The sequence below is a fragment of the Streptomyces sp. DSM 42067 genome (assembly GCF_055792885.1).
Window position 1 is genome coordinate 4097712 of the sequence record NZ_CM147706.1, and the last position, 114701, is coordinate 4212412.

The window sequence follows — 114701 nt, forward strand, 5'->3', positions numbered from 1 at the left end:
CGCTGCGACCACAGGACGGTGAGGTTCGGTTCCGGGGCTGGGCCCAGGTTGTAGAGGGTCTGCAGGGCACGGAAGGTGGTGCGGGAGACCAGCGGTCGGCCGTCCTCGCCGATGCCCGCCATGGTCCAGGTGACCCAGGTGGGGTCGCCGGAGTAGAGGTCGTTGTATTCGGGAGTGCGCAGGAAGCGGACGATGCGGAGCTTGATGACGAAGTCGTCGATGAGCTCCTGTGCCCGGGGCTCCGTGAGCAGCCCGCGCTCGAGGTCGCGCTGCAGGTAGATGTCGAGGAAGGTGTCGATGCGGCCGATCGACATGGCCGCGCCGTTCTGCTCCTTCACGGCCGCCAGGTAGGCGAAGTACAGCCACTGGACGGCTTCCCGGGCGGTCGCCGCCGGGCGGGAGATGTCATAGCCGTACGAGCGGGCCATGGCCTTGAGCTCGCCAAGGGCCTTGATCTGCTCGGCGATCTCCTCGCGGTCACGGATGACGTGCTCGGTCGGCCACTGGGCGTTCAGCTCTGCCTTGTCGGCCTGCTTGGCCTCGATGAGCCGGTCGACGCCGTAGAGGGCGACCCGGCGGTAGTCGCCGATGATGCGGCCGCGGCCATAGGCGTCGGGCAGGCCGGTGATGACGCCTGCGGAGCGGCAGGCCCGGATCTCGGGGGTGTACGCGTCGAAGACGCCGTCGTTGTGGGTCTTGCGCAGATGGGTGTAGACGTCCTTGACCGCGGCGTCCGGCTCATAGCCGTAGGCGTTCAGGGCGGTCTCGACCATGCGCCAGCCGCCGGCCGGCATGATCGCGCGCTTGAGCGGGGCGTCGGTCTGCAGACCGACGATGAGATCGAGGTCCGGATCGACATAGCCGGGCGCGAAGGCGGCGATCCGGGACGGGGTGTGCACGTCGACGTCGTGGATGCCGCGTTCGTTCTCCCCCGGGAACATCGACAGGAGCTTCTGCCACGCCTGCGTGGTCCGCTCGGTGGGCCCGGCCAGGAAGGAGCCGTCGCCCTCGTACGGCGTGTAGTTCTGCTGTACGAAGTCGCGGACGTCGATGGAGTCACGCCACAGACCGCCCTTGAAGCCGTCCCAGGCGGCCCCGCTGTGGGATGCCTGCTCGTTCTGTTCGGCCGTCTGTTCGGCAGGAGTGCCAGTCGTCGCCACGCTCACGATCCGATTCCCTTCGTCGCTACCTGTCCATTGCACGCCTGACACAGCGGTAGGGGGAGCTGCTTCGGTCCTCGCCGAAGCGGGGCGAAGGTCCCTACTTTCGAGGGACGGATGGGCGGAGCGACGGGCCGGGCGGGACGGCGGCGGGGGACGGCACGGGGTGGGGGGACGGCACGGGGGCAGGGGGGAGGACGGGGGGCGGGGGCCGGGGGGAGGACGGGGGGCGGGGGCCGGGGGACGGGGGGGCAGGGGGGACGGGGGGCGGGAGGACGGACAATCGGACGGGCGGAGACACAGACATGACGGTGGAGACATAGACATGGCAGTTGATGCGCTGACAGATGTGTCCGGACTGCGCGTGGGGCACGCCACCCGGACCGGGGACGGCTGGCTCACCGGCACCACCGTCGTGCTCGCGCCGGAGGGCGGGGCGATCGCGGCCGTGGACGTGCGCGGCGGCGGACCCGGCACGAAGGAGACGGACGCGCTCGACCCGCGCAATCTGGTGCAGCGGGTCGAGGCCATCGTCCTCACCGGCGGCAGCGCGTACGGACTGGACTCGGCGTCCGGGGTGATGGCCTGGCTGGAGGAACGGCGGCGGGGCGTACGGGTGGGGCCCGAGCCGTCGCACGTCGTGCCCGTCGTCCCGGCCGCATGCGTCTTCGACCTGGGCCGCGGCGGCGACTTCCGGGCCAGGCCGGACGCGTCGACGGGCCGCGCCGCGGTGGAGGCGGCGGCGCGCACAGAGCTGGGCACTCCGGTGCAGACGGGCAGCGTGGGCGCCGGCACGGGCGCGGTGGTCGGCGGAATCAAGGGCGGGGTCGGCACGGCGAGCACCCTGCTCGACTCGGGTGTCACTGTTGCCGCGCTGGTGGTGGCCAATGCCGCGGGCTCGGCGGTCGACCCGCTGACGGGCGTGCTCTATGGGCAGTTCTTCGAAGGGCGTGCGGCCTATCCGTCGGCGGCGGTCCATGATGCGGCGCAGCGTCGGCTGGCGGAGTCGGCCGCGAAGAACTCACAGAACGCTCCGGCGCCGCTGAACACCACGCTGGCGGTCGTCGCCACCGACGCGGGGCTGACTCGCGCGCAGGCGCAGAAGCTCGCGGGCACGGCGCACGACGGCATCGCACGTGCCGTGCGCCCGGTCCATCTCCTCAGTGACGGCGACACCGTCTTCGCCCTGGCCACCGGTGACCGCCCGCTGGCCACCGGGAACCCCCTCGCGCTGAACGAGATCCTCGCGGCCGGCGCGGACATGGTGACGCGGGCGATCGTACGGGCGGTCCTGTCCGCCGAGTCCGTGGAAGGGCCGGGCGGCGGCTACCCGTCGTACCGGCAGCTATACGGGAGTTGAGGGACCCTTTCCGGCTGTCGGCGCCGGCGGGAACTTTCGGGGATGGGTCGTTCGTTTTTCCGGTTCGCGGGACACGATGTCCGGCCAAGGGGCTACGGTATGCACCCACGAGGTGACATGCAGCGATGCCGGGAGAAGCCTTGAGCGTTCCGTACGACTCAGCCGCGTACGAACCAGCAGAGCCGCCCGAGTCTCCGGAGGAGCAGCTCGAGCGTCTGCTCGGCCGTGCTCTGAACTCCTTCGAGTTGCCCGACGAGACGCTGTGCCGGCTTGACTGCGCGCTCGCGTACGACACTTCGCTGCACTCCGCGCACCACAGCGCGGGGCGGCACCGCGAGACGTACCGCCACACGTGGCTGCTCGCAGACGGCACAGCGGTCACCCTCTGGGAGCTGGTGCACAACACCGGGCCGGGCGGCCAGACGCAGCATGAGCTCTACGCGGACGAGGAGGAGCTGCGCGCGGCGACCGCGCGTCTGCCGTTGCCGCCCGACGCGCCGGACTTCGGGCTGCCCGTGTTGACGCATCTGCCGCCCGTGCCGAACCTGCCCGTGCATGCGTACGAGCCTGGTGATTCCGCGGACCACGCGCGCCGGCTGCTCCGGCGCGCGGAGAACCCGGACCGGCCGGGCGCCGACACCGCACACCTGCTGCACAACGCGTGCGCCCACCAGATCACGCAGGCTTTCGGCCGCCCATGCCCGGTGGGCGGGGCGGGCGTCGGCTTCGCCCTGTACGAGCATGCGTTCCTGCTGCGCGACGGCAGCGAGATCAGCCTGTGGGAGGTCGAACACACGGCGACGCCGGACGGCCGGCACATGTGCGAGGTGTACTCCACGGAGGCGGCGGCCCGAGAGGCGATGGACCGCCGGGCAGCACGCGTTTCGGGCGCGTAGTCACGCTTGTGGGCAGTCGTTCCTCCCTCAGCTACCGTGCGTTGCATGTGTCGGGGGCGCCCGGGAAGTTCCCGGGCGCCCCCGCCGCTACATCACTCGGTGGCCGTCACACCGCTACGGGCTGCTTGGCCTCCGCAGCAGCCGCACCCGCCGCCGCGCCCGAGGCGGCCGCCGGCTTGCGAGCCCCCTTCAGCACCACGACCAGCGCGGTCGATACGCACACACCGGCGGCGATCGCGACCAGGTACAGCAGCGGCTGACCGATCAGCGGGACCACGAAGATGCCGCCGTGCGGAGCACGCAGCGTGCATCCGAAGGCCATCGACAGCGCACCGGTGACCGCGCCGCCCACCATCGACGCGGGGATCACCCGAAGCGGGTCGGCCGCGGCGAACGGGATCGCGCCCTCCGAGATGAAGGAGGCGCCCAGCACCCAGGCAGCCTTGCCGTTCTCGCGTTCCGCCTTGGTGAAGAGCTTCCCGCGCACCGTGGTGGCGAGCGCCATCGCCAGCGGCGGGACCATACCGGCCGCCATGACCGCCGCCATCACCTTGAGCGAACCCTCGGTCGGGTTGGCGAGGCCGCCGACCGCGAAGGCGTACGCGACCTTGTTCACCGGGCCGCCGAGGTCGAAGCACATCATCAGGCCGAGGATGACGCCGAGGATGATCGCGTTGGCGCCGCTCAGGCCCTTCAGCCAGTCCGTCAGCGCGGCCTGCAGCTCGGCGATGGGCTTGCCGATGACCAGGAACATCAGGAAGCCGACGACGATCGACGAGATCAGTGGGATCACGACCACGGGCATGATGCCGCGCAGCGGTGCGGGGATCCTGACCCGCTGGATCGCCATCACCACGGCGCCCGCGATCAGACCGGCGGCGAGACCGCCGAGGAAACCGGCGTTGATCGTGACCGCGACCGAGCCGCCGACGAAGCCGGGGACGAGCCCGGGCCGGTCCGCCATGCCGTAGGCGATGTAGCCGGCGAGGACCGGGATCAGGAAGCTGAACGCCAGTCCGCCGATCTGGAACATCAGCGCGGCCCAGCTGCTGTGGTCGGTCCAGACGAAGTGCTCGGCGACGGACGGCGCCTTGTTGATCGAGTAGCCGCCGATCGCGAAGCCGAGGGCGATGAGCAGACCGCCCGCGGCGACGAACGGAACCATGTAGCTGACGCCCGACATCAGCCACTTGCGCAACTTGGTGCCGTAACTGTCCCCGGCCTCGCCCGCGCTCTCGACCGGAGTGCCGGGCGCGGCGGCGGACGTCGTCTCACCGCGAGCCGCCTTCCCGCGCACCTCGGTGATGAGCTCGGCGGCGCGGTTGATACCGGCCTTGACGCCGACGTCGACGGTCGGCTTGCCGGCGAAGCGCTCCTTCTCACGTACGGGAACGTCGTGCGCGAAGATCACGCCGTCGGCGGCGGCGATGACAGCGGGGTCGAGCCGGGTGAAGCCGGCCGATCCCTGGGTCTCGACGGCGACCTCGACGCCCGCGTCGCGTCCCGCGTTCTCCAGCGACTCGGCGGCCATGTAGGTGTGCGCGATGCCGGTCGGGCAGGAGGTGACGGCCACGATACGGAAGGGCCGCGGCGCGTCGGAGTCCGTGGCGCCCGGCGCCGGGGCCGCACCGTCCTTGACGGGGGCGTCCGGCGCCGGGGCCGTGCGGTCCGCGCCGGCCTCGGAGGCCGCCGAGGCGACCGGCGCGGAGTCCTGGGCACCCTGTGCCGCGGCGGCAGTCGCCGGGGCCTCGTCGCCGCGGATCAGGGCCGCCGCGGCAATCGCGTTGTCCGCGGCCCGGAGAGCGGACGTGAAGTCGGCGTCCATGAGCTGACGGGCCAGCGACGACAGGATCGTCAGATGGGCGTCGTCCGCGCCGGCCGGGGCCGCGATCAGGAAGATCAGGTCGGCGGGGCCGTCGGCGGCGCCGAAGTCGATGCCCTGGGCGCTGCGCCCGAAGGCGAGCGTGGGCTCGGTGACGTGTTCGCTGCGGCAGTGCGGGATGCCGATGCCGCCGTCGAGACCGGTCGGCATCTGCGCCTCGCGGGCCGCGACATCGGCGAGGAAGCCGTCGAGGTCGGTCACGCGGCCTTTGGCCACCATCCGCTCGGCGAGGGCACGGGCCGCCGCCTCTTTGGTGTCGGCGGACAGGTCGAGGTCGACCAGGTCCGCGGTGATCATGTCGCTCATCGCGGGCTCCTTTGCGCGCGTATCGCCTTGCGGGCGAGGGTGGGGACGGGGAGAGGGAGGGGGAGGGGAGGAACGGGAGGGGATGAGAGCCGGCCGACCCTCAGGGCCGGGTACCCGCCCACAGCGGTGCGGGTTCCGTTTCGGTCCCGGGTCCGGTCTCGGTGCACGGCCCGGTCTCGGCGCACGGCGGTCCGATCTCGGTGCACGGCGGTCCGGTCTCGGCGCACGGCGGTCCGGTCTCGGTGCATGGCGGTCCGGTCTCGGTGCACGGCGGTCCGGTCTCGGCACACGGTCCGGTCTCGCTGCACGGCGGTCCGGTCTCGGCACACGGTCCGGTCGCGTCGCATCGTTCGTTGCATCGTCATGGCGCCGGCTCCGTCAGGGCTTGGTCCTGGGGAACGGCCGACGTGACCGTCACCGCGGCCGGTTCGAGGTCGGCGGGCGTCGGCATCACGCTGCCGGGCAGTTGGACCGCGGCCGCACCGTGGGCGACGGCGGAGGCGAGGGCCTCGGGCCCGCTGCCGCCCGCGATCAGGAATCCGGCGAGCGAGGAGTCGCCCGCGCCGACGTTGCTGCGTACGACGTCGACGGGGGCGCTGCCGAAGTGGACGCCGGAGTCGTCGACGAGCAGCTGTCCGTCCGCGCCGAGGCTCGCGAGCACCGCCCGCGCTCCCAGCTCGCGCAGCTCCTCGGCCGCCTTCACCGCATCGCCGAGGGTCGCCAGCGGGCGGCCGACGGCCTCGGCGAGTTCCTCGGCGTTGGGCTTGACGACGTCCGGTCGCTCGCGGAGCGCTGCGAGTAGGGCCGGGCCCGACGTGTCCAGCGCGATCCGGGCGCCCGCCGCATGGGCACGGGCGACCAGCTCGGCGTACCACGAGGGCGCGAGCCCACGCGGCAGGCTGCCGCAGCACGCGATCCACGCGGCGCCCGCGGACTGCCGGCGCACGGTCTCGAGGAGCAGCTCCTGCTCCTCCGGGGAGAGCTCGGGCCCGGGAGCGTTGATCTTCGTGAGCGTGCCGTCGGGTTCGGCGATCGAGATGTTGGACCGCGTCTGACCGGCCACGGGCACCGGGGCGACCTCGATCCCCTGCTCGTCGAGGAGCTGCGCCACGAACCGGCCCGGCGCTCCGCCGAGCGGCAGCACGGCGACGGTCCGCTGCCCAGCCGCCGCGACGGCCCGCGACACGTTGACGCCCTTGCCGCCCGGGTCCATGCGGTCGCCGGTGGCCCGGACGACCTCGCCGCGGTCCAGCGACGGGACCTCGTACGTACGGTCGAGGCTCGGATTCGGGGTGACGGTGAGGATCATGCGCGTACTACTTCCGTGCCACCGCGCTCGATGGCGCTCGCTTCGTCGGGGCTCAGCCCGCTGTCGGTGATCAACAGGTCCACGTCGGCCAGGTCCCCGAAGCGCGCGAAGTGCTCCTTGCCGTGCTTGTCGGAGTCGGCGAGCAGGACGACGCGGCGCGCGGCGGCGACGGCGGCCCGCTTCACGGCGGCCTCGGCGAGGTCGGGCGTGGTCAGCCCGTGTTCGGCGGAGAAGCCGTTGGCGGCGAGGAAGACGACATCGGCGCGGATCTCACCGTATGCACGCAGCGCCCAGGCGTCGACGGCTGCGCGGGTACGGTGCCGGACCCGGCCGCCGATGAGGTGGAGCTGGATACCGGGGTGGTCGGCCAGGCGGGCCGCGGTCGGCAGGCTGTGCGTCACGACGGTCAGCGTGGACTCCAACGGGAGGGACGCCGCGAGCCGCGCCACGGTCGTACCGGCGTCGAGGATCACGCTGCCCTCGCTCGGCAGTTCGGCGAGGGCGGCCCGCGCGATGCGGTCCTTCTCGTCGGCGGCCGTGCTCTCGCGTTCGGCGAGGTCGGGCTCGAAGTCGAGCCGGCCGGCCGGGATGGCTCCACCGTGCACACGGCGTACGAGGCCGGCGCGGTCAAGCGCCTTCAGGTCGCGCCGGATGGTCTCGGCCGTGACCTGGAACTCCTCGGCCAGCGACAGCACGTCCACCCGTCCGCCATCGCGCGCGAGGCGGAGGATCTCCTGCTGACGCTCCGGTGCGTACATGGCCCGTTTGTCTCCGTTCGATGCCCGAACCTGTGGTTTCACCTGAGCGTACGACTAGATTTCTAGAAAGTAAACAGGTTCGGGCATGCAACAGACACAAACGGGCATCCCGCCGCTGAGAGCAGACGGGCATGAGAGCAGACGGCAGCGGACATGAGCGGGCATGAAGAGCAAAGGGCCGGCATGAAGAGCAATGGGCCGACATGAATGAGCAAGGGCCGGCAGTGAATGAGCAAGCACCGGCAGCGAATGCGCAAGGGCCGGCATGAGTGAGCAGGAGCAGGCATGAGTGAGCCCCGGCGCCTTGGGGGGAGAGGGCACCGGGGCTCAGCTTGCGGGCGGCTCGCCTGCCTGGTGGCAGAGGCGGCAGACCTGCCGCAGGGGTTACGCAGCCGCGTCGAACCCCGTGTCGCGTGCCAGCTTCTTCAGCTCCAGCAGCGCGTGCTTCTCGATCTGGCGGATGCGCTCGCGCGTGAGCCCGTGCTCCTTGCCGACCTCCGTGAGCGTGCGCTCGCGGCCGTCCTCGATGCCGTACCGCATCTTGATGATCGATGCGGTGCGCTGGTCGAGGCGCCCGATGAGGTCGTCGAGCTCCTCGCTGCGCAGCAGCGTCATCACGGACTGCTCGGGCGTGATCGCCGAGGTGTCCTCGAGCAGGTCGCCGAACTGCGTCTCGCCCTCGTCGTCGACCGACATGTTGAGCGAGACCGGGTCGCGGGCCCAGTCCAGGACGTCCCCGACGCGCTCCGCGTTCGAGCCGAGCTCGGCGGCGATCTCCGCGTGCTCCGGCTCCCGGCCGTGCTCACGGGCGAACTCGCGCTGCACCCGGCGGATCCGGCCCAGCTCCTCCACAAGGTGGACGGGGAGGCGGATCGTGCGCGACTGGTCGGCTATGGAGCGGGTGATCGCCTGACGGATCCACCACGTCGCATACGTGGAGAACTTGAAGCCCTTGCGGTAGTCGAACTTCTCGACCGCGCGCACCAGACCCGCGTTGCCCTCCTGGATCAGGTCCAGCAGGGGCAGGCCGCTGCGCGGATAACGGCGGGCGACCGCGACGACCAGACGGAGGTTGGACCGGATGAAGACGTCCTTGGCCCGATCACTCGCCTCGACCAGCGCCTCGAGCTCCTCGCGGGTCGCCTTCTTCGCGGCCTCGCTCTCCTGCTCCACATCGTCGTCGAGGATCTGCCGTGCGTACACACCCGCCTCGATGGTCTGGGACAGCTCGACCTCCTTGGCGGCGTCGAGCAGCGGCGTCCGCGCGATCTCGTCGAGATACATGCCGACCAGGTCGCGATCGGCGATCTCGCCGCCTCCGGCGCGAACACTGCGTGCCACGTCCGTCTCGCCCACGGCGGACTGACGACTGGCGACGGCACGGGTTGCCATGCGTGCTCCCTTGCGATGGTGGATTCGAGCGGGTCCTGGAGTGGCCGACACCCTTGCCGGGTGCCCTGCATCCGATGGAAACAACGACTGCAATCCGGACAGAATTCCCAAGCCGCTCATCAATTTTCGTGATCATGCAGTACCCTGTGCCGCCACAAGGGAGGGCAGGATGCCGTCAGAGCCCACAGAGGTGCAGGTCAGACCAGGTGTCGAGGAGGACCTCGGGCCCCTCACGGACATCTACAACCACTACGTCCGCACGACCGCCATCACCTTCGACACGGCCCCCTTCGCTCCCGAAGAGCGCCGCCCTTGGCTGCTCTCCCATCCGGAAGACGGCCCGTACCGCCTCATGGTTGCCCACGAGCAGCACAACGGTCGCATCCTTGGATACGCCACATCAAGCCCATTCCGGAAAAAACCGGCATATAGCACTTCCGTCGAGGTGAGCGTCTACCTGGCACCGGACGCGGGCGGGCGTGGCATCGGCACGCTTCTCTACAAGGCGCTGTTCGAGGCCCTGGCAGGCGAGGACCTGCATCGCGCGTACGCGGGCATCGCGCAGCCGAACGAGGCCTCGCACCGCCTGCACGAACGCTTCGGGTTCCGCCACATCGGCACGTATCGCGAGGTGGGGCGCAAGTTCGGGCGGTACTGGGACGTGGCCTGGTACGAGAAAGAGCTGTAGCCCAGGCAGCTCACGAGAAGGAGCTGCAGCCCGGACAGCTACGAGAAGGAGCTGCAGCCCGGACAGCTGCGAAAAGGAGCTGCAGCCCGCGAAGGGCTACAGCTCCAAGGCTCCAAGGATTACCGCGACCGCTATCCGCTATCCGAACTGGACCGACCTCTTCGCCAGCCCCATCCAGAACCCGTCGATCACGCTCCGCTGCCCATCCAGCTCACCGGCCGCGTCCGCCGCGCCCATGGTCACGAAGAGAGGCGCGAAATGTTCGGTGCGCGGATGGGCGAGCCGGCCGGCCGGGGACTTGTGCGTGAAGTCCAGCAGTGCGTCCACGTCGCCGGAGTCCAGCGCGCGGTGACCCCAGTCGTCGAACTCCACCGACCAGGCGGGTATGCCGCCCTGCCGCAGCGCGGCCAGGTTGTGCGTGAAGAAGCCGCTGCCGACGATCAGCACGCCCTCGTCGCGCAGAGGCGCGAGCTTGCGGCCGATGTCCATCAGCTTCTGCGGGTCGAGGGTCGGCATGGAGATCTGCAGAACGGGGATACGGGCGTCGGGGTACATCTCGACGAGCGGCACGTACGCGCCGTGGTCGAGCCCGCGGTCCGGGATGTCCTGCACCGGCACGCCGGGGCCGCGCAGCAACTTCCGTACGGATTCTGCGAGTTCGGGAGCGCCCGGGGCCGCGTACCGCACCTGGTAGTAGTGCTCGGGGAAGCCCCAGAAGTCGTACACGAGAGGCACGGTCTCGGTGGCGCCGAGCGCGAGCGGGGCCTCCTCCCAGTGGGCGGAGACCATCAGGATCGCCTTGGGGCGGGGCAGCTTCGCGGCCCAGGCGGCGAGCTGACCGGGCCATATGGCGTCGTCGGCGAGCGGCGGGGCGCCATGGCTGAGATAGAGCGCGGGCATACGCTCCGGTGCGGTGACGGTCATGGCGGTGACTCCCTACTGCTCCTGCTGCACTGCGACACGCTGCCACGGCCGGCACTGCGACCCTGCGGCGCGTCTATTTGAAACTTCAAGCTATCCGGTTTCCAACCCTACCTCCGTTTTGTTTAAGATTCAAGGAGGAGGCGTAGAGTGGGATACATGACGACGGCACCCAACTCAGAGCCGCGCTGGCTGACCAGCGAGGAACAGCGCATCTGGCTGGCGTATCTGAACGCCACCATGCTCCTTGAGGACCATCTCGACCGGCAGCTGCAGCGCGACGCGGGTATGCCGCACGTCTACTACGGACTGCTCGTACGGCTCTCCGAAGCCCCCCGGCGCAGGCTGCGGATGACCGAGCTGGCCATGGTCGCCAAGATCACGCGCTCGCGCCTCTCGCACGCGATCGCGCGGCTGGAGAAGAACGGCTGGGTGCGCCGCGAGGACTGCCCGTCGGACAAGCGCGGCCAGTTCGCCGTGCTCACCGATGCGGGGTACGAGGTGCTGAGCAGGACGGCACCCGGCCATGTGGCAGCCGTCCGCCAGGCGCTCTTCGACCGGCTCACGCCCGAACAGCAGAAGTCCCTCGGCGAGATCATGCAGATCGTCGCCGAGGGACTGGAGCCGAAGGACGCGGGCGCGGATCTGCCCTGGCTTCGCTGAGCCCGCGACCGTTGGTTGTCGGGCCTCAGGTGCCCGTACGCCGGACTAGTGCGCGACCACCGGCACGTGCACCTCGTCCTGCGCGTCCCCGCTGTCGGCCCGCCCGGAGGCTGTGGCCCCGCCCGGGCGGCCCGTGTTGACGAAGGTCAGCGCGATCACCGCGGACACGGCCAGGATGCCGACGGCGAACCAGATCGCGTTCGTGTAGCCGTGCACCATGCCCTGCAGCTGCACCAGCTGCTGCTGCGGCCTGGAGGCCGCCGTGGCGATGTGGTCCTTGATGTACGCGGTGGTCGCGGACGCGGCGACGGTGTTCAGCAGCGCTGTGCCGATCGCCCCGCCCACCTGCTGCGAGGTGTTGACCATCGCGGAGGCGACACCGGCGTCCCGCGGCTCCACACCATGGGTGGCCAGCGACATCGCGGGCATGAACGCCGTACCCATACCGAGGCCGAGCAGCAGCTGTGCCGGCAGCAGCAGACCCACGTACGACGAGTCGATCTCCATCTGCGTCAGCAGCAGCATGCCGACCGCGGCGACCAGGAAGCCCGGGCCCATCAGCAGACGGGGCGCGACCCGGGTCATCAGACGGGCGCCGATCTGCGTCGAACCGGCGATCATGCCGACGATCATCGGCAGGAACGCGAAGCCGGTCTTGACCGGGGAGTACCCCTTCACGATCTGCAGGTAGTACGTGAGGAAGAGGAACAGCCCGAACATCGCGATCACGGCGAGGCCCAGCGACAGGTAGACGCCGCCGCGGTTGCGGTCGGTCAGCACGCGCAGCGGCAGCAGCGGCGCCTTGACCTTGGACTCGACGAGGATGAACGCGGCCAGCAGCAGCGCCGACGCGACGAACAGGCCGACGGTCACGGAGTCCGACCAGCCGTCGGACTCGGCGCGCGTGAAGCCGTACACCAGGGACACCAGACCGAGGGTGGAGAGGACCACGCCCGGGATGTCGAGCGGCGAGCGGTTGCGCGAGCCGGCGGGCTCACGGATGACGAAGTACGCGCCCGCGGCAGCGACCACGGCGAACGGGATGTTCACGAAGAACGTCCAGCGCCAGTCCAGGTACTCGGTGAGGAAGCCGCCGAGGATCAGGCCCACGGCGCCGCCGCCACCGGCGATCGCGCCGTAGATGCCGAACGCCTTGGCGCGCTCCCTGGCCTCGGTGAACATCACCGCGAGCAGGGACAGCGCGGCCGGCGCCAGCAGCGCGCCGAACACACCCTGCAGAGCGCGGGCGCCGAGCATCGTCGCCTCGCCCTGCGCCGCACCGCCCAGCGCGGAGGCCGCGGCGAAGCCGATCAGACCGGTCACGAAGGTGCGCTTGCGGCCCCAGAGGTCGGAAATACGGCCGCCGAACAGCAGCAGACCGCCGAAGGCGAGGGCGTAGGCCGTGATGACCCACTGCCGGTTGCCGTCGGATATGCCCAAATCCTGCTGGGCGGAGGGCAGTGCGATGTTCACGATGGTCGCGTCGAGCACGACCATCAGCTGGGCGAGCGCGATGAAGACGAGCGCTTTCCAGCGGTTGGCATCGGGGGCGGAGGCTGCTGCCTGCGGAGCAGCCTTGGCGGTTTCAGGCATGGAGGTACCCACTTCGGGACGTGGACGTGGCAGGGAGTCGGCGGGCGTAACGCTCGAGCTCGTCAACGTTGACGGGCGAAGCGCGCAGAACTCATCAGCCGAGCAGGGAACTTGATGGAACTCGGCTCGCACTCGGCTTGAACTGGTTTGTGGATCGGGGTCGGTGTCGGTCGGGTCCGGTGTGGTCCATCGGTCGGGACCGGTGTGGTCCGGTGCGTGTCAGTCCGGTGTGTGTCAGTCCGGTGCGTGTCATTCCGGTGCGTGTCAGTCCGGCCGCCTCAGATCCTCCAAAGTGGCTGCGGTGCCCGGCAGTTCGGAACGGGCGGGGGCCTGCAGACCGTCCAGGAACAGCTGCAGATGGCGGTGGACGAAGCGGTCCATGCCCAGGCACCCGGTTCCGGGCAGCGGCCTGGTGAGCTGGCTGAGTGCGACCATCAGATCGCCGACGGCGACGTCGGAGCGCAGCTGCCCGGCCCGCCGGGCCCGCTCCATGAGCGCCTCGACGAGAGCCTCGATCCGTTCGCGGGCGGCCAGCAGATCCGGGTGGTGTTTGTCGAAGCTGCCGGAGAGCATCGGGCACAGGGCGGCGACCCGCTCGTCGGCGGCGGCGTGCACGAAGCGGCGCAGGGCCGCGAAGGCGTCGCCCTCCTCGGCGAGCGCCGCCTCGGCCAGCTCCGACGTCCCGTCCATGACCGAGCACACGACCTCGCGTACGAGTGCCTCGCGATCGGGAAAGTGCCGGTACAACGTGGCGTTTCCGACGCCGGCGCGGCGCGCGATCTCGTCGAACGGCACCTCGGCGCCGAACTCGACGAACATCTCGCGCGCGGCGGCGACGATCCGCTCCCGGTTGCGCAGGGCGTCGGCCCGCGGGCGGGACGTACGGCGCTGCGCGACGGTGGCGGCGTCCACGGCGTTCACGTGTGCACTCCTCTTGGCGGCTGACTTCGCCGGACGGCTGACTTCGGTTGACGGCTGACTTCGCCGGACGGCTGACTTCCGTTGACGGCTGACGAACGACCCCCGGGTGGCCCCGGATTGCCACGGATGGTCCCCCGTGGCGGCGGGGCGATCCGCGGGCGATCCGTCGTCCGTCGGGCGATCCGTCGTCCGTCGGGCGATCCGGGGATTCCCTCCCCGTTTCGCCCGGACACCTGACTAAACGGGGAAACGATCCCCGGTTATTTCCCGCGCTCCATGTGAACCGAGTCACACCCTCTCCCCCGCCGGAAACCCACGATCGGCGCACCCAGCAGGCGCCCGCGCATCCCTCGGCACAGGGTGATCGAGAGGGAGCAGCCAGAACGGCCCGGCTGCCGCGGAGCGGAAGGCCACTGCATGCAGCCGACCAGCCGTCGTCGGATACGCGGCCCGCGCCGCACCGCCGTCCTTGCGTCGCTTGCCGCCCTGACCCTGGCGGTGACCACGTCGGCCAGCACCGGCGGGCTCATGGCCGACTCGCCCACCGCCGCGGGAGCCATGGGCCGAGGCCGCAACGCCGCACTCAGCCCCTGCATGATCAACGGCGTGATAGGCGTGCAGATGTCCGAGGGCATGCCCACGGCGACCGGTTACGCACGCTCCACAGGCACGGTCCGGGCCCTCAATCTGATGGTCGACTTCCCCGACGTGCCCGGTGAGGGCAGCGCGGCGGACCGCCTCGCCGAGTTCTTCCCGCAGACCCGCGACTGGTTCCGCACCAGCTCGTACGGCCGTCTCGACTACCGCCCCGAGGCCCCCATACGGCACTGGCTGCGGATGCCGAAACGGTTCACGGATTACGGCATACAGCGGGGCGCCCCCTTCGACCCCGGCTATCGCCGGCTCGTGGACGACATCGTCGCCGTAGCCGACCCGGACGTGGACTTCCGTGCGTACGACCTGGTGAACGTGCTGATAACCCCGAACGCCGGCCCGTCCGCCCTGGACACCGTCCTCTCCGTCACCTTCGCGGGCAACCACGACGCCCCGGTGGCGGACGGCGTCCCGATCGCCAACGCGTCCTTCGTCTACAGCCGCCAGGACGACGGCTCCGGCACCTACGACGAGACCGGCTACCGGGTCCTCCCCCACGAGAACGGCCACGTCTTCGGACTGCCCGACCTCTACACCCAGGAGGGCGGCGGCGCCGTCGGCCACTGGGACATCATGAGCGAGGACTGGGGCGCCAACAACGACCTGCTCGGCTGGCACAAGTGGAAGCTCGGCTGGCTCGACAACACCCAGATATCCTGCGCGTCCACGCGCGGCACATCGGAACACCTCCTGACTCCCCTGTCCCGTTCCGGCGGCCCGAAGCTCCTCTTCATACCTCTGACGAAGACGACCGGCTACGCCGTCGAGGTACGCACCCAGGCAGGCAACGACGAAGCCGTCTGCAAGCCGGGAGTGCTCGTCTACCGCGTCGACGCGGACATAGACACGGGCCACGGACCGATAACGGTCGTCGACTCGACCCCGCGCAGCGGCGGCTGCACCCGCCGCCCCAACGTCCACGCGGAACTCTCCGACGCGACGTACGGAGCAGACAGCACCTTCACCGACGCCAAGAGCGGCGTACGGATCACGGTCGCGGGCGCTGAGAGTGGGGGTGACTACCGGGTACGGGTCACGCGATCGTGACGCAGCACGGATCGATCACGCGATCGTGACGGAGCGCAGCTCTGATTCCCCGCCGCAGCTGCCGCTGCTGGTGGATCAGTCGCTGCTGGCGGATCAGCCGCAGGATCAGCGGCGGCTGATAGATCAGGCGCTGCTCGGGGATCAGGCACTGCTCGTAGGATCAGGCACTGCTCGGGGATCAGGCACTGCTCGTGGCACCGGTGATCGAGGAAATGATCTGGTCGTGAGAGGTGGTCGGCACATCGAAGAAGCCGTTGTTGCGGCCGAGCCGCAGCACCGCCGCCCGATCCGCGACGGCTTTGACGTCCCCCATGTTGTGGCTGATCAGAAGCACCCCGATGCCGCGCTCGCGAAGCTGGTCGACGAGATCGAGTACGTGACTGGTCTGCTGGACGCCCAGAGCGGCCGTGGGCTCGTCGAGGAGTACGGCCTTGGGCTCGCCGAGATGCGCACGGGAGATCGCGACACTCTGCCGTTGCCCTGCCGACAGGACGGCGACAGGGACACGTACATCAGGGATGCGGATCCCCAGCTCGTCGAGCTGTCGGCGGGCCTCCCGCCGCATACCGCCGCTGTCGACCAGCCTGCAGATGCTGCCCAGAGGGCCGGCGCGTCGCCGCTCCCGTCCGAGAAAGAGGTTCTCGGCGACATCGAGGTTGTCGCACAGCGCCAGGTTCTGGTGGACGGTCGCGATGCCCAGACGCTGGGCGTCCCGGGGCGACCTGACCTGCACAGACCGGCCCTCCCACTCGATGACGCCCTTGTCCGCGGGGACGACACCCGAGATGACCTTGACGAGGGTGGACTTGCCCGCGCCGTTGTCGCCCAGTAGCGCGACGACCTCACCCCTGTGGATCTCCAGCTCGACGTCCATGAGGGCCTGGACGGCGCCGAACCGCTTGGAGACTCCACGCAGCGCCAGCAGGGGCGGGGCGGTCACGGGCACCTCACCTTCTCCGCTCGACGGGGTGACGCCGCACGGCCTCGGCGGAGACCTGGACCTCATGCCGTACGAGCCCCGCAGGCGCTCCCTACCAGGCCGTTCACCATCCTTCGCCTCAACGACCACGGCCGCAAACCATGGATCTGCATGCCGTCCGTCTGCCCGCCATAGGGGGCGCAAGCTGACATAGCAGAAGATTCTGGACGCATGATGTAGGTCACGGAGAGTTCGTATGACACAGAGCGCGTACGACGCAGAGCGCGCAGGACACAGAGCGCGTACGACGCAAAGCGCGTACGAGACAAAGCGCGCATGACGCTGCCGCCGGCTGGAGGAGGTGTCACCCATGGGCCACGACCGCACAGGCCGCGAACCCGCAGGCCGTCAGCGCACAGGCCGCGAGCGCGCGCGTCGCGAACCCGCAGGCCGCGAGGGCGCAGACCGTAAGCCCCCAGGCGGCAAGCGCGCGGACCGTGCGCCCGCAGACCGTAAGCCCGCAGGCCGCGAGCGCACTCGGCAGCGGCGCCGACGCCATGGGCTCGCACTCCTCGCGACAGGAGTCCTGCTGCTCGGCGGCGTCGCGTGCGGCGGAGGTCAGGACTCCACAGGCGGCCAGAAGGGCGAGAAGATCACGATCGGCCTGGTGACCAAGACCGAGACCAACCCCTTCTTCGTGACGATGCGCGAGGCCGCCGCGACCGCGGCGGCGAAGCACAACGCCGAGCTCATCGCTCTGTCCGGCAAGTTCGACGGCGACAACGAAGGTCAGGTCGCCGCGATCGAGAGCCTCGTCTCCCGCGGCGCGAAGGGCATCCTCGTCACGCCGTCGAACACGACGGGCATCCTGGACGCGATCGAGGACGCCCGCCAACAGGGAATCCTGGTGATCGCACTCGACACCACGACCGACCCGGCGGACGCGGTGGACGCCACGTTCGCGACCGACAACTTCGAGGCGGGGCGGCTGCAGGGTGCCTACCTCAGGGCCGTGCTCGGCGACCGGGAACCCAAGCTGATCATGCTTGACGGTACGCAGGGCTCCTCGGTCAGCCGCCAGCGCCACGACGGTTTCCTCAAGGGCTTCAAGCTCAAGGAGGGCTCACCGGCGATCGTAGGCCGCGCGGACACCAACGCCGACCAGAACACCGCGCAGGCCGCGCTGGAGAGCCTGCTGCAGCGGGCGAGCGACGCGAACACCATCTACACCATCAACGAACCGGTGGCCGCCGGCGCCTACGCGGCAGTCTCAGAAGCCGGGCTCGCCGACCAGGTGACCATCGGCTCCATCGACGGCGGATGCACGGGCGTACGCGACGTGAAGGCCGGCAAGTACGCGGCCACTGTCATGCAGTTCCCGGTCAGGATGGCTGACGACGGTGTGGCGGCGGTCGCCGAGTTCGCGAAGAGCGGGAAGAAGCCGTCGGGCTTCACGGACACGGGCACGGCGCTCATCACCGACAAACCGGCGAAGGGCCTGAAGTCACAGAACACGGCCTGGGGACTAGAACGATGCTGGGGATGACATCCCGGCTGCTGGGGATGTCATCCCGGCGTGCAGCGGTTCGAAGGGACCACCGCACCCCATGAGATCACCTGCCACCGCGCCCGCCCCCGAGAGCGAACCGGCTGCCTCACGCCGGGAACTGCTCCAGTACGCCCTGCGCATGCCGACCGCCGGCCCCCTGGCCGCCCTGATCGTCGCCGTGGTGGCCTTCTCACTCGCCACGGAAACGTTCCTGACACCCGCCAACCTGTCCCTGGTACTGCAGCAGTCCATCGTGATCGGCACGCTGGCCCTTGGCCAGTCCCTGATCATCCTCACCGCGGGCATCGACCTCGCCAACGGCGCCATCGCGGTCCTCGGCACGGTCATCATGGCCAGGCACGTCTTCGAGGGCGGCAATCCCGCAGCAGCAGTACTGCTAGGACTGGTCGTGACGACGGCCATCGGACTGGTGAGCGGGCTGCTGGTGACCCGCCTCGGCCTCCCCCCGTTCATCGTGACCCTGGGGATCCTGACCGTCGTCTACGCGTTGAGCAGGCTCTACTCGCAGTCCCGCAGCTATCCGGTGACGGACGAACTGCTCCGCTTCTGGGGAAACGGCATCCGCATCGGCGGGGCCCTCGTCACCTGGGGAACGTTCGTGCTGGTGGGCCTGTACGCCTTCTTCTGGTACCTGCTCGCCAAGACCGCCTGGGGCCGCCACGTCTACGCCGTCGGCAACGCACCCCAGTCAGCCCGCCTGACGGGCATCAACGTGCAGCGCACGGTGCTGTCGGTCTACGTCACCGCCGGGCTGCTCTACGGCTTCGCGGCCTGGCAGGCCCTCGGCCGCATCCCCAACGCCGACCCGAACGCCTACCAGACCGCGAACCTGGAGAGCATCACCGCCGTCGTCATCGGCGGAACAAGCCTGTTCGGTGGCCGCGGAGGCGTCGTCGGAACCCTCATCGGCACACTGATCGTCAGCGTGCTCCGCTCCGGCCTCACCCATGCAGGCATCGACAGCCTCTACCAGGACGTAGCGACCGGCACCCTCGTCATCGTGGCAGTAGGCATCGACAAGGTCCTGCGAAGAGGCCCCACCCGATGACGGCGGTTTCTAGGGACCGACGCCCTCCCAGGGGCCGAATCCTCACCACCCACCCAAGCCGCCATCCGGTACGCTGTGGATCGCGCCTTCGTAGCTCAGGGGATAGAGCACCGCTCTCCTAAAGCGGGTGTCGCAGGTTCGAATCCTGCCGGGGGCACCATGCCTGACCAGGCACGGAGCATCGAACGGCCCCTCGGAATGATCTTCCGAGGGGCCGTTTTCATGTGTGCGGGGACAGTGCGGGGACGTAACGCTAGGCGACGTCCTGGTCACTGCTTCTGCTGTCCCCGCTCCCATCGGCCTTGATGAGGTACAGCTTGGAGGGCCGTTCGGTGACGGCCTCTCCTCCTCCATCGGCCGAGGGCTCCTTTGGCTGCGTCGCCGGAGTCGCCTGAGTGGTAGCAGAGTTGTCGACCTGCGACCCACTCTTGCGGGGCACCAGCGCGACGGGCGCGTCGGCGGCGTCCTTCTCAAACTGCGGCATGAGCGAGGTGTAGGTGTCCGCGGTGAGCGAGTAGGAGGCGTGCCCGAGGAGTGCCTGGATGGCCTTCATGGAGAGGCCCGCGGCGAGGCTCAGGGAGGCCGCGCAGTGTCGTAGGTCGTGGAGGCGAACGGGTGGCAGGCCGAGCCGTTTGATGAGCCGCTCGAAGGCTTGGCTGACGTTGTCGGGGTGCCAGGGGCGGCCGTCGGCCTGGGTGAAGACGTAGCCGCTGTCGACGTACGGCCCGTACTTCTTCGGGTCTTTCCGGTGCTTGCGTTCCCACTCCTCGCGCTGGGCCTTCTGCACGTCGCGCCAGGCTGTCATGAGGGCGAAGGTCGCGGAGTCGAGGGTGATGGTGCGTCTGCCGCTGCGGCTCTTGGGGGTGTCCTCCCACACGCTGTAGGAGGAGTCGGAGACGAGCTGTTCGACGATGTTGGCGCGGCCCTTGGTCATGTCGACCTCGGACCAGGGCAGTCCGGTGGCCTCGCCGCGCCGCGGTGCGCGGAAGATCATGAGGTGCCACATGACGTAGAGCCGGTGCTCGACGGCCGCGTCGAGGAACTCGCCGGTCTGCTCCGGGGTCCAGACCATGACGGGGCCGGGCTTCTCGCCGGTCTCGCGCCAGCGGGCCACGCGTTCGGCGGTCCACACGAGCGGGTCGGGTCTGCGGTACTTGGGGATGACGACCTCGTCCGCCCAGTTCTCGGTGATGAGCTTTTCCTTGACCGCGTCGCCAAGGGCGGCCGAGAGGGTATCGAGGTACCTCTTCTGCGTGCCGGGTCCCGTGTTCTGGCGGGGCTTGGCGTTGGCTTCCTTGAGAGCTGCCTGGGCGGCCTTCCAGCGGGGACGCAGGTGGGGCGGTCGAGGCTTGGCGGCCTGCTTCCAGGCTTGGTGCGCGGCTACGCACTCGGCTTTGGCCTGCTGAGCGGCGAGGCGGTTGGCGGCCTTGACCTCGTTCTGTGCCCAGATCTCCTCGAACATCGCCTGGATGTGGCGCGTTCGCAGGTCGCGCATGGTGAGGTGGCCGAGGGCGGGGACGAAGACGCGGTTGATGAAGTCCTCGTAGTCGCCGCGAGTGGTGCGCTTGAGGTCGACGCGCTTCTTGAGCCAGCGGCGGAGGTACTGCTCGACGGTCTCCTTGGAGTCGACATCGATGCCGCCCTGGGCTTCGTCCCAGAGCTTCTGGGCCGCCTCCTGGGCCTTCTTCTGCGTGGGGAAGCCTCCCTTGCGGGGCCTTCGGCGCTTTCCTCCGGGGCCTGCGGGGAGTTCGACGTAGTAGAACCAGCTGCCGTGGTCGCGCTTGCCCAAGTCTGGGCAGGCCGGGCCGAGTTCCCTCGTCTTAGGTCGGCCGTCGGGGCCGAGGACTGGTTGGCCGTTGTCGTCGGTGACTGGCGCCCTGCAGGTGCAGCGCCGGTAGACGGATCCCTTGAACACGCATCCCTCCCATGCTGTGCGGGCAGCCATGAAGCATGGCGATCATATGTGGAGACAGAAGGAGTGATCACATAGATGAACGCTTCGCCATCCAGCCGGGCTGCCCTGATCTACTGGATCACAGAGCTGTGCGCGCCATGACGGCACACAGAACACCCGTGGAGACAGAGCCTGGGCCCTGGCACCCGCGGAGCACTCCGGACCTTGTTGCTCGCCCGAGGAGAATCTAGAGTCATCTGGGGCTGCCTGGGAGGCGCGGGGGCGGAACGGGAGTGCCCGAACATGCTTGATCGACGCTTTTCGGCCAGCCTTTGCGTCACATCGGCGGTGATGTCCGCGTGACCCGCGACGAACTGCTGGCCCTGCCGGTGACCGTCGACGTTCTGACTGCCGGCAAGGTGTTCGGCCTGGGCCGGAACAAGACGTACGACTTGGTCAATGCCGGCGAGTTCCCCGTGCCGGTACAGGCGTACGGCAATGTGAAGCGAGTGATCACCGCGGACTTGTGGGCGGCAGTCGCAGTGAGCCCGGAATGGCCGACGACGCCGTAGCGGTGGCGGAGGGCGCCCCGCGAGGCCGTGATCGGTCCGCGGGGCGCCACTTGGACGACGCCTGCTCTCTGGTCCGCACCTTGATGGTTGGCGTTGATTTGTCTCCACAGGGCGGGCACGGCTCAAGTTACTGTGACAGCTGCCATGTCATGTGCAACTTGGACACAGATACCCCAGGTCTCCGCGGCGTGGTGAAACCGCTGCGGGCGACCTCCCGTTATGCGAGTTGCCCCGCTCCGACCTGCGCAATCGCATAAGGTATTGCGTACGCAATAGCGTACGGCGGTGTCAGCAAGTTGGATCTATGGGCTGACCTGCGGGAATAGACGCCTCAGGCGACCGATTGTGCAGCCGCCTGGGAGGCGTAGACGTGGCATCACGACGTCACTACAGTCCGCCTCGGGTTATCTGGCGAGATAGGCCGGGGGAACTGCATCTAGGGGTGACAGTGGAGGGACTTGTCATACCCTTTGTCGTGTAAGTGGGGACATTGGGCTGGAGAACACCATGAGGGCGTACGGGCACCAAAACGACGGCATCACTCGGGTGCCACATGAGGCCGAGTACCTGTTCGCCGCCGCGCGGAAGCTGCTCGAGGAGGAGGGGGCGACGCTCGGCAGCGTCGCGGACTGGATGACCCAGGAGGCCGGCCCGACCGTGTTCGGGCGCCCCTGGTCGCCGACCACGTTGCGGCGCCGACTCCGCAACCCTGCTGTCGCCGGTCTGCGCCGCAACGCCGAGGGCGAGTTGGTCGAGGGGCCCGCGGACCCGCTTCTGAGTAGCGACAGGTCCGAGGCTCGCAAGATGTTCGAGGCGTTGGACGAGTACTTCTCCAAGAAAGAGCGCGGCAAGGTGCCCCAGCACGTGTACCTGCTGTCGAGTGGGACGGCAGTGTGCGACCTGTGCGGCGCGGAGTTGGTATCGCGCTCCAGCTCCAAGGGCGCCCGCGGCTACATGTGCGAGGCCGAGGGGTGCGGGAAGATCTGGATCTCGGCGCCGCCGCTCGACGCATACGTCTCGGATCGGGTGCTGGCCAGGCTGTCGCGCCCCAACACGCTGCGGAAGCTCGCGGCGCTGCGGGACCAGGTCCTGAAGCAGGCCGAGGAGGCCACCCGCACGCTGGATGGACTGGACGCACGCAAGGAGGAGTTGTCCAAGGCGCTCGGCGCGAACGAGCTGACCGTCAAGGACTTCCAGGCTGCGAAGAAGGAGCTGGACCGGCTCAGGAGGTCCATGTTGGAGATCCAACGGCGGGGTAAGTACGTCGAGGCACTCCCGGAGTTGACCGAGGAGGGCCTGACTGAGTGGTGGCACAAGGCGGCGGGCGCGGAGCAGCGACGTGTGCTGGTGCAGCTGATGGTTGCCGAGGTGAGGGTTGAGCCCGCCGCACGGCGCGGCTCCAACAGGTTCGACGAAGAACGCTTCAATATCACGTACCGCTAACTTGCCTGACTCGCAGGGAAATTGCCTGCTCAGGGACGTCTCAGGACACTCTTATCAAATATCGAACAGATGTTTGCGCGTCTCTGATGGACCGGCATACCCTGACGCGACATCGCCCGGTAGCGCTACTGGCGCACGCCAAAGGCGTGTGCCACTCGAGCCGTCGCCGTTTCGGGTGGTGGATCACAGCGTGGGGTTGGACTCTGCGCATGGCCAGAGGAGTTGAAACGTGAAGGCGCGTGGCTCGTCGGCGAAGAAGGGTGCCGCCTCGGCGGCCGACGAGCGGGAGATGCGGGGCGACCTCACGCCGGGCCACAGAGATGAGGAGGGGTTCGATCTGGTGGCCGCATTCATCGCCCTGGGGGGCGGGGACGTTGAAGCTGACGAGCCCGTGAGGGTGAGCGGCTCTCATTTGCCTCCCGGATCCGTGGAGACAAAGTGAAGGTGCAGTGAGGTGCTCCTCGCCCCGGTCACCAACCACAGGGGGCCGGGCGAGGCCGCCTGCCTCTTCTGGTTCCTTTACGTAAAAGACTTGACGGCAGAAATCGTTGAAAAATAAAGTGATGTCATCACCTCAAAGAAATCCCTTCTTTGAGACCTCCTCAGAGTGCGAGCAGAGGGAGCGACATCGTGAGCGCCACCAGCACCACCACCAAGGCCGAGGTCCTGGATATCCCCCTCGAGCAGATCGAGCCCAACCCTGACCAGCCGCGCAAGTTCTTCGACGAGGCCAAGCTGAAGGAGCTGGCTGCCCAGTTCGAGGAGGTCGGCCAGCTCCAGCCGATCGTGCTCCGTCGGCCGAAGGGCAGGCGCAAGTTCCAGATCATCATGGGCGAGCGGCGCTGGCGGGCGATGCACCTGGTGAAGGACGCCGCCACCATCAGGGCCCAGGTCGTGAAGAGCGTCGACGACGAGCGCGCGTTCATCATGGGCATCTCCGAGAACGTCGGCCGCGCGGACATGACGCTCATGGAGGAGGCGCAGGCGTACGCGGACCTGGTCGGATTCGGGCACTCGGCAGAGCGCATCGCGGAGATGTTCGGCAAGACGCCGGACTACGTGAAATGGCGGATGGACCTTCTCAACCTGACGACCGACATTGCTGCTCTGGTGGCGGACGGGAAGATCAAGCCGGACTTCGCCTGGCACCTCTCCCGGCTTTCGACAGCGAACCAGAAGGCGGCCGTCACCCGGTACATGAAGGGTGACTTCAAGTCGGAGACCGACGCCTCCACGTTCGCGCAGGCTCTGCGGATGAAGGAGAAGCAGGAGGGCTTCTTCTCCGAGAAGGAGCTGTCGGAGAAGGAGAAGGAGGAGAAGGCCAAGGAGCGCAAGCAGGCCAAGGGCAAGGTCGACCACGTCGAGAGGGCCGGGACCCTCCTGGCAGAGCTGGCCAAGAAGACCCCGGAGGAGCTGGCCGAACTGTTCGAAGGCGAGGTCGGCAAGCACCTGGACGCGGTGGAGCGCGTACGCAAGGCAGCGGCCGAGGCGGCGAAGAAGCTTCGCAAGGCGAAGGCGATGTCCGAGGCGAAGCAGCTGGAGGTGCGCCCCGAGCTGGAGGTCGAGCCGGAGACGCAGGCCGGTGAGGGCGAGGCGGCCGAGGCCGCGCAGGAGGCGGAGGCCATGGCCGATGGCGATGTGGAGCAGGAGCCTACGGAGGCGGAGCTGGCCGAGGCCGAAGCGGAACTGGCGGAACTGACGACGGCGGCCGAGCAGGAGGCGGAAGAGTCTGCGGCGGCGGCCTGACGGGAAGCGGCTGGGCCCCCACGGGTTGGGGTGCCAGCCGCTTTTGCGTGTGGCGGGACGGGAGTTTCAGGCTGAGCGCTGAATCGCCGTAGCCGGGCCCTGATTCGGGTCCAGGACGACGGCTGCGATCCGGAACTCCGGGTTCAGTGCCGAGCAGATCTCGTCAAGCAGCTCGCGGCCGTCGTTCGCGGTGACCGTCCTTTCCTCGAAGGGCGTGGCCACCGCGACGGTCTGGCCGTCCGAACGATAGGTAGTCAAAAGCACAGCCTCGCCCGACTCTAGGTCCTGCACGGTGAGCGTCATGACGTTGGTGGATAGACGGGAGCCGCTGCTTGGGCGGGCGGCGCCGAACACTGCCGTGTGGCCGCCGTCGCGGCTGAGCAGCGCGGTGATCCGCGAAGTACGGATCGGGGGGTCGGGTTCGTACTCCAGCCCGCCCAGCGAATCAGCGGCCGAGGCACCGTTGCGCAGCCGCTCGGCCACCTGGGAAACCTGTTCGCCGTTGCCGAAGACCAACCAATCGTCGGTGGAGAGGGCGGCGGCGTAGTGCCGCAGCGGGTCGTGCTTGGTGGGAGCGAGCGGCCCCACCACCAACTCGTCGCCCTCCACCCGCAGCGCCCGGTCCTTGGACGCGGCGCTGCGGCCGGTGAGGAAGTAGCCGCCGAGGACCGCGCCCGACCGGGTCCGGGCGCAGAGCACGCCTCGCCCGGGGTATGGGTTCGAGGACAGGAGAGTCTTCAGGTCTGGCATGGATCAGGCTCTCTTCATGACTCCGAGCTCATCATTCAGAGCTCGTTGGTGGTAGGCAGCATGGTGAGCGGCACGTCCAGCCGGGCCAGCCGTTCGGTAGCACATTCTGCCGTCCACAGGTAGGCGCCCGTTCCGCCAGGTCGCCCACGAGGTCGCTCCAGAGCGGGACTGCCGTGCTCAACGTCGGTAACGGCTGAAGCGTGGGCCGGTGGCAGCGTGCTCATACTCCTTCGGTCTCCCAGGCGCAGCGCGCCACAGGGGAAGCCGCGGTCCCACAGGATCACCTTCAACGGCACGATTATCGAGACCGAACGGCGAACGCCTCGGGCACCACGCTTGGCACACGATCCGACACTGATGTAGCCGTGACTACCGGCCCAGGCCGCGGCGGATCGCCTGCTCGACCGGCGAGGTCCCGTGGTCTACGTCGTACGGCTCGGCCGGGTCCAAGGGCGGCTGGGCGAGGAACCGCGGCCGGGTACCGTGGTGCGATTGAGCGGCGTGTACCAGCAACGGGTGGCACAGGTAGACATCACCGGGCCGGCCAGTAGCGAAGGTGACCGGACGGTGCTCGGTCGCCGGTACGGCCCGCGTCGAGATGTCCATCATCGTCAGGCCGTCCTCGCCGTAGGGTGCCAGCAGGGGTGCCACGTCGAGGTGCGAGCCTGCCCGGATGCGGGTGGGCGCTTCGTTCTCGTCGATCTCGGAGAAGAGGAAGAGCATGAGCAGGGCCCGTCCCTTGGAGGCCACGTTGACGCGGTAGCTGAAGTAGTCGGCCGGGTCGGCATCGTCTTGGAAGCTCGCGTCGAGGTGCCATCCGTCGTCGCCGGGTGGCTCGGCGCTGGGAAACCGGATCGGAAACGTGCCGAGCCCGCCGCGTGGCGTCCAGCGGCCCGGCCCAACCAGCCGGTCGAACGCCGCGGTCAGCCGAGGGCTGTTGGCGGCGGTCCGAAACGGTCTTTCAGTATGCCCGTTGATTCTGATCACCGGCTTGGTCCAGGTGGCCGGGTCGTCGGGGTCGCATCCGGTCTCCCTCCAGAGGATCGCCCGGCACTCAGCGGCCACCTCCTCGGGGAACGCCTGCTCGACCTTGACGAAGCCGTCCTCGATGAATCGGGTGACCTGGTCGTCCGTCAACATGATCCCAGACTGCCAAGAGCCCACGGTCACACCAATGGCTTTTTTGCAGGAACATGCGCAGGAGACCGGGGCCGCTGGGCATACCGAAGCTGCCCACCCCTGCTAACTCACCCCTCATGAATAGCCGTCATTACCAACAGCACCGACTCCTACTGCCTGGCCCGCACCAAGGCGAACAGGCACAACGGGACGAAGTAGGAGACGGCTTCTCAACGTCGGACGCGATCAACACCAGGGAGGGTCAGCCGTCGCTACGAAGCGTGTTGAGGATGTGGGGCCAGGCAGCCGCCCCCAAGAGCGCGTCAGCTTCGGGTGTGCCTCCGTAGAGGAATTGCGGGGATGCCGACGCAAGGCTCTCGCCTGGAAGCCGCGGGCGGTGGCCGGCATCGTGGCGGGCGATCAGACGCACGGTGGCCCCGGCTGAGCGTCGGCGCCTGGCCAGTTGTCCGGCAAAGGGAAGGGACGGCCACATCGCGTCGTCGCCGCCTGCGACCAGCAGGAGATCGGCCCGGGCCTTGTCCGCGGGGATCTCCGCTGGAGGGAGCAGGTGAGCGAAGGTCAGCTCGCTGCGTTCGTACCATCCGCGGATGGCGACCGGCCCGTTGCCCGGCTCTGCGGGAGTCCAGGAATCATCCATCGGGATGAAAGGAAGCGCCTGCTCTCGCCACGTCCAGGATGATCGATAGGGGCGCTGCGCTCCGTCACGGCCTGGTCCCACGTTGCACCAGACGCGAGACGTGGGCGACAGCGCGATGACAACGTCCACGCGCTGATCGTGCACTGCCGTGAGCAGAGCTGCCTCAGCTCCCTTCGAGACGCCTAGGATGCCGATGCGTTCTGCGCCGTTCGTTTGGAGGAAGTCGACGGCGGTGGTGAAGGTCTCCAGGGGGATCTCGCAGATTCCTGGGGATTGCCCCGGCCCGCCGAACCAGCGGATCGACAAGGCCGCCATGCCCTGCTCGGCGAGGATGCGTGCTCTCTCCCGGTCGACGCGCCCGCTGGAACCCGCCAGAACCAGAACGCCGATATCGCTGCCGCAGGCGGGAGCGACCAGAACGCCTTCCCAGGGGTCGGTCAGCTCGCGCTCGATGACATCCACCTGGCCCACCTGTCGGTCCGTCTCAGCCTGTCAGCGCAGCCTAATCGGCTTTGCCGCTCCTCCCCGGACCGACCGCACCCGCCCCGCATAGCCGCCGAGAGCGGCAATCCCGCGGTCCCCAATGACGCCGCCCTCCGGGGCCACGTCAAGTCGCCCGATCTTCACCAACCGTCCACGGAATGGGGCAGGTTGGAGTCGCCTGGGCGGGGCCGCTGAATACCGGCCCTAGCCAGAGTGGTCGACTGTTGCAGGAACGGGGATGGAGTCGCCTGGGTGGAGTGGTGAGCGCCGACCGGTGGGGTGGGAGTGGGGTGGAAGTGGGGCGGCCCCGGGGGTGTTTGCCGAGTGCCCCCTGAACACACCTGCGATTAGTTTGACTTGACGAAAATAGATCAAGAAAAATAGAATTATATCACGCTATGACTTCGCAGGACGGGGGAGCGGCCACGCTGACGGAGTCGTGGCGAGAGCGGATGTGCACTGTCCGCTGTGCAACGGCATATCGGCCGCGTGAGGAGAAGTATGTTCGAGTTGTTCACGTATCGCTACCAGGGATTCGCGCCCGCTATGGGTGTCCCCGTGCGTATCACCCTGTCGCCGCCGCGGTGGACTTTGCCGTACCCCCTGGAGCATCAGGTGCGGGAACTGGCTCCCAGCCGGGCGTACTTCGGTTCGGCCCGGCCAGAGTTCGAGGCGGCATACCGCGCACAGCTGGACGAATACGGGGTCGAGGTGCTGGCAGCGCGGTTTCAGCAGATCGCGGTCGTCGGCGGGGACCTGCGGTTGGTGCTGCTGTGCTTTGAGGATCTCGCCAAATCGGGGGAATGGTGCCACCGCCGGATGTTCGCCGCTTGGTGGCAGGAGAAGACTGGAGCGCAGGTGAGGGAGCTTGGCCCGGTTGGACCGGCATACGAGCAAGGGGTGTTGATGTGAGCGGCGAGAGCCAGAGGCGGGAACGGCTGCAGGGGCCGGGGCGGCGCTGGGTGGACATGACGCGGGAGGACTTCGGGAAGCAGCCAGCGCCGAGGCCAGCGCCGCCTGGCCAGGGTGAGCTGTTCGAGGCGCCGCCCGTGCGGCCGAAGGTGCGACGGGTGGAGCCGGTGGCTCCGTGCCCATACGGGACGATCGACCTGATGAGCCTCGCGGACTTGGACGAGTAACCGCCGCGGGCCGGTCCGTTCGGCCGCGCGGCGTTCACTTCCTCGCACCGCCAGCATCTGTGGAGACAATTGAGAGTCTGATAGCGTTCACGTGTCGGTGAGGGCCCGCCCTTCGGGGCGGGTGCCGCCGCGCGCCGGTAGTGCACCTGGCAGCACGCCCCGCCCCCGGCGGGGAGGAGCCCGTTCGAGTCGGGCCCGGCGCTCGAGGATGTGTCCGCACGGGTATGTGGTGCGGAGCGCTCGTTCCCTGACGGAGCCAATCCCTCCAGGCGTCCCCCGCGCCCCCTGGTTCCCCCAGGCGGCCCGGCACGGCAGGCTTCAGCCCCCTGCCCCTCCGGGCCCACATCCCACCCCAGTTCCGTACAGGTCAAGGCGATGACGGGGAGGCCCGGTGTTCCACGGCTCGATCCCCGCTGACCTCCGCGCGATCATCCACGAGCACACCGCCACTTGGGCCGGACAGTCCGCGGACATCTATGTCGGCTGCTCGGGGAACTTCACCATCGAACGCGTCCTGCACGACTCCGGCTTCCGGCTGCACGGCTGCGATGTTCAGCAGTACTCGTCGGCGATCGGCTGGTACCTCGCCGGGCAGGAACTGCCCATCACGATCCGCCCCGAGTCGGCGCCCGAGCTCGCCTGGCTTGAGCCGTACCTGGACGGGAGGGCCGGGACGCTGGCCGTGGTGCTCCTCGGGTCCCGGTTCTTCCAGTGGATCGGACGCGACGACCACCCGTACTACGGGCGAATGCTCGCGGCGTACCGGCAGCAGTTCCCCGCCCTGCACGCCAGGACGGTCGCGAAGATCGAGGCACTGCCGTTGCGCCTGGACTCGTACTCGGCCATGGACGTGAACGAGTGGCTGGAGCACGTGGTCCCGACGGACGCTCCGGTCGTCGCTTTCCCGCCGTTCTTCGCCGGGGACTACGAGTCCCAGTTCGCTGCCCTGGACCAGCACTTGGAGTGGCCGGCACCGGAGTACCCGATGCTGGACGACGCGGCGAAGCAGACGCTGATCGAGCGGATCACCGACCGGCCACGATGGGTGCTGGGTCTCCACTTCGACGTCGAAGAGTTGGCCGGGCATCTGCGCGGTCAGGTGCAGACGGCCAACCGCGGGCTGCCGATCAACGTGTACTCGTCGGTGCCGCGGTCGCGGATCGTGCGGCCTCACCAGCGGCTGGAGATGGTGAAGGCGCCGCGTCTCGTACCAGGCCAGCAGCTGGGCGGCTCTTTATCGCTCGCTCCGCTCACGATGGGGCAGTTCGCGACGCTGCGCTCGCAGTACATGAACCACAACATCCGCCCCGGTACGCCGACGATGGCGCTCGCGGTTCTGGTCGACGGTGTGGTGGTGGGGACCTTCGCCTTCGCGTCACCGAAGTACGACCCGCACAACGTGTACCTGCTGTCCGACTTCCCCGTCGCCCCGACCTCATACGGGCGGCTGGCGAAGCTCGTGCTGTATGCGGCGTTGTCGACCGAGGCGCAGTTCCTCGCCCAGCGGACCATGAACACCCGCCTGACCCGCCTGAACACGACGGCGTTCACGCAGCGGCCGGTGTCGATGAAGTACCGCGGCCTGCTGCGCCTGCACTCCCGTAAGGACTCGACCGATCCGGCGTACCGCTACCAACTCGACTACGGCTCCGAGCTGGGCCGTTGGACGCTCGCCGAGGGCTACCAGCTGTGGCGGTCGAAGCACGGCCATGCCCAGGGACTCATGGAGGAGACGGCGCATTGAGCCAGCCACTGAAGCCCGAGATGGTGGAGGGCGACCCGCGTGAGTTGACGCTGCTGGACGTGAACGCCCGGTTCATGCGGCATGAGCAGTTCCAGCGCCTGGTCGCCAACATCCGCGAGGACGGGTTCCGCGTTTCTGATGCCGCCGTCGGCTCCTTCGCCGTCGTGCGTGTGGTCCGGCTCCAGCTCGCTGGCCACGGTCCCCAGCCGTGCGATCGGGCAGGGCCGTGCAGAAGCTGTATCAGCCCTGCGCCTCCCCGTGCCTACGCCTCGGACGACGGCTCGGAGGGAGCCAGACTACGGCTCCCGACCAGTTCCCGGTACCAGGCCAGTGCGTCGCGGAACTCCTTGCGGGCCGACTCCTCCATCAGCTGGTCCAAGGGGAAATTCGGTTGGCCGGTGGCTCGAATGGCGGTTCCGGTAACTGCGCTCATTCTGGACAGGAGTTCCTCCTTCACCACCTGATCAACCAGCACGGATTTCGAGTAGGTTGAGGTGAGGTCGATGGTCACTTTGGTGGGGATGCGGTGGCTCGGGTTGACGCCGATCCAAGCCGGCCACGCGTAGTAGCCGTCAAGACTGGGTGCACGAAATGTGCACGTAGCGGATCCCCCGGGGGAGACTGCGAACCACAGATCACCCCCTTCCGCCTCCCAGAAGGCCGCAAGGTCCCGGGCCAAACGGAGTTGCTGAGTACCTCCGTACTTCTCCAACACACCCCAGAAGAACTCGTCGGACTTGCCGTCCGCCACGACCGGCCCGCGAACGCTCGCTGACGGTGACACACCGTGGACGCGCGGCGAGAGCACCGAAACGCCGTTCGCCCCGCGGAACCTCGGCAGCTCGATCGCCAGCACGCTTGCCCCGTTGAGACTCCCGCTCAGGAACTCCACGATGACGCGAAGTTCGTCGGGGATGCGGTCGGCGGCGAAAAGCAGCCGCATCCTGCCCTGCTGGAGGTTCTGGCGTACTTCTCGCCAGAACAGTTCCGGGTCTCTGTCGGCAAGCAGGTCCACGTACGCCTGCTCGGGCTCAAGGCCGCGCTCCCGCCAGGTCTGCTCGAAGCTGAGCCTGAGGGTGTCCTCGGACCAGTACCGGGCTCCATTGGCGGCGTAGTCGAGCATCTGACCCACGACCTCACGACGTATGCGGGTGTCGCTCGCCCGTTTGACCTCAACGAGGGTGGGCAGCGCCTCTGAGTCGACGAAGAGATGATCGAGACTCAGGCCGCCGACACTGTCGTCACTCAGCGGCGTGGGCATCTCCTGGCGTACGAGCACGAGGTCAGGGGCCTCGGCGAGAGGACCGCACGCCAGCACCTGTGGGTACTCCGCGATCAGGGTCTGAAGCTCTGCTTCGTCCTCGTAGGGGGTGTGCTCCATGCGCGCCACACCCGCATTGATGAGGTAGACGGGATCGGTGGACAAGACTCCCCCTGTTGAACGGTTGTTCGAAATCCGTGTCGGTGTGCACCACACGTGACTGGTCTGGGCTTGATCGTGGCACAGGGCTCTGACAGTCACTCTCCCTTTGGCGAGCAAGCCAACCGTCCAACGCCATAGGGCCGTTAGGCTCCGCCGGTGACGACACCGGTGAACCCGCATACCAACGCCCACCCGGACGCCGCCGCCTTCCGAGATCCGATCGCGCTGGCCACCTCGCTCGCGCGGATGGGGCCGGCCGTGCGGGCTCGTACGCGGGCAATCACTCGGCATCACGCGATGCTTCTGCGGACGCGTATTCAGCGCAACGCATCCGGACGCCCGGGCCCGAACGTGATCACGGGCGCGTACCGCGCGTCGTGGGATGTGAAGGTCACCGTCAGCGAGGGCCGGGTGACGGCGGTGGTGTTCACGGAGGCGCCGCAGGCGCGGCGGCTGGAGTACGGCTTCGTCGGTGTCGACCGGTTGGGCCGTCAGTACCGGCAGCCGCCGTATCCGCATATCGAGCCCGCCTTCCGGCAGACGGAGCCCGGCTACCTCGATGCCCTGGCGAAGGGGGTGCTGGGGTGAGCCCTCCGCGGTTGCCACTGACCCGTGTGCTGCTCGACGTGCTTGCGGCGGGCACAGGGCGGCCGTGTGGCCTTGGCGTACTGCCGCGGGCCGGGTCTGGCGAGCCCGCAGCCTTCCCCTACGCGATCCTCGACAGCCTGTCTGGGGAGTTCTCCGGTCCACCGATGGCCGACTGGCATGCAGATGCGGTTTGGACGTACCAGGTGACGAGCGTGGGCGAGCGGGCCGACCAGGTGCAGTGGCTCGCCGACCGGGTGCGTGAGGTGCTCGTTGGCCGCGCGGGCGACGGCTGGCTCTGGGAGCTCCCGGTCGCCGAAATCGTGGTTATAGACCGAGAATTGACCGCTGACGCTGGCGGGGGACCCGTTGACGGTTCCCAGGGCGATATCGTTACCTACGTGCAGCGGTTCGCGATCACTGTGAGCCCTGCTTGATGTTCTTCCTCACCGCGGAGGTCCTCGCGGACGCCCGGCCCGTCGGCCCGGCGGTCCCCCTTCAGGACCTCAAGGGGCGGTGACTTCCAGCGAGTCGCTGCCTCGGAAGCGGGAGCGGCACGCCCATGTCCCAGTCCCAGCAGCGTTTCATTCGGCGCGGCGTCACCAAAATTCTCTGGCTCAACACGATCCACGCCGAGTCCAGGATCCCGACCAGGAACGAGCTGTCCGCGCCGAACGCCACCGAGCTGACCAAAGCCATCTCCGACGTCGAGGGCTGGTCCCTCACGAACGAGGCCATCGAGACGCCCGACATGGCGACCACGTTCACCAGCTCCATCCCCGGCGAAGACAAGGCGGAGAACTCGTCTTTCACCTTCTACGAGGACAAGGTCAACGACGACATCGAGCAACTCCTGCCCAAGGGAGCCGAAGGCTTCGTGGTGCTCCTGCGCAAGGGCGATGTGCCGGGCTCGCGGTCGATGGACGTCTTCCCGGTACAGGTCGCCTCGCGCAGCGCCCAGTACTCCACCGGCAACGAGGCCGCGAAGTTCCAGGTCACCTACACCATCACCGCGCCGCCGGTACTCGATGCCACGGTCCCGCCCAAGCCTCCGGCTCCCGCCCCGCTGCCCAAGCCCGTCGACGGTGACGAGAGCTGTGAGGACGACGAGCACGCCAACGTCACGGTCGTCACCGCCGCGGCCGTGACCGAGCACGAGCACGGTGGTCACTGAAGTGGCCGCGGCGCGGGCCACCGAAGAGCGGTGGGCCGAGAAGATGCGGCGGCTACGGGAGCGGCCGTCGGCGCAGCGCACCTTGCGGGTCTGTGACGACGAGCAGGCTCGGCGCGAGGCGAAGCTGGCTGACGAGGCGCTGGCGCGGGCCCGCTACGTCGCAAAGTCTCATCCCGAGGACGAGGACGTAGCGCGCAGGATCCCGGAGCTGGAGCGGGCAAAAGCCAAAGCGCAGGAGGCCCTGGCGGCTTCGTCGGTCACCCTGACCTTCCGTGCGTTGCCCCGCCCGGTGCTGGAGGAGCTGATCGCCGCGCATCCCCCGACGAAGGAGCAGGCGGCCGAGGACGCAGCGTTCAACCCGGACAGCTTTCCCGCCGCGCTCGTGTCCGCCTCATCCGTGGATGGAATGAGCGAGACGGAGGCCGAGGAGTTGCTCGGCTCATGGCCGACCGCTGAGGCCAACGCGTTGTGGGAGGCGGCCTGGCAGGTGCAGCAGGTCAACCGGGCCGATGTGGTGGCCGACGTGGGAAAAGGCTGAGCGCGGATCCGCAGCTGCGGGCCGAGCTGGAGCTGTGCGACCGCTGGGGCATCCCGCACTCGCAGTTCCTGGGCGGGGACGGCCGGTGGAGCGATCTGGACCGTGCCAAGGCCCTGGCGTGGCGATCGTGGCAGCACAGCCTGTGCCCGGAGTGCCGTACGCAGCTGGAGGAGTGGGACCCGGCCCGCGGTGGCGATCCGCACGCATACGTGACCGACACCGTGCGCTGCCCCGGCTGCGAGCTGGTCGAGCAGGAGCGCGACCAGGTGCCCGACGGCCGGCCCGGATACGGCGTGAAGATCCAGCTCCTGCCCCGTGAGGCGTACGCGCGGCTGCACCCCACCACATAAGGCACGTAAGGCACGACGAGAAAGGACCGGAACCGCCGTGGCCGGGTACGTCCTGACGGTGCAGATGCGCGCGGAGGCGCGTCAGCTGATCGCTAGCCTGCGTACGGCCTCGACGGCTGCCCGGACCTTCGGGCAGCGCACCACCACGGCGAACGCATCCCTTGCTCGCCTGGAGACGACCAGCCGCCGCCTGGCCGCTCAGTTCACGACGCTGGACCGAAGCGCTCGCTCCACCGCCGCTCAGCTGGGCAGGATCTCCGCACGCTCCCTGGCTGCCCAGCGTCAGTTGCGCGGCATGAGCAGCGCCGGCGTGTCCTCGATGCGCCGCCTCAACCGCGCCCTGGCCGGAGGCGGCGGCTGGAACACCGCGGCGATGACCGGCCTGCTCACCGGCGGCGGGCTGCTGGTCGGTGCGGATCAGCTGCTGGAGGAGGGCAACCGCTACCAGCGGCAGATGAACCTCTTCCAGGCGGTCACCGACGCCACCGCCTCGCAGATGCAGCGCGCCGCCTACACCGCCCAGCATCTGGGCAACGACCTGAGCCTGCCGACCTCCACCGCGGCCGACGCCGCCGAGGCGATGGTCGAGCTGTCCAAGGCCGGGTTCCTGGCAGACCAGTCGATCGACGCGACCCGGGCCTCGCTGCAGCTCGCGGCAGCAGCGGACGTGGATGCCGCGGACTCGGCGAAGTATCTCGGTGACATCATGGACCAGTTCGGCCTCGGCGCCGACCAGGCCAGCCGCGCCGCCGACATCCTGGCCGCGACCGCGAACAACGCTTCCGGCGGCATCATCGACATCTACTACGCGATGCGGTACGCCGGGCCGGTCGCCGCCGGTCTCGGTGTCTCGATGGAGGACGCGGCGAGCGCGGTCGGCATGCTCGGCAAGGCCGGCATCCTCGGGCAGACGGCCGGTACGTCGCTGCGCGGCATGATGGCCAACCTGGCCAGCCCCACTCCGCAGATGCTCGACGGGCTCAGGCGGCTGGGCATCGAGGCGTGGGATGCCCAGGGCCGCTTCCGTGGGCTGTGGACGGTGATCGAGGGCTTGTCCAAGGCCCAGCACGACATGTCCCAGCAGGACTTCACCGCCGCCGTGAAGGACGCCTTCGGCAAGCCCGCGATGTCCGGCGCAATTGCGCTGGCCCATCAGGGCGTGGACTCCTTCGACGCCCTGTCCTTGGCCGTACGGGAGTCCGGGGCCGCCGCCGACATCACCGCGTCGCGGGGCGAGGGCCTGACCGGCGCCATGACGCAGCTGCGCACCCAGGCACGGCAGACGGGTCTCGCGCTGTACGACGGGATGGCGCCCGGCCTGGAGTACGTCACCCGGCTGATGACGAAGGGCCTGGCCGGGGCCACCCCGTACCTGACGCGCACACTGGAGTACGGCAACGACCTCGCCGTCCTCTTCGGCCCCGACCTCAAGCGATCCGCCGACCAGGGCCTGCACGGGTTGATCGCCGAGGCCAAGCAGCTGATCGCTCCGCTGCGGGAGATCGGCGAGCACACTCTGGCGGCCGGGCTCAATCTGCTCGTCAACGCAGCTGAGACCGCCGAAGCCGTAATCGGCAACCTCGCCGACGGCGCGGAGCCGCTCGCCTCCGCCCTCGGCGACATCACGGACGGCTCCGAAGGTGTCGCGGGCGCCCTGGACATCGTGGTCACCGTCGTGAACCTGGCCATGGACGCGGTCGCCGGTCTCTCGGCGGTCCTGGTGCCGGTCGGGCACCTGGCCGGTGGCCTGGTCCGTACGTTCGGGGCGCTACCCGGGCTGATCCAGTCCGCCGTCTTCGCGATGCTGCTCTTCCGCCGGGTCCAGCCGACACTGGCCGGTCTGGCCTCCACGGTGTCGGGCCCGGTGCGCCGCGGGTTCCACGGCCTGGCCCAGCAGATGCAGGTGCAGCGCACACTCGCGTCCACGTCCGGGGTGGCGCTGACCCGGTACGGAGCGGCGTGGGCGGCAGTGCAGGCGCGGGTCGGGTTCCTGGGGCGGATGACAGCGGCATTCCGTACGGCGAACGGCGCGGGCACCACCTTCATGGGCACCCTGAACGGCATCGGCCGTGCGGCTGGTTCCGGCCTGGCCTCCGCCGGACGCGGGCTGATGAACGCGCTGGGCGGACCGTGGGGCGCGGCACTCGCCGTGGCGACGGTCGGACTTGGGATGTACGCCTCGCACCAGCAGAAGGCGGCCCAGGCCGCGGCCGAGCATGAGCAGCGCGTCAGCGCCCTGACCGACGCACTACGCGAGTCCAACGGCGTCGTCGACCAGAGCGTCCGTGCCCAGGCCGCACAGATCCTGATGGACACCAAGACAGCCGACGGCAAACAGCGCCTGGTGGACGTCATGCGCAACGCCGGCGTCTCCCTGTCCGAGCTGACCGACGCCTACCTCGGCCAGGGCACCTCCCTCGGCACCCTCCAGCGACAGCTGTCCGCGGTCGCCGCCACGCACGACGACGTGTGGCAGACCAACGAGATGGGCGACACCTGGCAGGGCTACGACATGGTCGGCCGCCACGCCCGGGACGCAGCCGATGAACTCGGCAAGGTCAAGGGCGAGATGAGCGAGTCGGTGCGGCGAGCCCGGGAGCTGGCCGAGGCGCAGCGGGGCGCGGGTGCGGGCACGTCGGCGTACGACCGGTTGAAGACCGCCGTTGGCGAGCTCGCCGACGAGACCTCCGACGCCGACCAGCGCACCCGCGCCCTCCGCGACGCCCTCGACCTTCTCTCCGGCGGCGAGATCTCTCTCCAGGCCGCCCGCGCCCGCGTCAACACCGCCGTCTCCGACCTGACTGAGTCCGCCGGCACCGTAGACCGCTCCAGGGGATACGGCGGCAGTCAACTGGTCAACAACGGCGACGGCACGTTGAACACCACCACCCGCAACGGCCAGCAGCTCTACAACCAGCTCACTTCCCTCTCCGAGGCCGCGGCCGACGCGTCCGTCTCCGTGTACGCCCTCGCCCAGCAAAACGGCGAGGCTCTGCCCGCCGCGCTAGCGAAGGCGCGCGCAGAGATGACCCGGGCCCGCGCGGCGGCGGTCGACGCAGCTCGTGGCTACGGGCTCACCAAGAAGCAGGCCGAGGCGGTCGCCGACAGCCTGGGCCTGCTGCCCGACCAGGTCAGCCTGCTCCTGCAGACCAAGGGCATGGATTCCACCCTGGCCAACCTGCTCGCAGTCCAAGCTGAGTTCGACCGCTTCCCCGACCGCAAGACCATCCGGGTCGACTCGGTCAGCGAGGGCGCACAGAAGAAGCTCCGCGAGCTCGGCTTCGCGGTGAAGACGGTCCCGGGCACCCGGCAGATCCAGATCACCGCGCCCACCCAGGACGCCCGCAAGAGCTTGGACGGCCTCATCGCGAAGCTGTCCAAGACGCCGGACTCGAAGCGGGTGGCCGTCTCCGCGCCCACTGCGGCCGCGATCAAGAGCCTCCAGGCCGTACAGGCAAAGATCCAGCAGACCCCGGGCGCGAAGACCGTGAAGGTCAGCGCACCGACCGCACTGGCCCGCCAGGAACTCGAAAAGCTCGGTTTCAAGATCAAGAAAACGAAGGGCAAGACGGTCACCATCGCCGTGCCCACGGGCACACAGCAGTCCCACGTCGAGGCCCTGCGCCGTGCCATCGCGGGCCTACGCGACAAATCGGTGACCATCACCACCCGCCGCGTGAACGTCCTGGAGACCGTCCGCACGGCGCCCTCCGACACCGCCGACGCCCTGCGCCGCCAGGCCGAGAACCTGCGCAAGCAGGCCCGGGGCGGTGTCGTCGACTACTACGCCGACGGCGGCGTACGCGAGAGGCGCGTCGCGCAGATCGCCCCGGCTGGCTCCTGGCGTATCTGGGGCGAGCCGGAGACCGGCGGAGAGGCGTACGTACCGCTCACTCCGTCGAAGCGGCAGCGCAGCAAGCAGATCGTCGAAGAGGTCGTGCGCCGCTTCGACGGCCAAGTCCAGTGGTTCGCGGACGGCGGCGTCACCCGCCGGAGCACGGTCGATTCCACGGCCCGGATCACCGCGGCCGCCCGCAGCGCCACCGCCACGCGTTCCCTGGCCGAGATCGTCCGCCGTTTCGAGATCCGCCCTTCCGCGGACGACCGCCCCGCCTCAGCCCGGATGGACGCCCGCGCGGGCCGCGGCGTGCAGATCGTCGTCGTACGCGAGCAGCAGCCGCTGGTCGGCACCATGCCCGTCACCGTCCACGACAGCTCCGCCACCCCCGAGCAGATCGGAACCGAGATGATGCGCCGCCTGCGCAACGCCCAACGCGGCGGGAGGATCCGATGACCCCCGCCATCCCCACTTCCGGCTCCGCTCCGGCAGAGACCGAACTCGCCGACTGGCAAGTCGAGATCGGCGGCGTCGTCCTCCTCGGCCCCCGCACCCCCATTCCGATCGGGGAGATCGAGGGACTCGGCGCGCCGGACGTTCGTCCACAGGATGTGGACAACCCGGCGGCGGACGGCACGCTGCCCGGCGTCGACCTCTATGGTCCCCGGACGGTCCGGATCGAGGCCGGCATCAGGACACCAGGCGATCCGGCCGCCGCAGCGGACCATCTTGCCCGGTTGCAGCGTGCCGCCCGAGCCGAACACATCCGTACGCGAACAGGCGAGTTGAGTGTGCTGCGCGCACGCTGGCCAGGGCACTCAACGCGCCGCTTGTACGGGCGGATCCGCCGCATGGAGGCCACCAGCACCGCGAGCGCGGTCCATGGCTGGATTCCGATCGATATCGAGTTCGTCGCGATGGATCCCTTCTTCCACGCCGACGCAGAGTCGATCCTGACGCTCTCACTGGACCAGGCCGACCGGCCCGGCCACATTGTCAACGACGGCGACGCAGCCGCCTGGCCGACGCTGCGCCTCACCGGACCGGTTTCGCAGCCGAAGATCTGGAACACGGTGGTCACCGGCCAGGCGCTCGAGCTGGACACCACGCTGCGCTCCGGGGAGTACGTCGACATCACCACCCGACCCGGTACTCGCTGGGTTCTACGCAACGGCAGAACGAATGCCGCCGACGCCCTCACCCCCGCGTCCCGCTTGGACCGCTTCACGATCCCGCCCGGTACCTCGGAGATCGCCTGGAGCGGCACCGATCCCACCGCCACCAGCCGTCTCACCGTGACGTGGCGATCCGCCTACACCACCCTGTGAAGGAGACGGAGTTGACGCTCATCCAGCCCCCGCTGCTGGTCGACGGCGCCCGCCATCCAGCCCGCGCGACCCGGCTCCTCGTACGCGACCTGGTCCGCGGCGGCCAGGGCATCGCTGAAGCCCGCGACCTGAAGGTCTCCCCGCTGCAACGCCCGGCGTGCGGCGTCCGGGTCGCCGACGGCTCCGCGGTCATCCACGGCGCCCGCCCATGGCAGGGCTCGTACGGACAGAGCAACATCGGCGACACCTTGGTCGACATCACTCCGACCGGCCCGTTCGCCCGTACCGACCTCCTGGTGCTGCGCATCGAGGACCCCGAGTACGAAGGGGACCGAGACCCGGCCCGCGACCAGATCGGCTACTTCCACGTGGTCCAGGGCGTGGACCCGGACACCACGGCCGTGCCGGAGGGGATGACGGCGATCCCGCTCGCACGGATCACCCTGCCCCGCGACACCGGCACCGTCACCGCGGAGATGATCACGGACCTGCGGCAGCTCGCCGACCCGCGCCACCAGCACCGCGTCTACACCGCCCACCCCACCACCACGAGCCAACTGCCCGGCGAACGCGGCACCTGGAGGACCTGGCCGACCGAAGCGGCCTGGGACGTGGACATCCCCGCCTGGGCGACCCAGGCCACGGTCACGCTCACGATCTCCGGACTACGCGTCGAAGGCGGCAACATGTGGGCCGAACAGCGCACCACCCTCGCCGGCACCATCGGCAAAGCGACCGTGGTCGACGACAACCAGAGCGCCATCCACCGCGTGCCCACGACCCTGGCCCACTCCTACGCACTCCCGTCCGCAGTGCGCGGCACCACCCAGCGCCTCGCGGTGCAGACGAGGCAGAACGCGCAGTACGGCAGAGGCGACCTCTACGTGGCCGAGGGCACGGCGATCGTCGCGACCGTCGACTTCACCGAGAGCCCGGAGTGAGAGGCGAGAGGGGCCGCATGCCCGACTACCGCTACATCGCCGCCCACGCCCTCACCGGCGACATCCTGCACTGGAACCTGCCGTTGACCGGCGTCGAGTGCGGCCCCGAACTCAACGGCCCCGGCAGCCTCAACGCCACCCTCGAACCACGTCTCGAGCGCCCAGTGGCCGAACTCCTCGATCCCGGCAACACCCTCCTGTACGTCGAACGCAACGACCAGCTGGTGTGGGGCGGCCTCGTCTGGCGCGCCGAACCCCAAGGCGCGTCGTTCCCGATCGAGGCGGCCGGCTTCGGCTCGTACCTCCACCGCCGCTACGACCTGCACGGCAACCTCGACGGTCGCGGGCCCTACATCGACGCCGACCCGTGCCAGATCATCCGGGACGTCTGGGCCTACGCGCAGGCCCAACCGGACGGCGACCTCGACGTCGTCGTGGACGACACGAGGTCAGAGACGACCACCGGCACCTCGAAGACCCCGTACGCGCTCCCGAAGACCGACGCCCGCAACCTCGGCGAGGTCATCGACGAGATGGCCGACCTCGACGACGGCCTGGAGTGGAACGAGACCGTCTCATGGAACGGCCGCCGAGCCGAGCACCGCATCCGTCTCGGTGCACCCCGCCTCGGCCGCCGCCGCGAGGACACCTCCTTCACCTCGGGTATCAACATCGCCACCACCCCGCAGGCAGTCCAGGACGCCGACTCCTACGCCCAGACCGTCGTCGCCCTCGGCTCCGGCACGGGCAGCAAACGCCTCCATGTCGTCGACACGGCCCGCAACGGCCGCCTGCGCCTGGAACGCCTCCTGGAGACGAGCGAGACAGATGCAACCAAGCTCAGGAAGCGCGCCCTCAAGGAGCGGCTGGCCCGCGAAGCGCTGACCGATGTGACAGAGCTCGACATCCGTGACCACCCCGCCGCCCCCTTCGGCTCATGGGCTATCGGCGACGACGTCCTCGTACGCCTCCACGAGCAGCACATCGAGTACGAGGGCTGGCACCGGATCACCGGCTGGACCCTGCGCCCGCCGGACGGCGAGGAGGCCGAACGGATCACCGTCACCCTGGAGCGCACCACCAAGCCGGAAGACGCCCACGACACCGAAGCGGAAGCGTAGGGACGCCGTGCCGGACACCATCAGCAAGCTCGCCAAGCAGCTCGCCAGCCTGGAACGCCGCGTCGACTCCCTGGAGCGATCGCGACGTACCGCGCCGCCCGCCTGGCGAGACCTGCCGCTCACCGGGGACTCCGCCATCCTTGATCACGATCGACCGCCACAGATGCGGCTCACCGAACGGGGAATGCTGGAGCTGTCCGGCGTCGTCGGTATCCCTACTGGAGAGGTGAAGGATGGGGCCCCGTTCGCGGTGCTTCCGGACGATTTCCGGCCCGCCGTACCACGCACGCTGCCCGTGGCCTCCGACGCTCGCCGACGCGCGCTGTACATCGAGATCCGCCCAGACGGGCAGGTGGTGTCGCGCACGTCGGCGAAGACGAAGGTGGCGTGGCTCAGCCTGGACGGCCTGACCTGCCGGCAGGAGGCCGACGCTGAGCCGTGAGTGGGCAGGGGTCGAGCTACTGCCTTCCGCCGGAAACAGGGGCTCAGCGCCTCCAGTGCTTGTCGATGCAGGTGTAGGTGACGCCCTTCTTGGACATCCCGATGCTCCCCGGCGTACCGCAGAAAGCGCCCGGAGTGATCGTGCCCACACTCGTGCCGGCGTCGCTGCCGCTCCCCTCAGAACTGCTGTCGTCGCTGGTCGAGGGGGTCGAGGGTGCCTTGGACTTGGTCTTCGGCGAGCTGCTCGGCGAGGGAGCGTCGTCCTTCCAGGGCTTGGGATCGGTCCACGAGGCGAGAGTGGTGTCGTCGGAGTCCGCGTCCGAGTACAGCAGCACACTGCCGTGCTCGGTCGCGTCGAAAGCGATGACACCGCGCACCGTGGCGCCCTGCCCCGCGGTACCCAGGGCAGCGGGCGCGTCGTCGGACAGGCCAAGGGTGGTGGCGTCGTAGATGTCGCTGGTGCCCTGGAAGCCGAACTGCTCGGAGAGGTCGAGCGTCGCGTCACCGGTGTTCTTGACGGTGACCTTGTACAGAGTGATGACCTCGTCGTCCCCGGTGTCGTAGTACGTGCGGTCATCAACGGTCACGACGGCGGCCTCGTCCCCGTTCCGGTACTTGTACGGCGTACCCAGTTTCAGGGACCGCTTCGTCGCTGACAGGGTGTCCGACGGCGTCGGAGAGGCTGAGGCGGAGGCTGCGCTGGATGCCGTCGTGGCGGTGCTGCCGCTGTCGCCGGAGTTGAACAGCATCAGCCAGAAGGGAAAGGCGACAACGAGACCCACCGTCGCTGCGATGCGCGGCTTCGTGGGCCAGCGCCGTGCGGCGGGTACGGCCCACAGTGCGGCCGCCAGCAGCAACGGCAGCGCGAGGAACAGCAGGGCTGCGATCACCAGGATCGCGACAGGCATCCACTTATTCCCGCGCCTCCGGCGCGGGGGTATGTGTCGGGGCGGCATGGGCGACCACGCGGTTCTGGGCACTCTTGTACGTCCTCTGGGAGGGGAGTAGATCCGATCCGCTGCGGAGGACGGATGTGGGGGTAGCAGCTGGCAGGCGCTGACAGATTTCTTACCTCACCAACCAAAGTGGGCCAAAATTGGATCAAGAGTGACGCTGAACACCATGTGTCCCACCAGTCCCCCGCCCTGCCGCTCCCTCCGCGCGGAAGCACGGTGTCTCGCCGAAGCGGCTGCGGGTAGGCTGGCGCGGCTTCCGCGCGACCCTCCGCGTAGTCACGCCGCACCGCTTTCTCCTGAGGGACCGACCGAGTCGTACCGGGTCGGCCGACCGTCGTGAGACACAGGAGAAAGGCGAAGCCAGGTGGCAACACCGCTGGCCGCGGACAAGTTCCTGTCCGTCCTGAAGGACGCGGGACTCGGCGTCGTCGAGCACGGCAGCTGGCGCACCCACAACCGCAACCAGCACGGCAACTGGGGCCCGGTGAACGGAGTGATGATCCACCACACCGGCGCGTACTCCTCCGAGGACGACATGGTCGAGCTGTGCCGCACCGGCTACCACGACCTCCCCGGCCCGCTCTGCCACGGCGTCATCGACCGCTCCGGCACCATCCACCTGGTCGGCTACGGTCGGACCAACCACGCCGGCATGGGAGACACCGACGTCCTGCTCGCCGTCATCGCCGAGAAGAAGGACCTGCCGCCGGACAACGAGGCCGACACCGACGGCAACCGCCATTTCTACGGCTTCGAGTGCATCAACACCGGCACCGGCCAAGCCTGGCCCTCGGCCCAGCTCGACGCGATGGCCCGGGCCGCAGCGGCTGTGTGCAGGGCGCACGGCTGGAACGAGCACAGCGTCATCGGCCACAAAGAGTGGCAGCCCGGCAAGCCAGACCCCGCAGGCATCGACATGGACGAGTTCCGCGCCCGCGTCGCCAAGCACCTCGGGGGCGGTGGGAAGCAGTCCACGCCGTCTACGACACCGAAGGACAGCTCCGACGAGAGGGCCACGTCCGACGAGAAGAAGACGTCCGGCTCATCCACCTGCAAGCGGCAGACCGCTGGACTAGACGACCCGCAGAGCGGCACCGGTTACGCGGCCTTCCCCGGCGCCGAGTACTTCCGCGCGGGCCGCGACTCTCCCCTGGTCGCCGCGATGGGCAGGCGCCTGATCACCGAGGGCTGCAACACCTACCCTGCCGAGCCCGGCACCACGTGGAACGCCGCGCACCGCCGCTCCTACGCGGCCTGGCAGCTCAAGTGCGGCTTCCGAGGGCCGGACGCGGACGGCATCCCCGGGAAGATCACCTGGGACAGGCTCCGCGTCCCCCAGCAGAAGGCGAACGAAGACGACACGGACGAGCCGGAGAAGAAGGTGTCCCTGCCCCAGAGCCTGGCGGACACGGCCGAGCGCACCGTGATGACGTACGTCGAGTCCTTCGTCGGCCTGCTGATCGCATCCAAGACCACCACCCTCGTCGACCTATCGGCGCTCGGCGCAGCCGCGGTGTCCACCATGCCGGCCACCCTCTCCGCACTGAAGAGCGCGGTGGGAACCCTCGTCGGCCGCCTCGGAACCGCCTCATGGCTGCCCTTCAAGCGAGACCCCGCAGCGTAGCCCGATACCGCCCATCTGCCGACCGCCCCACGAGGAGAGAGGAGTCCCGGAATGCCGGAGGGAGAAGTCGCCCTGGCCCTCGCCGAGCTACGCCGCGCCCTGGAGGTCGGCCTAGAACGCATCGACGGACAGCTCGCCCTGCTCGTGCAGCGCTCGGACCAAACGGACAAGGAGATCGCCGATCTCCAGGAGCGGGTCACCTCCCTGGAGAGAACACGATGGCCCCTGCCCACCATCGCCGTACTGGCCGCCGTTGCGTCGGCCGTGACCGTGGCGGTGCAGAGCCTTGGCGGGTGACCGTGCCGGGGAAGGCTGGCAGCGCAGAAACCCGGCGGTGGTGATGGTAGCCAACGGGATCTGGGCCGCGCTGCTGGCCACCGGACTGGTCTATGAGCTCTACACCCTGACCAACGGCACCCCTGGGGACACCCTGTCCGAACGCGTCCGCGCGTGGTTCGCGGTCCACACCCAGCCCGGCCGAGCTGCGTTCCTGATCCTCTGGATCACCTTCGCTGCCTGGTTCACCGTCCATATCAGCGCCAGGAAACCGTAGGTGATGACCGCTGCTACGGGCCTGAGCATTCAGAACGCCCAGGGCCGGAGTGCGAGTCAGAATCCCGAGGCGTCCTGCTTCCACAAAAGGAAGAAGGCACCAGGTTGGACGTTGCACGAGCTTTGAGTGGTTCTCACTTGGCCTGACCGGGTGGGTGTGAGCGGAGTCGGCTGGTCCGGGGGCTTGTGCATGTTGGGGTGGCGGGGCGATTGAGTGCAAGCCGTACCCGAGCGACTTATCCGACGTGCAGTAAGTGCAAGTTGCTCCCGTCCGTGGCGATCTCTGTCTGAAGCTCCGCATGTCTGGCGTTGTCGAAGCTGTTCAGATCCGCATGGGGACAGGCCGAGTTGATCGACTGGAACCCGCGCCGAGCGTCCCGCTAACCTGACGCCCACTCACCGGCCAGCTTAGAAGTCATCTCATTTGGTGAGTCTGCGGTAGCAGATGAGGGTGCAGGCGATGCTTGTGAAGGCGAGGAAGTGTTCGGCCTTGCGTTCGTAGCGGCGGTGGAGACGGCGGCAGCCGGCGAGCCAGGCCATGGTGCGTTCGATGGTCCAGCGGTGTCGGCCGAGTCGCTGTGAGGTCTCGATGCCCTTGCGGGCGATGCGGTGCCGGATGCCGCGCTGGGACAGCCATTGCCGCAGGTGGCGATAGTCGTAGCCCTTGTCGGCGTGGAGCTTGCCGGGCTTTCGTCGGCGGGGGCCTCGGCGGGATCGGATGGGCGGTATGCCCTTCACGAGCGGGACGAGGGCCTGGCTGTCGTGAACGTTGGCGCCGGAGATCCCGACCGACAGGGGCAGACCGGTCCGCTCGGTGATCAGATGGATTTTCGAGCCGTACTTGCCCCGGTCGACAGGATTCGGACCCGTCAGGTCCCCCTTTTCAAGGCCCGCATGTTCACCGAGTCGATCGCGCACCTCGACCAGTCCAGGTCGCCGCGGGAGCCGAGTTCGTCGAGGACCAGGCGGTGGAGCTTGGCCCACACTCTGGCCTTCGTCCACTCGGTGAACCTGCGGTGGGCCGTCGCACCGGACGGCCCGAACGACGCGGCGGGCAACTGCTGCCACGTGCAGCCCGACGTCGCCACGAACACGATCGCCGCCAGCACCTCGCGGTCACCGTGGCGACGCCGGCCACCCCCCTGCGGCCGCGAGGGCGCCTCCGGCACCACCCGCTGGAACAACTGCCACAACTCATCCGGCACCAGCCGCTCGACGATCCCCACGTCGGCAGGTTACCGATCTCGAGGAGAAGGCCCGCCGTCAGCGGCCCATTCGGCGCTGCTCGTCAAACCGAAGCAGCACCCGTACCAGACGCCACATTCCGGCCGTCGCGCCGAGCAGTGCACCCCCCACCAACACACCGTTCTTCGCTGAACCAGAGATGCCAAAGGCTAGTGCGAGAGTCAGAGCGACGGCGAAGACCGACGCAGCCAGCGCGACGGCAGTCACCAGGGCGAAAACGATCTCCACCGTCATTGCGTCCTTTTCCCACCGCGACTCACGCCCCATGTCCATGCTGCAAGTCTCACATCACGGTCAAGCCATGACGCCTGGGCAAGACAGCCTGCCTCTCACGTGCGGAGGCCGCACTTATCCAATTGAGATGACGTCTTAGGGGGAAGCATGAGTAGCGAAGATCTGGCGATGCAGGCAGTCTCGGTCGTCGCTGGCGTGGTGGGTACCTCAGTCAGCGATGGAGCGACGAAGCGCCTCACTGAACTGATCTCGGAGCGCCTGGCAGAGACTCCAAGGGGAGCCCTGTCCTACATGCGCCTGCAACAAGACCCTGAAAGCACCCAGCATCAACAGGATGCCATTGTCGCACTTGTTATCGAAGTTGAGATTGATGAACTCTTCGCGGAGGCCCTGCGAGAGGCTGTCGATGCGGCCATGCAGCAGGAAACAAAGGTCGAGGAGAGCAGGAGCAGAGTCACTACAGGCGGAGTAACCATCGGCGGAAACGTCAAGGGGAAAAGTCTAGTCGCCGGGAGGGATATCAACAACTCTCGCCGCAATACTCGCTTGGGGTTTGGCGGCCTGGCTCTAATCGCCTTGATTGGTGGAGGCGCCGCCGCCTATAACGTGACGGCGGGAGATAATGGCGGCGATCCGGCTGCTCTGTCCCCAATGGCCAATGCAAAGCTGCGCGTCACTGACTTCCTGACTCATGTTTCCCACAGTGACTCAACGGCAGCCTGTGAACAGGTTAGCACCTCGCTGAAGAGCAGAGCCGGAAACTGCCAGGACGCGATCGATCAATTATTTCACCGCGATGATTCTCTAACGAACCAAGATTCTACCCCCGATGCAGCCACCCTTCGTGAACATCTTAAGTCCGGCCAGGTCGTGACATATGAAGGGGTTGACTCAGGGTCGAGTCTACCTGGCGTCGATGAAAATCACTCCTATGTCAAGGTTGAATTCAATGACGGGAATTCGTACGCATTCCGTCTCATAAAGCAAGGCGATGAGTGGTTGATTGTGGACTCAGCCTGTTACGTAATGGGCGGTTGCAGCCGAGGTGATAGCAAGGAGTCCGTGGTAGTTGAAGCCAGCCCTCAGGGCTGATGGGCTTCTCGTCTGAGAGGCTGACTCGCGAGTTGACGTCCGTTTGGCTTAGTTTTGGGCGAGGCGCGCTGTTCAGGGGTATCCCGGTGGCCGTACGGGGGTCCTGGGTGAACAGGCCGGTTCGGTCTCGGTGAGAATGCCGCGGCCGACGAGGCTCGAGTTCATCCTCCATCCCGCCCATCCGCGTGGTGTGTTCGTCGATCTGCGCTTGCAGGCGCCCGACCTCGCCCGTGATCGCGAGCTCGCGTTCGGAGACCGGGCCAGCAGCGGTCGATGTTTCATGCTGTCACCGGTGCGGTGCACCAGAAGCGTGACACCCAGCGTGACGCAGAACTTGACGGTCGGCGTGAGAACTTGCCCGGCCGGCGTACGGCATGCGGCGGCACCAGTCCACCCACGGGCGCGGGTTCCGGACGTGTAAATGTGGTGAAGTCCAGCGTTGGGGTCGCTGCTCTGTGCAGAATCCACGCATGTCGATGTGGAAACGCGTTCTGTGTTGGGTCTTGGTGGGCCTGGGGACGCTGGTTGCTGGAGGACTCATTGCTTGGGCATGCCTTGGAGAGCTGGATAAGGCTGATCAGGTGGCGAGCGTTTGCGGAGCGATCGCGAGCATCATCGGAGCCGTAGTGCCGCTGGTGATCGTTCTGCGGACTCCGAGTAACTCACCAGCCCCGGTCATCACTATGCGAGCCGGCCGCGGCTCGCTGCTCGCTCAGGGCAGCATCGAGCGGTCGCATGCCCGCGTGCCTCGTGGTGGCTCCTCGCAGGTCGACGCTCGTGAGGATGTGCAAATGGCTGCCGGCGATGGCTCTGTCCTGTCAGGCGCCGACCTTCGCGATGTGACGGCTGGAGAGGACGGCAGCAACCCATGACCCCGGAGCAAGGCCCCAACGTCCCGCCCGATCGCGTGCCGGCCCCTCCGCCTCACCCTCCCTCCACTGCGTTCACTGCAGGTGACGGGGCGATGATGGCTGGCCGCGACGTCATAGACCCGGTCACTGGCCCGTCGATCGGCGGAGACAACTGGGGCACCGTCGCGGGCCGGGACATCAACAACTCCCGCCGCACTACAAAGATCGGCGGGGGTTCGTGGATTGCGATCATTGCCCTGCTGCTGGCCGGTACCGGCGGGGGCGTGTACTGGGCCACTCAAGGCAACACCGTCTCAGACAGCGGCGGGGGTGTGCACTGGCCCACTCAAGGTAACTCCGTCTCAGATATCGGAGCTCAGCCGGGCGAAGACGGTGTACGCGATACGTGGGCTGCCACGACCGAGGCCGTGCGGGAAGGCGACGGGGAAACGATGTGCGCCCTCATGACGCCTGCCTACCGCAAGAAGGTGGAAGACGCTTCACCGGACAAGTGCCCGGCTGCAGTCGGGGAGTTGTTTGCCAGCTCAAACTCATCAACGCTGAATGATGTTGCCTCCGGACGCCTGGAGAAGGTCACCGTGAAAGGGAACCAGGCAGAGGTAGTCGAACGGCGGCCAGGCTCTGAGGAACCGTCCTACAGCTACATGGAGCGTTTTGGCGACAGATGGCGTTGGACACACCAGAACCTCTATGCCGACTTCCACGACTCGGCCGCCGTGGTCGTGGGCGACTGCTTGCACCGTGGCAGCTCCGACGACTACAACCCGGACCTCGAGGTTGTTGACTGCAGTGACGCCAAGGCCCAGTACACGGTGCTGGCCAAGATCGAGGGCTCTTTCACCAGCAAAACGGCGGACAAGAAGTGCTCTGAAGCGGCCCCGGACTTCCAGTACGCGTACACGGAGACCGGCAGCGGCAGCAGTTTCCTGCTCTGCTTGAAGGACAAGTAGAACTCCTACCGAGGGCGGTGTTTCACGGCGCGTCCTGTACAGCAGTCCGAGACCAGTAGGTCGCGATGCTGGTCACCCGGCGCCTGCCCGGCAGCACCCGGTCGTGGCTTCGTCCAGTTCAGCCTCAGCTCACCTTCATCGGTCGCGCGGCGACAAGCAGATCCCTCCGCCATGCGACGACCACTCACCAGCTCAGGCCGTCCGGGGGCCTGATCAGCAGCATCGTCACCCTGGCAGTGGATTACGGCTGGAACGCGCGCCAGTACCGGCTTCCCTCCGGCTGGTTCCAGTCATCGCTGTCGGGGATCGCCAGCAGGTATGCCCTGCATCGAATTCTGGGGTGACCGGCAGCTGCAGCGGGTCGCCTGAGCTGCTGCACTTCGACACCATCAGACCAATTAGACTTGAATCGTCAAGTTACCTGTATGTGTGCGCTCTGGAGAGAGGTCGAAGGTGACAGCGGGCAAGTTCCCCTATCTGCTCGGGCACGGGGAGATCTCCTTCCTCTACGGGGTGGAGCGGCAGACCTCCCAGCTGTGGCGCACGCGCGAGGTGCTTCCCGAGCCGGACTACGTCGTCTCCGGCAACCCATGCTGGTTCCTCCCCACCGTCCTGGACATGACCCAAAAGGGGGTACGCGAGGTCGACCCGCAGCGCCTGAAGGAGTTCAAGGCGGAGCACCAGGGGTGGTTCGTCGTCGACGACGTGGACGATCTGCCGCCCGTCATCGGGCTGAAGGAGATCCCCTGGATCTTCGGCAAGAAGTACGGGGACATCTACCAGTGGCGCACCCGGAACAGCCTGGCCCCCGAAGATGCCGTCGTCTCCGGCTCCCCGCTCTGGCTGCTGGACACGATCCTGGCCGATGCCGCAGCCCGCGTTCGGACCGTCCTGCCAGAGGCCGTCGACCGCATCCGAGCTGGCGAGCGGGAAGGACTGAAGCCGCGCGGGCGCAAGAAGAGCACGACGCCGAAGCCACCTCCTCCGGCGCTCCCCCCGACGCGCTCCTACAAGCCGGGGGAGGCCAGCCTCGAAGAGGTCAATGCCTTCATCAAGAAGATCTGGGCGGCCGGGCTGACGGTGTCAGTGCGAGCCAAGAGGCAGTGACTTGATCAAGGCGGGATGGGCGAGCTGAGAGCTTCACGTGGAGGAATCCGTCGGCGGGGGCACTGTCTGCTTATTGCTCGGTAGCACTCAGATAGCCTGCGTCATCATGACGCGCACGTGGATCTTGCCGATGCTGCTTGTGCTCTGCGGCTCAGTCGTTGCGACCGGGCTGGTCTTCAGCGGGAGCCCCGGCGAAGCCGCAGCACTCCTGCTGGTGTTTGTCCTGCTCGCAGGCGTGAACTCGCCTCTGGTTTTCCCGAGATCAATCGGTGCGCTGGAGGCACAACGCCGCAGCGCGGTCGACGGCCGGCCGGTCGTCTACTGGCGGTCAGGCTGCAAGTACTGCCTGCGTCTGCGCATCCGGTTGGGCCGTAGCGCCCGCCAGTTGCATTGGGTCAACATCTGGCGTGACCCGGCTGGAGCGGCAGCGGTGAGGGCCACCAACGATGGCGATGAGACCGTGCCGACCGTCGTCGTGGCGGGCCAACCGCACACCAACCCCGATCCTGAATGGGTGCGCGAACAGCTCTCCCCTTCCGCGTGATCGGGAGCGGTGCCATATCGCCGAGGCGCCCGCAGGTCCCGAAAGATCGTCAGACGGAGGTTAAAAAAGACAAGCTCAGCGGGTGCGCCGGAACAAGGGCCTGTTGAGCTCTTTGTCTACGGCCAGCAGATAGGCCACAGGCGACTGGGGGCGTAGTTGGCGGCGGGCGTTGATCGTGCGGGTGAGGTACGGCACGACCGTCACGGCGACGGCTGCAGTCCTGAGCGCGAGGTGACCGCCAGCGGCTGCTGCGGCACCCAACGCTGTAGCGGAGGCAGTGCCCAGATCCACCTTGAGTTCCAATGTGCCGACAGTCGACTCGACGCCGAAGGCGCGCAGTGCACGGCGAAGCTCGTCAAGGTGCCGCTTGGTGGTCCGCTCGTACAACGCCTGCAGATGTGCCTGCGCCACTTCCGCGTGCTCCACTTGGGCAATTTACTCCAGCTCCGCGGCCAGAGTTTCTCCCGCTCTGGCTACTGGACACGATCCCGGCCGACGCCGAAGCCCGCGGCGGGACCGTCCTTCCGGAGACCCGTGGAGCGGACCAGGGGACGTCACCGCGTTCGTCGAGCAGATCTGGGCGGCCGAGTCCGCATCCGTGTCGCAGCGCGGGCGGCTGCACCCTGGCGGTGCCCGTGATCGCTCCCCTAGAGTGTGGCGTCATCATCCGTGGAGACAATGCAACTCTTACAGGGGGTGGGCTGTGTATCGCCAGGAAGAGCTCCCCTTGGAGATACCCTACGGCGATCCAGGGCCGACGCGGCGTCCGCCCCCCTCAATCGATGAGCGGTTCGACACCTTCCACGCCTCACACCCGTGGGTGCTCGAAGCCCTCGAGGGGCTCATGTCCGAGTGGATCGAGGGCGGGGGCGGCCGCATTAGCGTCAAGGCGTTGTTCGAGCAGCTGCGATGGTCGTCACGGGAGGGCGCGAACAGCGCGCCGTTCCAGCTGAACAACGTGTTCACGTCTCGATACGCGCGCCTTCTATGCCGCGAGCATCCCGAGTGGGCCGACGCTTTCGAGCTGCGACGCCTGCGCTCGACCTCCACCACCAAAGATGAACAACAATTGACGAATGAATATCCTGATAAATAGAATTGCATCAATGCCATTTGCTCTCCGCATCCGTGGAGACATATGACAGACCGATTGGGGTTTCCGTTGACAGGAGGGGAAGTGGCCGACGTTCCGGTCACCTGGCTCGCGATCCGCGAGGACCAAAAGGCGTTCGAAGACCAGCAGTTGCGCGCGCTGCGCGCGGCGTTCCCGGACCTGGCCGAGGCCAGTCCGGCTCAGCTGGGGATCTTCTTCCACTACTGCAAGGCGTCTGGACTCGACCCGTTCGGCCGCCAGATCTACATGATCAAGCGCAAGTCGCGCGGCGAGATCCGCTGGACGATCCAGACGGGCATCGACGGCTACCGACTGATCGCCCGCCGGGCCGTCGACCGTGCCGGACAGCCCATCGCTTACGAGGACTTCGTCTGGTACGACACCGAGGGCGGCGAGCACACGGTGTGGCTGCGTGAAGAGCCGCCGGCGGCGTGCCGGGCGGTGGTGTGGCGCGGGGACTCGCGGTTCTCAGCGGTCGCGCACTGGCGCGAGTACGCGCCGAAGGTGTGGGACTACGAGGCACAGGAGTACAAGCTCGGCGGCCTGTGGCCGCAGATGCCCGCCAGTCAGTTGAGCAAGGTCGCCGAGGCCCTGGTGCTTCGCCGGGCCTGTCCTGCGGACCTGTCCGGGCTGCACGTGGATGAGGAGATGCACGCCGCCGACGCCACCGAGTCCCGCGACCGCGTCGAGGCTGCGGCAGCACGCATGCGTGACACCACCGAGAAGGCAACCAACGGCACGCTGCAGCCGACTCCCAGCGAAGCCACGCCGGACGACGCGCAACACGATGTCGTCGACGCCGAGGTCATCGGCTCCCCTTCCGCTACACCCACCGCGCCATCGCACACAGCGAGCCAGGATGCTGGCGAGGCCGAGGAGACGGGAAGCACCAATCCAGTGCCGCCGCTGGAAGCGGCTCGGCAGGAGGTCGTACGCGTCGCCGACTCCCTGGGAGTCCTGTTCGGCGAGGTCAACGACATCTGCTTCGAGCTCAACGACTGCTCCTACCAGGACGCCAGTGCCCAGCAGCTGGACGACCTCGCCCGGCTCCTGGCTCGAAGCGGGGAACACATCGGCACTTCGCGCATGGCCGCCCGCATCACCGACTTCCGCCGGCTGCGGGACGAATCGACCCAGGACGCAGAAGTACCGAAGCCGTCACGCAGACGAACGACAACGAAGAAGGCGGCCGGGAAGAAGACCGCGCCACGCAAAGCCGCCCCGGCCAAGACCACGACGACACGCCGAGCCGCCACAGCCAAGACGGCAACCCGCAGCGCGAAGTAGCCCTCCTTGGGGCCCGCCCCATGGCGTGGTGGCGCCCCCTGACCAGCAGAGTGCGAGGACCCTGCATGCCCACCGACACGACCATCGACGTCAGCGCCGTCCCGATTCCCGACCTGTGGAGAGCTGCTCACCGCGACGACCGATCCCGTCCCCGCTCCCGCCAGCAGCTGCTCGGCCCCTCCTCCATCGGCTTGTGCAGACGCCGCGCCGCCTACGAGGTGCACGGCACCTGGCCCACCGACCTTGCCGACAACATGCACGCCGCGATCCTCGGCACCTGGCTCCACGACGGCATCCTGCGCGTGCTGGCCCAGCAGTACGGCGCCTTCACCGAACTGGAGCTGCACAACGGAACCCTGCTCGGCCACGCCGACGCCTACTGGGCCCCTTCCGGTCTCGGCAAGCACGACGGCCCCTACAGCGGCAGCGAGGTCGGCGTGGTGGAGGACGTCAAGACCAAGTCCACCCGCGCCCTCGACGTGGTCGTACGCCAGGGGCCCAGCCGACACGAGTGGTTCCAAGTCCACCTGTACGCCCACATGCTGCGCACCGGCGCTCTCGTCGAGCACCCGCACCTGCCCAGCGGCCAGCCGCTCCCCGTCGACGTCGTACGCCTGCGCTACGTGGGTCGCGAGTACGGGCAGGTCGTCGTCCACCAGCGCCCCTACGACGATGATGTCACCCGGCAGGCCCTCGCCTGGGCCGAGGACGTCCTGGACAGCCCCACCCCCGAGGCGATGCCACGCGACCTCGACGGGCCTGGATTGTCGATCATCTGCGACAACTGCCCCTTCAGAAGCGCCTGCTGGCATCTCGATCCCCGGCAGGCGGCCGACCGCGCACCACAGACGATTCTTGCCGAGGACACCGCGGACATCACCGCAGCACTGAGCACCTACGCGGACGCGGCGGAGATCGAGAGCGCCGCGAAGAAACGCAAGGCCAAGGCCCGCAAGATCCTGGACGCCGCAGACCCCGGCACTTATGGGGAGTTCAAGCTCTCCTGGTCCGGCGGCAAGCCGCTCTCGCCCGTCCCGGATCCCGAGGCGATGATCCGCGTCCTCGAGGGACTGGAGCTCGACATCCCGATGAAGTCCGGCGGCCGGTCCTCGCGCACCATCAGCGTCTCCCGGATCCCCGCCCCCGAGACGTCCTGATCCACCCCCGTGCGTCACCGGGGGCCGTCGGTGTGCGACCCCCGGTGGCCGGCCTGCCCCCGATTTCCCCATGCCGTACACCGGAGGGATTCCCAATGAATCACCGCGACGACGCCCACGCCCTCACCCCCGACCTCCTGGCTGTCCTCGACCCCCCGAGCGGGGAGTTGAGCACGGAGGTCATGCCCGCCTGCCCGTCCCCGTCCGTCCTGGAAGAGCGCGTGGCAGACCGCCTCGCCACGTGCTGGCCGCGCCTGATGCACAGCGATTTCTCCACCGAACTGGCCCGCGACGCCATGTCGGTTGTCGCGCCGGTCGTCGATCAGTTGCAGGACGCCGCGCGGTGTTGGCAGCAGCGCACCGTGGCCACGCTGGCCGAACGCGACCGAGCCCGCGGCCTGGCCGTCACCCTGGAGCAGGCTGTGGCGGAGGCCGTGCGTCTGTTGCGCGCTGGACGGCCCGGTGAGGCGCTCGTCGTCCTGGAAAGCGATGCGCATCCGGTCGGCTCGTGCGGGATCGCGTCCAGAGCCGAAGGGTGAGCGCCGACATGCCGAGTACCTTCGCCCGCCCGCTCAGCAAGTACTCCTCCTACTCGGTCGGGGGCAGCGATCCGACCCGTCAGCCCCGCCGCTACATCCACGCCGGCACCACCGCCACGCACCGGACGGGGATCGACCTCTTGGCGGTCGAGCGCGCCGTGAACGGTGACCATCCGATCCCCGACCTCACCGAGGCTGAGCAGGAGTTCGCTGCGCAGCTGATGTCCGGTGCTGGGCATGCGGCCAGCGCGATCGCCTGCCGCCTGGGTGTGGAGGAGCGCACGGTCACCCGCTGGCGCGCCGCCTGGAAGAAGGACGAGCACACGGAGGAGAAGGCGTGAGCATCGAGGCCCTGTCCTGGGGATTCAAGCAAGACATCCGCCTCCCGGGCGCCAAGCTGGTGCTGCTGGCCCTGTGCGACTTCGCCGACGAGTCCTGGTCCTGCTTCCCGGGCCAGGAGACTCTTGCCGTCAAGACCAGTCAGAGCGAGCGCACGGTCCGCCGGCACCTGGACTGGCTCGAGGATCAGGGGTTCATCGCCTCCCGAGCGCGGTTCGCCCACGGCCGCCGTACCAGCAACCGCTACACCATCCACACCCCGCGCCCCGGCACCCCGCCGCCCCCACCCACAGCCGAGTCATCGGAAAGGGACTGCGAACCCGGGGGCGGCGGACAGCACGCCGAAGCGGACGGAGAAGCAGACAAACGCTCCTCCCTGGACAGCGACTGGCAGCCAACGCCTGCGGCAGGCGAGGCGGCCTCTCCGCAGGGACAAGAGAGGGTGAAACAGGCGGCCAAAATGACCGCCGGACAGAACGGCCACCGGTCAGATCCGGTAGAGCAACCGGCCAGAATGACCGGGGAACCGTCAGAGAACCACCAGAGAAACAACCCCCTCCCCCCGGCAGAGCGTGACGCGGGCCAAGGCGCCAACCACGCCAGCCCCACCCCGGACACGGCCGCCGACGTCGCTCCGGACGACAGGTGCCCGGCACATCCACACGCCCCTGCGCCGAACTGCCGTGGCTGCGGAACGAATCCGCGCAGCCTTCGCTCCGCCGAGGCGGAGCGCGCACGGCGCGAGAAGGCCGACCGCACCCGTGCCCGCGACCGCCGATGGTTCGACGAGCAGAACAGGCGTCGAACCCTGGTAGAGCGGCAGGAAACCCAAGGCGCGCTGGACGAACCCCGCAGAGCCGCTCGCGCGGCCCTGCGTACCGCACGCCGCCCTGCGACGGCACAACCACCATTGATAGAATGATATTGACGGTAATTGATCAAGATTAATAAACTAATATCAGTTCGATCAATTCATTCCACATTCCTCACCGGAGGTCGCACTCCATGTTCCATCCCGTCTCCCCGCAAATGCGAAAAGCCCTCGACGCGAGCCTCGCCCGACACGGCGTCACCCCCGAGCAGTTCGAGCAGGCCCAGCAGCTCGCCAAAGAGGCGGGCGAGAAGATGGCCGTCGCCTACGGCGAGGCCGTCGGCCGTGAGCTCACTCCTGCCGACTTCGCCCGCACCGTCCTCGGCGTCGAGAGCACCGGGCGCCTCCTGGTCGCCACCCTGCGCGAGGTCACCGGTCGGCCGGACCTCTATCCGAACCTGGGCTGACCGACGGGCGCTTTCTCATGCCCACCGCATCCGTGGAGACAGTTGACCGCCCGCCTGTGTCCTGTGGCGGCGAAACCAAGCCGAACGCGAGAGAGCGATGACTCCTGTCACCAACTCCGAGATCGCCGCGATAGTGGCCGCCGCCCGCGTCCAGGGCCCTCCCACCGAGCGCCCCGACCCCACCGGACCCGTACGGGTGCTCACCCTGTACGGCCCGCGACCGGGACAGCTGTACGACTTCAGCCTCACCGGCAGCCACCGCCGCTGGTGCCTGGAGTCCGTCAGCCACGACCACGGCGTCGACCTCGACGGTCGCACCCTCGGCAAACGCCTCTCGGCCCGCCTCACCGCACTCCACACCCAAGCCGTCACGCACTTCACCGACCGCACCACCTCCACCTGAGCACGACCAGCCCCGCCCAGCGGGCGGGCCACCGACGAAGGAAAGAGGACCACCGTGGACCAGTCCACACGCGAGCGGCTGTTGCACACCGAAGCCGCCAAGTACGGCATCACCCCGTCCGTGATCGACCACGCGGTCAGCATCATCGCCGCCGTGCAGCGCCGCGACCGCGCCGACTACGCCACCAACTTCGGCGGCGAGCTCACCCCCGACCGGTGGCTCTCCCAGTACGGCGTGTCCGGATTCAGCGAACTGTGCGCCTTCGCCGCCCAGCAGGCGGGACTCGGCCCCGACGGCGGTCAGGTGGTCCAGCACATCGTCGCCGCCATCGCGCCCTTGCCCGAGACACGCGCGGACGACCGGCCCGTCCACTTCTGGGCCCGCCCGCTGACCGATCCGACCGAGGCAGCCTTCGACGCCTACCGCATCACCCACGACGACCCGCGCAACGACATCACCAGCGGCACGGACCGATCCGGGGCACTGCTGCGCCGCATCCTCACCGCCACCATCCACAGCGGACATGGGGCCGCCTCCCTGGAAGAGGCCACCGGCACCGTCGTCTTCACCGACCCAGAAGTACGTGGCGCCTACGTGGCCCGCCCCGCACCCAAGCGAGCCCAGCCCTCCTGCATCCGGTGCGGCCAATGGGAGCACGAGCACACCCTCATCGCCGACATCGGCGACGCCTGCACACAGTTCATCACCGCCACCCAGTAGCGCGGCCCGCCCACCTGTCCGGGGCCGCGCCGGTGCGAGCGGCCCGGCCCCGGACGGACAGACCCTCACCCGCTTGCTCGTCCGCAGGAAGGAGCCCAGCCATGCCCTCTTCGACCCCCTGGCAGGTAGGCGGCGCCCAGCGCCAAGGCCGCCGTCACATCCAGGCCGACGGTTTCGTCGTCGGCGGCCACCCCGCCTCCGGCCGGATCGCCGTCTGCGTCACCGACGGCATCGGCGACACCATCCAGGCGCGCCAGGCAGCCGAGCTCACCGCCCATGAAGCCGCCACCGCCACACTGAACGGCACACCCGAACTCGGCTGCCTCACCGCCCGCGAGCAGCTGGCCGCGAGCGGACTGACCGGTGACGCATCGATCATCACGGCGCTGTTCGACCCCAGCCACAGCCGTATCCAGATCACTTGGGCCGGCCTGTGCCGCGCCTACGCGCTGACCACCGGCCTGCAGCTGCAGCGCGCCACCTACGACCACTCGCTCGGCGAACGCATCCGCCGCCACACCCGTCAGCACGGGCCACTGCCGCAGTACGACCGCAAGGTCAACCGCACCGTCGCACGACACGAGTTCGTCACCACGTCCCTGCCCGCTCACGCGGTGGACGTCGTCCTGCTGTGCACCGACGGCATCAGCCAACAGCTACACGACACCGCCATCCGACGCGCGCTCACGGAATCCGACCCTGACGAGGCCGCCCACCTCCTCGTCACCGCGGCCGGCCTCAACAACCCCGACAACGCGACCGCCGTCGTCCTGCGCCGCACCCCCTGACCGACCAAACCCACCACCGACAAGGACAACCCCCGTGACCAACCAGCCCCTGAGGCCCACCGAGGAACCGCTCGCCGCACTCGTCACGGCCTACATCGAGGCAGGCCAGGCCCTACACCTCGGCCTCCTGGACGACGTCGCCGCCCGCGTACGCGCCCAGGCCCCAGACGCCGACGCCCTTGCGGTCTGCTGCACGGACGACGACGGCCACCTCAGCATCCGCGGCGTCTGGAGCGCCCCCACAGCCGAGCACCGCAGCCGACGCACCCTCATCGCCCCGGCCAATGCCGCACCCGACACCGTCCTGGCCCTCACCGAGATCGCTTCCGCACTCGAGATGGTGCTGCCCAGCGCCTACCTCGCCAGCTGGGGACTGGAGCGCTCCCGCCCCTGCCCGGAGCACGACATGTGCTCCTGGATCACCCTGCCGCCCGCAGACCGGCTCACCACCCTCGCCTCCCTCGTACGCGCCCACATCCCCGACGCCGAAGCCCTCGTCTGCCCCGTCGAACGACGAGAAGAGCGCGTCCTGGTCGGCTTCGACCGCATCCTGCGCCGCGCCGGCGAACCTGTGGACCTCCCCTGCCCCGGATGCGACCCGCATGCCACATGGCCATGGCCCCACCGCGTCTCGCACCAGCTCGTCGCCCTCCTCAGCCAGATCTACGCCCTGCCCCACCTACGCAGCCGCCACATGACCCCCTGCCTGAACATCGCCTCCGAATACGGCGGCCCTCTCTGGCAGATCACCCTTCCCTGGCAGGAGACCCAGCCCGCACTCGCACCCGTCACCGGCCACTGAACGCAAGCGCACAGCGAGGACACTCATGAGCACAAGCACTTTGGACCGGACGGCCGAGGCCCTGCACCACCGCCAACTCGCGGTCGTGGCCGTCAACAAGGCGCAGGCCCAGTACGAGATCGCCCTGCTGGACCACGTCGCCGCACGCATCACGCAGGCTCTCCCGGAGGCCACGCACCTCACCTTCGACTTCCACACCTACAGCCGCGAAGCCGAACTCCACGCCGTGTGGACCACCCACCATCACGGCACCGAGGAACAACTGCTCCACGCACGCCGGGACACCGACCTCGCCGGCCTGGACCTCGTCGAACTGGCCGATGACCTCACCGACGCGCTCGCCGGGCACCACTCGGCCGCCTGGTCCGCCGTACGCCCTGAACCGCGCCCCGACAAGCGGTGGGTCCTCGACCTCCCACCCGCAGACCGGGCCGTGCGAATCGCCGAACTGGTCCGCGCCCACCACCCGGAGGCCCGGCTGTTGACCATCGACGCCACTGGCACCCCCTGCCGGGTCACCAGCGTGACAACCGTCGACGCCAAGGGGCGCCGGCGGCAGATCCCAGCCGGGGACGGCAAGCCGCTGTGGCCCGCCGACACCGAACGGCAGATCACCGCCCTCGCCCGCCAGATCCACGCCCTCCCGCACCTGCGCGCCAGGCATCTGGCCCGCTTCGGCGAACCGAACCAGCGCACGGCCCTCCTCCTGCTCCCCGAGCCCGGCACGGCCAGTACGAGGAAGGAAGAGATGTCATGAACCTGACTCTAGAGCGCACTCCAGTACCCGCGGTCCCCGCCCAGCACGCCCAGGCGATCGCCTCCACCGCCCTCAAGACCTGGCCGCTGACCGTCGGCCTCCCCATCGAACACCTCGCCCACCACGACCACGGCCCGCGCGGCGCCGTCACCTTCGCCGTCCTCCGCACCACAGCCCCCACACCTGAACAGATCCTGCTGCGCTGCGACGGCTACGGCCACGTCACCCGCGGCTGCGAACACCCCGCCCCCGACGGCCGCCCCTGCTGGCACCCGGCCGCCTCCCACCTCTCCCTCCGCGACCCCGGCCTGTGCATCCAGCACCTGCCCCCGCTCACCGCCGACGACTGGGTCCGCCACCCCGACAAGCCCGCCTACGGCCGCGTCACCGCAACGGACCCCGAAAACGGCACCGTCACCGCCGACTTCGGCCAAGGCGAAGTCACGCTCCCCGAAGTCCGCCTGCCCCGAGTGCCACGCCACATCGCGGCCGAACTCGACCACGGCCCGCTTGGCATCCCGGCCCTCGTCCTCGACGAGTAGCCCGCGCTCAACGCACATACGACAAGGAAAGAGACTCCGCCATGAAACCCAGCGACGACCGCACGGTGGTCACCGCCGCCTTCGCCCCCTTACCGAACCAAGCCGGGAAGGCGCAGGCATGACCCTCACCTACCTGAGTGCCGTCCAACTCCTCCGCAGGGCCGACGAGGACAAGGCCCGCAGCCTGTACGCCGACGTCATCGAGGCCCTCGAACAGCACGTCACTGACGTCGGCGTGGACTGGTGCGGCAACGAGCTGAACATCACCATCCAACTCACCCGCGACGGCGAACAGTACATCGCCATCGCGGGCCGCCACTCGCTTCCCTGGCACGACGACCGCAGCGAGCTCGGCGGCTGGAAAGCCCTCCACATCGACAACACCCACGGCGCAGCGAAGGTCATCTACGACACGACTACGCCCGACGGCGAACCGTGCGGAGACCTCGCCATCGAGCCACTCGTCGAGGAAGTCGCCTCGTACGTCAACGGCTGGCACGCCGAACACGGCTGACCGCCAACCGCACCCCCTCACACGCGCACCTCCCCGGGGCCTCGCCTGTGCGAGCGGCCCGGCCCCGGGGCCCTCACCCATGCCCGCACGCAGGAAAGAGCAGATCATGCTGACTCTCACCGTCGGCAGCGGCCCGGCCCTCGAAGTCGCCGAGTACGCCGACTTCAACACCGGCTGCGCCCACTACCGCGTCACCAGCATCGGCACCTTCACCCTCGACTGGGATCCCTTCCACCACCCCGACCCCGAAGACCCCCACGCCCAAGAACACCTGCGCATCACCTACGGCGCCGGCACCGACTCCCGCTGGCACCCGCCCATGGACGACGCCCCAGTCCTGTTCGGCATCACCCTCGTCGGACAGGAGACCTTCACCCCAGCCGGCCTGACCACCGACTGCCTCCACCTGCGCCCTCACCGGCTGATCGCCACCGCACCCGCGTACGCACCGGTCGGGGTACAACGCCGTACCAACGCGATCGTCCAGGCCCTCGCCCTCCACTGGCTCGCCCAGCCCTGGATCCCCGACCTGCACCGCGCCCACGAGCACCACTGGGCAGCACAGACCCTGGCCATCTTCAGCACCCGCCTGGCAGACATCGAGCGGCGCTTCCAGGACCTCGAGCGCGAGCAAGCCTTCTACCGCGACGTCATCGACCGTGCCTCCACGCTCCTGAAGGCCGGCCCGGTTCCGGCCCCGGCGACCGCACCCCCACCGCTCCTCACCGGCTCGGCCACGGACAGCGGTGTCACGAAGGGCGGGCGGTGACCCTCATGGTCCAGTACGACCTCTTCGGCGAAGTCGAGCAGAAACTCGAAGAACGTGCCAAGCAGAGGGAGGCCGCCGCAGCACAACTGGCGCAACCCAAAGCGCGCTCAGCTTCACTTCGGAAGAGCCTGTTCGCCAGTGACCCGCATCGACTCGCCCGCGAGGTCGCCGAGAACGTCATCGCGGCCTGGTTCAGTCACCACGGAGGCGGACGCATCGACATCCCGATCGGTACCGTCGCCGCTCTTTCCTTCTTCCGTGAACCCCTCATCACCGACTGGCTCCTGACGCTGGAGCCGCCTCAGTTCGTGCCCCTGTTCAAGGAGATCTGGGGCGTCCAGTGGTGGTTCCGACCCGACCTCATCGAAGTCGCCCGCCCATTACACGACTGGGTGGAAGAGAACCCCAACGAATACGAGCTCCGAGCCGTCCGGGCTGTCGTTCACACCGCGATCTACAACGGGATGTTCGACCTCACTGCCCGGAACGACCCCTACGAGCGGTCCGAGACCGACCTCCTCAGCCCGCTGCTGACGGGCCTGCGCCACAAGAGCGACAAGAAGTGGCGCGGCGAGTACCACACCCCGCCCTGCGTCAGCGACCTGATGGCCCGCATCCTCGTCGACGCGCACCACGGGCCCAGCATTCGCGAACCCGCCGTCGGCAGCGGCGGCATGCTGCGCTCCGTCGCTCAGGTCCTCCGCGAGCAGAACCTCAACCCGCACGACTACGCCTGGTTCGGCAACGACATCGACCACCTGGCCACGGCCTGCGCCGCCGTCAACGCCATCCTCTGGGACCTCGGCCCCAGGACCGTCATCTGGCGCGGAGACTCCCTCGCCACAGACGACGCTGGCCTCGCCGAAGCCCTCACGGAACGAGCGGCGATCATCCGCCACCGCAACGCGGTCGTGGAAGAGACCCGGTTCAAACAGAAGGCCCTCCACATGCTCCGCGCCCTGGACCGCCTCATGGAAGGAGCCGCCGCATGAACGCCGAGAAGCAACAGACCATCGACCTCCCCAGCTTCCAAAACTTCGCCGCGGACATCGCCGAACGACTCGGCGACGGCTGGACCCTCGACCGCGACAGCACCTCCGGCCCCGTCGCCTTCCTCACCCACCCCAACGGACAGCGCGTCGGCCTGCGCCGGCTGTGGCGCGGACAGGCCGTCCAGACCTGGGCCACCGGCGTCCCGCCGCGCGAGTACGACAACGACAACGACGCCAAGGTCATGGAAGCCAACGCCGTCCACCTCACCGAAGGCACCCGCTACAACGTCGGCGTGACCTTCACCCATAACCCGCCGGCCGCAACCACCGCCAGGAACATCCGCTCCCAGCTCCTGCCCGCCTACGACGGCCACCGCCCACCCCTGCGCCCCTTCGCCCGGAAGCGCCCACGCACCTCCACCAAGGAACAGCCTGGTTCCACCAAGGGGGCAACTCGCCCACCAAGCCAGCGCGCCGCCAAGTCACAGCCCACGGGGAAGAAGAACGCCGCGTCGACCACCGAGAAGCCCGGCAGCCGAAAGGCACCCGGGACCAAGGCAACCCCGAACACCAGATCCAGGAAGCCCCGCCCCACTCAGGCGCAGCCGTCCACGCCCACCGACACCAAGTAGACCGAGCGACCTCCAGGGTGCCGGGCACTCGCATCCGGTGCTCGGCCCCTCTCATCAGGAACAGACAGACCTCTGCCATGACAGAAAGTACGCAACGCACCCTCAAGGTCGGAAAGCTCGACGTCATCCTGCGCACCTCGACGCGCCGAACGAAGGACGTCCACGTCAGCGCCGACGGCACGATCATCGTCCGCGCCCCACACGGCACCAGCACCATGCAAGCCGCCGCCCTCGTACGCCGACGCCGCGAATGGATCTACCGACAGCTCCTCCGACTTCAGCAGAGCCGCCCCACACCTGTCACAAAGGCACTCACCGAAGGAGAAGAGTTCGCCGTCTTCGGCGCACCCCACCGCCTCCGCCTCGTCGACATCCCGGACGACGGCCAAGCGATCACTCAGCACAGCACCCCGGACTCCGGCCCGCGCCTCAATCTCGACCGGCGCCTCGCCGACCGCCCCGCCCACGCCCGCAACACCCTGATCCACTGGTACGCCCAGCAAGCCCAAAATTGGCTGAATCAGAACGGAGACCAATTCACCCTGAACCAGGGCGAAACGAGAATGCGCCTCCGCTCCTCGGTCCGACTGTCGACCGCACTCATCGCCCACCGCCCCCGCCACGAACTCGTCCTGTCCTGGGCCACGGCCCAGCTCACCGACGCCAACCTCCGCACCCTCGTCGCCGACACCCTCGGCCATGCACCGGCCACCGCCCTGCGCGAGCTCCGCAACGCGTACCGAAGCCTGTGGCTCGGCGCACTGCGCGCCTACACGACAAGCAAGCCGAGCCGCGAACCGTAAGCGGTAGTCAGGGAAACAAAGACCCGGCTGGCTTCGTTCACCTTCAATAACAGCGTTTCGCCTGCCGGCTTGGGGCAGCAGTTCGTGATCTTGGCCCTCGTGGATGCTCACGAGAAACAGCAGCAGTGCATGGGCCGGCCGCCCGCCTGTACGGGCGGTCGGCCGTCACCTATGCGACTGTGATGGGGCTCTCTGAATTTGGTTCTGGCCGCAATTCCGTGAATGATCTTGTCGTTGCCGTCACAGGCTCAGCAGCAGGTCCTGGACTGCGGCGGGTTGGGACAGGAACGGGTGGTGGCCGGCGTCGAGTTCGACGACGTTCCCGGCTCGGCGGGCGAACTCGCGCTGCAGGCGCGGCGGGGTGCCCCGGTCCTGGGCGCAGATGAGGTATGTCGAGGGCACCTGCTGCCATGCGGCCGCCTGGACCGGCTGCCCGGTCACCTGCATGCTCTGCCGGGCGAGGTGGCCCGCCGCCTGCGCTTGGATCTTGGGGTCGCAGTCCTGCAGGAATGTGTCCACGAGTAGCTCGGGGCGGACCCCGAAGGTGCCGGCGTCGGAGTCGATGTCGAGGAACGGGGCGGGGCTGCCGTCCCCGAACTCCGACAGGCTCTGCCCGACCTCGGGCAGGTAGCTGGAGACCAGCACCAGGTGGCGTACCGACCCGACGCCCGCGGCGGCTTCTGCGGTGACAATGCCGCCGTAGCTGTGGGCGACCACAACGGTGGGCTCGTCGCTGTCCAGCAGCGCCTGCCGTACCGCCGCGACGTCTTCGGAAAGCCCCGGGCCGCCGGCGCCTCCAGGCAGGCCCGCCTCGCCGCAGCTCGGCAGCGCGGGGGCCACGCTCAGCATCCCTCGTTCCTGCAGCAGCTCGGCGGTGCGGTGCCACCACCACGACCCGTCCCGCACACACGCCCCATGAACGAACACGACCCTCATCGCTGCCTCCAAGTCTGCATGGGCTGCCTTTCGACCAACGGTAGATGTAGCCGCCGTTACGGCAGGGAGCCAAAGATCATTCACGGAATCGCGGCCAGAAACATTTTCAGAGATCGCCATCAACCTGCGGGCTCGCCGTCACCGTCCCCCGCCGCGGGACACCGGCGAGTCGACAGGTGCGTGATCAAGCGTGCTCGGCCGAATACGCTGAGGTCGTGACAGAACGGATGAAGCGATGAGCGATCTGCCGCGTGAACTTCGAGACTTGATCGAATCCGGCCCCATGGCCCACCTGAGCACCATCAATGCCGACGGGAGCCCTCAGGTGACCGTCATCTGGGTCGGCCTGGACGGCAATGACCTCGTCAGTGGTCACATGTCGCGGCACGTGAAGCTGCGCAACATCGTGCGAGACCCGCGCGTCGTGCTGTCCTTCGACGCGCCGCGAGAGCCCGGTGTCTTCCTCAATCCGTACGCCGTATTGAAGGCGCGGGCCACCGTGCAACCGAGCGACGACGCATGGAATCTGCTCAACCGGCTCGCGAAGGTCTACATGTCCCCCGACGCCGAGTTCCCGGCGCCGAAGGGCCCCGGCTACATCGTGCGCTACTCCGTCGAGCGCATCGGCGGGGTCGGCCCCTGGGCGTCGTGATCGCGCTGAATCCGCCTCGCCACCCCAACCCCCTCGGACGGCTCGGACGGGGACACTGCGGGGACAGAGCGGGGACACGAAGGCATCTGCGGGGACACAGCGGGGACGTAGTGCGCGAGAGCGCCCGGTAGAGCAAGGGACCAGAAGGGAGCCCGCGGAACCAGAAAAGACCTGGTCAGAGACGGTAGACGCCGTCCAACCAAGGCGAACCGCAGGTCAGGCCCCGATCCCCGGTTCCTGAAACGATCTTGCTCCTAAAGCGGGTGTCGCAGGTTCGAATCCTGCCGGGGGCACAGCAAAACGCCAGGTCAGAGGCCCTTCCGTCCATCGGACGGGAGGGCCTTCGTACTCGCAGCACACATATGGCACACACGCGGCTGCGGGCGGAGGTGGGGAGCTGTGCGAGATGCCTGCGAAAGACGAACTGGCCCGGCGCCGGTACGAGAGGCTGGTCGCCCGGCTTGAGTCGCTGATGCGGGCCGGGCTGAAGCCGGAGTACGAGGGGTACTACGGGCAGCTGATCCTTGGCGCTGACGATCTTGCGGAGATGGGCGACCTCAAGGACGTCCGGCGTGCCGCCAGGGAGGCGGGACGGCGTCTCGGCTGGAAGACGACCACCCGCCTTGTCGGCGGGAGGCTCTTCGTCCTCGACGAGCGCGAGGTGCCCGAGAGGATCGAGCGGTTGGCTGGGGATGCGGCCGCTGCTGCGATGGACCGGTTCTCGGACGAAAGCCGTGGGCCGCGTCTGACCTGATCCGAGGAAGACGCAAGGGGGCACCCCACCGCATCAGCGCGGTGAGGTGCCCCCTTCGGTTACGGCGCCCCGGCACGGGTTAGGCACACATCACGCGGCGTCTTCCTCCAGGGCGGCCACGGTCTCGGCGGCCTCACGGGCCTTCCGCTCCGCTTTCTCCAGCTTGGCCTTCGCCTTGGCCAGTTGCTTGGAGCGGCGCTTGTGCATCTTCTTCGAGACCTCGTCCAGGCGGTCGGGAAAGAGGTGCCCGTACGTGTCCAGGGTCAGCGTCGCGGACTTGTGGCCCAGCATCGTCTGTACGACGTTGACGTCCGCGCCGCTGGCGATGGCGAGCGAGGCCGCCGTGTGGCGCAGCTTGTGCGGGGTGACCTTGAGATGCCCCAGCCCGGCCTTTACGACCGCCGGCGCGAAGAACCGCTGACGGAAATTGCGGGCCCGCAGCGGCCCGCCCTGCGGGGCGGTGAAGAGCAAGTCGTCATCTCCCCTCCCCTTGGCATGGGGCTTCAGCTCGTCGGCCAGGAACCGCGGGATCGGTACGGACCGGCGCTCGTGGTTCTTGGGGGTGTCGATGTAGAGCTTGCCGTTGTCCTCGGCGTACGCCTCCACGATGTGGGCCCGACAGGCGTCCAGGTCGACGCGGCCCACCTTGAGCGCGGATGCCTCGCCCCATCGCAGTCCGGTGTAGGCCAGCAGCAGGATGAACACCCGGTAGGCGCCTGAGGCGTTAGCCAGCGCGTCGACCTGCATGTCGTCGAGGTACACGTGATCAGCGGGCATCGCCTTCGGCAGAGGCACGCCGACAGCCGGGTTGGCCGCCAGACGACGGGCCTTGACCGCGTAGCCGAGAACGCGGCTGAGGACGACGTACGCCTTGCGGACCGACCGGGGGCTGAGCTTCCTGCCGCCGGTCGCCTCGCCGGACAGCAGATCCGCGAGCCACTCGGCGACATCCTCGAAGTGGATGCGGTCCAGCGGGGTCGTACCCCACTTGGGAATCACGTGGACGTCGAGAACACCGCGGTAGCGAGCCCGGGTTGAGCGCTTGAGGTGGAGCTGCGCCGCCAGCCAGGACTCCGCCACCTCTGCGAACTTCACCCGCGCGGCTGCGGGATCGCGATAGGAGCCGTCGTTGAGACGCGACTCCATCCTTGTCCGCTCCGCCTCGGCGTCGACCTTGCGGGCGAAGGTCTTCATCTTCGGCTTGCCGTCGGGGTCGTACCAGCGCACGCGGTAGCGCCCCGGTGGCGTACGCCCCGTCCGCTTGGCGTCCGCCACGGCCCGTACATACGCCGCGTGCCCTATGCGGTCCTCAATCCAGACCCGCGCCAACTAGCACCCCCTCCAGTCATTACCGGACACCGACGGGAGCGGCAGGAGCAGGGTCGTGGGAGAAACGCCGAGCGCGGTGGCGAGGGCGACGAGGTCGTCTACGTCGCATCGGCGGCGGGCGCGTTCGGTGCGGCTGAGAGCGGTGTTGGCCATCGGACGGCCCAGCGCGGTGCAGCGGGCGGCGAGCTGGTGTTGGGTCAGGCCGCGCACGAGACGTAGGTACTCGATGGCGCGGGCGGTGTGGAGGCCGGCGGGGCCTATTTCAACAGGTCGGTTGGGCATGACAGATAGCTGTAACTTGCATCCGGGCGCCATGGCAAGAGCTAGCTCTAAAACTCTCCAAAAGGCGTTCGGGGGCGAAGTGGCGTTCGTCTCGTCGAATTCCGGCACATCGCGAGGCGTTTCGACCGAGGTGCCGTGTTACCTTCCCTCTCCGTTTTCGAGGTGGGCGATTTAAACACACATCAGCCATGATGCCCGGCGGGTCATTCACGTCATCCCTGACCGCCAGGTGTCACCTCTGAGCTGCGGAGGTACCGGATTCCGGCACCTCGACCGGTTGCTTCGCCGCAAAAAAATTTCGGCCCCGGCGGGAGCGATTTCGGCAACCGGGGATCCACCCTTACTGTTTCCCTCTCCCCGGCCACACCGAAAGAAGTAGTGAGGAGTTTCAGAACCAACTCTGGACTTTTCTCCGGGCGGTGTGGCTGCGTTGCCCAGCCCGTTGTTCAAGACCGAAAAGGAGCCCTATGCCGAAGACCCCTCCCCGTAGCACCAACGCCCCTGCCACCGCTGCGGCTGCCCAGCGTGGCCCGCTTGCCACCCCTGCAGAGGTCGCCGCCTATCTCGGGGTGCCGGTGAAGACCCTCTACCAGTGGAAGTACCGGGGCATCGGCCCCAGCGTCCACAAGGTCGGCCGTCACCTGCGCTACCGCTGGCGGGAGGTGGACGCGTGGCTGGACGCCCAGACGTCGTACGACCTCACGGCCTGACCCCGCATCTGACGCGGACGACGAAGCGGCCCCCGGCGCGCCAACGCCGAGGGCCGAAGACTTCCCAACTGATCGCCCATCCCTGAACGAATGAGCTGGTGAGGGGTGGGACCTTGCCCGTCCTGCCCCTCCCCGGAGAGGAACGCCTATGGAGGACTCTACGTCCCCCAGCACCACCAACACCTCCCCCACCGCCTGGCCCACTCCCGCCGTCCCCGGCGAAGGCATCCCCTGGCGCCGCCAGGATCAGCAGGACACACGGTCCCCCGCGTCGGGGACCGCCGAACACCCGGCGGAGGCGGAAGCACACGGGGACCGTCCCCAGCCGCCTGTCAATGCCGTTGTTGGGGACCGTCCCCGCGACGTGCTTGGGGACCATCCCCACGAAGTGCCCGGTACTCGTTCCCCGCACGTCCCGGTCAGCGTATCGGCATCCAGTGCAAACTCGCAGGTCAGCGGCGGGAAATCGGGGACCGGTCCCCAAGAGGCTGCAGTTGCACCAGGGGACCACAATGGGGACCGTGATCACGGTCCCCGCCAGTCATCGGGGACCGACAACCCCGTGGCGGGAACCGCCCAGCAGGAGGGGACCGGTCCCGTCGACGCACGGGGACCGGATCACGGGACCGGCTCCCGGCCTCCTCGGGGACCGGCAGACCCCGGGGAACGGGGTTCCGGTGAAGGTGCGGAACTGCTGGATGAGTTGCGGTCGGCGATCGGCAAGTACGTCGTGCTGCCCAGTGACGACGCGCTGACAGCGGTCACCCTGTGGGTGGCGGCCACGCACATCCAGACCGTTCTGCAGCACGCACCGCGTCTGGCGGTCGTCGGCCCGACGAAGGGCTGCGGCAAGTCCCGGGTGCTGGACGTGCTCCACGAGACCGTGCACCAGCCGATCATGACGGTGAACATGTCCACGGCGGTACTCTTCCGCATCATCGGCAAGAACCCGCGCACGATCCTGGTGGACGAGGCCGACACCATCTTCAGCAAGGCCGGCGAGAACGAGGAACTGCGCGGCCTGCTGAACGCCGGACACCAGCGCAACCGGCCCGCCTGGCGCATCTCCGGTCCGGAGCACAAGCCGACCCCGTATCCGACCTTCGCCATGGCCGCACTGGCCTCGATCGGCGACCTCCCCGACACGATCACGGACCGGGCGGTCGTGCTCCGCATGCAAAAGCGCAAGCCGGGCGAGAAGGTGACCCCCTTCCGCTCGCGCTACGCCACACCGGAGCTGAACGCGCTGCGGGACAAGCTGGCCGCCTGGCTGGGCCCGCTGCGCGGCACGGCCGGCCGCATGGCGCCGACCATGCCGGCGGAGGACCGGGCAGCGGACACCTGGGAGCCGTTGATCATCATCGCCGACCTGGCCGGCGGCCACTGGCCCGCCAGCGCCCGTGCGGCCTGTGTCGCGATGACCCGGTTCGAGGCCGTCCAGGACGAGCAGACCAACCTGAAGACACGGCTGCTGCGCGACATCCACCGCATCTTCCAGGTACACGGCAACCCCGAAGCTCTGTCCTCTCTGGATCTGGTCACCGCCCTGCTCCAGGACCCCGACGCACCCTGGGCAGAGCACGGCACCAACGGGCTCAACGCCTACCACCTGGGCAGAATGCTCCGGGACTTCGACATCCGCCCGGCCAACTACCGGTTCGGCAAGGGCAGGCAGGCCAAGGGGTACGCCCGCAACCGGTTCCTCGACAGCTGGGCCCGCCACTGCCCCGACCTCACCGAGACGGCGCCCGCCCCCACGCACGGCGCCACACCCGCGCACCCGCCAGCCCAGAGCAAGCCGCCCGCCGCCTCGGCGGGCCAGCTGCCCATCGGCCCGCCCGGCGGCCCCGCCAGCACCAAACGCGCCCGCTAACCCGCCTCCCGCTGGGTCCGTATCACTGCGTCGCATCCGTCCCCGCGCACGTCAGCGCGGGGACGGATGTCCTCGCCGGGACGGACTTCTCCGTACCTGCCCGCGTGTCCGTACCTGTCCTGACCAGGCATGGGACGGATGCGACACACGTGACACATCTCCCGCCCCCTCACCACCGGAGCACACCCCCATGCACGAACAGCACCACGAACTGCCCACAGCTCAACAGCCGACGCCTACGACCTCAGCCCCAGACAGCGCAGCAAGTTGTCGGGTAAGGAGTCCTTACCCGGCCTCCGCCCCTGGGGTGGCGGAGGCACCCCGCGCCGAAAGGTCACCGAGGTCGGCCGGCCCGCGGGTGCCGACCGAGACGGGAGACACCAGACCGTCGCCCCACGCCGCGCAGACGCCGAAACCGCAGCGCCGCCTGCGTCAGCCGCGCCTGCGCGAGCGCCGCGTCCACCCCCGCTACAGCGACAGCGAGTTCACCGACCTCGCCCACGCCGCCGCGCTCAGCCGTATGCAGATCGGCAGCTACGTCGCCGAGGCGTCGCTCGCCGCCGCCCGCGCCGAGGACCCCACAGCAGCAATCGCCGACTACCGCGCCCTGGTGAAGGCGCTGATGGCCGCCAACCGCCAACTCGGCATGATCGGCAACAACCTCAACCAGCTCACCTGGCACCTCAACAAGGACGGCGCCTGGCCCGAGCCCGACGTCGTCCACCGGCTCCTGGCCCGCATCGAAGCATCGATCGCCGACGTGGACACCGCCGTCGCCCAGGTCACCGAGGGAAGGCAGGACCGGTGATACCGAAGATCATCACCGGCAAGGGCAGCACCCGCCGTCTGATCGCCTACCTCTTCGGCAAGGGCGACGCCAACGAACACGTCGACCCCCACCTGGTCGCCTCCTGGAACGACTTCGCCCCCGACCCCGGCCGCAGCCCCCACCGCGACCCCAAGGAGGTGGAGAAGCAGCTCTACACCCAGCTCGACCAGCCAGTGGCCATGCTCGGCCGCCAGGCTCCCCAGACCACGGTCTGGCACTGCCCAGTCCGCGCCGCCCCCGAAGACCCCATCCTGTCCGACGCCCAGTGGGCGGAAATCGCCCGCCGGATCGTGGCCGCCGCCGGCATCGCCCCCGCGGGAGACACCGAAGCCTGCCGCTGGGTAGCAGTACGGCACGCCGACGACCACATCCACATCGCCGCCACCCTCGTCCGCCAAGACGGCCGCCGCCCCAAGCGCGACTACGACATCCGAGCCGTCCAGCGCGAAGCCCGACAGATCGAAGTCGACTACGGGCTGCGGCGCTTGAAGCCCGGCGACGGCACCGTCGCCAAACGCCCCACCAGCAAGGAACACTTCAAGGCCAAACGCCTAGGCCAAGACGCCACCTCTCGCGAGATCCTGCGCATGCAGGTGCGCCGCGCGGTCGCCGCCGCGGCCGACGAGGCCGAGTTCTTCTCGCTGCTGGAGGCGACCGGCGTGGACGTACGCCTCAAGCTCGCTCCCTCCGGCGACGCGCTCGGCTGCAACTTCGCCCTGCCCGGCAACGTGAACGAGGAAGGCGGCCCGGTGTGGTTCGCGGGCTCCACCCTCGCCCCTGACCTCTCCCTGCCCAAGATCCGCGAACGCCTCGCCACCACCAGCCCCGAGCCGGCCACCATCCAGCCTGGCAACCCGTGGCACCAGGCCACCGCCGCCACCGAACGCATCCCCCACCACCTCACGAAAGGCGACGAGCAGACGGCCCAGGGCCAACTCGTCGCGCTCGGCGCGACGCTGGACCTGCTGCCCGTCATGGCACCGACCGCGGCGCGGGCCGAACTCGAACAAGCCGCCGCTGTCTTCGAGCGCGCCACCCGCACCCGCATCGCCGCCGACCTCGACAGCACCCGCGCCCTGCACCGCAGCATCCAGACCATCTGGCGCGAGAGGCCACGGGACAGTGACGGCACCGGGCTCATCATGCTCCTGGACGCCGCACTCACCGCGGTCGCCTTCGCGCTGCACTGGCACCGCACCCGCCAGCACGCCCAGCAGGAGGCGGCAGCCGAACAGGCGCTCCTCCACCTGCAGACCGCGTACGCGCAGACCGCCGAGCCCGTCCTGGTCGGCCTCGCCAGCCGGGCACCCGGCCCGCAGACCAAGCGCCGCTTCGCCCACCACCTTCAGGATGTGGTTCCAGAGCACGCCGAGCGCATCCTCAACGACCCCGCTTGGGACGCACTCGCCACCGTGCTCGCCGAGGCAGAGGCAGCGGGACACAACGCAGCCACCGTCCTCGGCCAAGCGCTGCACCAACGTGCCCTGGACGACGCCCGCAGTCCCGCCCGCGCGCTGACCTGGCGTATCCGCCGCCTAGGCGAGCGCCACGTTCCCGGTCCTTGGGCCCAGGCAGCCAGAGCCCACAGTGCCATGCAACGGCCCAGCCTGCCGGTCCACCCCGCGGCAGCCATTGGCCAGCCACCGCAGGGGTCACCGACACGGCGGCGCTGATCAGGCCGGGGCGGACAGCTTGGGCGCGAGGAGCTCCAGGGCTTCCTCCCAGCGGTAGCGGTCGGCCCCGCCGCCGGCCTTCGGCCGGTGCGGTTCGTACGAGCCGATCAGGACGCCCATCTCGCGTAGCCGTTCCAGACTCTGGCGGTACGCGGGGTGGGCGGCCTGGGCTGAGTTCAGGTACGGCAGCACGGCGACCGGGATGTCCATGGCGGGTGCTTCGCACAGGATGCCCAGGGCGAGATTGTCGGAGATCCCGGCGGCCCACTTGTTGACGGTGTTGAAGCTGGCTGGGGCGACCGCGATCGCATCCGCGGGTCGAGTCGGGCGCGGTTCACCTGGTGACCGCCATGCCGAGCGGATGGGGCGGCCGGTCTGCGCCTCGACCGCCTCCGCGTCGAGGAAGCCGAGTCCTTGTGGGGTGGCGATGACGCCGACGTCCCAGTGCAGTTTCTGTGCTGCGGTGATCAGCTTGCCGACGTCGGCGGCGATCCCAGCCGCGCAGACCACGATCTGCAGGAACGGCTTGTCGGGCTGATCACTCACGCGGGCACTCCCAGTTGGCGGCTGAAGTGGTGCAGCTCGGGCAGTGCCCGGCGGCGGTCGCGGGCTGCCATGTCGGCGACCAGTTCGCGTACGGCCGGGCGGCGGATGTCCTGTGCCGCGCAGCTCTCGGCGATACGCAGGGCCTGGTAGCCCTCGGCGAGCCTGCCCTGCTGACTGTAGGCGTGGGCGGTTTCCACCCACAGCGCGGCCCGGCGCTCGGGGACAGGAATGTGCCGCCGCATGAGCGGCCGTGCGGTTTCCAGGGCGATGCCGGCGTCACCGAAGGAGACGGCTGCGCTGATCTCGTGGAGTGCGACGTTGGTGGGGCTGAAGTTCGCCCATGCGTCCGGCCGGTCGAAGGAGACGTAGCGAGCGACTTCCTTGGCTTCGGTGAGGAAGTCCTGGGTGGTGTCGCGGTCGCCGTTTCTGCTGGCGGCGGTCGCCCCGCGGAGCAACAGCAGACCAACCGCTGCCAGGTACCGGGGCGAGCGCTGGTCGTAGGAGCCGGTGAGCTGGTCGGCAGTGTGGCGGACCATGTTCACGGCCTGGGCCGTGTGCTTCTCCCGCACGAGGACGTGAGCGTGGACGCGGACACTGGCGGCGAGAACGACAGGGTCTCCGGACCGTTCCGCCTCGGCCATGGCCCGACCGGCCGCGAGCCAGGCGTTGCCCTGATCGGCCCTCTTCAGCAACAGGCTCACCGACGTCTGGTAGGCGGTCGCGAGCAGCCCGGACACCTCCGCCGAGCCGGATGAGCCTCCGGCGGCCTGACGCAGGTCGGCGATCAGACCCGGCAAGGTCTGCTCCAGTTCCGCGTAGTCGCACGTGCAGAACATCCGGCGTACGGCCCGTGCCCGGTCCCGCAGCTCGTCGAGGCCCAGGGCTTGACCGGTCGCCGCGGGGCTCGTGCCTGGCAACAGGACTTGGATCAGGTCGTGATGTGCCGCGCTCGACGACGGCGGAGCCGCGAGCGCGGCGACGCTCGCGGCAAGGAAGGTACGGCGGTGCATGTCCTCTGTTCCGGGCTCGGCGGGGCTGGCATCAGAAGCGGCGGCGAGGCCGAGACGTTGCGGCGGAATCTCCAGCACCTGCGCGATCTCGCGCAGCGCTCGCACGTCCTCGGTACCCCTGCCGCTCTCCAGGCGGCTCACCTTCGACTGGTGATACCCAAGCGCGGCGGCAACGTCCCTCTGCGAGCGCCGCTGTAACACGCGTGCCTGACGGATCACTTCGCCGATCCGTCTCGCTTCACTCTGTGCCTCGGCCATCTGTGCCACGGCCCCTTCTGCCGTCGCCGATCCTGCCTGCTCAACCGAGAGTAACCGAGCGGCATTTTGCAGTGATGCAGCTCCTGCATAAGTGATGCAGCCCCGGCACACCGACTGGTTCCGCTTACCTCCGGAGCGGTTGCGTGGAGTGGCCGAACCGACCAGGAGGCCGCTCATGGAAGCGCATCACATCCGGATTCCCGTCTCCGGCACGCCAGCTGCCGCAGCGTCCGCGCGCAAGCAGCTCGCGGACGGGATACGGACTTTCGGCGCCTTCCTCGGCCCCGAACTCCTGGACGCGGCAGAGCTGGTGGCCGCAGAGCTCATCGCGAACGCGGTCCGGCACGCAAACGGCGGCCCGATCACGGCCGGCGCCTGCCTGAGCGACAAGGTACTGCGGATCGAGGTGAACGACGCCAACCCCGCCGTCCCACAGATCGGCCTGTCGGATGTGGACGAGGAAGGCGGACGGGGGCTGTTCCTCGTCGCCGCGCTCGCCGATCGCCACGGCTTCGACCCGCTGCCGCCCGGCAAACGCTGCTGGGCCGAGTTCAAGGTCAGCAGCCCACTACCCACCGCATCACACCTGCCCCTGCAGAGGAGTTGACCGTTGACAGCCGTACGCATTCCCCCCGTCGCCGCAGAAGTGGTCGCCGTGCGACCCGGCAGCCCACTCGCCGGATCCATCACCGTCGACGGCTCCAAGAACGCGGCCCTGCCCCTGCTGGCCGCCGCTGCGGCCCTGCACCGCCCGGTGCATCTGAGCAACGTCCCGTCGAACACGGACGTCGAGGCCATGCTCACCTTGCTCCAACAGGCCGGCTGGCACACGGCCCGTCCGGTCAGCGATCCGCACACCACCGTGATCCTGCCGAGCGACAAGCCCCAGCCAGGCCCCGATCCCGAGGTCGCCGCCCGCATCCGGGCCTCGTACTACCTCGTACCGGCCCTGCTCGGCGCGTCCGGGCGAGCCCGGCTGCCCTGGCCGGGAGGCTGCCGGATCGGGGAACGCGGGATGGAGCAGCACTTCAACGTCTACGAGCGCTTCGGTGACCGCACAACGGTCGATGGACGCGGCTACCTCGTGGAAGCAGCCACTGGTGGGACCGGAACCGTGTCCGTGGTGCTGCCGTTCCGCTCTCGTGGGGCGAGCGTCGCTGCCCTCCTGCGCGCGGTCGTAGCCGGCCGGCCCCTGCGCCTTGGCCACCCCAATCTCTCGCCTGAAGTGATCAGCGTCGTAGAGGCGTTGCAGGTGGCGGGATGGGAGTGCCGGGTCAGTGAGTCGGTCCTGACGCTGTCACCACCCACTTCCGTCCCGACGGAGACCACCGTCTGGTTGGTGCCCGGCGACAAGGTCGAAGCCGGGACCCTGGCCTGTGCGGTCGCGGCGACCGGCGGGGACGCAGGCATCTGTGGCGTGCGCGGCGACGACGTTGCTCCCCTGGTCTCCGCCTTGAACTGGCTCGGAGTCCCCTCCGCCACCGAGGGCGATGCTCTCACCGTCCGGGCCCACGACGCCGAGCCGACCGGGCGATCGCTGCGCGCCATCGCCTCCCTCTCCCCCGACGGCTTGGACGCCGACTTCGAACCACCGCTGATGGCCCTCGCCCTCGGTCTGCCCGGCACTCACCTGTTCGCCGACACCATCAACCCCGGCCGTCACGGCAACCTGCTCCCCCAGCTCGCCCGCCTCGGCGCCGAGATCCACGAGCTCTCGCCCACCGAATGCCGCCTCACCGGACCGCAGCAGCTGACCGGCGCCGGCGTGGAGGCCACCGACATCCGCACGGGCTCGGCCCTGCTCATCGCCGGCCTCACAGCGAGCGGCGTCACCACCCTCGGCGGCCTCGAACAGCTCCGGCGCGGCCACGCCGACCTGCCCACCAAACTGCACGCCCTGGGCGCCGACATCTGCGAGGTCACTCCATGACCCGGCAGCTCCAGCGAATCACCGCCACGACCGACGTCCACTCCTCCTTCGCCCAGGCCACTCCGATGCTCGCCTACCTCCACGCGACCAGGGCCGAGAGCCTGGTCGTGGATTGCGGCGACTTCTTCGAAGGCACCGGCTTCTACCGCTTCGGCCGGGGGCAGATCGAGCGCGAGGTCCTCACCAGCCTGTACGACCTGCTCGCCCCCGGAAACCACGGCTGGCCGCACTACTTCGAACCGCAGCTGCACGAAATGACCGTGTGCGCGAACGCGGCTGACGAAAGCGGCAGGCCGCTCTTCGACCGCGTACGCATCGAGCAGATCGGCGGCCGGCGAGTCGCCGTCACCGCAGTGATCAGCCCGCAAGCCTTCAGCGCGATCCCTGCCGACCAGCGCACCGGCCACCACGTCACCGACCCCGCCCAGGCCCTGCGCGAGGTGATGCTGGAGCACCATCACCGTGCCGACGCCTGGATGGTGCTGTCCCACTCGGGCTTCGACGAGGACCTGAAGCTGGCCGCCGCCTGCCCGTGCGCGGACGTCATCTTCGCCGGGCACTGCCACAGCGACACCTACGGCCCCGTGCCCGTCGGCGACACCCTCGTCGTCAAGGGCCACGAACTCGGCGTCGGGTACGCCACCGCCGAACCGGTCGGGACCGGCTGGGCCGCCCGCGTAGGCGCCTTCCCCGACACCTCCGTAATCCCCGAGGACCTCGCCGTACTGCAGGAGAAGATCGCGCTCATCAGCAGCACCCTGGGAAGCGGGCTCGGCATCGTGAACAAGCCGTATCTCAATACCCTGTTGGACCGACGCCTCCTCTTGGACGAGATCGCCACCCGCCTGCACACCGGCCTCGGAGCGGACGCGGTCATCCTCAACGAGACCGCTCTACGCCCCGTACCGCTAGGCGATGTCCTCACTCTCGGCGACCTGCTCGCCATCGAGCCCTTCGGTAACCAGCTCGTTCACGCCTTCTTCCCCGACGATCAGTCCGAGGACTACGCCAAGCTGCTCGCTCATCTCGTCGAACACGTCGGCCCCTTGGCAGTCGCGCCCACGCCCCTTCCACCCACAGCACGCATAGTGCTGACCACCGACTACATCGCCGACACCTATCTCGGCGGCTGCACTCATCAAGCCGGACTGCGTCTGAGTCAGGCGGTGCGCAGCGTCCTGGCGGCCCCGTTCGCTGACTCTGCCGACGCTCTTCAAGGGGGCGCTCAATGATCCTCACCGGGCCCGAGATCAACACGGCCGTCGCCGACGGACGCCTTCGCATCACCCCATTCGACCCGAAGCAGACCAACCCCAACAGCTACAACGTCCGCCTCGGACCAACCTTGCTGACGTACGCCACCAAGGTCATCGACGCCCACCACGCCAACCCCACGCACATGATCCGAATCGACACGGACGGATACGTCCTCCAGCCCGGCGAGCTGTACCTCGGCCACACCGTCGAGGAGGTCGGCTCGGACCTCTTCGTCCCACTGCTCTTCGGCCGCTCCTCCGTCGGGCGCCTAGGGCTATTCGTCGAGATCACCGCCCCCATCGGCGACATCGGCTTCCATGGCCAGTGGACGCTGATGCTCTCCCCCATCCGCCCGCTGCGGGTGTACGCGGGCATGAAGATCGGGCAGATCATGTTCTTCGTCGCCACCGGGGACGTCGACCCGTACCGAGGCAAGTACCAGGGCGCCGCCGGCCCCCAGCCCTCCCGCTACTGGCAGGACGCAGCACCCGCGCAGGCGGTCGCCTCGTGATCCTCACCGGCCCCGCAATCGCCGCCGCCGTCAGCGCGGGCGAAATCACCATCGCGCCCTACGACCCGGCACGGCTGTCCCCCAACGCCTACGACTGGCGGCTGGGCGACACGATCCGCATCTGCGACGGCGACCTGGACGCCGCCGCCCCCACCACGTTCACCGAACTGGACATCCCCGCCTCCGGATTGGTCCTGCAGCCCGGGATGCTCTACCTCGGCGTCACGTTGGAGAGGACCGGCTCGGAAACGTACGCACAACTCCTCAACGGCAACCGCACCATCGGCGCCGTCGGCATCTGGGTCCACGTCTCCGCCCCACTCGGCCACCAGGGCCACGCGATCCGCTGGACCTTGGAAATCCGCGCCGCCAAGCCCACCCGCGTCTATCCGGGAATGACCTTCGGCAAGCTCGTCTTCCTCACCGCCCTCGGCACCCCGGCCAGCTACCAGCAACAGCGCGCCAAGTACGCCGCCACGCACGGCATCGACATCTCCCGCCTGTACGAAGAGATCCCCCAAGGAGCGCTGTGAGCCCCCTCGTCCGCCCGGCCGCGGGGCCGCTGGCCGCCACCTTCCTCGACCTCCCAGCCGGAAGCCCCGGCGGCAGCGTCGAACTCTTCCTCGACCTGTACACCGGCGACAAGCCCCTCATCCCCGCACGGGCCTTCATGCTGGCCCCCACCCGCCCCAAAGCCCACCTTCCTGCCGGGCTCGATCTGCTGACGGTCGCCGGCAAGTGCCTGGAGGGCGCCGCCTTCAGCCGCTACGTCGCAGCCCTGCGCCGGGGGCTGGTGACCGTGATCGATCCAGCCCAGATCGGGGTACTGCACCTGCAGCACCTCACCTTCGGCGCCACGCCCGCCCTGCTCCGGGCTCTGCCGACCCACCCCAGGATCGCCTTGGTCCACGGCACCGACCTGATCTTTGCCGAGACCCACCGCCACCAGCTCCAAGTCCTGCGCGAGACGGCGAGGGCCGCCGACGTGATCGTGGTCCCCACCGGCGCGATGGCCGACCACCTTCTCAAGCTCGCCCCGCAGATCGACCGCCGCAAGATCGTCCGCGTTCCGTGGGGCATCCCCGACCATCTGCTCACCGATCCGCCGGCGCGGCCCGCCCGCACCTCCACCAGCCACCTACGACTGCTCTACGCAGGCAGGCTGACCGCCGAGAAGGGCGCAGAGCACCTGATCACGGGCCTGGCGCCCATTCCAGGAGTCGAGCTGAGCATCGCCGCCCCCAGAGCCCAATTCCACGCCTTGGCCCCGCTCCTCCAACGGACCGGAGTGCGGGCCCGGTACCTCGGCTGGCTCCGCCGTCCACAACTGTGGAAAGCCTTCGCCGAGCACGACGTCCTGGTCATGCCGTCCACCACTTTGGAAGCCATGGGCCTGGTCGCGCTGGAGGCCCAAGCATGCGGTCTGCCTGTCCTGTACCAACCCGTGCCCGGCCTCAACGAAGTCATCGCCGCGTCCGGAGTGGCCACCGACTTCACCCATTCCGCCGCACTCGCCCGCGACCTCGACCGCCTACGGACCGCCCCTGGCCTGCTGCCCGCCCTGCGACAAGCGGGCTACGCGAACGCCGCCCGGTTCCCCCTCACCGCTACCACCCGGGCCCTGGCCGACCTCGGCCGCCAGCTCACCTGAGACACATACCGACCAGCCCCCGCAGCCGACGTCCGACACGCCATTGCCCCACTGGTGCCGCCCGCGTCACTACGCTGATCCGGCGGGTTGGCCACGGCGAACAGGGAGACCATGACGTACAGCACCGACCGCATCGAAGCCCTACTGAACGAAGGCGTCCGCGACAAGGTCTACCCCGGCGCCGTATGGGCAGTCGGTGACGCCACCGGCACCCGCGCCCACGGCGCCACCGGGGTCCTAGACCCCAACGAGCCGAACGTGCCGATGCAGCCCGACACCGTCTTCGACGCCGCCAGCCTCACCAAGATCCTCGCCGTGTGGGCCTCCATCGGCGCCCTCTGGGAGAGAGGCAAGCTCGACCTGGACTGCCCACTCGGTGCCTTCTGGCCTGAGGTCGACGGCCACCCGCTCCATGCAGTGACCGCCCGTCAACTGCTCACTCACACCGCTGGCGTACCGCTCAGTGCCCAACTCAAGAACCTCTACGGCACCGACCCGCAGTACATCCGCGACGGTGTCCTTCACGAGGCCCTGCACCGCCCGCCCGGCGAGGCCGTCGAGTACACCGACCGAGCCGCCCTCATCCTCGGATACCTCGCGGAACACCTTTCGGGTCAGCGCCTCGACCAGCTTGCCACGGAGCGGAGCTGGCAGCCGCTGGGCATGGACTCCACCCGATTCGGTCCGCTGCCCGCCGAGATCGCCGCACAGTGCGCACCGACCGAACTCGACCAGGAGACCGACACCCACCTCAAGGGCGTCGCCCACGACTTCTCCGCCCGGCTCCTGGGCGGAGTGTGCGGGATCGCCGGCGCCTTCACCGTCCTCGACGACCTCGCCCTCTTCCTGCGCTACATGCTGGAAACCTCAACCAGCCACAGGCAAGCCGGATTCAGCCCCGACTGGACCAGGCAGTCACTGACCGTCCAGACCGGCACCCTGGAACCAGTGCGCGGCCTGTTCTGGCACCCCGCCCCTGGCACGCACCCTGCTGAGGACATCTGGGTCCACTACGGCTTCACAGGCACCGGGATGTGGCTCTCACCCCACCAGGGGCGCTGGGCCGTACTCCTGACCAACAAGCTCTACTACACCCGCGACCGCCAGCCCCTGACCGACGTCCGCAACACCTTCCGGGCGCTTGCGTTTGCCTGAAGCAACCTGCGGCGAATCCGTTGAGAGGGGGTACGGCCGACCACGCATTGTGCGGTGCACGGTCCGAGCTACACGGCGGGCAGCCCAGCGCCGCGGAGGCCCTCAGTCGGCCCTGCCGGTCGGGACGGCTGAGTATGTAGGGGAGTTCCAGCAACGGTTGTCGTTCAGCGCGGACAACACCGGGAGTTCGCGGGGATCCCTCGCCCTCTGCACACTTGGCGCTCGGCGACTACTCCACCGCCGAGTACCACGCCCACCGCTGCTTGTCCGCCCTGCGGCCCCACATGATCCGGTCCCGCGCTATCGCCACCACCCGGCTCGCCCAAGCGCAGCTCGCCCAGGGCGCCCCCGACGCCGCCACGGCCACCGCCTTGAAAGTGCCCACAGAGGCCACCACCCAGCATGCCCGGGTCACGCGCGTGCTGCAGGAGTTCGGGGCCGTGCTGCGCGACCATCGCACCGGGCAGCTCCACCGTGCAGACCTGGACCGAGCACACCGCCGCCTGGAGGATGGCTGCATGGCAACGACGCCCGCCATCGAACTGCGCACGTTCACGACTCTCGACACCGCCCGCGGCGACCTCCTCAACGTGTACGCCGCAGTCGCGCCCCGCTCCTCCACCTGCCGAACTACGCGGTCACCGCGTTCAGCGAGCGCCTTGACCGGCACAGCACCGAGCCGGGATTCACGGCCGTCCTCGCGTACCCAGACGGACATTCAGTCGGCTACGCCTACGGCAACACCATTGAGCACGGCAACCGGTACTGGCAGCGCACGAGCCCGACGCCGGCGAACAAGTACACCAAGCACCCGACAGTGGCCCTGAAGGAGATCGGCGTCCGGCCGACCTGGCGGAAGACCGGCACCGCCCGCCGCATCCACGATGCCCTCCTCTCCACCCGCGACGAGCCGTACGTCACGCTCATGGTCAACCCGGCCGTCGACGACGGAAAGGTCCAGGCCCTCTACAAGTCGTGGGGGTACGAGGACATCGGCCAAAGCCAGCCGTCACCGGCCTCGCCGGTCCTCACCGTGATGATCCGCGCCATCCGCTGACCGGCACCCAAGGTGACCCGCCTCCTTCGAACGGCGCAGCCGCTCGAAGTGGACAGCCCACGACGACAGCCGGTGACGATCTCCCTCTACAAGCGAATGAGCCGCTGTACGTTCGTGGTATTCCAGGCGTGGGAGGAGAGACGTGAAGTACTGGCTGTTAGCCGCCGAGAACAAGACGTCCGCGTACGAGATGACTCGCGGATCTTCCCAGTCGGCCGGGGGCTGGGATTCGTCGCTTTCAACAGTCACCCGTCTCGGGGTTGAGGAAGGCGACGCAGTCCTACTGTGGCGGAGGGGCCGAGGCGGCGGCGTAGTGGCGCTGGGAAACATAGCCAGCACGACCCCGGTGGAGTCCGACACGCTTGATTGGTCGCTCGCGCGGCTCGTAGAGAGGGGCGACGAGGGATCGACTCCCCCTCATGTGAGAGTGCGTCTGTCCTTCGGCAAGCTCTCGTTCGCGGCCCCTGTCTCGGCCCAGGTACTCCGGGCTTCGGCCTTGATCACGTCGTGAGCGGGCACGGTCGGCGACTAAAGGGCGCCAGCTGGTAGCGCTCAATCTGGCCGCCAAGCGATGGAGAGACTTGATTCAACTCGTGGAGGAGGTACCGGCACTGGATGACATGCCCACAGCGTGGAGCATTCCGCCCGGGGCAGTCGTCAAACGGAGCGAACTGCACGATGTCTACGGAGGCAGCCCACGACTCACAGTCGGTGCCAGTGGAAGAACTCCCAACGCATTCCTCTTCCTCGATCGCTCCGCCACGGGCGAACTTGCTCCTCGGTGGGATGGCCCTGTGCTGCTTGCTTCCGGACAGTCACAGTGGACAGACACCATCTCGGACGACAACCTGGCCGCGCTCGCGCACTGGAGGCGCGGGGTACCACTGCGGGTCTTCGTCGCGCACCGCAGCGAGAGCCTCTACCTCGGGGAGTTCGCGATTGAACCCGAATCACCGGTGGAGTGCTGGGTGGATACCGGCAAACGGGATATCCGGTCCTCTTACAATCGTCGGCCACACATAGTGGACACTCGAGCTCCGCTCTTCCGGCTTCGCCAGCTGAACGGCGTCTCGATGCCAACGGGCGAAGTAGACCCGTTCCGGAACGCCTCTCGCATCAGCCTTCGGCTGCAACCTGCCGGTGACCAGCCAGCCGCGACCGCCATCCGAAAGCTGCTTACCGTTCTGGAAAGCGAGCCAGCAACCGCCACGTCCCTCGTTGAACTCGACGAGGCTCAGCTGCTCGCGACTCTGGTCCAACGCGCTAGACGGCAGGCTGATCTGGATGAGCTGCGCGCCGCAGTCGAGAACCCCGAAAGCAGCGAAGGCGACCTGCAGAGACTCATCGAGCGGATGACCTGGATCTTCGGAGGCGAGTTCCTGCCAGGCACGGTCCGCCGCAACATCACCCTGCGAGACCAGCTGGACCTGGCTCTACTCCGGCCAGACGGCACTCTGCACGGCGTCGAACTCAAGAAGGCCAACATCAAGCGGCTGGTCACCGGCCAGCGGAACCACCGCGTCACTACATACGGCCGCCTAATCGAGAACGCGCAGCGGACAATCAATCTGACGGCCTCAGACTGACAAGGGGCTGCGGGTGTGTCGCAAGAGCCTGGACTCTTGAGCGCGAGCCGCCGATCCGTCTCGCCGAGGGATCAGGGGGCTCGTCGAGTCCCGGCGACCGGAATAAGGCCACGGCGGCTAGACAGTAGAGCAACGTCCTTCGGGTTGCTCATCCGGTCGAGACGCTTGAGAACGGCCTGCTGCGTCTCTGGCGTCCAAAAGATCCGCAGGCGCTCACGCGCCCGAGTGACGGCCGTGTAGAAGATGCTGTGTGTGATGTCATCTTCGTTAGCATCGGTGATGACGATCTTAACGGAGTCGTACTCGAGGCCCTGCGCCTTGTGGATCGAAACTGCATAGGCCACCTGGAACGGCACGGAAGTGTTCAGCGAGTCATTGTCCTCGTCACTGATGTCGTACTCGTAGACAGAGAATCGCACAGTCGCGTCTCCCATCCATTCGAGTTCGTCGCCATTGATGTCGAACTCGCTGAACGTTCGATCGAGTTCGACATCGAACTGAATCCGGCCAGGGAAGCGCTCGATACCGACAATTCGACCCTTCAGATTATTATAGATCACCGGCCGGAACCGCTCAGTCTCGTTAAAGAGGACGGGATCGCCGACTTTGTACGTTGAAACGCGCCAAGTGGTTGCTGCACCGGGGTTGCTGCTCTGGAGAAATCGGTTGATGTTGTTGATACCATAGAGACCGTCGTAGTTCAGGCATAGGATGATCTCGTCGTCGCTTTGGGCTTCGAACAGTGTCTTGTCGAGCACAGTCGAGTATCCGTTGCGAGCAATTACCTCGGCAATGTCATAATCGATGTTCCGGACCTTGCCCCAGAATCCTAGGAGCGATTCACTCTTAGTCCTGAAGGGCGTCGTCAGCTCGAACACCGAGGTGTTCGGGATGAAGGAGCGGATGATGCCGAACCAGTTTCCGAACTGGATCGACTCGATCTGATAGACGTCGCCAACGAGCACGAGCAACTTGAAGGATGTCTCCTCCAGCACTTTAATTAGGTCAGTGTTGCTAACCGTGCTGCACTCATCGATAACTAGAAGGTCGTACTCCTGATCTGCGGCGCTTCTGCGGATCTGGCTACTGATCGTCCGGAAGGTTGAGTTCTGCGCAGTTACTTTGCGCTTGAGGTTGTCGATCGCCGGGTTGGTGTGCGCGAGAAAGAGTTTCGCCTTGTCGTTAAAGTAATTCGCAATGTGATCCACCATTGTCGACTTGCCAGTGCCGGCTGCGCCGTAGATCAACGCGACACGCGACTGGCCAAACAACAGCTTGAGCGCATCCTCTTTGGCCTCATCGTCGATGCCACGAGGTTTCTCATCGAGCCAGCGCTCAACGGCTTGGCTGTAGCCGTCGATTCCGGACGACGCGCGCTCCTGGAGCTTCTCGACGATGGCGACCGTATCGTCCTCGTACCCAGAAATAAAGACATGCCCCTTGTCCCGTACGAGCCGTCGCCGCTCTTTATGCTTGTAGTAGAGCTTTCTGTTGTAGGCGGAAATCAGCTCGTTAACATCTCCGAGCTCCGCGAGATCGACCTCGCGCGTGTAGAGAATTCCGTGATGCTCTACATTGTTCTTCACACGTCGAGCGAGCAGTTCATGGCCTCGTCCGGTCACATCGAGGCTTTCAACAAGATCCCAGTACCGCGGATTATGCCCCGGCAGCGAGGTGCAGAGCGGCATAGTATCGAACGGGATGCAGCCATACTGCATTTTCATCCCGGAGAGTAGGCCACAGCCTTCCCAGTAATACTGCGACTTCAGAACCTGATTGTACATCCGTAGCATGAGATAACGGATGACGTTGTGCCCTTGACTAGCTGACCATACGATGCGGCGTGCTTCATCCAGCACTGGGAATATCTGCGGTTTGGTGGAGCCAGCCGTACCTGCCGCCTTCACCGACGCATACTTTTCGTCCGGCATATCAATCAAGTCGAGCAGGTTGCCCGAAGTCGCTGTCAGACCCTGCATCAGGTAGCGGTACTCCGAAGAGTTGGTCCGAACGGTGGTGACGACACCAAGAAGACGAGCGAAGTTGTTGAACTCGCATGGCCGGATGGAAACTTCCCACTCGCGGATGATCGTAATCGGCATCTTCTGGCCAAGCACTTCGATCGAGTCACTCTGGAGCGTAAGCATGGCTGCATACTCGTCCGTCATGTCGATCTCGGTGAAGGCGATGATGCGGTCAAACTTGCTCACCTTATTGACCGCTCGATAGAAGGTGACCTCGTAGTAGATGCGACCCCCTACGAAGAACGGGCGCGTTCTGTGGATGTAGTACCGGTCTCGCGCCCCAGCGTCCGACAGTGTCGGTGTCGGACGGACCGCCTCGATCCTCGCGGCGATCTTTTCGTGGTACTCCCGCAGCGATGGATCAAGGTCGACCGGGAATGCCTCGAGATTGGCCAGCAATGCGATCCCACAACTGTCCTTGAGCAGGCTGCGGATACGATGAAGATACTCGTAGTACTTCAGCATCAACCGCTCAGAGGTGTCCCCGTCCAGCGTGTAATGGGAGGCACTCATCTGGATGAGCTTGTGGAACTTGCCGAGGAAGTTGAGCTTTGCGTTGCCCTTAACAAAGATGAGTCCGGGTTCCACAGCTGCATAGTTGAACTCGGTGTCAGACCGGCCAGTATGAAGACGTACCGAGACGCCCTCAACTAGATTGCGGAGCTGGGCGAGGACGTTCTGTGAGAGCAGTGCCCGCTGGTCCGTTAGCGACGCGATATTCCGGCAGATTACTTCATCCGCGCTCTTAATTTGCTCGTAAACGGTTGCCATAAGCGTTTACCCTCCCACTCATAAGCTGCTCGGTTCTCCCGCCTGGTCACTTGCTGTTGGCGGGGTGGCCGTCAGGCCGTCCAACTCTGCGGTCATGGAGAGGAGTTTCCTTTCCGGCCTCGGCGGTCCTCACCGTGATGATCCGCGCATTCCGTTGACGTATGTGGCGGGGTCACCCCGCCAGCACAATGGCGTGTGGCGACGGTGCGAGCCGTGCCCGGTAGCGGCGGATCCCCCAGCTGCGGTGCTCCAGCTCTGCCGCCACCAGCACCTCGGCCGTGTTCAGTCGGTCGGGCACGAGTTCCACCAGCGCGGCCACCGGTTGGTCGCCGACCAACGGGAAGCTCTTGACTCGGCGAAACTCCCACTGCGGGTTCGGCTGGGATGCGCCGTGGCCGCGGACGATCCACTCGTCCCTCTCCGGCCCCGCACCCGGGGGCTTCTCCACGCCCACATCCAGCAGACCTGCCTTGACCGTGAAGTTCATGCCCATGCCGGAGCCGACAACCGGACGGGTGCGCTCGCCGGGGTCGATCAGCCGCGCGACGGGCCGTGCCTGGCCGTCCGGTGTGGACAGTGCCACCCCCAGGGAGGCGTGGCGGAACGCACCTTTGCCGGTCGGTGTCTCCGGACGGAACGAGCACACCATCAGCAGCTGCCGGAACTCGCGTTCGGGCGTTGCCTTGACGTAGGACGCCCACTCTGCGGGCACGCCCTCGTGGTCGGCAGGCAGCACGTCCCAGCCGAACGTGAGCCTGCCGCGCAGCGGCTCGTCGTCGGCCGGGCTGCCGAGCGTGCGCTCCGGCACGAGCTCGACATCGTGCAACCGGACCTCGGTCATGCAATGGCTCCCTTGCTCCGACCATGCAGGTAGGTGAACGCTCCCCAGTCACGGTAGTGGGGATGCCGAGCACGGGTGGCGAGTTGGGCCTGGCGGAAGGCGGGCTCCGGGTCCGTGCCGTGCGCGATCCGTTGGTGCATATGGTGGTAGAAGTACGTGGCCGGCTCCGGGCGTACGGGCCACAGACACCCGACGACGGCCTGCGCGCCGGCGGTGATCAGTGCCGACGGGATACCACGGACGTTGTCCGCGCGGTCGAACCGGCCCAGCGCGGACTCGCACGCGGCGAGCGTGACCAGGCGGACACCGCGCAGGTCGGCCTCCAGGAAGTCGTAAGCGAAGACCCGGCCGTCGTCGTCACGGTCCGGGGTGAGGTAGAGGCAGTGCAGCCACGGCGCGTCCTGGTCCAGCGTCCCGTGTACGGCGATGTGGACCACGTCCGCCGTGGAGAGCTCCGCGAGCAGCCTGTCGCGCGTGGCCGCAGGCCCGGTGACGGCTTCCGTTCGGACCGCGCCGGCAACCTTCCGCGCGTGCTCCTCCAGCGCAGGTTCGGCGGGCAGCCCGTAGGGCACGCCGCCGTCGGTGGAGGCCAGCACCGCAGTGCGGCGCGGCCGTACGGGGCCTGCGGCGGGTGTCAGGGCTTCGAGGCCGGCGATGGTGGTGACCGTCCAGTCGTCGGCGATCATCCGGTCCCCGGTGCGGCACAGCGGTAGCGGCAGGTAGTGCAGCGAGCCGTGCGGCCAGGCCAGGATCCGGTCCTTGCCCTGGGCCCGCCAGTTGTCCCACAGTTCGTCGGCGCCGAGTGGTATGTCGCCCGGCTGCCGCAGCAGTCGGCTGCCTTCCGGCGTCACGTCGCCGAACAGCGGGTCGCGTTCGACCTCGATCCGGATCGCCTCGACCCGGTCCGCCACCGGATGCCGGTCGTTGTTCATGTCCGCGCCGTCGCCCAAGTGCACGACGAGCGCCCGGCGCTGCCTGGTGACCGCGAGAAGCACGGCCGCGCCGCTCACAGCGGCGGGCAGGAACCAAGTGAGCAGTACGGTCCGGTCGTCCAGCAACTCGTGCGTCTTCGCCCAGAGGCGCTGGTCATCGATGAGCGGTGCTGATCGGCGGCTCAGCTCGTCGTCGATGAGCGACGAGATGTGCCATCGCAGGTTTCGTGCGATCTGCTGGGTGTCGTGGCCGCCGGGACGGCCGTCGGAGTCCAGTGCGTTCAGCAGGTGCGGCGACGCGCCGGACGCACCGTGGGAGGCGCCAGGTTCCTCCAAGTCGCGCAGCTTGCCGAGAAAGTGCTGGATGTGCGCGGGCAGCGCGAGCGGACCGTCGATCCGCCACCATGCGCCCAGCTCCGGTCCCTTGCCCGCTTGGTGCAGACCGAGCATCAGCCCCACCGGCAGCGCCTCGGCTTCCGCGGTGAGCTGCCAGACCGCCGAGTGCACCAGGTCGCGCAGTATCCCGCCGAGTTCGGGCGCGCGGCTCGTGTCGAAGTTCGGCACGTTCACGGTGATCGCGGACAGCGCTGCCTTGAGTTCTTCGCCGTGGAGGTTGCCCATCCGCTGCACGAACGGCACCAGGCTCGCCCGCGCCAGTTCCTCGAAGCCGAGCGAGGCGTAGCCGAGTGCCGCGTACGCGTAGTAACCCCAAGGGAACGGGACAGGGCCGGAGACCGGCTCGCCCGCCTGGGCCGACTGGTGGTACAGGTCGGCCGTCAAGAGCCTGGCCTCTGCGCTCCGTACGTCGCCCGCCTGCCGCAGGAGGGTGAGCCCCAGCGCCGGCTGCCGCAGGTCGCGGGCGTGTGCGGCCGTATGCAGCAGCGCCGCCGACCGCTGCGTCGGGGTCCAGGACTGCGCGGATTGCGGGAGGGACGCCGCGAGCGGCTGGCCGGGACCCGGGCAGTCGGTGGGGTCGTCGGGCAGCACGTGGAGCCGTGCCTCGGTCAACTGTCTGCGGTGTGCGGGGTCCCAGCGGACGCCGAGCTGCTCTGCCCAGTCCAGCACGGTGCGCAGCAGCGGCCGGTCGGCGCGTTCCCGGGCCAGGTTGACGCCCTGGCTGATCACCTTCGCGGTTACGTTGCTGCCATGGGCGGCGACGAAATCGGCCACGGGCGACCCGAACACCGCCCTGGGCAACCCGTCGGCCAGGGCCGGGGGAATCCCGTCCATCACCCTGAGCAGGAACAGGGCGACATCCAGATCGTCGGCGGTCGACGAGTCGAGCCATGCCGACAGCGCGGCGTCGGCGGTATCCCGGTGAACTCCCTCCTCGTTCGCGAGGATCTGCGCCAACGACGCCAGGAGCCGGGTCTTTCGCGTCCCACCGTCCAGTTCCAGAGCGCGCATCACCAGGTGTCCCGCCTCCGCCACCAGACGGTGGGACTCGACCTGGAAGGGCTCCTCGTCGGTGAACCACGTGCGGTACAGGTCCGCTTCCAGCCGAGCGGACCAGACGGTACGTATCCCGCAGGCGTAGTGGTCGGCGGCGAAGTCCTCCACTCCCCGGGTGGCCATCCGCAACCGGGCGGCGGCCAGCAACGCCGCTTCCAGTTCGGCGGGATCGCTCAGCTCGTCGATCAGCCGTGACACCACCGCGTCGGCTTCCTCGAACACCGCGCGATCACACCGGTCCGCCACCAGGTGGACGGCCGACTCGACAGTACGGAGTGCCGCGTCCCGCCAGGCGGCCTCCGCCCCACAGGCGTCGGCGACCTCGGCGACCAGCCTCCAGTAGACGTACATGAGCTCGACCAGACCGCGGTGGTCGTGGAACTCGTCCCGGAACAGTAGTTCCACCATCGCCTCGGCTGGCAGCGCTTGGTCCGCGTGGTCCGCCAAGGCTTGTCGCGTCTGCTCCAGTTCGCGCGCCTGTTCCTTCGCCTGGGACAGCGAAAGGATCCGATCGCACACGTAATGTGCAAGCTCCATCAGCGTGCCGAGAGGGTCGATGAAGAACCTGACCGTCGGCGCGCCATCCTCCTCATCACGCGATTCGTAGGCCGGTTCCCCGAATCGCACGGGGCCGGCACACACCATCCCCTGCCGCGTTTCGAAGTCGAGCGCGCCGATCGGATCGTCCATAGCAGGCAGCACGTGGGAGACGACCAGCATGACCGAACCCGAGGCGATCGCCCTCTCCCGCCAGCCCGGCGGCTCTTCCAGCCGGAGGTCATGCACAAAGTACGCGCCGTCTGGGCTGAAGACGGACAGCACGCCTCCGTCATCCTGCGTGACACACCACCTGTGATCGACAGGGTGCCCGAAGGGCAGTTCGTTCAGCGAGAGGAGCACCGGGAGGCCCCACCAGCTGTTCGCGCGTGTGAACAGGCTGCCTCCGGCCCCGTCACCGGCGGTGAACGGGCTGATGCCGGCCAGTCCTACCGCCAGTCCAGCATGCCGGACACCGTCCACCTCCACCATGAACGCCCACCCAGTGATGTCCCGCGACAGCCTCACGCCGTTCCCCCCGCGCCAACCGGTCATCAAGCGATTCAACAATGCCACGACCCCGGTCAGACCCGTTCGTTCCCCGGCCCCAGGATGAAATCTTGAGTGCGGCAGCATGCTTGCCAATGCCCGAGCACTCGGCCGCGTACTTAATCGCCGATACCGGCAGACATCTGTCATGGTCCGCCTGGAGGGCCACCTCGTAGGCATCCGAGTAGTACCGGCATTCGCCGTTTCTCACAACGCGAGCACTCCGCGCTTCGAGTATCAAGCCGGACGTCCGGTTTGCACCGTAACCGGTCATCATTCGTCGTGGACTCAACCCTCCGTTCGCATACGCGCAGCACCTCGGATGTAAGCCGGTGCCGGCATCGTCCCCAGCCTCTCCGCAGTGCCTCTCACCTGCTTAGAGGCACCTGACGGAACGCTGTGAAGCGCCCCCATTCAGCCCCTTCGCACGTACGCGAACAACCGATTCAACGACGTACGCGACGCCGAATCCGTGAAACGAATCCGGTCATCCTGCCGGGGGCCCATTGTTGTGCTCTCAACCGACCCTCATCCTGGAACGTTCGTCAGCGGCCGAGAGGAGAACGGTGAACAATCCGCGACGCCTCGCGAGTGACCCCGACGTCATCGGGCAAACAGCAGGGCTGGTCAACTTCCTACGCGACATGGTCCACAGCAGTCACCAGCGGCAGCGTGACGACCGCAACCGTGAACGTCTGTGGCTGGCCAGACTGCCGGAGCCCGTCCGCAGGCCGGCACCCCGCCCTGACGGCCTGCTCCTGACGCTCGACCACGTGCCGCAGAGTGCGCCACCCGACCTGCCCGACTCACTCGACGGCTGGGTCGAGCCGACGAGTTGCCTGGACCCCGACGGAGGCGATCCGCCTCTTGCGGAGGAGGGGCCGGGAGGCGAACTGGTGCGCGTTGCGGACGACAAGGAACCGCCAGCAGAGGAAGGCACCCTGCGCCGTGAAGAGGCCGGTGACGTGCTGCGGGCATATGGAACGTGGCTGGATCGCTGGCGCCGGTGGGCGGCGCGGGAGCGCGCGGAACGACCGCTCCGCGAGCTCTACGACCGGTTGTATGCGTGGCACCAGAAGCTATCCCGGGAGGACGACCAGACGGAACTCGTCCTGGGCATAGGGCTTTTGACCTGGGTCACCCCGGACGGTGACGTAGTGCACCGCCATTTGTTCACCCATCGGGTAGAGACATCGGTGGATCGCCGCACGGCGCGGCTTACGGTGCAACTGTCGCCGGAGAGCGCCCTGCGTCTCGAAGACCAGGATTTCCTGGACAGTGATGATGGTTGGGTACGCGAGCGCGGGGCCGCTCTCTCGGAGGAGATCACGGCTCGCGGGATGGACCCGCTGGGGCCCGAGGCGCTGGAGCAGCTCGCGCAGTGGCAGGAGCGGGCGACCACTCGGCCCATGGGCTTCAGCGCAGCGTGGGAGCCACCCCGCGCACCTGAACTGGGGGCGCGTCTCACCTACGCGCCAGCCCTGGTCATGCGCCCACGCAACCTCAACTCGCTGCTGCGGTTCTACGACCAGATCGCCGAGACGGTGGCCTCGGAGGGCCAGGCACCGCTCGGCCTGGCCCAGATGGCCATGAACATCGAGACCGCCGATCGTTCCACCTGGGACGGGATCCAGAGGGCGCCGCTCTTCGGTGACGATCCCCTGTTCCCGGGCAAGACGAACGCTCAGCAGCGCAGCGTGCTGGGACGCCTGGAGCACGACACCGGTGTGGTGGTCCAGGGGCCGCCGGGGACGGGCAAGACCCACACCATCGCCAACCTTGTCTCGGCACTGCTCGCACAGGGCCAGCGGGTACTCGTCACCAGCGCTCGCGACCAGCCGCTCACCGTGTTGCGGGACAAGCTTCCGCAACCCGTAAGGGACTTGTGCGTCCTGCTCCTCAGCTCCACTCGCCACAACGGCGAAAGCGAGGGCGAACTGGAGCGCACCATCAACGCGCTCACCGACCAGGTGGCCGCCAGTGACCCCGCCGAACTACGTGCTGAGATCCGCCGCCTCACCGGCGAGCGGAACGAGGCTCGGGGGCGGATCGAGACGCTCACGAAGCAGGTGATCTCGCTCCGTGAGACCGAGTACCGGCATCGGAGCGTGGCACCGGGATACGCAGGAACGCTCGCCGAGATCGTGGAGCGGGTTCAAACGGGTGCCGAAGAGTTCGGATGGATCGGCCGCCTGCCCGACACCGCCGAAGACGTCCCGCCACTGGCCTCCGAGCAGGCCCACGAACTGCTCGTCCTGCTGCGTGACGGCGCGGGTGAACCACGGGCTGGCGGCGTGCTTCCCGTGCCTGACGATCTTCCTTCGCCCCGGCAGGTCTCGGACGTATTCGCGGCCAGCCGCCTCAGCGATGAGGGTCTGTCGGCAGAGGCCGTCGAGATCCGGAACGTACTCGCCCATCTCGACGTGTCCGTGACCTCCGAACTGGCTTCGCTGCTCGATGCCTCCGAGACAGCCCTTCATCACCTCGGAATGCCTGCCGACGCCACACGCTGGGATCCCGGTTCCTGGATCACTCGAGCGCTGACGGACCGGCTCTGCCGATCCGACCTCGGACTGTGGCAGCGGGTGGCAGCCGTCACCGACGACATCCGCGAGGTCGCAGGGGACGTGGATGCGCTGGGTCTGCGCCTGGTGACCATGCCCGAGGACTTGACCGCCCAGAAGGCAGGCCAGCTGACAACCACCGGTGTCGCTCTCCGGGATCACCTGGCCACAGGCAAGACCTTGCGGTCCCGGTTCCCGGGCAAAGTACAGAAGAACGCACAGGAGTTGCTGGACTGCTGCACTGTCGACGGCCGCACACCGCAGACGACTGAGGATCTGGACGCCGTGCTGGCCCACCTCCGGGCACACTCCGCGCTCGCCGGCGCGGCCACGCGTTGGCAGCAGGTAAACGCCGCTGTCCCGCCGGGGGACGTGGAGGTACGGCTGGCCGAACTGACCGCACGCGCCGATCGCCTTGAGCACATAGAGGCATTCGGCTTGGCCCGGGACCGCATCGACGCGCTTCTCGTGCGTCACGGGGTGCGGCTGACGATCGCCTCCTGCCAGGCGTGGCAGGACTTCAACGCCGGTGTCGCCGCGCTCCGTGGCCGACGCGCCGCCGACGAGGCCGTTGCGGAGTTGGCCGCGTGGGACGAACTCCTTCGCACCCCCGTGAGCGGCACGCAGCTGACCACGGAGTCCGTGGCCCTGGTCCAGGCTCTCCGCGACCAGGACGTGGAGGCTTATGCCGAGGCCCTGGAGGCACTGGTGGCCGCACACCGGCGGGAGCACCGTACGCGTCGGTGCGACGAACTGCTGGGCGCCCTGCGCGCCGGCCACTCCCTGCTCGCGGGCCGCCTCCTCGACAACGCCGACGATCCCGACTGGGAGAAACGGCTGGGATCCCTGGAGCGGGCATGGGCGTGGGCGAAGGCTTCACAGTTCCTGGAGAGGCAGCGCACACCGGGTCTGGAGCGCAAGCTTGAAGGCGACCTGAGCGAGCACGAAGACCGGTTGGAGCAGGTGACCGGCGAACTCGCCGCGGCCTGGGGTCGGTTGCACTGCTTGGAGCGGATGACGCAGGAACAGCGCTCGGCGCTCCAGGCGTACCGGACCCACATGGCGTCCCTCGGTAAGGGCAAGGGGAAGAACACCGGCTTCTTCAGAGCCGCGGCACGCGATGCGATGTCCGTGGCACAGGACGCGGTGCCCGCGTGGGTCATGCCCATCCCCCAGGTCGCCGAGATGGTGCAGGCGAGGCGGGATGCCTTCGACGTCGTCATCGTGGACGAGGCCAGTCAGGCGGGCATGGACGCGCTCTTCCTCCTGTGGCTGGCTCCCCGTGTGATCGTCGTCGGTGACGACAAACAGTGTGCGCCCGCCCTCACCCGCAACGGCCGTCACCAAGCTATCCGGGACAAGCTGGCCGCCCATCTGCCGGACATGCCCAGCCGACTGCGCGAGCTCTACACGCCGCACACAAACCTGTACCAGTTGCTGTCCACCTTCTTCCCAAAGGTGATCCGCCTCGAAGAGCACTTCCGCTGTGTGCCGGAGATCATCAACTGGTCCTCCAACACGTTCTACAACAACAAGCTCCTGCCCCTGCGGCAGTACGGCGCCGAACGGCTGGACCCGCTGCGTACCCACTTCGTCGAGGGCGCCGTTGTCGCGGGCCGCGAAAGCCGTGTCCACAACCCCAAGGAGGCCGGGGCGATCGTCGACTGTCTGGCCCGTCTTGCCGAGGACCCGGCCTACCAGGAAAAAACCATGGGCGTGATCGTGCTCCAGGGCTTCGGACAGATCAAGCTCCTGGAGACCCTCATCGAGCAGCGGCTGCCGGCCACCGTGCGCGAGCAGCACCAGATTCGCGTCGGCAACGCGGCCTCGTTCCAGGGCGACGAGCGTCACGTGATCCTGCTGTCCATGGTCGTGACGAACCCGCCGCGCGCAGCGGGCGGGAACAAGAGCGAGCAGCAGGCATACAACGTCGCCGCCAGCAGGGCTCAGGATCAGATGTGGCTCTTCTACTCGGTCCCGCCGGACCGTCTCAAGCCGCACGACCTACGGCTCAACCTCCTGACATACATGGAGAACCCGCCCGCCGCGATGGAAGCCGCCGACGACATCGGACCGGTGCTGCCGGACGTCCGCAGGGCTCCCTTCGACTCGCTCTTCGAACAGCAGGTGTATCTGGAGATCAAGAAGCGGGGCTACCACGTGATCCCGCAGTTCCCGGCCGGTAGCAAGCGCATTGACTTGGTGGTCGTGGGGGCACGCGGCCGTCTCGCCGTGGAGTGCGATGGCGACGCCTTCCACCACGCCACACGGGAGCAGATCGAGAACGACCAGCGGCGGGACCGCGAACTGAAGCGCGTGGGCTGGGAGTTCTGGCGGGTACGGGAGAGCGAATTCCGCTTCGATCCCGAAGCGGCGCTCGACGGTCTGTGGGAGGAACTCGACCGCCAGGAGATCCGCCCCGCCAGCTATGCGCGCTCCACTCCAGCTGCCCAGGTAGCCGGCTCCCAAGCCGAGTGGAAGCCGCTCGACCTCTCCTCGGACGACGGGCTCACCGACGACGAGGACACCGGGGATGAACAGACCGACGACCGAATCGACAACGACACTGCAGAGGACGACGCAGCATGACGCAAGAAGCCGTTCTGGGCCCGCTCGACGGCAACACTTTGAAGGAGCTGGCCCGCGTCATCTGCGGTGACGACCACCTCTATTACCGCAGAGGCTTCGAGATCGCCCAGTTCCTGGAGAACGCCGGATGGCTCAATGTTCCCGAGTACGACGGCGAGTACCGGGGCGAGTGGACTCTCCAACTCCTCACTGCTCGTCGTGACAACCCCACCGAGCTGGAGAAGGTACTGGTCAGACTCGCGGACGCACGCGAGTACCTCGACGAACCTGGTGTCCTCCCGACCGTCGTCAACGCGGTCAACACCTTCCTCGTCCACGAGGGCTTCCGTCTGGAGAATCCGGGCGGCCGACCCAGGATCGTTGTCTGCGACCCGGCTATGGCGCACCCGGGCCAGCAGGCGCCGGTCGAGCTCAAGGCCACGATGGCCGAGATCATCCGTGAACCAAGGATGGCCGCACTGCTCCAGCGCCGACTTGACGAAGCCCGCACCTGTTTCGCCAACGGCGCTCATGTCGCGGCCATCATCATGCTAGGCAGCCTCCTCGAAGGCGTCCTGCTTACGGTGATCGAGGAGCGCGACGCCTCACTGCTGAGCAACAAGGACCCTAACTTCATCGGTCTCAAAGCCCTCATCGACATCTGCCACCAGGCGGGCTGGATCGACGTCGACATGGAGCGCTTCAGCCAGGCCGTCTGCAAGTACCGCAATTTCGTCCACCCGCGGCGTGAGTTCCGCGAGGCGCACACTCCCGATCGCGACACGCTCACAGTGTCCTGGTACGTCGTGAACGGTGCCCTCAACGACCTCGCGGCCAGCCAGCCCCAAGCCGACACATAGGCCGTCACGCAAGAAATCTGCGGCGTGGCTGTCGGGCCACAAGTGCTCAATCCAGGCACATCGGATCACGAGGGGGAGCAGATTGAAGATCACGGCAGAAGTGCTGAGGGACCTTGCGGAGCCGTCCAACGTCGCGGTCCACTCGAACACGGAACTGGCCGGGGACGTGAGCATCGCGGCGGCGGACGACGACAAGCAGAGAGAGGAGAAGGAGCTCGACCGGCTTCGCCGGAAGCCTGGGCTGGACCCCATACCCGCAAAGGATCTTGGCCGACTCGCACAACTCACGCCCTGGGATGTGCTGCACTCTTTTGGACGGGCAATCACCTTGGCACGACGCGGAGCGGGACGCGGCCTCGCCGAGCACTGGGGCTGCCTGAAGTACAGCCAAGCTCTGACCGGGAACGCGGACTCCTTCATGGCGCTCTCCGCCGAGGGCAAGGAGACCGCGGAGTACTACAAGGCGCTTCAGTCGGGAGAACTCGGCACCGGATTCGCGCTGGCTCTCGCTACACGGCTCCTGAGCAGGCGCTATCCGAACCACTTCGTCTCGATCGTGCCGGCTGACACAGCTCTGCGCGCAGGGTGGGCCTTAACCAGCAGGGACTCCGGTCCAAAGTCGGGTTACCGATACCGACCGCAGTTCTTCGCCGAGGTATGGAGGCCCGGCGAGCCCTCTCGCGTCTTCCCGATCGCTTGTAAGGGCAACCACAGCGGGCTCTCCGCCTCTCACACTCAGCTTGCCTCGGCTTCCGCCCACGTGGAGGCAGTGCACATCGGGGCGTGGGACGAGACACCGTGTCTGGTGTTCAGCACAGAACTCCCACTCGACGGCCCGCTGGCGGTTCACACACTGGAGGCGGGTGGAGAGGGAGGTTGGCTGGACGCTCCGGAGCGCGTTCTTGATCACGCCTTGGAAGACGAGAACGTGTATCCCGGCATCCAGCCACCCTCGCAAAACGACAAGCCCGCGGAGCCCGAACCCGGCTATCACGTGAGTCCCGAACTGTACGGGTGGTTTCAACACGTGCTTGCCCGCACAGCCGCAGCCAGCCTTACGGCCTTCGCTGGAGACACAAGTGCGACCGTCCCGTACCTGACGAAACGGCAAGGGCAACGACACTTCGCAGGCTTGACCCATGCGGCCACGGACAGCGTCCAGGACGCACGGCATCGGTTCTTCGGCATCGACTTCGTCGGCACCGACCACGTCTTCCGGCTCAACCGGAAGCGAGTCGAGGCGTTCTCCGGAGTCGCGGAAGATCTCTTCCGCCACCTTGAGGAAGGACGGGTGGAACAGTACCGCCGGGAAATCTACGCCCGCCGGTCCACATGGCCACGCGACGTCTGGGCACCACGCTGGAACGGTCCCGTCTCCATACATCCCGACGGTTCCGTACTGGCTATGCGCCTACTGCGCGATTAGTCCATGTCGGACGCGTAGGAACAGGCGTCACTCGGCCCTTTCATAGGCACGGCTCGTGGGTCTGATCCGGTCCACGGAACAGACCCACGAGCATCGGCACGGGGCTCACGCCTTGGCACCCCGCAGGGCTATGCATCCAACCGTAGAGCCGTCGCCGCGCTCTGGACGAAGCATCAGGGCCGTGGAGCGCCTGCGCTGACTGGGCAGTAGGACGCGGGCCGCTCTAGGGAATCGGAAGTGTCAGTGCTCTATGGCACATTCATGTCATGGCAGACGAGCAAGAGGCGGGCCGGGCAAGGCTGTTGCAGACGCTTCGCAAGATGAAGACCTTCGCCCCTGAAGGCGACTACTACGCCCTGACCCTTGGAGCCAATCGACGGGGGCACGCATATTGGGGAAGGCAGACTCATTGGGTTGGGTTTTCCGAGCGGAACCCACGCTGGGAGATCCGTGCTGCCAGCCTCGTTGCGCCCGAAGCGGTTACCAGCGCCTGGTCTGAGATGGGACAGGAGTGGGTGTCGGTTCACGACGACGCTGCCCTGGCAGTCTATCTACGACTGGGTGGGAACGCTCTGGTCACCAAACAGGTTGCTGAAGATCGCCTCCCTGATGTGATTGCCCCTTCAGAGTGCATGCACGATGGATCGGTCGCGGTCGGAGGCTTCGGATTCCTCGGCACGAAGCACCTGCCAGATGATGCCGTGGAACGTCGGGCCCCCAGCCGGAAGCTGCGCATGGAGGTACTCAAGCGCGATGGTTTTAGGTGCGTGGTCTGTGGTCGCAGGGCCCGCGACCACACGGACATCGAACTGCACGTTCACCACCTCGTCCCCTGGCGAATGGCTGGCCCAACCGCGGAGGAGAACCTCGTCACCCTCTGCGGCACCTGCCACAAGGGCCTCGACCCTGACTTCGAGCCAACCCTACGGGAGCTAGCGGGCCTGCCCGGCCCGGCCGCAGGCTTGGACATGGACAACTCAGAGTTCAACGAGGAGGTCGCGCGCTACCGCGAGCACGCAAAGGAGCTCCTGACCCACCTGCGGCGGTCCGAAGGAAGCGCACACGGCTCCGGAGATACGAAGTAGGTGCTACGGACGTGCCAGCTGAGAGCCCGGGGCAGCCTGCCGCTCCGGAACACATCCAGCACACATGAGACTGGGAAACCCCGCGAACACGTGAGAACTACGGCGGGGTGTTTTCCCAGGCCAGGGGCCACACGGCCGACGTTTCCGCAGGTCACAGCCTCGCCCAAGGAAAACTCCTAAAGCGGGTGTCGCAGGTTCGAATCCTGCCGGGGGCACCAGCCAAAAGGCCCCGGACCGATCATGGTCCGGGGCCTTTGACATCTACTTCTGACATCAACGAGGGCGGTCACTCACAACCGGCCGCCGCTTGAGCAGCCGGTCCATGTGGCTGATGGCCTCGCGCTGAGTGTCCTGCACGACGTGCGTGTACACGTCCATGGTGATGCTGATCTGGGAGTGGCCCAGGATCTCCATCACCACGCGGGGCGCGACTCCGGCCGCCGTGAGGAGCGTGGCCGTGCCGTGGCGAGCGTCGTGCAGCCGGATCACGCGGAGGCCGGCGGATTGGGCGACGCGGGTGAAAGAGCGGTAGACGTTCCGCGGCTCGACCTGGCGACCGGTGCGGGTGGTGAAGACGTACCCCGACTCGTGCCACTGCTCCCCCGCCTTGGCACGAGCGGCGGACTGCCGCATGCGGTGCCAGCGCAGCGGGGCGATGCAGAGCGCGGGCAGCGGCACGACGCGTCGACGGCGGCTCTTGGGGTCATCGTCGTACAAGACACCACGACGCCGCTGGGTCTGCTGGCGGACGTAGAGGACGCGGTTTTCGAGGTCGAGATCCGACCACCGGAGGCCGATGATCTCGCCCCGACGAAGGCCCATGGCAATGGCGAGCACGAAGGCCGCGTAGAGCGGATCCCTGCGGGACGCCGCAAGGAAGTCCAACGTCTCGTCCAGGCTCCAGGGACTCAGCTCCCGGTTGTCCGTGCGGGGAGGCTCAACGAGCTTGGCCACGTTGCGCGCGATCAGCTCCTCGCGGCAGGCGGAGGACAGCGCAGAACGCAGAACGCGGTGCGACTCCTTGGCCGTTGCAGCGGTGGTCTCCTTCTCCAGGCGAACGAGGAAGCGGCGCACGTCGGCGGCGCCGAGGGATTCGAGCCGCTTGGCACCGAGCAGGGGCACCAGGTAGAGCCGGACGTGTGCCTCGTACTTGTCGTACGTGCTGAGCTTCCGCCGAGGCTTGATCACGTTGTCCAGCCAGTACGGCAGCCATTCGGAGAGCTTGGCCGAACGAGTCGGCACGGGCACGCCCTGGTCGACCTTGGCGAGCAGCTCCCGGCGCTTGGTGTCGCACTCCTGCCAGGTCTTGCCGTAGGCGAACTTTCGGGCGCGGGTGCCGTCCGGCTGGAGCACGTAGACGGCGCACTGATAACGGCCGTCCTTGCGCTTGGTGATCGTGCCTGCACCGTTGGGGTTCCGCTTGCGCTGACTGGCCATCAGGCAGCCTCTTCGATCTGGCCGAGGATGAAGTCCCGGACGGCGTCGGCGGGAATGCGTCGAGCACCATCGATCTTGATCGAGACGAGGCGGTGCGAGCGGATCAGGTCATAGACCTTGGAGCGTCCGAGCTTGAGCCGCGCCATGACGTCGGGCACGGTCAGCAGCTCGGCGGTGGCGGTGGTCATGCTGCGGCTCCTTCCAGGGCGAGCTGGTCGCGTAGGGCTTCGCGGGCGGTTTCGCGGTTGAGCTGAATGTCGTGGGCGATGGACGCGGCGAGGGCTGATTCGCCGGGGGTGTGTCCGTGTCCGGCGTACTGCCAGTCGGCGAGGACGAGGACGGTGTCCGGCTCGACGTCGTCCAGGCCGAGGGCTTCGCGTTCCTGTGCGGCTCGGTAGTCGGCGCGGGCCTGGCGGAGTTCGCCGAGCGTCGTGGAGTAGCGGCGGGACTTGGAGGAGAAGTGGCCGCGGAAGCCGAGCATGTGAGCCCAGGCCCAGATGCGGCGGTCCGGGTAGAGCGGGTCGAGCCGCTTGCACGCTTCGATGAGGCGGCGGGTGTGGTCGGGCACGCCGTGGCGGTCGAGTTCGGAGAGCTCGCCGATGCGGCGGTCGAGAGTGCCCGTGTTCTCGGCGGCTTTGGTGGCGTACTTGGCGACGTATGAGGCGACGGCCTGTTCGGTGATGTCGGAGCCGTCGCCGAAGGCCTTAACCGGGCGGACGTCGAGCTGGGTGCCCCAGCGGAAGGTGCGGGCAGGCTGGTCTGAAACGGCCGGCGCAGAGACCGAGGTGTACGAGTGCGCGGCGGCGGCGCGGATCGAGTCGGCGAGCAGGTCGACCGTTGCCCAGGACGGAGGAGCCGTCTCGGGTCCCTCGGGGCCATCGACCCGGATCACGGCGTGGAAGTGCAGCGCACCGCGCTTTTGGAACTCGGCGACCTTGCCGTACGAGATGCGGGCGTGATCGGCCAGTTCGCGGCGGGTGAGTCCGGCGCGGGCGGCGATCTCGCGGCGGAGGCGAGTCGTGAAGCGCTGCCACAGGTTGCCCGCATGGTTGTTGAAGAGGACGGCGGCGGCGTAGTCGTACGTCGCCGGATCGAGCGCCGTGCCGAGCGCTGGATCATCCGGTGTGTGGCGGGTGCCGCAGCGGCAGGTGCCATGGTCGGGCCGGTTGTGGACCGGGCCGAAGGACGGGGCGGTGAGGGTCGCGAAGACGCGTGGGTGATCGCGGACCGTGGACGGGATGTCGCGGCGGTCGTCTCCGGCCAGGCCCGCGCGGATGAGGTGGTAGGTGTCGCCCGCGTACGTCCAGGCGCAGGAGGGGCAGCGGGAGGCGCGGCGGTTTCCGCAGGCGACGCGGAGGCGTCCGCCGGGCTCGTTCTCGGTGGAGTAGTGGTGCAGGGTCTCGCCGGTCGTCCTGTCTTTGGCGAGGGTCCAGCCGGTGAGGTGGATGGGGTCGGCGCAGCCGCCGGTGCGGCGGATCTGCTCTTGCCAGCGGTCGAAGTCGTCGGCCGAGGCCACCCTCAGCAGATCGCCGAGGGTGACCGGGTCGAGCAGCAGGTCAGGCACGGGCGCCCTCCCGGGTGCGGGCGGGGCGGGTGCCGGTGCCGTTGCACACCGGGCAGTGGGCGGTGATGGTCCGCAGGTGGCCGTGCTGATCGCGGCCGCCGAGGGTGATGGCGGCGGAGGCCTGACCGTCGCAGTTCGGGCAGATACGGGACGGCTGGCGGGTGCGGTCGGTCATGCTAGGGGTTCCTTCCGGTTGTGAGATCGGAGTGGGGCACGGCTCCCGGGCGGCGGAGACTTGGCGGTTGAGGCCGCCCGGGGGCCGGTCAGTGGCGCTTTGCCTCGGTGTTGATGAGCGAGCGGATGACCAGGGCGCATATGGCGACCGAGGCGCCGGTGATGGCGACCGCGAGGAGCATCGAGACGAGGACGGCGCCGACGACCAGGACCACGGCCGTTCCACCGCCGACGAGGGCGACCACGGTGCTGGGGGTGAGCTGGACGGTGGGCCGAGCCGGAGCCGGAGCCACGGGCGCGGGAGCCGCCGGGGCGGACTGGATGACGGTGGTCGGCTCGACAACGGCGGGCGGGGTGACGAGCCCGGTCGGTGTGGGCATGGTCGGGACCTTGGGGCGGAACATGGTGGATCTCCCTTCAGCGGTGGTTACTTGATGGCGGTGTCGATGACGGGGGCGAGGAGGCTGTCGGCGATGAGGTAGCCGCCGAGGAGGAGCACCAGGACCAGCCAGAGCGGCGGGCGGATGAGCTTGATGCCGAGGTAGCCGACGGCGGCGAGGGCGAACCAGAGGGGGACTTCCATGGCGGTTGTCTCCTATCGGGCGGCGCAGCGGTGGGTGCGGGCGGCGAGCTGGGCGGCGGTCTGGCTTGAGTAGTCGGCGGACCAGCCGCAGCGGTCGTTGGTGCACACGGCGGCGTGCTTGGTGCGGCCGTTGCGGTCTCGGTGGGTGCCGATCTGCACGGGGCCGATCCGCATCACGGAGTGGAAGTGGTCGCGGGCCGGCATGTCAGTCGCTCTCCGTTCGGGTGATCACCGGGGCGGGGAAACTGGCGCGGATACCGGCGGCGGTGGCCGGGTCGGCGATGCGCTGGGCGGCTTCCTCGGCAAGCAGGTGGGCGAGGTAAGGCCGCTTGGCGGCGGCCATCTCGCGGGCGCCGTCGAGGTAGTCGGAGACGGTCAGGTCGGCGGGGTCACGCAGCATCGGTCTTGCTCCCTTCTGAGGTCAGGCGAGTTGGGCGGCGATGGCGTCGGCCAGCTGCGGCGGGACGCCGAGGCGGGCACGCAGGGTGTCGGTGTCGATCGGCAATCCGGTACGGGCCTGGTGGTCGTCGGCGACCTTGCGGGCGTGATCGACCAGCGCGGCCGGGACCGAAGGAGCCGGGACAGCAGACGCAGCCGTGGCGGACTCTGGCGTCGGGACGGGTTCAGCAGCTGGAAGCGCGGGAGCTTCCCCGGCTTCAGCCACTGCGGCCGGGACGGCTTCCGGCCCAGGCGAGGCGACCGGTTCGGGGTCGGGTGCAGCGGCCGGCACTTCCGGCGCCCGGTGGTCTGCGTTCGAGTGGGCGAGGAGGGTGCCGCCCATGAAGGCCAGGGCGGGCCAGGCGGCGACCAGGATGCGCAGCCAGGCCGGGACCTGCTGGAGGTCGAGGAGTCCGGCGGTGGCGACGTTGGCGCCGAGCGAGGCCACCAGCGCGATCACGAACCAGCACCAGGCCAGCCGGGACGGACCGTCGGAGCGCAGCCGCCGCCAGGAGGCGACCAGAAGCAGGTCAACCGAGACGGGGTAGGCCCAGGCTTTCCAGCCGTCTTGTCCGGCAGCGGCGGCGAGATCGTGGAGGTGGGCGAAGGACAGTGCCCCGGCGATGACGGCCTGGACGAGCACGGCGTCGACCCGGAGGGCGGGGCGGGCCATCACGGCTCCTTCCGGTGATGAGACATGGCGGAGGTAGGGACCTGGCGCGAGGCGGTCGCGCCGACCGGTGGAGCGGATGACGGTTAGGCGGTGGCGGGGGCTGTCTTGGACAGCGGCACCCGGGCCGAGGGCAGCGGGGCAAACGCAGGGCGGAAGGCCTCAAGGGCGGGCAGGTCCGGGGTGCGCTCGGCGTGCTTGTTGCAGATGTTGACGGCTTCGCGCAGCGAGGTGTGCGGGGCGCGGATGCGGGCCCAGCCGCCGGAGGCGTCCCCTGTGACGGCGACGCCGGGGGTCTCGGTGGGGATCTGGATCGCGGCGAGTACGGCGTCGGGGGCGATGTCGCCGAAGGCCATGTTGGCGGAGGATTCGTCGTTGACGCGGTGGGCGGTGCAGCCGGTGAGCTGGGCGCGGAGCATGGTGATGCCCTTGCCGAGTTCGGAGCCGAAGCGCTGCCCGCAGATCTCCAGGTAGATCCCGGAGGCGCGGCCGAGCTGGGCCAGGCGGACCAGGGCGGTGATGATGCGGTCCCGCCGCTTCTCCTCGTCCTTGGTAGCGAACAGGGCGAGTTCGGCGACCTCGTCGACCAGGACCACCACCGGCACCGGGCGCAGATCCTCGGGCAGGTCCCAGATGTCGGCGGCAATCTCCGCGTCCGGGACGTTGACGCTGATGCGCTGCTGGGCGCGGATGAGCTGGTAGACGTCCTCCATGTGCGTCACCAGTGCTTCGAGCAGGTCGACAGCGGTGTCGGGGTTGTCGGCGAGCGCGGAGAAGCGACGGGCCAGCGGGAAGAGTTCAACGCCCTGCTTGCAGTCGATGCCGACCAGGGCGACATCCTGCGCCGCGAGCCCGGCGACCAGGTTGCGCTGATAGACGGACTTGCCGGACTCGGTGGCGCCGAGGGTGAGCCCGTGCGGGACAGTGCGGTAGTCGCGGTAGTGGATCGCGCCGTCCTCCCGCAGCGCGACCGGGATGCGCATCGGCGCCCGGTCGGTCTTGGCGGGCATCTGCACCCGCTTGAGCACGTCGTAGCCGGTCATCCGCAACTCGACGACACCGGACCGCAGTTCGCGGGAGGTCACGCCGTACATCCCGAAGGAGTGGCGCAGCCGGTCGGTGGCGGCCGAGACGTCGAAGGCGTCCTGTCCGGGGCGGAGCTTGAGCCGCAGGACCAGGCCGGTACGGGTCGGGCGTATCCGCAGGATGCGCGGCGGACGGGACTCAGGTGCCGGGCGGTTGGCCATCCGGGCGAGAGTGAGGCGCCAGCGGGAGGGCGGGATGGTCAGGCCGCAGGCGTCCATGACGGAGGCGTATCGGACCAGGACCCGCAGAGCAGCGAAGGTGACGCCGAAGGTCATCCAGTACCAGGCGGGGCGCCGCCACCGCAGGATCACTGCGGCAGCGACGACCAGCACCAGAGCGACCGTGAACCAGGTCATGGTCAGGCCGCCTTGGGCTTCGAGGCAGCGGCGGCGAGCGAGGTGACGGCGACCGCGCGGAAGGCGATGCCGTGCCGCTTCTGGCCGTTGAACTCGTTCTCCCATGCCGAGGCGACCAGGCCAGTCAGCGCGACCGGGGTGCCCATGGTCAGGTCCTCGGAGACGCCGGGCTGCGGGACGGTGAGCTTGAGGATCTCGACCTCGTCGGGCGTGGAGAACATGACCTCCACGGTCATCAGGGTGACGCCGTCCTTGTCGGTGGCGATCTCGCCCGTCCGGCGGTCCTTGACCTTGGGCTGCGGGGCCTTGGCAACCATCACGGTCGCGTTGGAGGTGTCGACGGGAATCTGACGCACAGCAGATCACTCCTCTATAGAGGGCGGGACTCCGTCACTCATGTATATGAGTGATATGAAGAAGAGTGCCTGACTCCTATACATGAGTCAACCCGCCGCGAAGAAGAACTCGCGACGGGCTGCGGGGAGTTGAGTGCGCGTCAGTCGGCGGCGGGGATCCTATACTCGAAAACGAACTGGTCAGCGGCCATGAGCGTGTCGCAGACCTCAACTACAAGACCCTCGGTCGTACGGGCCTCACGGATCAGATGAACTACCGGCGCACCGGGGCTGAGCGCCAGCTCGGACGCCTCCGCCTTGGAGGCCGGGCGCGCTTGCAGCGTCTCGACGAACTCGGCGAACTCGTGCCCATGGTCTTCGAGTCGGGCGTAGATGCCACCGCCGCCGGGGTTCTCGGCGAACAACTCGGGGATCTCCTTGACGACGTCCCACGGGAGGTACGACGTTGCCGTCTCGACCGGGGTGCCGTTGCGGAAGTAGAGCCGTCGCCGGGCGAGGACCTGAGTGCCGGCGGAGACGCCCAACCGTTGGGCCGCATCCTCGGGGGCCTCCATCGGGCCGATGTAGAGGACGCTCACCTTGGCCGTGGCGCCGGACTGTTCTGACTCGGCGAGGTATGCGGCCTTGCCGCCCTGCCGGAGCGAGCGCCGGAAGCGATCGGAGGAGCGGTGCCGTACCGGCGGCCGATCCTTCACGATCGAGCCCTTGCCGTGCCGAGTCTCGACGAGCCCGCTCGCGCGCACCTCCACCATGGCCTTGCGGATCGTGCCGCCCGAGACGCCGTAGCGCTCGACGAGATCCGACTCACTCGGCACCATGTCACCAGGCTTGAGGATCCCCACCCGGATCTGCTGCACGATCTCGTCGGCGATCTGTACGTACCGGGGTACGGACCTCTCTCCTCCTACCGCAGTTCCCATAGTCCTTCTCTTCCTCCTATGCTCCTGTACATGAGTCAATCACAGGAAGCAACGTCGCCGCCGCTGCACTCCGTATCTGTGGCCGGAGTAGTGGTGCGCGAAGACGGCCGCCTCCTGGCGATCCGCCGGGCGGACAACGGCACTTGGGAGCTCCCCGGCGGCGTACTCGAACTCGACGAGGCCCCCGAGACGGGCGTAGCCCGCGAAGTCCTGGAGGAGACGGGCATCCACGTCGAGGTGGACGAACTCACCGGCGTCTACAAGAACACGACCCGCGGCATCGTGGCCCTGGTCTTCCGCTGCAAGCCTTCCGGCGGCACCGAGCGCACGTCGAGTGAGTCGACGGCAGTCTCCTGGCTCACGCCCGAGGAGGTCGCGGAGCGCATGGCCGAGGTCTTCGCGATCAGGCTCTTGGATGCCTTGGACGGCAACGGCCCTCACGTGCGGAGCCACGACGGCAAGCGCCTCATCCCAGCGGGATAGAACTTTCCCTAGTTCATCAAGGCCCGCGCACGGCGCGGGCGCGCGCCGCCTCTGCGGCGCGGCCTGCCTCCTGTCTCCGCCCCGGCTGGCCGCGCCCGGCGGCGCGCTGCGAGCTGCGGGCATGAATAGGGAGACACCCTCTGTGGCTGGGGCGGTCGGCTCCACGGCTTTAGGCAGCCACCATGGGGCGAGCCTCGAAGATCACGGCCCCAACGTCGTGCTTTAACGGGCAGGTCCACAGACTGCCCGACTCGCCGGAAGCTTACGGGGCCATGATCACTCGCCCCATGGCAGCTCCCGCCCAAAGCCGCTACGCCGACCTCTCGTCGGACGCTACCGTGACTGTCAGCCCCTACTGCTAGAACACGTGCATGACATACAGGTTTACGGCGCGGGTTGCCTGCGGGCTCGACGATCCGAACGAAGACGACTGCCTGATGGCGGGCGTGGCCGAGTCGAACGACGGGGAGGGGTTCTCCCTGTTGTTCATGTGCGACTTCGACGAGCCCGATGAACAGGAAGTGTCCCTGGGCATGGACACGCATTGCCTTGTCACGCCCGACCAGGGCACCGCCTACGGCTGTGTACGTGAAGTGAGACTCGACGGTGATGTGCTGCGGGTGACCTTGAATCCAGCGTCGCTGGACGATCTTGGCTTGACCGATCCCGTCATCGAGGCTTTGCTCCATGCGCCAGCAGCGGACGTGGCGCGCATGCGTGAAGTACTGCCGCGCATCCTGGCGTACGGGCGTCCAGATGCCTGCCCCAACCTGGTCACGATGTAGCGGGTACAGCAGCGGAGTACAGCAACCACAGCAACCCGGCCCGCCCGGTATGCCCTCGAAGAGCCGTGCCACGACCGGTATGACCACCACCGACCGATCCGCATAGAGCTACGGATCAGAAGGTGGTCGTGCCCCTCCCGTGCCCGATCTGGCGGGGAACCACGGGGCACGGCGGTCACCAGCGGGGAGTGGAAAGCAGAACGGCCCTTGACCGAAATACCTGGTGAGGGGCCGTTTCGCCCGGCGGTGGGTGTGGGGTTTGAACCCACGGTGGCTTGCGCCACGACGGTTTTCAAGATCGCTGGTGGCTGTCAGACCGCCCCGTTCTCGACGCCTCCACGCAGTCCCCACTCATCAAGGCCGGAGTAGATCAATGCAGTGCGGCCCTTGGGAAAGGAGAGACATTCGGCCTCTCCTGAATAGATCGCCACCAGCGAGTCAGAGCCTCGCCACCAGGTGTCTGCCAGTCCCATCACCTCTCGTACCGACTCGAAGGCGTCCAGCTGGATGCCATCGACGTCATCGCCTGTGACCTTGGTGATCTGCTTCGCCCACATGGACGCATGGTGGGTCAGCGCGAGCGCTTCCACCCATCCCTCGACGGTCGTATGCAGCGGTGTCCATTTATGTGCATGGATGCCGAACTCACCTGCTGGTCCGATCATGAATGAGTAGGGGACCGCTGTGCGTTGCAGCCCTGCTTCGAACCACCATCCCTCAGAGGATGAGCCTTCCGGCGAGTCAGGATCGAGGTACTTGGGGCCTCCGTCGTACTGCGATGACGGTGGCAAGAGCAGACCACCCCATCGCTCCTGATACGCGGCCATATGGTCGATCACCCCTGCCGGGATCCCTTGCTCGAGCCACCACTGCCTATGCTGCTCGACTGGCTGGGTGTCGACCTTGATGCCGTGCGCGCTGACGAAGGACCGGGCCCTTCGAGTCAGCCCGTCGGGCACATCGTTGATGAGGCAAAGATTCACCAGGCGGACGCTACCCGGCACGGATGGGCAACGATGTGGCGTCCCTGACATCTATCACTGACATCAACGATGTCGGACGCGGGCGAACACGAGCAGCTCTGCCCGGTCGTCATGACGGTGGACAACAACGGCCAGCACCAACACCGACCGAACTCCTAAAGCGGGTGTCGCAGGTTCGAATCCTGCCGGGGGCACCAGAAAGTACCAGGTAATGGGAACATATCGACCCTCCGTGAGTGCCACGGAGGGTCGTTTTTATCCCAGATGGGAACCCGATGGGAACGGCACGATGGGTGCCTTTGGATAACTCTACGTCGACGACGCGATTCGGTTTTACGAGCCTATGCCCGATTCAGTGACCAGCTACCGCGGCTGGCGAGCTGCTTCCTGGGCGATGCTGAGCACAATGTGGCGGCGGTGGGCGATTCGCGCATCATCGGCTGCGAGTCGTGCGGGTTACCGAGAGCAGGGTGCCGACAGATCAGGTCTACCCCGGCCGACCGCTGGCACCAACTCTCCGCAAACCAGAAGTCGGTCGATGTCTCTCACACCAACGTTCGCGCCGCGGCAGACCAGGCCATGGCCACCCTCAAGGCTTGGCGGCTCCTGCGCAAGCTCCGTTGCAGCCCGAGCCGCATCACCGAGCTCGTCCGGGCGGTCCTCGCTCTCCGCCTCAACGTCCTGATGGATACCCAGACTCCGGGCGATGCCAGCGAGGGAGCGGTCCTTCGAGGAGCGCACCAGATCCACCGCGTCCCCATGAACTCTGCGAGGGACTGTCTGAAAGAACAAGACACTCCCTCCCGGCCGCAGCACGCCCATTCCCGGTCTGCTGCCCTGCCAGGGGCACAAAGAAGCGCCAGGTCAGAGGCTGCGCTGGCGCCACGAAGGCCCTCCGTGAAGATCGGCGACAGCTGGGAGAGAGCGCCGACACCTGGTCGATAGGGGGGCGTCGACCGTTGGCCTGATAGTGGATGCCCGCGTCATGGGTTGGTCTCCGAGGGGCCTTTTGAGTTCCTGCCTGCTGCAGGACATGCCCGCTGTGGGAGCACGTGTGGCCCGGGCTCATGGATCGGAGTGGGTCACCGCCGGGGAGCAGCCGGGGACCGGGGCGCCACGCGGTGGCGGCGGGCGCCGAGCGGGCTGAGTTCGAAGACCAGCCGTCCCAGCGCAATGAGGGTGCCCTGACCGAAGACGAGAATCAGCGTCCACCCGTCGTCCCAGTACCAGTTCTCGGTCCAGGGCTGGGTGATCGCCAACGTCACGGTGAGATGCGAGACGGCGATGACGGTACCTGCCCGCCGCTGCCGGGGATAAAGGAGTGGCAGCAGCGCCCAGAGCACGGAGAGCAGCACCAGCCAGGGGGCGACGAACGGCAGACCGGACATGGCGGGCCTCGATGTCGGTAGAAGGCGCAGTCTGGCTACCGTCACACCGGCGGGCCTGCGGTACCAGCCCGGCTGGGTATCGCCCGGATCACGATGTGGCCCTGGCAGCCCGCCCGGTGGGCCGGTCACATGCGCGGCCACGCTCTCGCAGCTGGCTGTCGTTCGCTGTAACGGTCACGGTCGTCGGCCCGGACGACGCGGCGACGACTACCCTGGCCTCCCATGCAGCATCAGACCGCTGTAGCCGCCAGGCCGGGGTGTCAGCGCCGTTCCCCCGGTCGTTCCTCGGTCCACGTGAACGCGTCCAGGCCGCCGTATCCGGGCTCCGTGCGTACAGGGTGGCTGACCTTGTCGCCCCGGCCCGCGTCGTGCTCGTATGCCGTGCCGTGAGCGCGGGGACGCAATAGGCGCTGCCCGGCCCAGGCCACCACGGCAATGGCGCCAAGAATGGCTCCGGTGAGCAGCAGGAGCACGACCGGCATCACGACCCCGAAAGCCACGGTAGACCGGGCGATACCGGGTACGTCGGCGCAGGCACAGGCGATCACGGAGTACCACCTGCCCAAGCCCGGCCTGCCGAATGCGGCGCGTGACACGCCTGTGACAAGGATGGGTGACCACCGGACCGGCCGCGGACCACTGGGTCGTCACTGCCTCACGAGCGTAAGCAGCACCGCCGCCTGCCGCGTGCGGTGCTGTGAAGCGAGACGGAGCAGGCGGGCGAGGTGGCGCCGGCTGTCTCGTTGCGGGAGATCGCCGAGCACGGCGGGGACCTGTCGCAGGACTGGGAGTCCCTGCGCGTGGAGCTGTGCGCGCAGCACGGCATCGATGTGAGCGGAGAAGAGGTGAGGAGCGCCGCCCGCCCCGCCACTTTGGGCGGGAGCCGGGGCAACGGCCGCGGCGGCCTCCTCCGCGGCCCCGGTCCTGCTCAGCCAGCCGGTTCAGGACCCGCTCGGCGATCACCAGCTCCTCCCACTCGGCCTGGACCTCCCGCAGCTGCTTGACCAACTCCTCGGCGATCAGCCGCCGGCCGGTTACCGAGACATGCTCCTGGTCGTGCGGTGCGCGGTCAGGCCGCCGAGTCCCCGTGCAGGTCCAGGCGGAGGGCCGGCAGGGTGTCGAGGAGGTTACCGACCGTGTCGCCGAGCGGGGCCGGGAGCTGTGGCAGGCCCGGGAGCCAGCCTGTGTCGATCACGGTGAGGCCGGTACGGAGGGGTTTCGGCTGCGCCTCGTCCAGGTCCCAGCTTGCGCCCGGAGTGCTGTCGTACGTGGGGGCGGCGGGCGGGGTGTTGCCCTGGGTGAGCGGCCAGGTCACGCCGCGGAAGCGGCCAGACTCCAGGTAGCCGAGGAAGCCTTGGGTCGCGGAGCGGCCCTTGACGGCAGCCTTGGCGTCCGGTGTGATCACCAGCCAGTCGAGGTCGGTGGAGAGGATCGTGTGCCCACCGGTTGCGGTGGGCACGGAGAGCTTGACCGCCCCGGCAGGCACAGTGGAGCCCGCCGTCGGGTACTTGGCCAGGGCGGTGAAGCCCAGGCCGTCGTCCAGGGTTCCGGCGCCGGAGGCGAGGCCGGCGCGCGGGTCGTAGACGACGACCATGCGCTCCGCGTCGTCCGTGCCGCCGTCGTCGTCGGTGACCTCGACGGCGACTGTGTCCATGCCCGCGTGGTCGTAGACGTGGCTGGTGTCGCAACGGCCGCCCTTCGCGGGGAAGTCGGAGGTGCTGCCGTCGTCCCAGGTGACCTTGCAGGTGTGGGTGTCGTTGCTGCCGGGGTCGGTGAAGGAGGCCGATACGGGGACCTCGGTCTCGACGCGGTGGACGTCCCAGTCCTTGGGCGCGGTCACGTCCAGCGTCGGGGCGACGTTGCGGACGGTGACGGTGGCGCGGTCGCTGACGGGCTGGTTGACGCCGTCGTCAGCGGTCAGCTTGACCGTGTACGTGCCATCGTCGGTGCAGGTGAGGGTGGTTCGCGGGGCGGTGGGCTCGGCGAAGGTGCAGGTCGCGCCCTCGTCGACGTCATCGCCCGGGGTGTACGTCCACTCCGTGGCAGGGGTGCCACCGTCGTCGGCGGCCGTGCCCCTGAGGGTGACCGCGGAGCCCTCGTCGACACTCACGTCGGGGCCGGCGTCGACCATGGGGGCGAGGTTCTCGGGGTCGCCGCCGTCGGTGGGCGGGCGGCTGAACCAGCCTTGGTCTTCCGTCGTGCCCCAGTTGCAGCCGTGGATGGCGATGTCCTCGGTCACCAGCTCCCAGTCGATGTTCGGACGCTCCGCCTCCAGGTCCCAGGTGTGGCCGCCGCGGATGCCGTAGGCGTTGAACCTCACGTGGCACCACAGCTGCTTGTAGAGCGACTCCGCCTGGTCGTCGGTGACGGATCCCGGGCGGGGAAGGCGCGTCGTCACGTGATCCCAGATCTGTGCGGTGTAGGCGTCGACGATGGCGGCGACGTCGAGGCCCTTCGCCTTGTCCGTGGGGAGGATCGTCACGACCAGGGTGTCCCCGCCGGTGTCGTACTCGTCGCGGTAGAGGCTGGCGTGCGTGTACAGGTCGCTGCCGTCGTCGGTGTAGGAGCCGGCCCAGTCGTGCTTCACGTCGGTGCTGCCCAGCTGGTTGCCGTCGGCGTCCTTGGCAGCGAGGTGCCACTGCATGGAAGCCATGACCGGCTCTTCGTAGCCGGTCTCGACCGCGTACAGCTTGAAGGGGAGAAGAGAGCTGCTGGTGCAGTCGTCCGCGCTCCAGCCGTCGACGGCCCGGCCTTCGATCGTCCAGGTGACGACGGGACTCTCGCCGTCGTCGCACTTGTCCATCACCTGGAAGAAGTTGGGCTTGTCAGGGCTGGCGTTCTCGTGCTCGTGGTAGTAGTGCAGCCCGGAGTTGAAGGAGGCCGC

General features: G+C 68.1%; 111 protein-coding genes, 2 tRNA genes and 4 pseudogenes (2 of these 117 cut by a window edge). 75 read left to right on the top strand and 42 right to left on the bottom strand.

Annotated features, from left to right (window positions below):
* Positions 1–1166 carry the 5' portion of a formate C-acetyltransferase gene (gene pflB, locus ACSMXV_RS18805; protein WP_473178716.1) on the bottom strand. 1129 nt of this gene lie to the left of the window's left edge, so 1166 of the gene's 2295 nt are visible here — the first part of the coding sequence; the start codon lies at positions 1164–1166; its stop codon lies off the left edge, out of view.
* A gap of 319 nt (positions 1167–1485) precedes the next feature.
* Between pflB and ACSMXV_RS18810 the strand changes: the two genes are divergently transcribed.
* Together ACSMXV_RS18810 and ACSMXV_RS18815 are read left to right on the top strand one after the other, a co-directional pair.
* Positions 1486–2520, top strand: a complete 1035-nt coding sequence (locus ACSMXV_RS18810) for a P1 family peptidase (protein ID WP_473178717.1) — start codon at positions 1486–1488, stop codon at positions 2518–2520.
* 140 nt (positions 2521–2660) lie between these two features.
* Positions 2661–3416, top strand: coding sequence for a DUF6227 family protein (locus ACSMXV_RS18815; protein ID WP_473178718.1), 756 nt, complete (start codon positions 2661–2663; stop codon positions 3414–3416).
* Between the two features lie 106 nt (positions 3417–3522).
* Here the strand turns inward: ACSMXV_RS18815 and ACSMXV_RS18820 are convergent, their stop codons facing one another.
* From ACSMXV_RS18820 to ACSMXV_RS18835, 4 genes are all read right to left on the bottom strand, one after another.
* The gene (locus ACSMXV_RS18820; protein ID WP_473178719.1) at positions 3523–5604 is read right to left on the bottom strand and encodes a PTS fructose transporter subunit IIABC; all 2082 of its coding nucleotides are present in this window, start codon (positions 5602–5604) and stop codon (positions 3523–3525) included.
* 361 nt (positions 5605–5965) lie between these two features.
* Positions 5966–6913: a 1-phosphofructokinase gene (gene pfkB / locus ACSMXV_RS18825; RefSeq protein ID WP_473178720.1), complete on the bottom strand. Its 948-nt coding sequence runs from the start codon at positions 6911–6913 to the stop codon at positions 5966–5968.
* Positions 6910–7671: a DeoR/GlpR family DNA-binding transcription regulator gene (locus ACSMXV_RS18830; protein ID WP_473178721.1), complete on the bottom strand. Its 762-nt coding sequence runs from the start codon at positions 7669–7671 to the stop codon at positions 6910–6912. The genes pfkB and ACSMXV_RS18830 overlap by 4 nt, the downstream gene beginning before the upstream one ends.
* Before the next feature lie 384 nt (positions 7672–8055).
* Positions 8056–9063 (bottom strand): sigma-70 family RNA polymerase sigma factor, encoded by a 1008-nt coding sequence (locus tag ACSMXV_RS18835; RefSeq protein WP_473178722.1) that lies wholly within the window; start codon positions 9061–9063, stop codon positions 8056–8058.
* Positions 9064–9232: 169 nt separating this feature from the next.
* Between ACSMXV_RS18835 and ACSMXV_RS18840 the strand changes: the two genes are divergently transcribed.
* Complete coding sequence (locus tag ACSMXV_RS18840; RefSeq protein ID WP_473178723.1) at positions 9233–9751, top strand: GNAT family N-acetyltransferase; 519 nt, start codon at positions 9233–9235, stop codon at positions 9749–9751.
* 138 nt (positions 9752–9889) lie between these two features.
* On the opposite strand, the gene ACSMXV_RS18845 is transcribed toward ACSMXV_RS18840, so the two are convergent.
* Complete coding sequence (locus tag ACSMXV_RS18845) at positions 9890–10675, bottom strand: dioxygenase family protein (RefSeq protein WP_473178724.1); 786 nt, start codon at positions 10673–10675, stop codon at positions 9890–9892.
* Between the two features lie 156 nt (positions 10676–10831).
* On the opposite strand from ACSMXV_RS18845, the gene ACSMXV_RS18850 reads away from it, so the two are divergent.
* Positions 10832–11335 carry a MarR family winged helix-turn-helix transcriptional regulator gene (locus ACSMXV_RS18850; RefSeq protein WP_181866938.1) on the top strand — a complete coding sequence of 168 codons (504 nt, stop codon included), beginning with the start codon at positions 10832–10834 and terminating at the stop codon, positions 11333–11335.
* A gap of 45 nt (positions 11336–11380) precedes the next feature.
* Here the strand turns inward: ACSMXV_RS18850 and ACSMXV_RS18855 are convergent, their stop codons facing one another.
* On the bottom strand, positions 11381–12928 hold the full coding sequence (locus ACSMXV_RS18855; protein WP_473178725.1) for an MFS transporter: 1548 nt from the start codon (positions 12926–12928) through the stop codon (positions 11381–11383).
* A 264-nt stretch (positions 12929–13192) separates the two neighbouring features.
* Entirely contained in the window at positions 13193–13840 is a 648-nt protein-coding gene (locus ACSMXV_RS18860; protein ID WP_473178997.1) for a TetR/AcrR family transcriptional regulator, read from the bottom strand.
* 426 nt (positions 13841–14266) lie between these two features.
* Here ACSMXV_RS18860 and ACSMXV_RS18865 point away from each other — a divergent pair, with 426 nt between their 5' ends.
* Complete coding sequence (locus ACSMXV_RS18865) at positions 14267–15550, top strand: M6 family metalloprotease domain-containing protein (RefSeq protein WP_473178726.1); 1284 nt, start codon at positions 14267–14269, stop codon at positions 15548–15550.
* A 178-nt stretch (positions 15551–15728) separates the two neighbouring features.
* Here ACSMXV_RS18865 and ACSMXV_RS18870 read toward each other — a convergent pair whose 3' ends face one another.
* The gene (locus tag ACSMXV_RS18870) at positions 15729–16490 is read right to left on the bottom strand and encodes an ATP-binding cassette domain-containing protein (RefSeq protein WP_473178727.1); all 762 of its coding nucleotides are present in this window, start codon (positions 16488–16490) and stop codon (positions 15729–15731) included.
* A gap of 349 nt (positions 16491–16839) precedes the next feature.
* On the opposite strand from ACSMXV_RS18870, the gene ACSMXV_RS18875 reads away from it, so the two are divergent.
* The 3 genes from ACSMXV_RS18875 to ACSMXV_RS18885 all read left to right on the top strand — a co-directional run bounded on the left by ACSMXV_RS18875 (position 16840) and on the right by ACSMXV_RS18885 (position 19247).
* Positions 16840–18015, top strand: coding sequence for a substrate-binding domain-containing protein (locus ACSMXV_RS18875; RefSeq protein ID WP_473178728.1), 1176 nt, complete (start codon positions 16840–16842; stop codon positions 18013–18015).
* A gap of 61 nt (positions 18016–18076) precedes the next feature.
* Complete coding sequence (locus ACSMXV_RS18880) at positions 18077–19087, top strand: ABC transporter permease (RefSeq protein WP_473178729.1); 1011 nt, start codon at positions 18077–18079, stop codon at positions 19085–19087.
* A gap of 84 nt (positions 19088–19171) precedes the next feature.
* Positions 19172–19247, top strand: a tRNA-Arg gene (locus ACSMXV_RS18885).
* 93 nt (positions 19248–19340) lie between these two features.
* On the opposite strand, the gene ACSMXV_RS18890 is transcribed toward ACSMXV_RS18885, so the two are convergent.
* Positions 19341–21002, bottom strand: coding sequence for a tyrosine-type recombinase/integrase (locus ACSMXV_RS18890; protein WP_473178730.1), 1662 nt, complete (start codon positions 21000–21002; stop codon positions 19341–19343).
* Between the two features lie 338 nt (positions 21003–21340).
* On the opposite strand from ACSMXV_RS18890, the gene ACSMXV_RS18895 reads away from it, so the two are divergent.
* The 4 genes from ACSMXV_RS18895 to ACSMXV_RS18910 all read left to right on the top strand — a co-directional run bounded on the left by ACSMXV_RS18895 (position 21341) and on the right by ACSMXV_RS18910 (position 24742).
* Complete coding sequence (locus ACSMXV_RS18895) at positions 21341–21553, top strand: DNA-binding protein (RefSeq protein ID WP_473178731.1); 213 nt, start codon at positions 21341–21343, stop codon at positions 21551–21553.
* A 507-nt stretch (positions 21554–22060) separates the two neighbouring features.
* Positions 22061–22996 (top strand): recombinase family protein, encoded by a 936-nt coding sequence (locus ACSMXV_RS18900; RefSeq protein WP_473178732.1) that lies wholly within the window; start codon positions 22061–22063, stop codon positions 22994–22996.
* 229 nt (positions 22997–23225) lie between these two features.
* Complete coding sequence (locus ACSMXV_RS18905) at positions 23226–23438, top strand: hypothetical protein (protein WP_473178733.1); 213 nt, start codon at positions 23226–23228, stop codon at positions 23436–23438.
* Positions 23439–23626: 188 nt separating this feature from the next.
* Positions 23627–24742, top strand: a complete 1116-nt coding sequence (locus ACSMXV_RS18910) for a ParB/RepB/Spo0J family partition protein (RefSeq protein ID WP_473178734.1) — start codon at positions 23627–23629, stop codon at positions 24740–24742.
* Positions 24743–24808: 66 nt separating this feature from the next.
* Here ACSMXV_RS18910 and ACSMXV_RS18915 read toward each other — a convergent pair whose 3' ends face one another.
* The 3 genes from ACSMXV_RS18915 to ACSMXV_RS18925 all read right to left on the bottom strand — a co-directional run bounded on the left by ACSMXV_RS18915 (position 24809) and on the right by ACSMXV_RS18925 (position 27731).
* Positions 24809–25492: an IMP cyclohydrolase gene (locus tag ACSMXV_RS18915; protein ID WP_473178735.1), complete on the bottom strand. Its 684-nt coding sequence runs from the start codon at positions 25490–25492 to the stop codon at positions 24809–24811.
* Between the two features lie 369 nt (positions 25493–25861).
* Positions 25862–26632 carry a phytanoyl-CoA dioxygenase family protein gene (locus ACSMXV_RS18920; RefSeq protein ID WP_473178736.1) on the bottom strand — a complete coding sequence of 257 codons (771 nt, stop codon included), beginning with the start codon at positions 26630–26632 and terminating at the stop codon, positions 25862–25864.
* Positions 26633–26873: 241 nt separating this feature from the next.
* Positions 26874–27731, bottom strand: coding sequence for an acyl-CoA thioester hydrolase/BAAT C-terminal domain-containing protein (locus tag ACSMXV_RS18925; protein ID WP_473178737.1), 858 nt, complete (start codon positions 27729–27731; stop codon positions 26874–26876).
* Positions 27732–28253: 522 nt separating this feature from the next.
* Here ACSMXV_RS18925 and ACSMXV_RS18930 point away from each other — a divergent pair.
* From ACSMXV_RS18930 to ACSMXV_RS18940, 3 genes are all read left to right on the top strand, one after another.
* Positions 28254–28664, top strand: a complete 411-nt coding sequence (locus tag ACSMXV_RS18930) for a hypothetical protein (RefSeq protein ID WP_473178738.1) — start codon at positions 28254–28256, stop codon at positions 28662–28664.
* A 358-nt stretch (positions 28665–29022) separates the two neighbouring features.
* A tRNA-Gly gene (locus ACSMXV_RS18935) sits at positions 29023–29094 on the top strand.
* A gap of 188 nt (positions 29095–29282) precedes the next feature.
* Positions 29283–30635 (top strand): putative antirestriction adenine methyltransferase, encoded by a 1353-nt coding sequence (locus ACSMXV_RS18940; protein ID WP_473178739.1) that lies wholly within the window; start codon positions 29283–29285, stop codon positions 30633–30635.
* A 262-nt stretch (positions 30636–30897) separates the two neighbouring features.
* On the opposite strand, the gene ACSMXV_RS18945 is transcribed toward ACSMXV_RS18940, so the two are convergent.
* On the bottom strand, positions 30898–32016 hold the full coding sequence (locus ACSMXV_RS18945) for a hypothetical protein (protein ID WP_473178740.1): 1119 nt from the start codon (positions 32014–32016) through the stop codon (positions 30898–30900).
* A gap of 198 nt (positions 32017–32214) precedes the next feature.
* On the opposite strand from ACSMXV_RS18945, the gene ACSMXV_RS18950 reads away from it, so the two are divergent.
* The 10 genes from ACSMXV_RS18950 to ACSMXV_RS18995 all read left to right on the top strand — a co-directional run bounded on the left by ACSMXV_RS18950 (position 32215) and on the right by ACSMXV_RS18995 (position 42375).
* Positions 32215–32646 carry an HK97 gp10 family phage protein gene (locus ACSMXV_RS18950; RefSeq protein WP_473178741.1) on the top strand — a complete coding sequence of 144 codons (432 nt, stop codon included), beginning with the start codon at positions 32215–32217 and terminating at the stop codon, positions 32644–32646.
* A 26-nt stretch (positions 32647–32672) separates the two neighbouring features.
* Positions 32673–33080: a hypothetical protein gene (locus ACSMXV_RS18955; protein ID WP_473178742.1), complete on the top strand. Its 408-nt coding sequence runs from the start codon at positions 32673–32675 to the stop codon at positions 33078–33080.
* Positions 33081–33205: 125 nt separating this feature from the next.
* The gene (locus tag ACSMXV_RS18960) at positions 33206–33817 is read left to right on the top strand and encodes a phage tail tube protein (protein WP_473178743.1); all 612 of its coding nucleotides are present in this window, start codon (positions 33206–33208) and stop codon (positions 33815–33817) included.
* 1 nt (position 33818) lies between these two features.
* Complete coding sequence (locus tag ACSMXV_RS18965) at positions 33819–34355, top strand: hypothetical protein (protein WP_473178744.1); 537 nt, start codon at positions 33819–33821, stop codon at positions 34353–34355.
* 209 nt (positions 34356–34564) lie between these two features.
* On the top strand, positions 34565–34705 hold the full coding sequence (locus tag ACSMXV_RS18970) for a hypothetical protein (RefSeq protein ID WP_473178745.1): 141 nt from the start codon (positions 34565–34567) through the stop codon (positions 34703–34705).
* Positions 34706–34742: 37 nt separating this feature from the next.
* Positions 34743–38999, top strand: a complete 4257-nt coding sequence (locus ACSMXV_RS18975) for a phage tail tape measure protein (protein ID WP_473178746.1) — start codon at positions 34743–34745, stop codon at positions 38997–38999.
* Positions 38996–39871, top strand: coding sequence for a phage tail family protein (locus tag ACSMXV_RS18980; protein ID WP_473178747.1), 876 nt, complete (start codon positions 38996–38998; stop codon positions 39869–39871). The genes ACSMXV_RS18975 and ACSMXV_RS18980 overlap by 4 nt, the downstream gene beginning before the upstream one ends.
* 11 nt (positions 39872–39882) lie before the next feature.
* The gene (locus tag ACSMXV_RS18985) at positions 39883–40812 is read left to right on the top strand and encodes a hypothetical protein (RefSeq protein WP_473178748.1); all 930 of its coding nucleotides are present in this window, start codon (positions 39883–39885) and stop codon (positions 40810–40812) included.
* A 17-nt stretch (positions 40813–40829) separates the two neighbouring features.
* Entirely contained in the window at positions 40830–41933 is a 1104-nt protein-coding gene (locus ACSMXV_RS18990; protein ID WP_473178749.1) for a hypothetical protein, read from the top strand.
* Positions 41934–41940: 7 nt separating this feature from the next.
* Entirely contained in the window at positions 41941–42375 is a 435-nt protein-coding gene (locus tag ACSMXV_RS18995; protein ID WP_473178750.1) for a hypothetical protein, read from the top strand.
* 43 nt (positions 42376–42418) lie between these two features.
* Here the strand turns inward: ACSMXV_RS18995 and ACSMXV_RS19000 are convergent, their stop codons facing one another.
* Entirely contained in the window at positions 42419–43282 is an 864-nt protein-coding gene (locus ACSMXV_RS19000; RefSeq protein ID WP_473178751.1) for a DUF4352 domain-containing protein, read from the bottom strand.
* Between the two features lie 412 nt (positions 43283–43694).
* On the opposite strand from ACSMXV_RS19000, the pseudogene ACSMXV_RS19005 reads away from it, so the two are divergent.
* The 3 genes and pseudogenes from ACSMXV_RS19005 to ACSMXV_RS19015 form a co-directional block, all read left to right on the top strand.
* Positions 43695–44672 (top strand): annotated as a pseudogene (locus tag ACSMXV_RS19005) (peptidoglycan-binding protein); the annotation flags it as partial.
* Positions 44673–45005: 333 nt separating this feature from the next.
* On the top strand, positions 45006–45251 hold the full coding sequence (locus tag ACSMXV_RS19010) for a hypothetical protein (RefSeq protein WP_473178752.1): 246 nt from the start codon (positions 45006–45008) through the stop codon (positions 45249–45251).
* Positions 45252–45294: 43 nt separating this feature from the next.
* Positions 45295–45507, top strand: coding sequence for a DUF7427 family protein (locus ACSMXV_RS19015; RefSeq protein ID WP_473178998.1), 213 nt, complete (start codon positions 45295–45297; stop codon positions 45505–45507).
* Between the two features lie 419 nt (positions 45508–45926).
* Here the strand turns inward: ACSMXV_RS19015 and ACSMXV_RS19020 are convergent.
* Both ACSMXV_RS19020 and ACSMXV_RS19025 read right to left on the bottom strand, forming a co-directional pair.
* Positions 45927–46726, bottom strand: a protein-coding gene (locus tag ACSMXV_RS19020) for an IS5 family transposase (RefSeq protein WP_473178999.1) whose coding sequence is annotated in 2 segments (ribosomal slippage) — positions 45927–46388 and positions 46391–46726 — 798 coding nt in all. Because the reading frame shifts where the segments join, the coding sequence is not laid out codon by codon here.
* 43 nt (positions 46727–46769) lie between these two features.
* Positions 46770–47024 (bottom strand): DUF6332 family protein, encoded by a 255-nt coding sequence (locus ACSMXV_RS19025; RefSeq protein WP_473178753.1) that lies wholly within the window; start codon positions 47022–47024, stop codon positions 46770–46772.
* A 108-nt stretch (positions 47025–47132) separates the two neighbouring features.
* Here ACSMXV_RS19025 and ACSMXV_RS19030 point away from each other — a divergent pair, with 108 nt between their 5' ends.
* The 5 genes from ACSMXV_RS19030 (at position 47133) to ACSMXV_RS19050 (ending at position 51550) form a co-directional block, all read left to right on the top strand.
* A complete protein-coding gene (locus tag ACSMXV_RS19030; protein WP_473178754.1) occupies positions 47133–48077 on the top strand; it encodes a hypothetical protein in 945 nt (314 codons plus the stop codon).
* A gap of 964 nt (positions 48078–49041) precedes the next feature.
* A complete protein-coding gene (locus tag ACSMXV_RS19035; RefSeq protein ID WP_473178755.1) occupies positions 49042–49899 on the top strand; it encodes an LppU/SCO3897 family protein in 858 nt (285 codons plus the stop codon).
* Positions 49900–49964: 65 nt separating this feature from the next.
* A complete protein-coding gene (locus ACSMXV_RS19040; RefSeq protein WP_473178756.1) occupies positions 49965–50243 on the top strand; it encodes a hypothetical protein in 279 nt (92 codons plus the stop codon).
* A gap of 109 nt (positions 50244–50352) precedes the next feature.
* Complete coding sequence (locus ACSMXV_RS19045; protein WP_473178757.1) at positions 50353–51006, top strand: hypothetical protein; 654 nt, start codon at positions 50353–50355, stop codon at positions 51004–51006.
* Between the two features lie 106 nt (positions 51007–51112).
* Positions 51113–51550 carry a glutaredoxin domain-containing protein gene (locus ACSMXV_RS19050; RefSeq protein ID WP_473178758.1) on the top strand — a complete coding sequence of 146 codons (438 nt, stop codon included), beginning with the start codon at positions 51113–51115 and terminating at the stop codon, positions 51548–51550.
* Between the two features lie 75 nt (positions 51551–51625).
* Here ACSMXV_RS19050 and ACSMXV_RS19055 read toward each other — a convergent pair whose 3' ends face one another.
* Positions 51626–51976, bottom strand: a complete 351-nt coding sequence (locus ACSMXV_RS19055) for a DUF6236 family protein (RefSeq protein ID WP_473178759.1) — start codon at positions 51974–51976, stop codon at positions 51626–51628.
* A gap of 301 nt (positions 51977–52277) precedes the next feature.
* Here ACSMXV_RS19055 and ACSMXV_RS19060 point away from each other — a divergent pair, with 301 nt between their 5' ends.
* From ACSMXV_RS19060 to ACSMXV_RS19145, 18 genes are all read left to right on the top strand, one after another.
* Complete coding sequence (locus ACSMXV_RS19060; protein ID WP_473178760.1) at positions 52278–52646, top strand: hypothetical protein; 369 nt, start codon at positions 52278–52280, stop codon at positions 52644–52646.
* An 81-nt stretch (positions 52647–52727) separates the two neighbouring features.
* On the top strand, positions 52728–53951 hold the full coding sequence (locus ACSMXV_RS19065; protein ID WP_473178761.1) for a recombinase RecT: 1224 nt from the start codon (positions 52728–52730) through the stop codon (positions 53949–53951).
* Between the two features lie 65 nt (positions 53952–54016).
* Positions 54017–55108: a PD-(D/E)XK nuclease family protein gene (locus ACSMXV_RS19070; protein WP_473178762.1), complete on the top strand. Its 1092-nt coding sequence runs from the start codon at positions 54017–54019 to the stop codon at positions 55106–55108.
* Positions 55109–55203: 95 nt separating this feature from the next.
* Positions 55204–55647 (top strand): hypothetical protein, encoded by a 444-nt coding sequence (locus ACSMXV_RS19075; RefSeq protein WP_473178763.1) that lies wholly within the window; start codon positions 55204–55206, stop codon positions 55645–55647.
* 8 nt (positions 55648–55655) lie between these two features.
* On the top strand, positions 55656–55988 hold the full coding sequence (locus tag ACSMXV_RS19080) for a hypothetical protein (RefSeq protein WP_473178764.1): 333 nt from the start codon (positions 55656–55658) through the stop codon (positions 55986–55988).
* On the top strand, positions 55985–56908 hold the full coding sequence (locus ACSMXV_RS19085) for a helix-turn-helix domain-containing protein (RefSeq protein ID WP_473178765.1): 924 nt from the start codon (positions 55985–55987) through the stop codon (positions 56906–56908). Before ACSMXV_RS19080 ends, ACSMXV_RS19085 begins: the two co-directional genes overlap by 4 nt.
* Positions 56909–57015: 107 nt before the next feature.
* Positions 57016–57264 (top strand): hypothetical protein, encoded by a 249-nt coding sequence (locus tag ACSMXV_RS19090; RefSeq protein ID WP_473178766.1) that lies wholly within the window; start codon positions 57016–57018, stop codon positions 57262–57264.
* Positions 57265–57361: 97 nt separating this feature from the next.
* Positions 57362–57667, top strand: a complete 306-nt coding sequence (locus tag ACSMXV_RS19095; protein WP_473178767.1) for a hypothetical protein — start codon at positions 57362–57364, stop codon at positions 57665–57667.
* A gap of 54 nt (positions 57668–57721) precedes the next feature.
* Positions 57722–58387, top strand: coding sequence for a hypothetical protein (locus ACSMXV_RS19100; RefSeq protein ID WP_473178768.1), 666 nt, complete (start codon positions 57722–57724; stop codon positions 58385–58387).
* Positions 58388–58488: 101 nt separating this feature from the next.
* Complete coding sequence (locus ACSMXV_RS19105; protein ID WP_473178769.1) at positions 58489–59175, top strand: PP2C family protein-serine/threonine phosphatase; 687 nt, start codon at positions 58489–58491, stop codon at positions 59173–59175.
* Between the two features lie 34 nt (positions 59176–59209).
* Positions 59210–59977 (top strand): hypothetical protein, encoded by a 768-nt coding sequence (locus ACSMXV_RS19110; RefSeq protein WP_473178770.1) that lies wholly within the window; start codon positions 59210–59212, stop codon positions 59975–59977.
* A gap of 25 nt (positions 59978–60002) precedes the next feature.
* A complete protein-coding gene (locus tag ACSMXV_RS19115) occupies positions 60003–60734 on the top strand; it encodes a hypothetical protein (protein WP_473178771.1) in 732 nt (243 codons plus the stop codon).
* Positions 60731–61276: a hypothetical protein gene (locus tag ACSMXV_RS19120; protein ID WP_473178772.1), complete on the top strand. Its 546-nt coding sequence runs from the start codon at positions 60731–60733 to the stop codon at positions 61274–61276. Before ACSMXV_RS19115 ends, ACSMXV_RS19120 begins: the two co-directional genes overlap by 4 nt.
* Positions 61277–61394: 118 nt before the next feature.
* Complete coding sequence (locus ACSMXV_RS19125; RefSeq protein ID WP_473178773.1) at positions 61395–61790, top strand: hypothetical protein; 396 nt, start codon at positions 61395–61397, stop codon at positions 61788–61790.
* A 106-nt stretch (positions 61791–61896) separates the two neighbouring features.
* On the top strand, positions 61897–62559 hold the full coding sequence (locus tag ACSMXV_RS19130; RefSeq protein WP_473178774.1) for a hypothetical protein: 663 nt from the start codon (positions 61897–61899) through the stop codon (positions 62557–62559).
* A 5-nt stretch (positions 62560–62564) separates the two neighbouring features.
* Entirely contained in the window at positions 62565–63551 is a 987-nt protein-coding gene (locus ACSMXV_RS19135; RefSeq protein WP_473179000.1) for an N-6 DNA methylase, read from the top strand.
* Positions 63548–64183 carry a hypothetical protein gene (locus ACSMXV_RS19140; RefSeq protein WP_473178775.1) on the top strand — a complete coding sequence of 212 codons (636 nt, stop codon included), beginning with the start codon at positions 63548–63550 and terminating at the stop codon, positions 64181–64183. Before ACSMXV_RS19135 ends, ACSMXV_RS19140 begins: the two co-directional genes overlap by 4 nt.
* A 77-nt stretch (positions 64184–64260) precedes the next feature.
* Positions 64261–64986, top strand: coding sequence for a YgjP-like metallopeptidase domain-containing protein (locus ACSMXV_RS19145; RefSeq protein WP_473178776.1), 726 nt, complete (start codon positions 64261–64263; stop codon positions 64984–64986).
* 240 nt (positions 64987–65226) lie between these two features.
* On the opposite strand, the gene ACSMXV_RS19150 is transcribed toward ACSMXV_RS19145, so the two are convergent.
* Complete coding sequence (locus ACSMXV_RS19150) at positions 65227–65922, bottom strand: alpha/beta fold hydrolase (RefSeq protein WP_473178777.1); 696 nt, start codon at positions 65920–65922, stop codon at positions 65227–65229.
* 235 nt (positions 65923–66157) lie between these two features.
* Between ACSMXV_RS19150 and ACSMXV_RS19155 the strand changes: the two genes are divergently transcribed.
* Both ACSMXV_RS19155 and ACSMXV_RS19160 read left to right on the top strand, forming a co-directional pair.
* Positions 66158–66574 (top strand): PPOX class F420-dependent oxidoreductase, encoded by a 417-nt coding sequence (locus ACSMXV_RS19155; RefSeq protein ID WP_473178778.1) that lies wholly within the window; start codon positions 66158–66160, stop codon positions 66572–66574.
* 406 nt (positions 66575–66980) lie between these two features.
* Positions 66981–67328 carry a hypothetical protein gene (locus tag ACSMXV_RS19160; protein WP_473178779.1) on the top strand — a complete coding sequence of 116 codons (348 nt, stop codon included), beginning with the start codon at positions 66981–66983 and terminating at the stop codon, positions 67326–67328.
* 90 nt (positions 67329–67418) lie between these two features.
* Here ACSMXV_RS19160 and ACSMXV_RS19165 read toward each other — a convergent pair whose 3' ends face one another.
* Positions 67419–68603 carry a tyrosine-type recombinase/integrase gene (locus ACSMXV_RS19165; protein ID WP_473178780.1) on the bottom strand — a complete coding sequence of 395 codons (1185 nt, stop codon included), beginning with the start codon at positions 68601–68603 and terminating at the stop codon, positions 67419–67421.
* Positions 68604–68657: 54 nt separating this feature from the next.
* On the bottom strand, positions 68658–68939 hold the full coding sequence (locus ACSMXV_RS19170) for a helix-turn-helix domain-containing protein (RefSeq protein ID WP_473178781.1): 282 nt from the start codon (positions 68937–68939) through the stop codon (positions 68658–68660).
* A 467-nt stretch (positions 68940–69406) separates the two neighbouring features.
* Here ACSMXV_RS19170 and ACSMXV_RS19175 point away from each other — a divergent pair, with 467 nt between their 5' ends.
* The 4 genes from ACSMXV_RS19175 to ACSMXV_RS19190 all read left to right on the top strand — a co-directional run bounded on the left by ACSMXV_RS19175 (position 69407) and on the right by ACSMXV_RS19190 (position 74024).
* The gene (locus ACSMXV_RS19175; RefSeq protein ID WP_369389844.1) at positions 69407–69649 is read left to right on the top strand and encodes a helix-turn-helix transcriptional regulator; all 243 of its coding nucleotides are present in this window, start codon (positions 69407–69409) and stop codon (positions 69647–69649) included.
* Between the two features lie 703 nt (positions 69650–70352).
* Positions 70353–71522: a DUF3631 domain-containing protein gene (locus tag ACSMXV_RS19180; protein WP_473178782.1), complete on the top strand. Its 1170-nt coding sequence runs from the start codon at positions 70353–70355 to the stop codon at positions 71520–71522.
* Between the two features lie 358 nt (positions 71523–71880).
* Entirely contained in the window at positions 71881–72330 is a 450-nt protein-coding gene (locus tag ACSMXV_RS19185; protein WP_473178783.1) for a plasmid mobilization protein, read from the top strand.
* Complete coding sequence (locus tag ACSMXV_RS19190) at positions 72327–74024, top strand: relaxase family protein (RefSeq protein WP_473178784.1); 1698 nt, start codon at positions 72327–72329, stop codon at positions 74022–74024. Before ACSMXV_RS19185 ends, ACSMXV_RS19190 begins: the two co-directional genes overlap by 4 nt.
* On the opposite strand, the gene ACSMXV_RS19195 is transcribed toward ACSMXV_RS19190, so the two are convergent.
* Both ACSMXV_RS19195 and ACSMXV_RS19200 read right to left on the bottom strand, forming a co-directional pair.
* The gene (locus ACSMXV_RS19195) at positions 74025–74570 is read right to left on the bottom strand and encodes a flavoprotein (RefSeq protein ID WP_473178785.1); all 546 of its coding nucleotides are present in this window, start codon (positions 74568–74570) and stop codon (positions 74025–74027) included. It abuts the gene before it with no gap.
* Positions 74567–75838 (bottom strand): helix-turn-helix domain-containing protein, encoded by a 1272-nt coding sequence (locus tag ACSMXV_RS19200; RefSeq protein ID WP_473178786.1) that lies wholly within the window; start codon positions 75836–75838, stop codon positions 74567–74569. Before ACSMXV_RS19200 ends, ACSMXV_RS19195 begins: the two co-directional genes overlap by 4 nt.
* Positions 75839–76013: 175 nt before the next feature.
* On the opposite strand from ACSMXV_RS19200, the gene ACSMXV_RS19205 reads away from it, so the two are divergent.
* The 11 genes and pseudogenes from ACSMXV_RS19205 to ACSMXV_RS19255 all read left to right on the top strand — a co-directional run bounded on the left by ACSMXV_RS19205 (position 76014) and on the right by ACSMXV_RS19255 (position 84985).
* A complete protein-coding gene (locus ACSMXV_RS19205; protein ID WP_473178787.1) occupies positions 76014–76445 on the top strand; it encodes an ATP-binding protein in 432 nt (143 codons plus the stop codon).
* A gap of 39 nt (positions 76446–76484) precedes the next feature.
* Positions 76485–77768 (top strand): UDP-N-acetylglucosamine 1-carboxyvinyltransferase, encoded by a 1284-nt coding sequence (locus ACSMXV_RS19210; protein WP_473179001.1) that lies wholly within the window; start codon positions 76485–76487, stop codon positions 77766–77768.
* Complete coding sequence (locus ACSMXV_RS19215; RefSeq protein ID WP_473178788.1) at positions 77765–79000, top strand: bifunctional UDP-sugar hydrolase/5'-nucleotidase; 1236 nt, start codon at positions 77765–77767, stop codon at positions 78998–79000. The genes ACSMXV_RS19210 and ACSMXV_RS19215 overlap by 4 nt, the downstream gene beginning before the upstream one ends.
* Positions 78997–79536, top strand: coding sequence for a dCTP deaminase (gene dcd, locus ACSMXV_RS19220; RefSeq protein ID WP_473178789.1), 540 nt, complete (start codon positions 78997–78999; stop codon positions 79534–79536). Before ACSMXV_RS19215 ends, dcd begins: the two co-directional genes overlap by 4 nt.
* Positions 79533–80069, top strand: a complete 537-nt coding sequence (locus tag ACSMXV_RS19225) for a dCTP deaminase (RefSeq protein WP_473178790.1) — start codon at positions 79533–79535, stop codon at positions 80067–80069. Before dcd ends, ACSMXV_RS19225 begins: the two co-directional genes overlap by 4 nt.
* Positions 80066–81187, top strand: a complete 1122-nt coding sequence (locus ACSMXV_RS19230) for a glycosyltransferase family 4 protein (protein WP_473178791.1) — start codon at positions 80066–80068, stop codon at positions 81185–81187. Before ACSMXV_RS19225 ends, ACSMXV_RS19230 begins: the two co-directional genes overlap by 4 nt.
* Positions 81188–81298: 111 nt before the next feature.
* Positions 81299–82342: a serine hydrolase domain-containing protein gene (locus tag ACSMXV_RS19235; RefSeq protein WP_473178792.1), complete on the top strand. Its 1044-nt coding sequence runs from the start codon at positions 81299–81301 to the stop codon at positions 82340–82342.
* A gap of 206 nt (positions 82343–82548) precedes the next feature.
* Positions 82549–82861 (top strand): annotated as a pseudogene (locus ACSMXV_RS19240) (hypothetical protein); the annotation flags it as partial.
* Positions 82861–83399, top strand: a pseudogene (locus ACSMXV_RS19245) (GNAT family N-acetyltransferase). The pseudogenes ACSMXV_RS19240 and ACSMXV_RS19245, both read left to right, overlap by 1 nt.
* 142 nt (positions 83400–83541) lie before the next feature.
* Positions 83542–83910: a hypothetical protein gene (locus ACSMXV_RS19250; RefSeq protein WP_473178793.1), complete on the top strand. Its 369-nt coding sequence runs from the start codon at positions 83542–83544 to the stop codon at positions 83908–83910.
* Positions 83911–84193: 283 nt separating this feature from the next.
* Entirely contained in the window at positions 84194–84985 is a 792-nt protein-coding gene (locus tag ACSMXV_RS19255) for a hypothetical protein (RefSeq protein WP_473178794.1), read from the top strand.
* 71 nt (positions 84986–85056) lie between these two features.
* On the opposite strand, the gene ACSMXV_RS19260 is transcribed toward ACSMXV_RS19255, so the two are convergent.
* The 3 genes from ACSMXV_RS19260 to ACSMXV_RS19270 form a co-directional block, all read right to left on the bottom strand.
* Positions 85057–87780 (bottom strand): ATP-dependent DNA helicase, encoded by a 2724-nt coding sequence (locus ACSMXV_RS19260; protein WP_473178795.1) that lies wholly within the window; start codon positions 87778–87780, stop codon positions 85057–85059.
* A 172-nt stretch (positions 87781–87952) separates the two neighbouring features.
* Positions 87953–88621 carry a hypothetical protein gene (locus ACSMXV_RS19265; RefSeq protein ID WP_473178796.1) on the bottom strand — a complete coding sequence of 223 codons (669 nt, stop codon included), beginning with the start codon at positions 88619–88621 and terminating at the stop codon, positions 87953–87955.
* Complete coding sequence (locus ACSMXV_RS19270; RefSeq protein WP_473178797.1) at positions 88618–92034, bottom strand: CHAT domain-containing protein; 3417 nt, start codon at positions 92032–92034, stop codon at positions 88618–88620. The genes ACSMXV_RS19265 and ACSMXV_RS19270 overlap by 4 nt, the downstream gene beginning before the upstream one ends.
* Before the next feature lie 623 nt (positions 92035–92657).
* On the opposite strand from ACSMXV_RS19270, the gene ACSMXV_RS19275 reads away from it, so the two are divergent.
* The 4 genes from ACSMXV_RS19275 to ACSMXV_RS19290 all read left to right on the top strand — a co-directional run bounded on the left by ACSMXV_RS19275 (position 92658) and on the right by ACSMXV_RS19290 (position 100594).
* Positions 92658–97244, top strand: coding sequence for an AAA domain-containing protein (locus ACSMXV_RS19275; RefSeq protein ID WP_473178798.1), 4587 nt, complete (start codon positions 92658–92660; stop codon positions 97242–97244).
* Positions 97241–98083 carry a hypothetical protein gene (locus tag ACSMXV_RS19280; protein ID WP_473178799.1) on the top strand — a complete coding sequence of 281 codons (843 nt, stop codon included), beginning with the start codon at positions 97241–97243 and terminating at the stop codon, positions 98081–98083. The genes ACSMXV_RS19275 and ACSMXV_RS19280 overlap by 4 nt, the downstream gene beginning before the upstream one ends.
* 82 nt (positions 98084–98165) lie before the next feature.
* Entirely contained in the window at positions 98166–99509 is a 1344-nt protein-coding gene (locus ACSMXV_RS19285; protein ID WP_473178800.1) for a hypothetical protein, read from the top strand.
* 266 nt (positions 99510–99775) lie between these two features.
* Positions 99776–100594, top strand: a complete 819-nt coding sequence (locus tag ACSMXV_RS19290) for an HNH endonuclease (protein WP_473178801.1) — start codon at positions 99776–99778, stop codon at positions 100592–100594.
* A 273-nt stretch (positions 100595–100867) separates the two neighbouring features.
* Here the strand turns inward: ACSMXV_RS19290 and ACSMXV_RS19295 are convergent, their stop codons facing one another.
* From ACSMXV_RS19295 to ACSMXV_RS19350, 12 genes are all read right to left on the bottom strand, one after another.
* Entirely contained in the window at positions 100868–102031 is a 1164-nt protein-coding gene (locus ACSMXV_RS19295; protein ID WP_473178802.1) for a tyrosine-type recombinase/integrase, read from the bottom strand.
* On the bottom strand, positions 102031–102219 hold the full coding sequence (locus ACSMXV_RS19300; RefSeq protein ID WP_473178803.1) for a helix-turn-helix domain-containing protein: 189 nt from the start codon (positions 102217–102219) through the stop codon (positions 102031–102033). The genes ACSMXV_RS19295 and ACSMXV_RS19300 overlap by 1 nt, the downstream gene beginning before the upstream one ends.
* The gene (gene repSA, locus ACSMXV_RS19305; RefSeq protein WP_473178804.1) at positions 102216–103595 is read right to left on the bottom strand and encodes a replication initiator protein RepSA; all 1380 of its coding nucleotides are present in this window, start codon (positions 103593–103595) and stop codon (positions 102216–102218) included. Before repSA ends, ACSMXV_RS19300 begins: the two co-directional genes overlap by 4 nt.
* Positions 103588–103770 (bottom strand): hypothetical protein, encoded by a 183-nt coding sequence (locus ACSMXV_RS19310; RefSeq protein WP_473178805.1) that lies wholly within the window; start codon positions 103768–103770, stop codon positions 103588–103590. The genes repSA and ACSMXV_RS19310 overlap by 8 nt, the downstream gene beginning before the upstream one ends.
* An 88-nt stretch (positions 103771–103858) precedes the next feature.
* Positions 103859–104173 (bottom strand): SpdD-like protein, encoded by a 315-nt coding sequence (locus ACSMXV_RS19315; RefSeq protein ID WP_473178806.1) that lies wholly within the window; start codon positions 104171–104173, stop codon positions 103859–103861.
* A 23-nt stretch (positions 104174–104196) separates the two neighbouring features.
* Positions 104197–104352, bottom strand: a complete 156-nt coding sequence (locus ACSMXV_RS19320; protein WP_217234632.1) for a hypothetical protein — start codon at positions 104350–104352, stop codon at positions 104197–104199.
* Positions 104353–104364: 12 nt separating this feature from the next.
* A complete protein-coding gene (locus ACSMXV_RS19325) occupies positions 104365–104556 on the bottom strand; it encodes a mobile element transfer protein (RefSeq protein WP_473178807.1) in 192 nt (63 codons plus the stop codon).
* Between the two features lies 1 nt (position 104557).
* Positions 104558–104752 (bottom strand): hypothetical protein, encoded by a 195-nt coding sequence (locus ACSMXV_RS19330; protein ID WP_473178808.1) that lies wholly within the window; start codon positions 104750–104752, stop codon positions 104558–104560.
* Positions 104753–104773: 21 nt separating this feature from the next.
* Entirely contained in the window at positions 104774–105463 is a 690-nt protein-coding gene (locus ACSMXV_RS19335) for a DUF2637 domain-containing protein (protein WP_473178809.1), read from the bottom strand.
* An 83-nt stretch (positions 105464–105546) separates the two neighbouring features.
* Positions 105547–106902, bottom strand: coding sequence for an FtsK/SpoIIIE domain-containing protein (locus tag ACSMXV_RS19340; RefSeq protein WP_473178810.1), 1356 nt, complete (start codon positions 106900–106902; stop codon positions 105547–105549).
* 2 nt (positions 106903–106904) lie between these two features.
* Positions 106905–107258: an SCO3933 family regulatory protein gene (locus ACSMXV_RS19345; RefSeq protein WP_405520645.1), complete on the bottom strand. Its 354-nt coding sequence runs from the start codon at positions 107256–107258 to the stop codon at positions 106905–106907.
* A 140-nt stretch (positions 107259–107398) separates the two neighbouring features.
* Positions 107399–108178, bottom strand: coding sequence for a GntR family transcriptional regulator (locus ACSMXV_RS19350; protein WP_473178811.1), 780 nt, complete (start codon positions 108176–108178; stop codon positions 107399–107401).
* A gap of 18 nt (positions 108179–108196) precedes the next feature.
* Between ACSMXV_RS19350 and ACSMXV_RS19355 the strand changes: the two genes are divergently transcribed.
* Both ACSMXV_RS19355 and ACSMXV_RS19360 read left to right on the top strand, forming a co-directional pair.
* Positions 108197–108661 (top strand): NUDIX hydrolase, encoded by a 465-nt coding sequence (locus ACSMXV_RS19355; RefSeq protein ID WP_473178812.1) that lies wholly within the window; start codon positions 108197–108199, stop codon positions 108659–108661.
* A gap of 371 nt (positions 108662–109032) precedes the next feature.
* Complete coding sequence (locus ACSMXV_RS19360) at positions 109033–109446, top strand: Imm10 family immunity protein (protein WP_473178813.1); 414 nt, start codon at positions 109033–109035, stop codon at positions 109444–109446.
* Between the two features lie 311 nt (positions 109447–109757).
* On the opposite strand, the gene ACSMXV_RS19365 is transcribed toward ACSMXV_RS19360, so the two are convergent.
* On the bottom strand, positions 109758–110429 hold the full coding sequence (locus ACSMXV_RS19365; RefSeq protein ID WP_473178814.1) for a hypothetical protein: 672 nt from the start codon (positions 110427–110429) through the stop codon (positions 109758–109760).
* 501 nt (positions 110430–110930) lie between these two features.
* Between ACSMXV_RS19365 and ACSMXV_RS19370 the strand changes: the two are divergent.
* Positions 110931–111104, top strand: a pseudogene (locus ACSMXV_RS19370) (IS5/IS1182 family transposase); the annotation flags it as partial.
* A gap of 407 nt (positions 111105–111511) precedes the next feature.
* Here the strand turns inward: ACSMXV_RS19370 and ACSMXV_RS19375 are convergent.
* The 3 genes from ACSMXV_RS19375 to ACSMXV_RS19385 form a co-directional block, all read right to left on the bottom strand.
* Positions 111512–111817 carry a hypothetical protein gene (locus tag ACSMXV_RS19375; RefSeq protein ID WP_473178815.1) on the bottom strand — a complete coding sequence of 102 codons (306 nt, stop codon included), beginning with the start codon at positions 111815–111817 and terminating at the stop codon, positions 111512–111514.
* Positions 111818–112077: 260 nt separating this feature from the next.
* Positions 112078–112365: a hypothetical protein gene (locus tag ACSMXV_RS19380; protein ID WP_473178816.1), complete on the bottom strand. Its 288-nt coding sequence runs from the start codon at positions 112363–112365 to the stop codon at positions 112078–112080.
* A 521-nt stretch (positions 112366–112886) separates the two neighbouring features.
* Positions 112887–114701, bottom strand: partial view of a DUF2599 domain-containing protein gene (locus tag ACSMXV_RS19385; RefSeq protein ID WP_473178817.1) — the 3' portion only. Its footprint extends 147 nt past the window's final position; 1815 of the gene's 1962 nt are visible here — the last part of the coding sequence; its start codon lies off the right edge, out of view; the stop codon is at positions 112887–112889.

Bases quoted from the DNA above. Each gene is read 5' to 3' on its own strand.
- ACSMXV_RS18810 (WP_473178717.1), top strand. From the start codon at position 1,486: ATGGCAGTTGATGCGCTGACAGATGTGTCCGGACTGCGCGTGGGGCAC.
- ACSMXV_RS18820 (WP_473178719.1), bottom strand. From the start codon at position 5,604: ATGAGCGACATGATCACCGCGGACCTGGTCGACCTCGACCTGTCCGCC.
- pfkB (WP_473178720.1), bottom strand. From the start codon at position 6,913: ATGATCCTCACCGTCACCCCGAATCCGAGCCTCGACCGTACGTACGAG.
- ACSMXV_RS18830 (WP_473178721.1), bottom strand. From the start codon at position 7,671: ATGTACGCACCGGAGCGTCAGCAGGAGATCCTCCGCCTCGCGCGCGAT.
- ACSMXV_RS18835 (WP_473178722.1), bottom strand. From the start codon at position 9,063: ATGGCAACCCGTGCCGTCGCCAGTCGTCAGTCCGCCGTGGGCGAGACG.
- ACSMXV_RS18840 (WP_473178723.1), top strand. From the start codon at position 9,233: ATGCCGTCAGAGCCCACAGAGGTGCAGGTCAGACCAGGTGTCGAGGAG.
- ACSMXV_RS18845 (WP_473178724.1), bottom strand. From the start codon at position 10,675: ATGACCGTCACCGCACCGGAGCGTATGCCCGCGCTCTATCTCAGCCAT.
- ACSMXV_RS18850 (WP_181866938.1), top strand. From the start codon at position 10,832: ATGACGACGGCACCCAACTCAGAGCCGCGCTGGCTGACCAGCGAGGAA.
- ACSMXV_RS18855 (WP_473178725.1), bottom strand. From the start codon at position 12,928: ATGCCTGAAACCGCCAAGGCTGCTCCGCAGGCAGCAGCCTCCGCCCCC.
- ACSMXV_RS18865 (WP_473178726.1), top strand. From the start codon at position 14,267: ATGCAGCCGACCAGCCGTCGTCGGATACGCGGCCCGCGCCGCACCGCC.
- ACSMXV_RS18875 (WP_473178728.1), top strand. From the start codon at position 16,840: ATGGGCCACGACCGCACAGGCCGCGAACCCGCAGGCCGTCAGCGCACA.
- ACSMXV_RS18880 (WP_473178729.1), top strand. From the start codon at position 18,077: ATGAGATCACCTGCCACCGCGCCCGCCCCCGAGAGCGAACCGGCTGCC.
- ACSMXV_RS18900 (WP_473178732.1), top strand. From the start codon at position 22,061: ATGAGGGCGTACGGGCACCAAAACGACGGCATCACTCGGGTGCCACAT.
- ACSMXV_RS18915 (WP_473178735.1), bottom strand. From the start codon at position 25,492: ATGCCAGACCTGAAGACTCTCCTGTCCTCGAACCCATACCCCGGGCGA.
- ACSMXV_RS18920 (WP_473178736.1), bottom strand. From the start codon at position 26,632: ATGTTGACGGACGACCAGGTCACCCGATTCATCGAGGACGGCTTCGTC.
- ACSMXV_RS18930 (WP_473178738.1), top strand. From the start codon at position 28,254: ATGTTCGAGTTGTTCACGTATCGCTACCAGGGATTCGCGCCCGCTATG.
- ACSMXV_RS18945 (WP_473178740.1), bottom strand. From the start codon at position 32,016: ATGGAGCACACCCCCTACGAGGACGAAGCAGAGCTTCAGACCCTGATC.
- ACSMXV_RS18960 (WP_473178743.1), top strand. From the start codon at position 33,206: ATGTCCCAGTCCCAGCAGCGTTTCATTCGGCGCGGCGTCACCAAAATT.
- ACSMXV_RS18980 (WP_473178747.1), top strand. From the start codon at position 38,996: ATGACCCCCGCCATCCCCACTTCCGGCTCCGCTCCGGCAGAGACCGAA.
- ACSMXV_RS18990 (WP_473178749.1), top strand. From the start codon at position 40,830: ATGCCCGACTACCGCTACATCGCCGCCCACGCCCTCACCGGCGACATC.
- ACSMXV_RS19000 (WP_473178751.1), bottom strand. From the start codon at position 43,282: ATGCCTGTCGCGATCCTGGTGATCGCAGCCCTGCTGTTCCTCGCGCTG.
- ACSMXV_RS19010 (WP_473178752.1), top strand. From the start codon at position 45,006: ATGCCGGAGGGAGAAGTCGCCCTGGCCCTCGCCGAGCTACGCCGCGCC.
- ACSMXV_RS19015 (WP_473178998.1), top strand. From the start codon at position 45,295: ATGGTAGCCAACGGGATCTGGGCCGCGCTGCTGGCCACCGGACTGGTC.
- ACSMXV_RS19025 (WP_473178753.1), bottom strand. From the start codon at position 47,024: ATGGACATGGGGCGTGAGTCGCGGTGGGAAAAGGACGCAATGACGGTG.
- ACSMXV_RS19030 (WP_473178754.1), top strand. From the start codon at position 47,133: ATGAGTAGCGAAGATCTGGCGATGCAGGCAGTCTCGGTCGTCGCTGGC.
- ACSMXV_RS19035 (WP_473178755.1), top strand. From the start codon at position 49,042: ATGATGGCTGGCCGCGACGTCATAGACCCGGTCACTGGCCCGTCGATC.
- ACSMXV_RS19040 (WP_473178756.1), top strand. From the start codon at position 49,965: ATGCTGGTCACCCGGCGCCTGCCCGGCAGCACCCGGTCGTGGCTTCGT.
- ACSMXV_RS19050 (WP_473178758.1), top strand. From the start codon at position 51,113: ATGACGCGCACGTGGATCTTGCCGATGCTGCTTGTGCTCTGCGGCTCA.
- ACSMXV_RS19070 (WP_473178762.1), top strand. From the start codon at position 54,017: ATGCCCACCGACACGACCATCGACGTCAGCGCCGTCCCGATTCCCGAC.
- ACSMXV_RS19075 (WP_473178763.1), top strand. From the start codon at position 55,204: ATGAATCACCGCGACGACGCCCACGCCCTCACCCCCGACCTCCTGGCT.
- ACSMXV_RS19080 (WP_473178764.1), top strand. From the start codon at position 55,656: ATGCCGAGTACCTTCGCCCGCCCGCTCAGCAAGTACTCCTCCTACTCG.
- ACSMXV_RS19090 (WP_473178766.1), top strand. From the start codon at position 57,016: ATGCGAAAAGCCCTCGACGCGAGCCTCGCCCGACACGGCGTCACCCCC.
- ACSMXV_RS19095 (WP_473178767.1), top strand. From the start codon at position 57,362: ATGACTCCTGTCACCAACTCCGAGATCGCCGCGATAGTGGCCGCCGCC.
- ACSMXV_RS19105 (WP_473178769.1), top strand. From the start codon at position 58,489: ATGCCCTCTTCGACCCCCTGGCAGGTAGGCGGCGCCCAGCGCCAAGGC.
- ACSMXV_RS19115 (WP_473178771.1), top strand. From the start codon at position 60,003: ATGAGCACAAGCACTTTGGACCGGACGGCCGAGGCCCTGCACCACCGC.
- ACSMXV_RS19120 (WP_473178772.1), top strand. From the start codon at position 60,731: ATGAACCTGACTCTAGAGCGCACTCCAGTACCCGCGGTCCCCGCCCAG.
- ACSMXV_RS19125 (WP_473178773.1), top strand. From the start codon at position 61,395: ATGACCCTCACCTACCTGAGTGCCGTCCAACTCCTCCGCAGGGCCGAC.
- ACSMXV_RS19130 (WP_473178774.1), top strand. From the start codon at position 61,897: ATGCTGACTCTCACCGTCGGCAGCGGCCCGGCCCTCGAAGTCGCCGAG.
- ACSMXV_RS19135 (WP_473179000.1), top strand. From the start codon at position 62,565: ATGGTCCAGTACGACCTCTTCGGCGAAGTCGAGCAGAAACTCGAAGAA.
- ACSMXV_RS19140 (WP_473178775.1), top strand. From the start codon at position 63,548: ATGAACGCCGAGAAGCAACAGACCATCGACCTCCCCAGCTTCCAAAAC.
- ACSMXV_RS19145 (WP_473178776.1), top strand. From the start codon at position 64,261: ATGACAGAAAGTACGCAACGCACCCTCAAGGTCGGAAAGCTCGACGTC.
- ACSMXV_RS19150 (WP_473178777.1), bottom strand. From the start codon at position 65,922: ATGAGGGTCGTGTTCGTTCATGGGGCGTGTGTGCGGGACGGGTCGTGG.
- ACSMXV_RS19155 (WP_473178778.1), top strand. From the start codon at position 66,158: ATGAGCGATCTGCCGCGTGAACTTCGAGACTTGATCGAATCCGGCCCC.
- ACSMXV_RS19160 (WP_473178779.1), top strand. From the start codon at position 66,981: ATGCCTGCGAAAGACGAACTGGCCCGGCGCCGGTACGAGAGGCTGGTC.
- ACSMXV_RS19170 (WP_473178781.1), bottom strand. From the start codon at position 68,939: ATGCCCAACCGACCTGTTGAAATAGGCCCCGCCGGCCTCCACACCGCC.
- ACSMXV_RS19175 (WP_369389844.1), top strand. From the start codon at position 69,407: ATGCCGAAGACCCCTCCCCGTAGCACCAACGCCCCTGCCACCGCTGCG.
- ACSMXV_RS19200 (WP_473178786.1), bottom strand. From the start codon at position 75,838: ATGGCCGAGGCACAGAGTGAAGCGAGACGGATCGGCGAAGTGATCCGT.
- ACSMXV_RS19205 (WP_473178787.1), top strand. From the start codon at position 76,014: ATGGAAGCGCATCACATCCGGATTCCCGTCTCCGGCACGCCAGCTGCC.
- ACSMXV_RS19215 (WP_473178788.1), top strand. From the start codon at position 77,765: ATGACCCGGCAGCTCCAGCGAATCACCGCCACGACCGACGTCCACTCC.
- dcd (WP_473178789.1), top strand. From the start codon at position 78,997: ATGATCCTCACCGGGCCCGAGATCAACACGGCCGTCGCCGACGGACGC.
- ACSMXV_RS19235 (WP_473178792.1), top strand. From the start codon at position 81,299: ATGACGTACAGCACCGACCGCATCGAAGCCCTACTGAACGAAGGCGTC.
- ACSMXV_RS19260 (WP_473178795.1), bottom strand. From the start codon at position 87,780: ATGGCAACCGTTTACGAGCAAATTAAGAGCGCGGATGAAGTAATCTGC.
- ACSMXV_RS19265 (WP_473178796.1), bottom strand. From the start codon at position 88,621: ATGACCGAGGTCCGGTTGCACGATGTCGAGCTCGTGCCGGAGCGCACG.
- ACSMXV_RS19270 (WP_473178797.1), bottom strand. From the start codon at position 92,034: ATGGTGGAGGTGGACGGTGTCCGGCATGCTGGACTGGCGGTAGGACTG.
- ACSMXV_RS19280 (WP_473178799.1), top strand. From the start codon at position 97,241: ATGACGCAAGAAGCCGTTCTGGGCCCGCTCGACGGCAACACTTTGAAG.
- ACSMXV_RS19290 (WP_473178801.1), top strand. From the start codon at position 99,776: ATGGCAGACGAGCAAGAGGCGGGCCGGGCAAGGCTGTTGCAGACGCTT.
- ACSMXV_RS19295 (WP_473178802.1), bottom strand. From the start codon at position 102,031: ATGGCCAGTCAGCGCAAGCGGAACCCCAACGGTGCAGGCACGATCACC.
- ACSMXV_RS19300 (WP_473178803.1), bottom strand. From the start codon at position 102,219: ATGACCACCGCCACCGCCGAGCTGCTGACCGTGCCCGACGTCATGGCG.
- ACSMXV_RS19310 (WP_473178805.1), bottom strand. From the start codon at position 103,770: ATGACCGACCGCACCCGCCAGCCGTCCCGTATCTGCCCGAACTGCGAC.
- ACSMXV_RS19315 (WP_473178806.1), bottom strand. From the start codon at position 104,173: ATGTTCCGCCCCAAGGTCCCGACCATGCCCACACCGACCGGGCTCGTC.
- ACSMXV_RS19320 (WP_217234632.1), bottom strand. From the start codon at position 104,352: ATGGAAGTCCCCCTCTGGTTCGCCCTCGCCGCCGTCGGCTACCTCGGC.
- ACSMXV_RS19325 (WP_473178807.1), bottom strand. From the start codon at position 104,556: ATGCCGGCCCGCGACCACTTCCACTCCGTGATGCGGATCGGCCCCGTG.
- ACSMXV_RS19330 (WP_473178808.1), bottom strand. From the start codon at position 104,752: ATGCTGCGTGACCCCGCCGACCTGACCGTCTCCGACTACCTCGACGGC.
- ACSMXV_RS19335 (WP_473178809.1), bottom strand. From the start codon at position 105,463: ATGGCCCGCCCCGCCCTCCGGGTCGACGCCGTGCTCGTCCAGGCCGTC.
- ACSMXV_RS19340 (WP_473178810.1), bottom strand. From the start codon at position 106,902: ATGACCTGGTTCACGGTCGCTCTGGTGCTGGTCGTCGCTGCCGCAGTG.
- ACSMXV_RS19350 (WP_473178811.1), bottom strand. From the start codon at position 108,178: ATGGGAACTGCGGTAGGAGGAGAGAGGTCCGTACCCCGGTACGTACAG.
- ACSMXV_RS19355 (WP_473178812.1), top strand. From the start codon at position 108,197: ATGCTCCTGTACATGAGTCAATCACAGGAAGCAACGTCGCCGCCGCTG.
- ACSMXV_RS19360 (WP_473178813.1), top strand. From the start codon at position 109,033: ATGACATACAGGTTTACGGCGCGGGTTGCCTGCGGGCTCGACGATCCG.
- ACSMXV_RS19375 (WP_473178815.1), bottom strand. From the start codon at position 111,817: ATGTCCGGTCTGCCGTTCGTCGCCCCCTGGCTGGTGCTGCTCTCCGTG.